We start from the raw sequence: 115,343 nt of genomic DNA on the forward strand, positions 1-115,343 counted from the left end.
GCCGACGTGCTCTGCCTCCAGGAGGTGCGCGCCGAGCCGGAGCAGTTGCCGGAACACGTCCGCACCCCCGACGGCTGGCACGTCGTGCACGCGCCGGCCGCCGTGAAGGGCCGCGCCGGTGTCTCGCTCTACACCCGCCGCGAGCCCGACCGCGTCCGGGTCGGCTTCGGGTCGGCGGAGTTCGACACGAGCGGGCGGTACGTCGAGGCCGACCTGCCCGGTGTCACGGTCGCCTCCCTCTACCTCCCCTCCGGCGAGGTCGGCACCGACCGCCAGGACGAGAAGGTCCGCTTCATGGGCGAGTTCCTGGCCTACCTCAAGGAACTGCGCGAACGCGCCGCCGCCGACGGCCGCGAGGTCGTCGTCTGCGGCGACTGGAACATCGCCCACCAGCCGGCCGACCTCAAGAACTGGCGCGCCAACCAGAAAAGCTCCGGCTTCCTCCCGGAGGAACGCGCGTGGCTGACCCAGGTCTTCGACGCGGCGGACGGGGGGTACGTCGATGTGGTGCGGGCTCTGCATCCGGAGGTGGAGGGGCCGTACTCGTGGTGGTCTTATCGGGGGCGGGCCTTCGAGAACGATTCAGGTTGGAGGATCGACCTCGCCGTAGCGACTCCTGGGCTCGCCAAGCGGGCGGTCAAGGGGTACGTGGAGCGTGCGGCCAGCCACCAGGAACGATGGTCGGACCACGCTCCCGTAACAGCAGTATTCGACCTGTGAGGAGAATGATGCGGGGCGCACAGGATCCGCACGCCCCGCTCGTCTCAGCGTAGGTGTTGATGGGGCAGGGAGCCGTCGACGGTGAACGTCAGCCGTGAGGTGTCTGGACCGGCGAGTCGGGCCGGTCCACCGCCAGGTCGTCCTTTGCGTACCGTGACTCGAACGCCGTCCTTGAGGAGTTGCTCCCGTGTCACCTCGGCGTCAGTGGCAAACACTTCGCGGTAGCGGCTGACGGCGTAGTCGTCCAGCCAGCTGGCGCGGATCGCGGCAGCAGCGGGACATGTCGTGCCGCGGGCAGAAGCACGGCAGACGTAGTCGCCGTAGGCGTAGGCCGTCCTCGTGGCGAAGTACATGCGGCCTCCACACCCGGCGCAGTGCGCGACTCCGATCAACAGAGACGTTTCCCGGCGCTTGGGGTGAATCCCGTTCGACCGGGTGTCGAGGACCTCTTGGAGAGCGCCGAATTCTTCCTCGGTGAGCAGAGGAGGACCGATCAGCACGGAAGTGCCCTCAGCGTCCCGGACGGTCTTCCCTTTGTGCACCCGGTGCCCCATCAGCGCCGGCGTGCGGAGGATTTTGGACAAGCTGCCTGCTGTCCAGCGGAATCGTTCGAAGTCCCGCCCGTGGCGCCGCCCACCCGTGGGGCGTCCTTGAAGCTGGGCGTGGCGATCGCGTGGCACCGGAACGCATGCGGCTTCGAGCTTGCGGGCGATGGCGACGAGAGAAAGCCCCGAGTGCACGTCGTCCACAATCGCGCGTACAACGGTGACGGTCTCCGGGTCAGGAGCGAGACACCAGCCGATACCGGAGGGATGCGAGGCCTTCTTGTACCCGAAGGGGACAAGGCCGCCGCCGTATCGGCCTGTCGCACGCAGTACTTCGTGGGCGCTGGTGAGACGAGCGGAGATGGCACGAGCTTCCTGTTCGGCGGCGTACGCCAGATTCATGCAGTGGCGGACGGTGTCGCCGTCCACCTGTGGAGTGACTACGAGCGGCCGTTGTTCCTCGGGCATCGCGAACACGAGTGTCGTCGCCTGCTTGTGGCCCCACTCGATCAACTCGGACATATGGCTGACGGATCTTACGGCGCGGTCCACATGTGACCACACGATGGCGTCGTATTCGTGTGGTCGCCGCAGCCAAGACGACAGGGACGGCCTCTCGAAGGGAGAAATCGTGCGCGCGGACACCCCGAGATCTGTCGCTTCGGCGATCAGTGTGAAGCCCAGACGCTCGGTGCACAGCCGGATTGACGCACGCTGCCTTCCGGGCGAGGTGGTGACTTGGGTCAGGGTGCTGAGACGTACGGCTCCCAGCGCTCGCCGGCGTTCGTTAGAAGGCGAACTCGGTTGCGACGGCTGAGGACTAGCCTTGGACATGTCGGCGCTCCGTGAAGTGTCGGCCGCGCCCCGGGGCTGCTGGAACAGCCGCCGGGGCCTTTTCGATCTCACTGTCGGAGTGCGAACCCGAGTCCGTTTACGTTTTGGGTGAAAGTGCCCCGATGGAGTGAATCGGGGCTACAAGGTCACTCTGCTCTCCGATCTCCGGTAAGCGCTCAAGCCCCCACGGCAAGGAAGTCCCGCGCGCCGGTAGGCGGGACGCGTCGAGTCCGTCGCGCCCGGCGATGAGCGTGCCGAGTTCGTGGCGGCTCATGGCGTCGGTTCCTGCCAGGTGGTGGATGCCGTGTGCGTCGGATGCTGCGAGTTCCAGGAGGGCGGCGGCCAGGTCGGTGACGTGGACGGGGCAGCGGATGTCGTCGGTGAACAGGACGCCCTTTCGGGTGCCGGTCGCGAGGTCGTGTACCGCGCGTACGTGCACGGACCGCAGGTCGCCGATGATCAGCGACGTACGGGCGACGACGGGGTCCGGATGGACGAGGCGAACACCCGTCTCCGCCGCGGCTTTTGCCGCTCCGTAGGGGGTGACGGGGTCGGGGAGGCAGGACTCGTCGTAGTGGACGCGGGTGCCGGAGAACACCGCGTCGCTCGATACGTGGACCAGGCGGCAGCCGTGCTTCGCCGCGGCCATCGCCAGATGGACAGGGCCCTCGGCCGTGATCGCCCAGTCGGGTCCGCCGCTCGTCGCGTTGACGACGAGGCTCGGGCCGACCGCGGCCACCACGGCTGCGACGCGCTCGGCGTCCCGCAGGTCCAGGGCGTGCCAGGTGATCCCCGGAGCGCTGCCGGGCCTGGTCGTGAAGGTCGCGTCCGTCGCGTGGCCGGCCGCTGTCGACCGGTGGACCAGTTCGGCGCCCAGGAACCCGTTGCCTCCGATGATCAAGACTGTCACGTGCCCCCCAACCGCCCCCTGTTCAAAGGGCGTCGAGTTCAGTCCCGCTTCCGCAACCGTCGGTCCAACGCCAGTGACAGTTCCGCCTCCACCACGCTTCTCGCCAGCGGGCGCAGGCGTTGGAGGTTTTCTTCCGGGCCGTGGCGTAGGACCAGGGTGGCGAACATCTCGGCCAGGATGTCGACGTGTTCGCGGACCTGTTTGCCGGCGGCCAGGACGTCGGCGAGGGGGATGCCCTCGCGGACCAGGGCGGAGGAGACGTCCAGGAGGCGGCGGCTGATGTGGACGATCTCGTCGCCGTCGGTGCCGAGGTAGCCGAGTTCCATGGCGGCGGCGAGGTTCTCCGTGGTGACCTCGCCCTCGAAGCGGGCGGCGAGTTCCTCGGGGGTGAGGCGGACCGGCTCCTCCTCGGTGGGGCCGCCGACGCCGAGGAGGTCGGCCACGTCCCGTCCGTGGTCGAGGGCGTCGGCCAGTTCCGCGATGCCGTTGAGGGTGTGACCGCGTTCCAGCAGGGTCGAGATGGTGCGCAGGCGGGCCAGGTGGTGCTCGTCGTACCAGGCGATGCGGCCCTCGCGGCGGGGTGGCCGGATCAGTTTGCGCTCGCGGTAGAAGCGCAGGGTGCGCACGGTGATGCCGGCCTTCTCGGCCAGCTCCTCCATGCGGTATTCGGTTCGTCGTCCCTCGGCCGCTGTCACGTCGTGAGCCTATGTCGTACCGGCGGTAACTTTCCTTCCGCCGACCCCTACCCATGAGTACGGAGCTGCTCTACGCTCCGATTGTGCCAGTGTTCACTGGCAGAGTCGCGCAGGGAAGGGCATCGGCATGGCCGAACAGGAACATGTGCGGGTGGTGGTCGTCGGGTCCGGCTTCGGAGGGCTCGGGGCCGCCGTGCGGCTGCGGCGCGAGGGCATCACCGACTTCGTCGTGCTGGAGCGGGCCGGCAGCGTCGGGGGCACCTGGCGGGACAACAGCTATCCGGGGTGCGCCTGCGACGTGCCCTCCCACCTGTACTCCTTCTCCTTCGCCCCGTATCCCGACTGGCCGCGCGCCTTCTCCGGGCAGGAGCACATCCGGGCCTATCTGGAGCACGTCACCGACGTCTTCCACCTGCGGCCCCACCTCCGCTTCAACTCCGAGGTCAAGAAGATGACCTGGGACGGACAGAAGCTGCGCTGGGACATCGAGACCAGTGCGGGGGCCTTGTCCGCCGACGTCGTCGTCTCCGCCACCGGGCCCCTGTCCGATCCCAGGACGCCCGACATCCCGGGGCTCGACTCCTTCCCCGGCGAGGTCTTCCACTCCGCCCGCTGGAACCACGACTACGACCTGCGCGGCAAGCGCGTCGCCGTGGTCGGCACCGGCGCCTCCGCCATCCAGATCGTGCCCGCCATCCAGCCGCGGGTCGGCCGGCTCACCCTCTTCCAGCGCACCCCGCCCTGGGTCATGCCCCGCGCCGACCGCGCCATCAGCGGCGCCGAGCGGGCGCTGCACCGCGCGCTGCCCTTCACCACCAAGGCCCGCCGCGGACTGCTGTGGGGGATCAGGGAGTTGCAGGTCCAGGCCTTCACCAAGCACCCCGAAGAGCTCGGGTTCGTCGAGCAGTTGGCGAAACGGAACATGGCCCGCGCGATCAAGGACCCGGCCCTGCGCGCCAGGCTCACCCCCGACTACCGCATCGGCTGCAAGCGGATCCTGCTGAGCAACACCTACTATCCGGCGCTCGCCCAGCCCAACGTCGACGTCGTCAGCAGTGGGTTGAGCGAAGTGCGCGGCTCCACCCTCGTCGCCGCCGACGGCACCGAGACCGAGGTCGACGCGATCGTCTTCGGTACGGGCTTCCACGTCACCGACATGCCGATCGCCGACCGCGTGGTGGGCGCCGAGGGCAAGACCCTCGCCGAGGCGTGGACGGGTGGGATGGAGGCCCTGCGGGGCGCGTCCGCGGCCGGCTTCCCGAACTGGATGACCATCATCGGGCCCAACACCGGCCTCGGGAACTCCTCGATGATCCTGATGATCGAGTCCCAGCTGAACTACATGGCGGACTACCTGCGGCAGTTGGACGTCCTCGGCGGCAAAGCGGCCCTCGACGCCCGGCCCGCCGCGGTGCACGCCTGGAACCGGCGCGTGCAGGAGCGGATGGAGCGGTCGGTGTGGAGCACCGGCGGCTGCACCAGCTGGTACCTCGACGCGAACGGCCGCAACACCACGGTCTGGCCCGGTACGACGACCGAGTTCCGGCGGGCCACGCGGCGGGTGGATCTGGCGGAGTACGACGTCGTCCGGCCGTCGGCCGAACCCGCACGGGGTGCTCCCGCCGAGAAGGCGGTCTCCGCCAAGAAGGGCGCCGGCAAGGGCCCCAGGAAAGAGGTCTCCGCGTGAGCCGTCTGATGCACGTCACCGCCGGTCCCTACGCCCCGCCCGTCCCCGTCCGTGAGGTGACCGCCGTCTCCGCCGACGGCTCCCGGCTCCACGTCGAGTTCCACGGCCCCGAGGACGCCCCCGCCGTCGTGCTCGCGCACGGCTGGACCTGCTCGACCGCCTTCTGGGCGGCCCAGATCCGCGACCTCGCCGCCGATCACCGCGTCATCGCCTACGACCAACGCGGCCACGGACGCAGCCCGGCGAGCCCGTCGTGCAGTACGGACACCCTCGCCGACGACCTCGAAGCCGTACTGAAGACGGCGCTCGCGCCCGGCCGGCAGGCCGTGATCGCCGGTCACTCCATGGGTGGCATGACGGTGATGGCGGCGGCCACGCGCCCCGCGTTCCGCGAACACGCCGTCGCCGTCCTGCTGTGCAGCACCGGTTCCTCGCGGTTGGTCGCCGAGTCGACCGTCCTGCCGATCCGGGCGGGGAAGCTGCGGACCTGGCTGACCAAGAAGATCCTCGGCGCGCGGGGACCGCTCGGACCGGTCACGCCACTGTCCCGCCGGATCGTGAAGTACGGGACGATGGGCGCGGGTTCGGCGCCGCACATGGTGGAGGCGGTCGCGCGGATCGTGCTCGCGTGTCCGCCCAAGGCGCGGTACGCGTGGTCGCGGGTGCTGGATCTCCTCGAACTCGACCACGGCGTACGGGAGATCGGCGTACCGACGGCCGTGCTGTGCGGGACGGCCGACCGGCTGACACCGCCGGTGCACACACGGGCGCTGGTCGCCGCGCTGCCGAACTGCGTGGGCAGCACGGAGTTGGCGGGGCTCGGGCACATGACGCCGGTCGAGGCGCCGGAGTCGGTGAGCGGGCGGATCCGGGAGCTGGTGACGACGTACGTGACAGCCGGTACCGCCAGGGCAGTTGATACGTCCGACACGGCCACTAAGGAGAGCGCATGAGCAGGGTCGGTCTCGAAGGACAGGTCGCCGTCGTCACCGGAGCGGCGCGGGGTGTCGGGGAGTTGCTCGCCCGGAAGCTGTCCGCGCGCGGGGTGAAGGTGGCGTTGGTCGGCCTTGAGCCGGACGCCCTCAAGCAGGTCTCCGGGCGGCTGCACAGCGACAGCGACCACTGGTTCGCCGACGTCACGGACCACGAGGCGATGGCCCGGGTGGCGCGGGAGGTGAAGGAGCGGTTCGGGAAGATCGACATCGTGGTCGCCAACGCCGGTGTGGCGACGGGCGGTCCGTTCGTCGACTCCGATCCGGACGCCTGGCGGCGGGTGATCGAGGTGAACCTGATCGGGTCGGCGGTGACGGCCCGCGCGTTCCTGCCCCAACTGATGGAGAGCCGGGGCTACTTGCTCCAGATCGCCTCCCTCGCGGCGATGACGCCGGCGCCCATGATGACCGCGTACTGCGCCTCCAAGTCCGGTGTGGAGGCGTACGCGCACAGCCTGCGGGCCGAGGTCGGGTACAAGGGCGTGCGGGTCGGGGTGGGGTATCTGTCCTGGACCGACACCGACATGGTGCGCGGGGCGGACCAGGACGAGGTGATGCGGGAGCTGCGGCAGCGGTTGCCGTGGCCGTCCAACAAGACGTATCCGCTGGGCCCGGCCGTCGACCGGATCGTCGCCGGGATCGAGCGGCGGTCCAGTCATGTGTACGGGCAGTGGTGGCTGCGGGGGATGCAGGGCGTGCGCGGGTATCTGCCGGGGGTCATCGGCACCGTCGGGCAACGGGAGATGAAGCGGTTCGGATCCCGGTTGGACGGCATGCGCAACGGGCTCGTGGGCGCGGGTGGGACGGCCGACGAGGAGGCTCGCGCTACGCACCGTGACTGATCGAAATGCGCGGGTTGTCCTGGCGTGTGAATCTGGTCGAGGCCCGGTCAAGGGCCGTTCCCCCCACTCGATACGGGAGTGAACCCACATGGGTATGAAGGACCAGTTCCAGGACAAGTCGCAGGAGTGGCAGGACCAGGCCAAGAAGAAGATGGACGAGGCGGGGCGCTCCGCTGGGCGCGACGAGGACTCGGAGCGTAGCGCCGGGCGCGAGGAAGAGCCGGAGCGGCGGCAGCCTGAGGACCAGGACTTCGACGCCTAAGTCTGGCTTGTCCTACGAACGTGGGGTGCCCTGTGTGTTGGGGCGCCCCACGTTCGCGTTGCCGTGTGGGGTGCGTTGTCGGGTGCGGGTTCGTGGGGGCTGGTCGCGCAGTTCCCCGCGCCCCTAAGAGCACGGGAGTCGGCGCCTGCCCCGATTACTCTCGTGGCGGCAATTTCGGCCTCGACCGGTCCGGGACCGTCGAGTAGTCGGGCGGCGTCGCCGGGGCCCGGGTCTCCAGTAGCTCGACGGCCAGTCGGATCGCGTCGTCGAGTTGGACATGGCGTCCCTCCGCCCAGTCCAGCGGCGTGCGGAGGACCTCCAGGTCGGGGGTGACGCCGTGGTTCTCCACGCCCCAGCCGTACGCGTCGAACCAGGCCGCGTTCATCGGGACCGTGATGATCGTGCCGTCGCCCAGGCGGTGGCGGCCGGTCATGCCGACGACTCCGCCCCAGGTGCGCTGGCCGACGACCGGGCCCAGCTTGAGCAGCTTGAACGCCGCCGTGATCATGTCGCCGTCGGAAGACGTCGCTTCGTCGGCGAGGGCCACCACCGGGCCCCGGGGAGCGTTTCCGGCGTACGACACCGGTTGCGCGTTGCGGGTCAGGTCCCAGCCGAGGATCACGCGCGTGAGCTTCTCGACCACCAGCTCGCTGATGTGGCCGCCCGCGTTGCCGCGCACGTCGACCAGGAGTGCCGGGCGGGACACCTCCATCCGCAGGTCGCGGTTGAACTGGGCCCAGCCCGAGCCGCCCATGTCGGGGATGTGCAGATAGCCGCAGCGACCGCCGCTCAACTCCCGTACCACCGCCCGGCGTTTGGCCACCCAGTCCTGGTAGCGCAGGGGGCGTTCGTCGAGGAGGGGGACGACGGCGACCCGGCGGGCGCGGCCGGCCTCGCCCTCCGCCGGGGTGAAGGTCAGCTCGACGGTCGTGCCGCCGGCGCCCGCGAGGAGGGGATACGGGCCGGTCAGCGGGTCCACCGGGCGGCCGTCGACGTGGGTGAGGACGGCGCCCTCGCGGATGCCGGTGCCGGCCAGCGGGGAGCGGGCCTTGGAGTCGGAGGAGTCGCCGGGGAGGATCCGGTGGACGGCCCAACCCTCGTCCCTGCGCACGAAGTTGGCGCCGAGGAGGCCCTGGCGGCGCTGGTAGTGGGGCGGGCCCTCGTTGCGGCGGGCGGGGGTGACGTATGCGTGGGAGGTGCCCAGTTCGCCGAGGACCTCGCGCAGCAGGTCGGCGAACTCGTCGGGGGAGGCGACCCGTTCGACCAGTGGGCGGTACTGGTCGAGGACCGCGTCCCAGTCGATGCCGCACATCCCGGGGTCCCAGAAGTAGGCGCGGATGAGGCGGCCGGCCTCCGCGTAGGACTGGCGCCACTCGGCGGGCGGGTCGACCTCGTGCAGGATGCGGCGCAGGTCGATCCAGACCGTGCTGTCGAGGTCGCCGGACTCGGTGGAGGGGACGGCCCGCAGCTCGTCCTCGTCGACCACGACCAGCCGGGTGCCGTCGCCGCTGAGCGCGAACCAGTCGAGGTGGTCGACCAGTTCGGACTTCTTGGCCTTGCTGATGTTGAAGTACTCCAGGGTCGGCCGCCCGCTGGTGTCGTCCGGGTTGGCGAAGGTCTCGCCGAGCGCGCCCGAGATCGGCCAGCGCAGCCAGACCAGGCCGCCGCCCGCGACGGGGTACAGCGCCGAGTACTTGGAGGCGGTGACCGGGAAGGGGGTGACCCGGCTCTCCAGGCCCTCCACCTCGACGGTCACCGCGCCGTCCGCGCCCTCGTCCTCGACGGGGTCCAGGCCGCCGGCGGCCGGTCGGCCCTCGGGGCTCAGCGCGAACGGGGAGGGCGTGGCGGAGGAGAGGGGGACCAGGTAGGGGCGGCAGCCGAGCGGGAAGGAGAGGTCGCCGGTGTGGACGTCGTAGACCGGGTCGAAGCCGCGCCAGGAGAGGAACGCGAGATAGCGGCCGTCCCTGGTGAAGACCGGGTTCTCGTCCTCGAAGCGGCCGTTGGTCACGTCGACGATCAGCCGCTCGCCGCCCGTGAGTCCCGCGATGCGGGCCATCTTGATCTGGCGCAGGGAGCGGCCGATGCCGGGGTGCGACCAGGTGAGCCAGGCCCCGTCGGGGGAGAAGGCGAGGTCGCGCACCGGCCCGTTGATGGACCGGATCAGCTCGGTGACCTCCCCGTTGGAGTCCTCGGTCGCGTCGATGAGGAGTACGCGGCCGTCGTGGGAGGCGATCGCGAGCCGCTCGCCCTTGGCGTCCGACACCAGTTCCAGGACGCGGCCCAGCTCGCCCGAGGCCAGCCGGCGCGGTTCGCGGTCGCCGCTGGCGCGGGGCAGGGAGGCGATCTCGACCGCGTCCTCGCCCTCGGCGTCGGTGACGTAGGCGACCTGGCCGAGCGAGCCGAGCATCTCCGGGAGCCGGGCCCGTACGCCCGGGGTGTCGGTGATCGTGCGCGCGGGGCCGTCGCGGTGGGTCAGCCAGTACAGGCTGCCGCGGACGACGACGGCGCTCGCGCGGCCCGTCTCGTCGACCGAGAGACCGTCGACGTGCTGGGCGGCCGGGACCTGGTACGTGCGCCGGCCCGCGCGCGGCCCGCTGAGCCGTACCTCCAGGCGGCGCGGCTCGGAGCCCGCGGCGAGGTCGTCGACGATCCACAGGTCGCCCGCGCACTGGTACACCACGCGGGTGCCGTCGCTCGCCGCGTGCCGGGCGTAGAAGGCGTCGTGGTCGGTGTGCCGGCGCAGGTCGGAGCCGTCGTGGGCGCAGGAGTAGAGGTTGCCGACGCCCTCGTGGTCGGAGAGGAAGGCGATCCGGCCGCCGACGAACATGGGGGAGTCGAGGTGGCCGCCGAGGTCGGTGAGCAGCCGTTCGCCGTGCAGCCACAGGCGGCCGGTGGCGCCGCCCCGGTAGCGCTTCCAGGCGGCCGGTTCGTGCGGCGGGGTGCCGGTGAGGAGCAGGGTTTTGCGGTCGCCGTCGAGGTCGGCGACCTGGATGTCGGAGACCGGGCCCCAGGGCAGCTTGCGCCCCGGGTCACCGTCGGTGGCGACCTTGTAGGCCCAGGTGAAGTACGAGAATGGCTCGCCGTGCGAGGCGACGGCGAGGATCGTGCCGTCCGGGTCCCAGCCGCAGACCTGGGTGTCGGCCGACCCCCAGTAGGTGAGCTGCCGCCCGGGCCCGCCGTCCACCGGCACGACGTGGATCTCGGGCACCAGACTGCGCCAGCTCGTGTACGCGATCTGCCGGCCGTCGGGCGAGAAGCGGGGGTGCCCGGTCTTCGTACGGTCGACGGTCAGCCGCCAGGCGCGCTCCCGGCCGTCGAGCGGGGAGAGCCAGAGGTCGTCCTCGGCCACGAAGCACAACAGATCACCGCTGAGATGAGGCAGGCGCAGATAGCTCACCTCCCCATGCTTTTCCGGGGGATGGGTACCAGCAACTCGTGAACCGGTCCGAACTTTCACAGGCCTCCGTGGCGGGTCCCGTGGCGGGTCCCTCTTACGGATTCTTCACACACGTGACCCAGCACACGTACGAAACGGTTTCGTTTCGCTCGGCTTCGGGGTATCTTCATGGTTGTACGAACGAGTAAGCACGCGGAGTGAGAAGGTGAGAGGCATGACCGAGGTTGTCGCAACGGCGCGTCGCAGTCGGATCACGCCCGAGCGTGAGGCCGAGCTCTACGAGGCCGTGCTCGACCTGCTCCGTGAGGTCGGCTACGACGCCCTGACCATGGACGCCGTCGCCGCCCGCACCCGTTCCAGCAAGGCCACGCTCTACCGCCAGTGGGGCGGCAAGGCCGAGCTGGTGGTACGAGCCATCAAGCACACCAAGCCGGATCACGGCGAGGGCATCGACACCGGCTCGCTCCGGGAGGACCTGCACGCCTCCATCAGGGTCGACGACGACTGCACCCTGGAGAAGAACTCGTCGCTGATGCGGGGCGTCGCCATGGCGATGCACAACAACCCGGATCTGCGCCGTGCCTTCCGGGCGCAGCTGGTCGAGCCGGAGATGACCGGCTTCAACCTGATGATCCGGCGTGCCATCGACCGGGGCGAGGTCCGCGAGGACTGTCCCGCGCTGGAGTTCGTGGTGCACATGATGGTCGGCGGGTTCGCGACCCGGGCGCTGCTCGAAGACCAGCCGCCCACCCAGGACTTCCTCGTTTCGTACATCGACGCCGTGGTCCTCCCCGCCCTCGGTGTACCCACCAGCTGATCCCTGGCACAACCTCGTCGGCTGACCCTTCCCCGTACCCACTGCAGCACCTCACCACCTGACGTCACCGCTCAAGTCGTCGGGACGATCACCCCTGCCCCCCCCCCCGCCGGGTTGATCACCCCTGCCCTGCACCACCACACGACCTGACCGGGAGACCGCCCTCGTGGCCACGATCCTCTACAGACTCGGCCGGTTCGCCTTCAGGCGACGGCACTTCGTCGCCCTGTTCTGGGTGGCACTGCTGACCCTCGTGGGAGTGGGCGCGGCCAGCGCCCCGGCCGCGGGGACGACCTCCTTCTCCGTCCCGGGCACGGAGGCCCAGAAGGCCTTCGACCTGCTGGAACAGCGCTTCCCCGGCACCAGTGCCGACGGCGCGACCGCACGCGTCGTCTTCAAGGCGCCGGCCGGCGAGAAGATCTCCGACTCCGCCAACAAGGCGATCGTGACGAAGGCCGTCGACGACCTGGCCGACGGCTCGGAGGTCACCTCCGTCGCCGACCCGTTCAAGTCGAACGCGGTCAGCAAGAACGGCACGATCGCCTACGCGTCGGTGAGCTACAAGGTCTCTGGCATGGAGCTCAAGGACTCCTCGCGGGACGCCCTGGAGGACACCGCCAAGCAGGCGCAGGACGCCGGGCTGACCGTCGAGGTCGGCGGTGACGCCCTCCAGACCACGCCCGAGACCGGATCCACCGAGATCATCGGCATCGCGGTCGCGGCCGTCGTCCTCGTCATCACCTTCGGCTCGCTGATAGCGGCCGGACTGCCGCTGCTGACCGCCCTCATCGGCGTGGGCATCGGCGTCTCGGCCATCACCGGCCTGGCCAGCGCACTGGACCTCGGCTCGACGACCTCCACCCTCGCGATGATGATCGGCCTCGCGGTCGGCATCGACTACGCCCTGTTCGTCGTCTCCCGCTATCGAGCCGAACTGGCCGACGGCAGAGATCGAGAGGAAGCGGCCGGCAGAGCGGTGGGCACGGCGGGCTCCGCGGTGGTCTTCGCCGGCCTGACGGTGGTCATCGCGCTGGTCGGTCTGTCGGTGGTCAACATCCCGATGCTGACGAAGATGGGCGTAGCGGCCGCCGGCACCGTCGCCATCGCGGTCTTCATCGCGCTGACCATGATCCCGGCGCTGCTCGGTTACGCAGGCCGCAAGATCAAGCCAGCCGGTCAGAAGAGCAGGTTCCTGGGCGGGGCGCGCGCGGCCAAGAAGGCCGACAAGCCCAACATGGGCACGCGCTGGGCGAGCTTCGTCGTACGGCGTCCGATCGCCGTGCTGCTGCTCGGCGTGGTCGGCCTCGGCGCCGCGGCCATCCCGGCGGGCTCTCTCGAACTGGGCCTGGGCGACGACGGCTCCCAGCCGACGTCCACCACCCAGCGACGGGCCTACGACCTCCTCTCGGACGGCTTCGGCCCCGGCTTCAACGGCCCCCTGATGATCGCGGTCGACGCCAAGGACAGCGACGCCCCCAAGGCGGCGGTGACCGAGGTCCGCGACCGCATCAAGGGCCTGGGGGATGTCCAGTCGGTCAGCCCGGCGAACTTCAACAAGGCCGGCGACACGGCGACGATCACCGTCGTCCCCGACTCCAAGCCCTCGTCGGTGACGACCGAGGACCTGGTGCACTCCATCCGTGACGCGGGCGCCGACATCAAGGCCGACACCGACGCGACGGTGCTGGTCACCGGCACGACGGCGATGAACATCGACGTCTCGCAGAAGCTGAACGACGCGCTGATCCCGTATCTGATCCTGGTGGTCGGCCTCGCCTTCCTCCTGCTGATCGTGGTCTTCCGCTCGATCCTGGTCCCGCTGAAGGCGGCCCTCGGCTTCCTGCTCTCCGTCATGGCGGCGCTCGGCGCGGTGGTCGCGGTCTTCCAGTGGGGCTGGTTCGCGAGCCTGCTGGGCGTGGAGGAGACCGGCCCGGTCATGTCGATGATGCCGATCTTCATGGTCGGCGTGGTCTTCGGCCTCGCGATGGACTACGAGGTCTTCCTCGTGACCCGCATGCGAGAGGCCTACGTCCACGGCGAGAAGGCCAGCCAGGCCGTCGTCACCGGCTTCAAGCACGGCGCGCGGGTCGTCACGGCCGCGGCGGTGATCATGATGGCGGTCTTCGCGGGCTTCATCGGCTCCAGCGAGTCCATGATCAAGATGATCGGCTTCGGCCTCGCGATCGCGGTCTTCTTCGACGCGTTCATCGTCCGCATGGCGATCGTGCCGGCGGTCCTCGCGCTGCTCGGGAAGCGGGCCTGGTGGCTGCCGAAGTGGCTGGACCGGGCACTGCCGAACGTGGACGTGGAGGGCGAGGGCCTGAAGGCGCTGTCCGACGCGGACGCGAAGGCGGATCCGGACGAGAAGAAGGAGCTGGTCCGGGCCTAGAGATCTTGAAGGGCTCGGCTCGGAGGTAGTCACGGCGGCCTCTCGAACCCGCGGGGTGTAGTGCGCTACACCCCGGGTTCGGGAGGCCGCTCCCTCGTTGCGGGAGGCGCCGGACGGGATCGTGGACAACGGATCGAAGAGATCCGGAACTCCATGTCTTCCCTGGTCAGAAAGGCCCTCCGATGCGTACTCCGCGTTCTTCGCATGCTTCCCGTTCTCCGCTCGCCGCCGTCAGGAAGTTCGTCGCCGACCTCGTCCTGTGGAGCTGCTTCGTCGGCGGCCTCGCCGCCAGCACCGCCGCGGGTACGGTCCTCGACGGCACCGGCAAGAACATCGCCACGGCCGCCGGAGCGGTGGTCGCGCTCCTCGCCGGCTCACGCATCGCGAAGAAGCCGAGGATCAAGGCGTTCCTGTCCCGCCCCGGCACCCTCTGGTTCCTGTTCCTCTTCAACGGCGGTACCGCGGTCGCCATGTACTTCACGATGGACGGCGTCAAGGGGATCCTGGCCGCCGCGATGATGGGCCTGGTCTCGCTGGGCGCGGCGGGCGGGCTGATCGCGGGGCGCCGTCAGCGGGCGACGGAGGACGCGGCGGCCGCCGAGGCGGAGTGGGTGTGAGGCGGACAGGCCTCCGCCGGGTGCCGGTCGGTACGCACCTCGGCCCACACCGTCTTGCGCGGATACGGTCCCATGGCCACGCCCCATCGGTCCGCGAGGGCGTCCACGAGGACGAGGCCTCTGCCCGACTCGGCGCCGGGGGCCGCGGAGTTGAGGCGGGGGAGGGCGTCGGCCCGGGTGTCGGTGACCTCGATACGGAGGGTGTCGCCGACGACGTAGAGGGTCAGACGGAAGTCCCGTCCCGGTACGCGACCGTGCGTCACCGCGTTGGCGGCCAGTTCGGCGACGATCTGCGCCGCGGTCTCCAACGGGAGTTCCCAGGCGCGGAGTTGTTCGCCGGCGAGGAGCCGGGCGAGGCGGGCGCCTCGGGGAGTGGGGGAGAGGGGGACGGAGAAGTTGCGGATGGTGATTTCTTGATTCATGTCACTCAGGGTGAGGGCGTTTGCTTCCCTGGGTGAGTGATGACGTCGGTGCGTAGCGTGACTGTCTCCCCTTTGTCCCGCGCTGTCTCGGCTGTCTCGGAGGCTGTACGGGTACGGGAGGGATCATGAACGAGGGTGTGGACGAGGCCGGTTGGGATGTCGAACCGGGCGACGAGATCGAGCCGTTGGTCCAGGCGGTCGGGCGGATGCTCAGGGTGTTCCGGGACGCGTCGGGAATGCGGGTGGCCGACCTCGCGGAAGCGATGGGGTACGGCGAGGACATGATCCGGAAGATCGAACGCGGGGTACGGATTCCGAGGCCGGAGTTCCTGGACCGGGCCGATCAGTTGCTGAACGCGCGGGGGCATCTGCGGGCGTTCATGGAGGACATGCAGAAGGCCCGGTACCCGAAGAAGGTACGGGAACTGAAGGGACTGGAGGACCGGGCCGTCGAGGTGCTGGTCTACAACAACCACAACCTGCACGGGCTGTTGCAGACGCCGGAGTATGCGCGGGCCCTGTTCGAGATGGTGCTGCCCACGTACTCGGCGGACGAGGTGGAGCGAGGGATCGCCGCCCGCTTGGCACGAAAGGTGATCTTCGACCGGGAGCCGCCGCCGATGCTCATGTTCATCCAGGAGCAGGTGACGCTGGAACGCCCCTACGGCGGGAAGGCCGTGCTGCGCCGACAGCTGCAACACCTTCTGGAGCTGGGACAGTTACGGAATGTCTCGCTTCAGGTGATGCCTACCGACAGTGAAGAGCACGGCGGAGTGCACGGCACGATCCAGGTGATGAAATTCGCCGACGGCACGTCGATCGGACGTTCCGACGGAGCCTTCAACGGCCGTCCGGTCTCAAACCCCAGGGATCTTCGTATCCTGGAAATGCGGCATGGCATGATCCGGGCGCAGGCTCTCACGCCCAGGGAGTCGCTGGCCTTCATCGAGCAGGTGCTGGGGAGACTATGAACACGCCGGAACTCCACTGGTTCAAGAGCAGCTACAGCGACAGCGGCGATATCAATGACTGCGTCGAAGTGGCCGTGGCCCCCTCCGCCATCCACATCCGTGACTCCAAGGCCCCCCACACCCCCCACCTCACCGTCACCGCCACCACCTGGATCGACTTCCTGGAGCAACTGTGACCACGCTGACCGCACGCCCCAACACCGCTCTGCTCGTGATCGACGTACAGGTCGCCGTCGTCGCGGACGCGCACGCGCGTGACGCGGTCGTCGGGAACATCGCCGGGCTCGTCGACCGGGCGCGGGAGCAGGCCACTCCCGTCATCTGGGTGCAGCACTCCGACGACAACGTGGCGCAGGAGAGCGAGGGTTGGCAGATCGTCCCCGAGTTGGCCCCGCGCGAGCCGGAGGCCCTCGTGCGCAAGCGCTTCGGCGACTCCTTCGACGACACGAACCTGGAGGATCTGCTGGCCGAGGCCGGGGTCGGACACCTCGTCGTGGTCGGTGCGTCCACCGACGTCTGCATCCGGTCCACGATCCACGGCGGCCTCGTCCGCGGCTACGACGTCACGCTCGTCGGTGACGCCCACACCACGGTCGATCTGAGCCAGTGGGGTGCGCCGCCGCCGGAGCAGGTCATCGCGCACACGAACCTGTACTGGAAGCACCACGAGTCCCCGGGCCGCACGGCCGATGTCGTCGAGACGAAGGAAATTTCGTTCGGAAACTGAGCGCACCCAGCACTACCGTGCCCTCATGACCACGACGAACACTCCCGCCGAGGACGAGTCCTCCGGAGCCAGCCCCCGATTCGCCGACGCACTGCGGGAATTGGGGCTGGCGGACCTGCTCCCCCGCGTACGCCGCTTCCCGGACGCGACCCGCACCGCGGCCGAGGCCGCCGCGGCGATCGGGTGCGAGTTGAGCGAGATCTGCAAGTCCCTGATCTTCGCGGCGGACGGCGTCCCGGTGCTGGTACTGATGGACGGTTCGTCGAGGGTGGACCTCGAACGCGTCCGGGAGGAACTGGGCGCCGAGAAGGTCACGCGGGCCAAGGCGGACGTCGTACGGGAGACGACCGGCTATGCCATCGGCGGCGTACCGCCCTTCGGACACCATACGAAGACGCGCGTACTGGCCGACCGTTCGCTGCTGGAGCACGACGTGGTGTGGGCCGCGGCCGGCAACCCGCACACCGTCTTCCCGATGGAACCCAAGGACCTCGTGACCCACGCCGGCGCGACTCTCGTGGACGTGCGCGAGCGCGACTCGTGACCCCCGTGGTGGCCACGGCCGTCCTGCTGGCCGCGGTCACACACGCCAGCTGGAACGCCATCGCCCACCAGATCACCGACAAACTGGTCGGGTTCACGCTGATCGCGGGCGGCGGGGTGCTGATCGGCCTGGCGATGATGCCGTTCGTGCCAGTACCGGCGCGCGCGGCATGGCCGTACCTCCTGCTCTCCGCCGTCATCCACATCGCGTACTTCGTCCTCCTGATGAGGTCGTTCAAGCTGGGCGACTTCGGCCAGGCCTACCCGATCGCCCGCGGCACGGCACCCCTGGTGGTCACCCTCCTCGCCGCCGTCTTCGCCCACGAGGTCCCCAACGGCTGGGCCGCCGCGGGCATCGCCCTCTCCTGCACGGGCCTGACGGGCGTCGCCGTATGGGGCCTGCGCGGCAGCAGCCCCAACTGGCCGGCGATCGGCGCGGCGTTGGCGACGGGCCTGACCATCGCGGCCTACACGGTCGTCGACGGCCTGGGCGTCCGCGCCTCGGGCTCGTCCCTCGGCTACATCGCGTGGCTGATGGCGCTGGAGGGCTTGGCGATCCCCACGTACGCGGCCACTCGCTGGCGCGGCGAATTCTTCACGGTCCTACGCCCGTTCGCGGCACTCGGCCTCCTGGGCGCGACCTTGTCCGTCGCCGCGTACGGCTTGGTCCTGTGGGCCCAGACGAAGGCGGAACTGGCACCGATCGCGGCATTGAGAGAATCGTCGATCATCGTCGGCGCGGCCATCGGCGCCGTCTTCTTCAAGGAACGGTTCGGGGTGTCACGTATCGCGGCCGCGGTGTTGTTGGTGGCGGGGATCGGGCTGATGTTGCGGGCGGGGTAGCGCCCCGGGTGGAGCGGAGTGCTGATGAAGAAGGCCTATTGGCAGTCCTACTGGTACCGCCTGCGCTTTCGTGCCGACAGTGAGCAGTGGGCCGGGTGGCAGGGGCTGGGGGGACCGGAGTTCAGCCAGGTGCCGAACAAGGTGCTGGTGGACTCGTCCCTGGAGGCGTGGGCCACGGCCCTCCTTCAGGAGGCCCGGTTCGAACTCGAGGACCTGCGCGGTGATCTGCTGATCGAGTGCTTCGAGGAGCCGGCCCCGAGCGCGGGCACGGAACCCGTGTTCTCGGCCCAGGTGGAGTTGGGGCCCGGGCGATAGCCCGCTGTGCCAGCCATTGAAGCGGTCAGCCGGCCTCCGCCGTGCTCACCCTGTCGCCAGTCGGGGTCGTGCATCCGGTGCGGTCATGTGTTGGCCTGGCAGGCGGCGCGGGCCAGGGTTTGTGCGTTGTATCCCCTGAGGGGTTTTGACTGCTGGATCGGATTCTTTCCGCCGGCGATGTCGAAAGTCCGGACCGCTGCGGTGCTGATCTTGGCCGGAAGGTTGTCGGAGATGCACGGAATGGCCATCACCACTACTTCGGCCTTGGCTTTCGCTCCCCCGGGGCGCCGTGTCGACAGCTTGGGCAGGAGCGAGTCCCGGTACGTCCACGTCACCGACTTGGTGTTTCCGCGCTTCGACGAAAGGGCTCCCGGGTTCGCGGTGGCGGGGAGCGATCCGTCGTAGACGGGGAGATACGAGTTAGGTTCGCGGAAGCCCTGGCCCGGCGGGAGCCAGACGGCGAATCCGATGTTCACGGAATGGTCCGCCGTTGCCGTCAATGTCTGGTTGGCCGGGTCGAAATCCTTCAGTTCGGCCCGGGACGGAGGCCGGAAGGCGCTGGGACAGTCGGATGAGAGGGGCAGGTCCTCGTAGTTCGTCTCGGGGGTCACATAGGCGTCGGAGACGAACTGCGGTTCCTTGGTCTCACCGGAGAGGTGCTTCGCGAGGAACGCTTTCCAGCCCGGTGGCTGTTTGGCCACGCGCAGCCACCTGCTGGTGAACCAGCGCTGGCTGTCGTCAGAACCGAGTTTGTCGAGAATCGGATCGCCGATGCAGTATTCGGAGAATCCGAGGGAGCAGTCCGCTGCGAATCTGCCGTTCGCCGGATAGTAGCGAGCGGGCCCGCTCCTGCTGTTGTTCCCGACCTCTCCGGCAGTGATTCCGATGTACTTCACTTTCAGGGTTCGTGAGCCGGAACACGACGGTTTGGCCAGACCAACCTTCTCCGCCGGAAAGAAGAGGTTCACGCCCGAGACAAGCAGGACCACGGCGCCGGCGATCGCCGTGAGAACGGCAGCTCGGTCGACCAGAGAGGTGCCGGAACTCGGTGCGGTCCTGGCTATGATGGCGGCGATCACGCCAATGATCAGGCTGGCGATGATTCCATCGACGCGTGAAACCTGGGTGCTGCCGTAGAGAATTCCCAGATAGACGAAGGTTATGCGCGCGATCAGGACGGCGAAGGCCAGGACGAGCACGGTGACCAAGAAAGTGAGATTTTTCAGCACGAGCCCCCCAGTGAAAATCCTCGCTCAGGTCACGGGCGGAAGTAGTACTTGTAGGCGAGCACCTTCCCGTTGGCGTCCGTCAGGTTGATCCGGACGTGGTCGGCGCCACCGGGGACGTTCGCGGCGAGAGAGAGGTTCTGTTCCGTGTAGTTCTCGCAGTGGGTGCTGGTGCTTCGTTCGTCCAGCGGGGTCGTGCCTGCCCACGAGATGCCGTACGCGCGCTTGCAGCCGTAGGCGTTGAGGTATCCGTCGAGGCCAACCGACCGGTTGTACCAGGTGATCTGGCCGGCGTACCAGCTGTCGCCCGCCTGGACGGAAAAGTAGGACGTGGGGTAGGCGGTCGTGGCGGCGCCGGCGGTCGGCGCCCCGGCGAGAACCGGCACGGCTGCCGCCGCCACCGCGGCCGTGATCGCACTGACTTTCCTCAACAAGGCTGATCCCCCGTCTACTTGGGTGAAACTCTGTCGGCCAGCGACACGGTAGCCGTCCGTCGGCGGGTTGTGGGGATGTTCATCAACTCCCCGCCACCCTCAGAGGATGTCCGCCAGCCGGTCCACCTGGTCCGGGTCGACGCCGTAGCAGTAGAGCATCACCTTGTCGGCGCCCAGGTCGGTGAACGCGGTGATCGTCTCCCGGATCTCCGTCGGGGTCGTGAGCATGCCGGACACCATGCGGTCGGCCATGCCGGTGAAGGCGTAGTACGCGTGCATGTTGGTGCGGGCGTCGTCGATCACGTCGTCCGGGCCCAGCGCGACGTTGACCTGCGCGACGATGCGCGGTTCACCGGCGCGGTCGTACTCCTTCCAGAACCGGCGTGCCGTGTCGAACAGGCCGCCCGCCCAGGAGGGTGCCGCAGCGGCGAGGAAACCGTCGCCCCAGCGTGCGACGCGTTCGATCGCGGCTGGCTGGAAGCCGCCGAAGAGGACCTCGGGGCCGCCGGGCCGGGCGGGCGCGGGGCCGATCGGGCCGACGCCCACGCCGGTCCCGTCTTCATCCTCGTAGTCCTCGTACGGCTTTCCCGACCACAACCTCCGCATCACAGCCAGCTGTTCGTCCAGGCGCCTGCCCCGCGTGCGCAGGTCCGTTCCGGCGGCCCGGTGGTCGTCCTCCCGGCCGCCGACGCCCAGGCCGAGGACCAGGCGGCCGTCGGTCATCCGGTCCAGGGTCGCGGCCTGCTTGGCCAGGAGTGCGGTGTCGCGCAGCGGGGCCAGCAGGACCTCGGTCTGGACGCGGACGCGGGAGGTCGCGCCCGCCAGGACGGCGAGGGCGACCAACGGCTCGGGGTTGTCGTAGACGAGACGGTCGAGCAGGCCGACGGTGGTGAAGGGCCCGGCGTCCGCGCGCCGCGCCCAGGTCAGCAGGGCGGCGGGGTCGCAGATGGGCAGGCCGATACCGACGTTCATGAAGGAGCCTCCGAAGGAAGGGTCGACAGAGTTGCTGCCGCCCCTTCGGCACCTCAGTTCGTGGAGGTGGGACGCTCCCGCCCTGCGGCCTGCTTCTGGGGAACGTCTCGTCGAAGTGGCCTCACCCTAGGGCGCCGTGGATCGAGGGAACAACCGGATTTGCGCGCGGCCCCCGGCCCCCTGCCCCGACAGCTCCACCAATCGTCAATTACAGGTTGACGATCCAGGAGCGTCAATTTAAAGTTGACGCATGAGCCCACTCGACATCAGCCTCGCCGACCTGATCGCCCGTCTCGACGAGGAACTCCCCGAATCCGACGAACTGGCCCGCATCAGCGAGGCACGACTGCGCGCCCAGACCCTGTCCGACCTCGGTGACCAGCTCATCGACCACTACGTCAGCAAGGCCAAGCAGGTCGGCGCGTCCTGGACCGAGATCGGCGACGCCATCGGGGTGACCAAGCAGGCCGCCCAACAGCGCCACGCCCCCGGCCCGTTCGAGCGGTTCACCGACCTCAACCGGCACGGCATCGTGCTGGCGCAGGAGGCCGCCCGCACGCACAAGCACGGCTTCATCGGCACCGAACACCTCCTCCTCGGCCTGCTCGGCGAACCGCGCGGCCTGGCCTACGAGGTGCTGGTGGCGCAGGTCGGGTCCGAGCAGGGCGTCCGCGCCGCGATCGAGGAGGCGTTGCCGCCGGCCGGGGCGCAGGCGCTGCGCGGTCACATCGCGTTCCGGCCGGAGAGCAAGGAGTCCATCGAGCAGGCCCGCGCCGCGGCCACCGACCTCGGCCACGACTGGGTCGGTACGGAACACATGCTGCTCGGCCTGATCCGCGTCGAGGCGAGCCCGGCCGCGCGGATCCTGCGCGACCTCGGCTTCACGTCCGACGAACTGCGCGAGACGATCAGGACCGAGGTCGCCGAACGGCTCGCCGCGCGCGGCAAGCAGCAGAAGTAGGTGTACGAATGCGGCGCCGGTCAGCCCCGCTGTGCCACCGCCACCGCGTCCACCTCGAACAGCATCCCCGGCAACGCGAGGGACGCGACCCCGCTCAGGGTCTGCGCGGGGAGCCGGTCGCCGAAGCGCGTGTGCAGCGCCTTGCCCAGGATCTCCAGCTTCGTGACGTCGTGATCCACGATGAACGTGCCCAGCCGGACCACGTGTTCGAAGCCGAGCCCCACTCCCGCCAGCGCCGACCGCAGTCGCTCGAAGGCCACGTCCACCTGCGCGGCGAAGTCGCCCGGCACGGGTGACCCCGTCGGGTCGGAGGCGTACTGCCCGGCGATGAAGACCAGTTCACCGGGTGCCGACACGGCGTGGCTGTAGCCGAAGGGGGTGGGGTCGTGGAGCGCGGGTGGGTTGGTGATCGTGCGGGTGTCGTCGTCCTTGAGCGTCATGGACGGAGAACATCCCGCGCACCGGCGCCCATTCCAGGGCACCCCTTCTCACAGCCGCCCCCGCCTACGCCGGCAAGGCGCCCCGCACAGCCCGTACCAACGCCTGCGCCCGCGGATCCGCCGTCACGCTCGCCCGGAAACCGTTCGTCACATAGCCGAACGCGACGCCCGCGTCCGGGTCGGCGAAGCCGAGGGCGCCGCCTCGGCCGGGGTGACCGAAGGAGGCGGGGGACAGGAGCGGGGAGGCGGCGCCGTGCAGCATGTAGCCGAGGCCGAAGCGGGTGGGTACGACGAGTACGCGGTCCGGGCCCGCGGAGCGTTCCGCGCGGGCCAGTTCCATCGTCTCCGGCGTGAACAGCCGCCTCCCGCCGTCCACTTCACCGATCAGGGACGCGTAGAAACGGGCCAGACCGTCCGCCGTCGCGATGCCGTTGGAGGCGGGGAGCATGGCGGCGCGGTACGCCGGGTCGTTCTCGTCGGGGAGCGGGGTGATCGCGGCGAAGGCGCGGGTGGTGAGGGAGTCGGGGTCCGCGTAGGCCTCGGCGACCGCCCGCTTCGGGCGCGTCTTCAAACCCGCCGGCTCCGGGGGCGGGGGCACCTGCGCGACCCGGCCCACGCGCCCGGTCTCCGACTCCGGCAGCCCCAGCCACAGATCCGCGCCCACCGGACCGGCGATCTCGTCGGCGATCAGCTCGCCCGGCGAACGGCCCGTGATCCGTCGTATCAACTCGCCCGTCAGCCAGCTGTACGTCTGCGCGTGGTACCCGTGGTCCGTGCCCGGCTCCCAGGCCGGTGCCTGGGCCGCGACCGCCTCGCCGCCCAGCACCGGGTCCGCGGCCTGCGCGGGGGTCAGCGGGCGGTCGAGGACCGGGACGCCGGCGCGGTGCGCGAGCAGGTGCCACACCCGCGTCCGCTCCTTGCCGGCCGCCTTGTACTGCGGCCAGTACTCGCCCACCGGCGCGTCCAGGTCCAGCTCTCCGCGCTGGTGCAGCAGCAGGAGTACGGCGGCGGCGACGCCCTTGGTCGCCGAGCGCACGATCTGCGCGGTGGACGGCTGCCAGGGTGCGGTGCCGTCGACGTCCTTCGTGCCGCCCCACAGGTCGACGACCTTGTGCCCGTGCCGATAGACGACGACGGCCGCGCCCCGGTCCCCGAGCACCTCGAAGTTCCGCGCGAACGCCTCCCTGACCGGCTCGAAGCCCTCGGCCACCACGCCGTTCACGTCCACGCCCGTACTCCTCCGGCCTGCGGGTACTTCCTGCTCACCCTTCCTACTTACCCAAGCAGGATCGTTACCTCGATGTTCCCGCGCGTCGCGTTCGAGTACGGGCACACCTCGTGCGCCGCGTCCACCAGCTTGCCGGCGATGTCCGGGTCCAGGACCGGGAGCGAGACGCTGAGGGCGACCGCGAGGCCGTAGCCGCGCTGCTTGTTGGGGCCGATGCCGACCTTCGCGGCGACCGTGGAACCGGTCAGGTCGAAGCCCGAGCGGCGGCCGACCATCACCAGCGCGTTGTGGAAGCAGGAGCTGTAGCCGGCCGCGAAGAGCTGTTCCGGGTTGGTGCCGTTACCGTCGCCGCCCATCTCCGGCGGCATCGCGACCTTCAGCTCGATCTGGCCGTCCTGGCTGGTGACATAGCCGTCCCGACCACCGTGCGCGGTCGCCTCGGCGACGTACATGATCTTCGTCGGACGGGTGTCCACGGCGACGGCGGTGTCCTCCGTCATGGCAGGCCTCCCCCGGGGCGAGTGTGCGTAGTAGCTGACACGTGCATCCGGCCCAAGGTACTGGCCGGTAGGTCAGCTGGTGTTACCAGGGGGTAGCAACCGTCGGTAACCCGAGGTCAGGGCGCCGCCACCGACCGCGGGTCGAAGCCGAACGGCAGCTCCAGGCGGTGCGCCCGCATCAGGTCCTCGTCCGCGAGCACCTCCGCCGTCTTTCCGTCGGCCGCGATGACGCCCTCGCTCAGGATCAGCGCGCGCGGGCACAGCTCGAGGGCGTAGGGCAGGTCGTGCGTGACCATCAGCACCGTGACGTCCAACGAGCGCAGGATGTCGGCGAGTTCGCGGCGGGAGGCCGGGTCGAGGTTGGAGGAGGGCTCGTCCAGGACGAGGATCTCCGGCTCCATGGCGAGCACGGTCGCGACGGCCACCCGGCGGCGCTGGCCGAAGGAGAGGTGGTGCGGGGGGCGGTCGGCGAAGTCGGCCATGCCGACCGACTCCAGGGCCGCACGCACCCGTTCCTCGAGTTCGGGGCCCTTCATGCCGGCCGCCGCGGGGCCGAACGCCACGTCCTCGCGGACCGTCGGCATGAAGAGCTGGTCGTCGGGGTCCTGGAAGACGATGCCGACCCGGCGCCGGATCTCCGCCATGTGCCGCTTGCCGACCGGCAGTCCGGCGACCGTCACCGTCCCGGCGCCGCCCGTGAGGATGCCGTTGAGGTGCAGGACGAGGGTCGTCTTGCCGGCGCCGTTCGGGCCGAGCAGCGCGACCCGTTCGCCGCGTCCGACGGTGAAGTCGACGCCGAACAGGGCCTGATGGCCGTCGGGGTAGGCGTAGGCGAGGCCGGAGACCTCAAGAGAGGCGGGGGAAGCGGTGGTACTCACAGGGTCCATCCCAACACGCAGACGGCCAGGGCCGCGACGGGGAGCGCGAGGGCGTACGACCACTGCGCCCGGGAGGCGGTCACCTCGTCGATGACCGGCATCGAACCGGCGTACCCGCGGCTGATCATCGCCAGGTGCACGCGCTCGCCGCGCTCGTAGGAGCGGATGAACAGCGCGCCCGCCGACTTCGCGAGCACGCCCCACTGCCGGACACCCCGGGCCGCGAACCCCCGGGACTCGCGGGCGATCTTCATCCGCCGCATCTCGTCCGTGATGACATCGCCGTAGCGGATCATGAAGGACGCGATCTGGACGAGCAGCGGCGGGAGCCTCAACCGCTGGAGGCCGAGCAGGAGTTCGCGCAGTTCGGTGGTGGACGCGAGGAGGACGGAGGCGGCGACGCCGAGCGTGCCCTTGGCCAGCACGTTCCACGCGCCCCACAGTCCGTTGACGCTCAACGACAGGCCCAGGACGTCCACCCGCTCGCCCTCCGCCACGAACGGCAGCAGGGCGGCGAACGCGACGAACGGCACCTCGATCAGCAGCCGGCGCAGCAGGAACCCGGCCGGCACGCGCGCGACGTACGCGACGACGCCCAGCAGGACCGCGTACAGGCCGAACGCCCACATCGCCTCGCGCGGAGTGGAGACCACGACCACCACGAAGGCGAGGACGGCGGCGAGCTTGGTGTGCGGCGGCAGCGCGTGCACGGGCGAGTGCCCGTGCCGGTACAGCCGGTGCGCGTGCCCCGCTCCCATGTCAGGCGCTCGTGCTTGCCGTGTTCGTGGGAGTCGCGTCGGGCGTGCGCCGGCGGCGTACCGCCCAGAAGACCGCGCTGCCCGCGACGATGGTCACGCCTACGCCGAGAACGCCCGCCAGCCCCCCGGACAGGCGGGCGTTCGCGACATCCTTGACGCCGTAGTCGGCGAGGGGGGAGTCGGCCGCGGCGTGCTCCTCGACCTTCTTGTCGATGCCCTTGTCGGCGGCGACCTTCTCCAGGCCGTCGGGGTTCGCGGAGGCGTAGAAGCTCACGAACCCGGCGAGGACGAGTGAGGTGACCAGACCGGTGATCCACAGCGCGCGCCGGGAGGTGCGCGCCGCGACGGGCGCCGCGGGCGCCGACTCGGGCGTGGGCACGTCGACGAGCGCGCCGTTCACGCGCAGCTTGAGCTTCTGCTCCAGGCCGCGCGCGCCATATACGAGGTCGGGGCGTACGGCGATCACCGCGCCCACGGTCAGCGCCGTGATCGCCGCCTCGCCGATCCCGATCAGGACGTGCACGCCGATCATGGCGGTCGCGACCTTGCCGATGGCGACGTCCGTGGTGCCGCCGACGGCGTAGAGGAGCGTGAAGGCGACCGCGGCGGCCGGGACCGAGAGGAGCGCGGCGACGAAGGAGGCGACGGTGATCGAGCGCCGCTTGCGGGGCAGTACCTTCACCAGTCCGCGGAACACCGCGTACGCGACGACCGTTGTGACGATCGCCATGTCGGTGATGTTCACGCCGAGCGCGGTCAGGCCGCCGTCCGCGAAGAGAATGCCCTGCATGAGCAGGACGACGGAGACGCAGAGGACCCCTGTGTAGGGGCCGACGAGTATCGCCGCCAGCGCACCGCCGAGCAGATGGCCGCTTGTTCCGGCCGCTACGGGGAAGTTGAGCATCTGTACGGCAAAGATGAACGCGGCCACCAGACCGGCCAGTGGCGCGGTGCGTTCGTCGAGCTCGCGGCGCGCGCCGCGCAGGCTCACGGCGATGGCACCCGCTGCGACGACTCCGGTCACGGCGGAGGTGGGGGCGTTGATGAATCCGTCAGGAACATGCACCGTTCGATAATAGAGGCTTATTGCGAATGCTTTGCAAGAGCTAGAAGCTCCTGCATCGTGCATGTGAGTTGTTCGACGTCAAGGAGCGAGAACAGGAAAATGTGCGACATTGGAGGAGAAGCGGACGCACAGCTTTCACATAGGTTACGCAGCGTTAGGGGTCGCCCGATGTCTGTAGTCGAACAGTACGCGCGAGCCCATATCGTCACGGACGCCGAGATCCCGGACACCGCGACCGTTCCGGTCGTCCTGCGCTACGACCCCGAGGCGGACCCGCGTTCGGTGCGGGTCGATCTGCCGGGGACGGACGAATGGACCTTCTCGCGCGCGCTGCTCGAACAGGGTCTGCGCGCCCCGGCCGGCAGCGGTGAGGTCCGCGTCTGGCCGTGCGGGCGGGTGCAGGCGGTGGTCGAGTTCCACTCGGCGCAGGGCGTCTCGGTGGTGCAGTTCGAGTCGAAGGCCCTGCTGAGGTTCCTGCGGCGCACTTACATGGCCACCACAGAACCCGTACGACGCTGAGTCAGCCGCCCATCCGCAGCAGTGCCGCGACGATCGGTCCCGCCGTGTCGCCGCCGTGGCCGCCCGCCTGGACCACGCCGGCCGCGGCGAGATCGCCGCGGTACGCGGTGAACCAGCCGTTCGGCTTCTCCTGGCCGTCGACCTCCGCGGAGCCCGTCTTGGCACCGTAGTTGGGGCCCAGGCCCGCCATCGCCTTGGCCGCCGTGCCGTACGCGGCCGTGTACTGCATGACGTCCTTCAGCTCGGCCTGCGTCGTCGACGACATCGTCCGCGAGGCCTTCGCCAGCGTGCGGTTGTCCACGCTCGGGGAGACCAGGTACGGCTGGTGGAAGGAGCCGGTCGCCACGGTCGACGCCACCGACGCCATGTTCAGCGGGTTCATCCGCACCCCGCCCTGGCCGATCAGCGAGGCGCCCATCTGCGCGCCGCTCTGCACCGGGACCGCGCCGTCGAAGGTCGGCACACCGATGGCCCAGTTGTTCATGCCGAGTCCGTAGACCTGCTGGGCCTCCTTCGTCAGGTCGCTGTTGGACAGCTTCGGCGCGAAGTTGATGAAGGCGTTGTTGCAGGACGCCCCGAAGCTCATCTTGAACGTGCCCTGCTTGATCTCGGAGTCGGCGTCGTTGTGGAAGGTCCAGCCGGCGAGCTTGTACGTCTTGGGGCAGGGGTGCGAGGAACTCGGCGTGACGAGGTTCTTCTCGAACAGCATCGTCGACGTCACGATCTTCATCGTGGAGCCGGGTGCGAGGGAGCCCTGGAAGGCGACGTTGAAGCCGTGCGAGGTGTTGGCGACGGCCAGGATCTCGCCGGTCGAGGGACGCATGACGACCGCCGACGCCCGCGCCTGCTTGGCGACCTGCTGTTCGGCGGCGGCCTGGAGGGTCGGGCTGAGCGTCGTCTTCACCGAGCCCGGCGTGCCCTTGGCGAGCGTCAGCAGCGTCTTGTCGGACAGCTTGGCCTTCTCGGACGCCTTGCCGCGCACCACGTCCAGCTCGACGCCCGCCTTGCCGCCGGCGATCTTGCCGAACTTCTCCCGCAGCCCGTCCAACACCGGGCCCAGCGACGGGTACTTGGCGGTGGTCAGCTCGCCGCCGTCACGGTCGTAGGCCTTGATCGGCGGGGTCCCGGACTCGCCGGTGACCAGGGTGTCGCCGTCCTTGAGGTCCGGGTGGACGACGGCGGAGGACCAGTCGACCAGCGGTTTGCCGTCCTCCTTGTTCCGCACGACGGTCAGCGAACTCTCGTACGCCAGCGGCTTGCTGGTGCCCTTGTAGGCCACCGTGCCCTTCACGGAGAAGGGGACCTTGTCGCCGGTGCGGACGCCCGGGGTGAGGGTGACGCCCTCGATGTGGGCGTCCTTGGTGTAGCCGGTGAGCAGGGTGGTGGCGGCCGTCGTGTCGTTGGTGACGGCGGCGGCCTGCGGCACCTTGCCCTGCTGCCAGGAGGTGAGGAAACGGGTGGCCGCGGTGGTGACCTCGGTCGCCGACAGCGGACCGGTCTTGACGTCCTTGTGGTCGGCGGACGAGGACGTGTTGGTGGTCCGGTCGTCGGCCGCCGCCCCGCTCCCGTACAGCGCGTAGACGCCGAAACCGGCGCCGCCGACGACCACGGCGATCATCCCGCCGATCACGGCGGGCTTGGTCTTCCGTCGCTCGGCGACGCGCCTTCTGTTGCCCACAGTTCCCGAATCCTCCGCTGATTCCCCAGGGTCCCCTCAGGGTCCCGGCGGACCCAGCCCTCCCACACCCAACTCAACGACGGTAGCCACCCTAGAGTCCCGTCCTGTACGGGTGACTTCAGCCACCACTCCGTAGCACAGCTGCGACAATCGGGCCGGCCGCGTCAATGCCGTGGCCGCCGTCCTGGGTCATGGCCGCGGCCGCCACGTCGCCCCGGTAGCCGGTGAACCAGCTGTTCGACTTGGACTGTCCGTCGACCTCCGCGGAACCGGTCTTCGCGCCGAAGTCCGGACCCAGGCCGGCCATCACGCCGGCCGCGGTGCCGCTGACCGCGGTGCGGTTCATCATCGAGCGCAACTGCTGGACCGTGTTCGCGGACAGGCCCTTGGCGGTGGCCAGTTGGCGGTCGTCGAGCTTCGGGGAGACGATGATCGGCTGCCGGAAGGCGCCCGTCATCGCGGTCGCCGTCACCGACGCCATGTTCAGCGGGCTCATCTGGACCTGGCCCTGGCCGATCATGTTCGCCGCGGTGTCCGGGCCGCCGGAGGCCGGGACCGAGCCGTCGAAGGACGGGATGCCGCTCTTCCAGTTGTCGCGGCCGAGCCCGAAGCGGTCCTCGGCCTCCCTGGTGAGCGAGTCCACCTTCACCTCGTCCGCGTACTTCACGAACGCGGTGTTGCAGGAGCGCGCGAAGCTGTCGGAGAGCGTCGCGTTCTCGTTCGGGGCCATGCCCTTGAGATTGTGGAAGGTCTGGCTCTGCCACACCGCGTCGTCCGGGCAGGGCGCCGGGCCGTTCATGCTCGTGATGCCGTTGTCGATGAGCGTGGCCGCGGTGAGGATCTTCATCGTGGAGCCGGGCGCCAACTGGCCCAGGAACGCGGCGTTGAAGCCGTCCGCGCGGTGGTTGGCGACCGCGAGGACCTCGCCGGTGCTCGGCTTGACGGCCACCACGGACGACTCCGCGTACTTCTTCACCGCGGTCTCGGCCGCCGCCTGCGCGCTCGCCCTCAGCGTGGTCCGCAACTCGCCGGGCTTGCCCTTGGAGAGGGTCAGCAGCGAGGTGTCGGCGGACCCCTCGACGTCGTGATGGATTGACAGCTCGACCCCGGGCGTACCGCCCGCGCTGTCCCCGTACTTGGCGCGCAGCTCGTCGAGGATCGGCCCGAGGGACGGATACTTCTCGGCGGTGAGGACGGTCCCGTCCCGGTCCACGGCCTCGATGGGCGGGTTGGCGGCCTCGCCGGTGACCAGCGTGTCGCCCTTCTTCAACTGCGGATGCAGCACGGACGGCTGCCAGTCGACGAGCGCGCGCCCGGTGGTCTTCCCTCGCACGACGGTCAGTTGACTCTTGTACGCGAGCGGCTTGGACTTCCCCTCGTACGACACCGTGGCCTTGACGGAGTACGGCACGGTGGCGCCGGTCGCGGCGCCCGGCGTGATCTTCACGTGGGTGATGTGCGCGTCGGTGCCGTAGGCGGTCAACAACGGCTCCGCGCCCACGTCGTTGTTCGTGTACGTGGCCGCCTTCGCCCCGTCGCCCTTCTCCCACGCGGCGAAGAACTTGGCCGACGCGTCCTTGACCTCCCCGGCACTGGGCGGCCCGGTCTTCACGGCCCCGGCCCCGGACCCCTCGTCCCCGCTCACCGCGTTGACGATGTTGTACGCCCCGTACCCGGCCCCACCCACCATCACGGCGAACACCCCGCCTATGACGGCGGTCTTGACCCCCCGGCCCATGAAACGTTCCCCTCCCCGTGAGCCCTTCCCCCCGTCCCCAGGATCTTCTGAACACGTTCAGAAAGGGCTGTCCATGCTCGCACTGTATGCGAGGCGGGGGGTTGCTGTGACCCAAGTTTTCGTTTGTTGTCGAAGAGGGGGTGGGGGAACTCGGTGGCTGTCGATGCCACCTCGCCGGTAGCGTCCGGTCTCCCTACCCGCCGTGCCGGCGGTTCCCGGATTCAGAGAGCGACGCACATGACCAGCCGTCGAGCAACCACCACCCTGTGGCGCCCCACCGGCCCCAAGGAGCTGGACCTGGTCCGCGAGCTGAACTGGCGTGCGTGGCCGCCTCGGCTGCCCGAGCAGCCGATCTTCTACCCGGTCCTCGACGAGGACTACGCGATCAAGATCGCGCGGGACTGGAACGTGAAGCACGACGGTGCCGGCTTCGTCACCCGGTTCGAGGTCGACTCGGAGTTCCTGGGCCGGTATCCCGTCCAGCAGGCCGGCGGGCGCACGATCCTCGAGCTCTGGGTTCCGGCCGAGGAACTCGACGACTTCAACGCTCACATCGTCGGCGCGATCCAGGTGGTCCACGAGTTCCGCTGAAGCCCCCGCTCGCCTACACCCACGTATCCAGCCACATCCGCGACCGCCAGTTGTCGATCGGGATCGCCGTGCCCGTGTACAGCGGCCAGAAGTAGATGAAGTTCCACGCGATCAGCAGCACCAGCACCCCCGCACCCGTGGCCCCCGCCACCCGGCGGGTGTCGCTCGAGCCCGGTGGGCCGATGATCGCGCCGAGGAGCATGGCCACCGCCAGGCAGAGGAACGGGACGAAGACGATGGCGTAGAAGAAGAAGATCGTGCGCTCCTGGTACATGAACCAGGGGAGGTAGCCGGCCGCGACGCCGCAGGCGATGGCGCCGGCCCGCCAGTCGCGGCGGAAGAACCAGCGCCACAGGACGTAGGCGAGCGCGAAGCAGGCCGCCCACCAGAGGAGGGGGGTGCCGAGGGCCAGCACCTCGCGGGCGCACTTCTCGCCGGCGTCCGACGGGCAGCCGTCCTTGCCGGGGGAGGGGGACTCGTAGAAGTACGAGACCGGGCGGCCGTCGACCAGCCAGCTCCACGGGTTGGACATGTACGTGTGGGGCGAGGACAGGCCTACGTGGAACTCGTAGACCTCGTGCTCGTAGTGCCACAGGCTGCGCAGCCAGTCGGGCAGGAAGGTCCAGTTGCCGCCCTTGCCGTCGGTGGCGGCCCAGTTGCGGAAGTAGCCGCCGGAGCCGTTCGTGGGGGAGAGGATCCAGCCGATCCAGGACGTCAGGTAGACCGCGATCGCTACCGGGACCGTCGCCAGGAACGTCAGGCCCGTGTCCCTGCGGAGGACCGCCGTGTACGGGTGGCGGGCGCCCGCCACCTTGCGGGAGCCGGCGTCCCAGAGGACGGCCATCACGCAGAACGCGGCCAGGATGTAGAGGGCGTTCCACTTCGTGCCGAGGGCGAGGCCGAGCGTGAGGCCGGCCATCCAGCGCCAGGGGCGCCGGCCGAAGCGGGTCGTCTCCGCGATGTGCGCGTCCGGGCGGGCCCTGCCGTCGGCGTCCAGAGGGAGCGCCGCGGCCAGTTTCTCGCGCGCCCTGTCCCTGTCGATCAGCAGGCAGCCGAACGCGGACAGGACGAAGAACATCAGCACGCCGTCCAGCAGCGACGTGCGGCTCATCACGAACGCCAGGCCGTCCACCGCCATCAGCGCGCCCGCGAGACAGCCGAGGAACGTGGAGCGGAAGAGGCGGCGGCCGATGCGGCAGAGGATGAGGATGGAGAGGGTGCCCAGGAGCGCGGTCATGAAGCGCCAGCCGAACGGGTCGAAGCCGAAGATCAGCTCGCCCAGGCCGATGACGTACTTGCCGACCGGCGGGTGCACCACGTACGCCGCGTCCGCCGGGACGGTGACGTGCCCGTTCGTCGAGAGGATCAGGTCGTTGGCGTTCTTGTCCCAGTTGACCTCGAAGCCGCGGTGGACGAGCGCCCAGGCGTCCTTGGCGTAGTACGTCTCGTCGAATATCACCGCCTTCGGGCTGCCCAGGTTCCAGAACCGCAGCACGCCCGCCATCAGCGTGACCAGCAGCGGGCCGCCCCAGCCGGACCAGCGGGCGATGCGCTCCGCGAGCGCCGGCGGTACGCCGAGCACCTGCCACAGCCGCGGGCTGGGCTGGACGTACGGCGGTACGAGCCGCTCGCGCACGTCGGTTTCTCCGGCCCCCGGCTGGTAGCCGAAACGGCGCAGCCGCTGCTGCCACGAGGGCTGCTGGTCTTGCGGGGGCCTGCCCGGCAGGGTGTCCGTGGAGGACGCGGTACTGGTCACCGCGCCATCGTAGGGAACAGCGCTGTGTGAGTCCCGTGCATGGCCGGATGCGTCCGCATCGGAACGCGGCTGGGAGGATGGACGGCGTGACTGGAATCCTCGTTCTCGCAGGCACCCCCATCGGCGACACCGCGGACGCGCCGCCCCGGCTCGCCGCCGAACTGGCCGGTGCCGACGTCGTCGCCGCCGAGGACACCCGGCGGCTGCGGCGGCTGACCCAGGCACTCGGCGTCACGCCCAAGGGGCGGATCGTGTCGTACTTCGAGGGCAACGAGTCGGCTCGTACGCCCGAACTGGTCGAGGAACTCGTGGGCGGCGCACGGGTGTTGCTCGTCACGGACGCCGGGATGCCGTCGGTGTCCGACCCCGGCTACCGGCTGGTCGCCGCCGCCGTCGAGCAGGACATCCGCGTCACCGCCGTACCGGGACCGTCCGCCGTGCTCACCGCGCTCGCGCTGTCCGGGCTGCCCGTGGACCGGTTCTGCTTCGAGGGGTTCCTGCCCCGGAAGGCGGGCGAGCGGCTGACCCGGCTGCGCGAGGTCGCCGACGAGCGGCGCACCCTCGTCTACTTCGAGGCCCCGCACCGGCTCGACGACACCCTCGCCGCGATGGCCGAGGTGTTCGGCGCCGAGCGGCGGGCCGCCGTCTGCCGGGAGCTGACCAAGACGTACGAGGAGGTCAAGCGGGGCGGACTGGCGGAGCTGGCCGCGTGGGCCGCCGAGGGCGTGCGGGGCGAGATCACCGTCGTCGTCGAGGGCGCGCCCGAGAAGGGACCCGAGGAGCTCGACGCGGCCGAACTGGTGCGCCGGGTGCGGGTGCGCGAGGAGGCGGGGGAGCGGCGCAAGGAGGCCATCGTGGCGGTCGCGGCGGAGGCCGGGCTGCCCAAACGGGAGGTTTTCGACGCGGTTGTGGCTGCGAAGAACGCCGCTTCCGCAAGCTCCTGACGGGGCCTGCGTGACGCGGCTCATACCCGCTCTGAGCAGGGCGCATATCGTCTGAGCGCGCGCCCCACGGGCAGGCAAAGCCAGCAGGGGCGATGGCAAAGTCCGGCCGGTGCGCGAGGCCGGTTTGGCAAGGAAAGTCCAAATCGGCTCCAACACTCGACAGGCCTGCTGCATTCGTGCCGGTGGAGGCGTCCACTGGGTTGTGGGGACGCATCCGTCCCTGTGCCCAGCGGACAAGAGGAGCTGGCATGAGCGAGATCTCAGGACAGAACGGCGGCCGCGGTGCGGCGACCGCGGTGGTCCACGAGTCGTATTCCTTCGCCTGCATGCGCTGTGGGCACGGCTGGGAGCAGTCGTACGAGATAGAGCACCACAAGGACACCGAGGGCCACCAGTACGTCACGTACGTGGCCGGTGGCCGGGTCGTGCCCTCCCCGCTGAGCAGGCCCTCGTGCGTGCAGTGCGACGGCCATGTCGTACGGATCATGCGGCCCGGGCAGGTCTCCTCGGTGCACAAGGCGGCGGCGCACCGTCAGGCGCCGGTGACCGCGCCCCTGGCGGCGCCCGAGGCCGAGATCGCCGAACTGCCCGCGCAGGCCGACGGCGAGCGGCACCACTGGCATCTGTCGGATCTCCTGCACCCGTTCCAGCGCAAGGCGAGCTGAGCGAAATCGGAGCGCGTGACGGCATGCCCCTTTCGTAGGATCGGGGCATGCCTTCCCCTTCTTCCAGCTCTTCCGGCACCTCAGGCAAGAACGCCGCCCCACCGCTCCCGGAACCCCTCCGGGTGCCCGTCGCCGACTCCCACACCCACCTGGACATGCAGTCCGGCACGGTCGAGGAGGGCCTCGCGAAGGCCGCGTCGGTCGGGGTGACGACGGTCGTGCAGGTCGGCTGCGACATCAAGGGCTCGCGGTGGGCCGCCAAGACGGCCGCCGCGTACGAGAACGTCCACGCGACCGTGGCCCTGCACCCCAACGAGGCCCCGCGCATCGTCCACGGCGACCCCGACGGCTGGTCGAGACAGGGCGCCCGCGTACCGGGGGGCGAGGAAGCGCTCGACGAGGCGCTCGCCGAGATCGACCGCCTGGCCGGGCTCCCGCAGGTCAAGGGCGTCGGCGAGACCGGCCTCGACTACTACCGCACCGGGCCCGAGGGCAAGGAGGCGCAGGAGCGCTCGTTCCGCGCCCACATCGAGATCGCCAAACGGCACGGCAAGGCCCTCGTCATCCACGACCGCGAAGCCCACGCGGACGTGCTGCGCATCCTCAAGGAGGAGGGCGCCCCCGAGCGGACCGTCTTCCACTGCTACTCCGGCGACGCCGAGATGGCGGACGTCTGCGCCCGCGCCGGCTACTTCATGTCCTTCGCCGGCAACGTCACCTACAAGAACGCGCAGAACCTGCGGGACGCCGTGGCCGTGGCCCCTCCGGAGCTGCTCCTGGTGGAGACGGACGCGCCCTTCCTGACGCCGGTGCCCCACCGCGGCAGGCCCAACGCCCCGTACCTCATCCCGGTCACCGTGCGCGCGCTGGCCGCCGTGCGCGGCATCGACGAGGACACGCTGGCGACGGCCCTGGCGGCGAACACGGCACGCGCGTTCGGTTACTGAGGCCTTCCGAGGCCCCGAACCGCTCGAACACCACTTTGAGTAGTCGCGTCGCTTTGGAGAGTGACGAATGCTCCGCTAGGTTCTGGGGGCCCTTTCCGGACCCCTCCGGCCACTGGAGCGTGTCGGCGTGAGCAACTCGAAGTACCAGACGTACGAGCCGTACGGCGCTGAGCCGCGCAGTGACCTGCACACCGCGGAGACGCTGGCCTATGGCGTGTACGCGGCGCCGGACACGTACGAGGACAGGCCAAGGGACAGATACGAGGACACGTACCGGCCGGCGTACGAGGCACCCGGGTCGACCGTGCCGGCCGCACCGCTCGGACCGACGCTGCCCCGGCAGGCGGGGCGGGCCGAGCGCCGGCGCAAGGGGCGGTACACCGAGCGCCCGGACAGCGCGGTGCGTCGGCTGCTGCCGCAGGCGCTGGTCGTCGCGTTCCTCGCCGGCGGCACCACCGCCTTCGTCGCCGAGGACAAGGCGATCGAGTTGAGCGTCGACGGCAAGCCGCACATGCTGCACACCTTCGCCGACGACGTCACCGAACTGCTCGCCGAGGAGGGCGTCGACGTCGGCGCGCACGACGTGGTGGCGCCCGCCCCCGGCACGGAACTGACCAGCGGCGACGAGGTCGCGGTGCACTACGGGCGCCCGGTCCGGCTCACCCTCGACGGCCAGCGGCGCGAGGTGTGGACGACGGCACACACGGTCGACGGGGCGCTCAAGCAGCTGGGGGTGCGCGCGGAGGGCGCGTACCTGTCCATCTCGCGCTCCCAGCCCATCGGACGCGCCGGTCTCGAACTCCACGTGCGCACCGAGCGCTCGGTGACCGTCATGGCCGACGGCCGCGCCCGCACCGTCCGCACCAACGCGGCGACCGTCGGCGAGGTCATCGGGGAGTCCGGGATCACCCTGCACGACCAGGACACCACGTCCGTCCCGCAGGACAGCTTCCCGCGCGATGGGCAGACGGTCACCGTGCTGCGGATCACCGGGACGAAGGAGGTCCGCGAGGAGCCGATCCCGTTCGAGGTGCAGCGCACGGAGGACGCCTCGCTGTTCAAGGGCACGGAGGTCGTCGAGCAGGCGGGGGTGCCGGGTCTGCGGCGGGTGACGTACGCCCTGCGCACGGTCAACGGCGTGAAGCAGAAGCCGCGCAGGACCGACGACGAGGTGGTGCGCCGGCCGCGCACGCAGCTCGTGAAGGTCGGCACCAAGCCGCTGCCGACGTCCGTGGGCGGGGCCGACGGCCTCAACTGGAACGGCCTCGCGACCTGCGAGTCCGGCGGCCGCCCGAACGCGGTGGACCCGTCCGGGACGTACGGCGGGCTGTATCAGTTCGACACCCGCACGTGGCAGGGCCTGGGCGGCAGCGGCCGCCCCCAGGACGCCACGGCGGAGGAACAGACGTTCCGGGCGAAGAAGCTGTACGTGAGGCGGGGGTCGAGTCCCTGGCCGCATTGCGGGGCACGCCTGCACGGGTAAGACGGGGGGTGTGGGGGGCTCGCCCCCCCACTAAGGGGCGCGGGGAACTGCGCGACCAGCCACGACGGCGCCGCACCCGAAGAACAGCCCCGTACCCTGGGTGCCGTGAGCACCAACCCCACCCCCGACGCCCTCCTGGGCCCCGCCGAAGTCCGTGAACTCGCGGCCGTCCTCGGCGTAAGGCCCACCAAGCAGCGCGGTCAGAACTTCGTCATCGACGCGAACACCGTCCGCCGTATCGTCCGCACCGCAGACGTCCGCGACGACGACGTCGTGGTCGAGGTCGGCCCGGGGCTCGGCTCGCTCACCCTCGCACTGCTCGAAGTCGCCGACCGCGTCACCGCCGTCGAGATCGACGACGTCCTCGCGTCCGCGCTGCCCGCGACCATCACGGCCCGGATGCCAGAGCGCGCGAACCGCTTCGCCCTGGTCCACTCGGACGCCATGCACATCACCGACCTCCCCGGCCCCCCACCGACGGCACTGGTCGCGAACCTGCCGTACAACGTCGCCGTGCCCGTCCTGCTGCACATGCTCGACACCTTCCCGAGCATCGAGCGCACCCTCGTCATGGTCCAGGCGGAGGTCGCCGACCGGCTCGCCGCCCCGCCCGGTTCGAAGGTGTACGGCGTGCCGTCCGTGAAGGCCAACTGGTACGCCGAGGTCAAGCGCGCCGGCTCCATCGGCCGCAAGGTCTTCTGGCCCGCCCCGAACGTGGACAGCGGCCTGGTCGCCCTCGTGCGCAGGACCGAGCCGGTCAAGACGACGGCCTCCAAGCGCGAGGTCTTCGCGGTGGTCGACGCGGCCTTCGCCCAGCGCCGCAAGACCCTGCGGGCGGCGCTCGCCGGGTGGGCGGGCTCGGCCGCGGCGGCGGAGACGGCGCTGGTGGCGGCGGGGGTGTCTCCGCAGGCCCGCGGGGAGTCGCTGACGGTCGAGGAGTTCGCGCGGATCGCGGAGAACAAGGCGGACGGCGCCGAGAACAAGGTCGACAGCGCCGAGAATCAGGCGGGCAGCGCCGAGAGTCAGGCGGGCAGAGCCGAGAATCAGGCGGGCAGCGCCGAGAGTCAGGCGGGCAGCGCCGAGAGTCAGGCGGGCAGAGCCGAGAGTCAGGCGGGCAGCGCCGAGAATCAAGTGGCCGGCACCTCCTCCGACCCCGCCTCGCCCAAGGAGCCCGGTAAGTGAGCGTCACCGTCCGCGTCCCCGCCAAGGTCAACGTCCAGCTCGCGGTGGGGGCGGCCCGGCCCGACGGGTTCCACGACCTGGCCAACGTCTTCCTCGCGGTCGGCCTGTACGACGAGGTCACGGCCACGCCGGCCGACGAACTGCGCATCACCTGCACCGGACCGGACGCCGACCAGGTGCCGCTGGACCGGACGAACCTCGCCGCCCGCGCGGCGATCGCGCTCGCCGGACGACGGGGCATCGACCCCGCCGTGCACCTCCACATCGCCAAGGACATCCCGGTCGCCGGCGGTATGGCGGGCGGAAGCGCCGACGGCGCGGGCGCGCTCGTGGCGTGCGACGCGCTGTGGGGCACCGGGGCCTCGCGCGAGGAACTGCTCGACATCTGCGCCGAGTTGGGCAGCGATGTGCCGTTCAGCCTGGTGGGCGGGGCCGCGCTCGGCACCGGGCGGGGGGAGAAGCTGACGGCGCTGGAGGTCGGCGGCAGCTTCCACTGGGTGTTCGCGATGGCGGAACGCGGGCTGTCGACCCCGGCCGTCTTCCGGGAGTTCGACCGGCTGGGGGAGGGCACCGACATCCCCGAACCCGTGGCCTCCCGCGCACTCCTCGACGCGCTCGCCAAGGGCGACCCGGACGCGCTCGCCGCCGCCGTCTCCAACGACCTGCAGCCCGCCGCGCTCTCCCTCTTCCCCGAACTCGCCGACACCCTCGCCGCAGGCCGCACCGCCGGCGCCCTCGCCACCCTGGTCTCCGGCTCGGGCCCGACCACGGCGTTCCTCACCCGCGACCCCGAGTCCGCGGCCAAGGTGGCGGCGGCACTGGAGAGTTCGGGCACGTGCCGGAAGGTACGGGTGACGTCGGGGCCGGCGCCCGGCGCGACGGTACTGGGAGTTGACCAGGTCGGGGCCTCCTGAGCGGCCCCGACCGGGCGACCGCGCCCGCTGTTTGACCTTCACCTTGGGGCAGCCCACAGCATCTGTGGGACCGGGCGACGTGCCCGGTACAAGGAGGAGCGACGGGCATGCGCTTCGAGTTGCACGAGCTCCGTTCCCGGGAGCTCATCCGGCAGGCCGACGAACACCGGCTCGTCCAACAGGTCAGGAAATCCAGGTCGGTTCGTCCCGCATCACGATCCACGCCGTGGCGCGGATCTTCGCCCTATCTCCACAGGGAAGTACGGCGTCTGTGGTGCAGGTGGGTCGGACGGGGTGGATAGGGTCGTTGACACTTCCAGCGCCCGCGTCCACGCGGGCTCCCCGGAGCGAACTCCCCGAAGGGCCACGCACGTGTCCGAACCCCCCACCCCCGCCCACCGCAGGAAGCGTCATCTCTCCCGGCGCGGTGTGATCGGTACCGCCGCCGCCGTGGCCGGTGGTGCCGCGCTCACGCCCGCGGTCTTCGCGGCCACCGAGTCCGGGGAGACCGAGGCCGACTCCGGTACGAAGCCCGAGTCGTTCCCGGCGACGCGGTCCGCCGCCTCGACCGGCACCGGCACGGCGACGACCGCCTTCTCCGCGACCTACGTCGGCGTCCGCTGGAGCGGCGCTCCGGACGGTGCCGGGATCCGCTTCCCGGGCGACGCTAACTGGCAGACCCTGGGCGGCGGTTGCGCGTCCGTCGACGACGGCGGTACGGCCCTGGTCCCGTCCGGCGGCGCCACGGCGTACGCGCTGAAGGCACCGGACGCCACTACGGAGCTGCGCTCGCTCGCGATCGACACCACGGGCGGCCCGGACCGCGCCTTCGACGTGCCGACGGAGGCCACGCGCGTGCGGGGCGTGCAGTACCTGTCGCGTCCCGCGTGGGGCGCCGACGAGTCGAAGCGGTACAAGGACGGCAAGGTCAACTCGCCCGAGGCGTACTACGCGTTGCAGGCGATCACCGTCCACCACACGGACACCCCGAACAACGACCCCGACCCGGCGGCGACCGTCCGCGGGATCTACGAGTACCACGCGGTCACCCTCGACTGGGGCGACATCGGCTACCACTTCCTGATCGACGAGGACGGCACCGTCTACGAGGGCCGCTACTCCGGCGACGACGGCGTCCCCGCCTTCGACCCCGACGGCAAGGTGGTCACCGCCTTCCACACCGCCGGCTTCAACTCCGGCAACCTCGGCATCGCCCTGATCGGCACCCTCGTCGACCAGGCCCCGACCGACGCGGCCAAGGCCTCGCTGACGCGCCTGATCAAGGCCGTCGCCCGCTTCAAGGGCCTCGACCCGCTGGCGAAGATCACGTACACCAACCCGGTCAACGGCGTGAAGAAGGACAACGAGACGGTCAGCGGCCACCGCGACTGGCTCCAGACGGACTGCCCCGGGCAGACGATGTACGACCTCTTGGCCGAGGTCAGGACGGCAGCGGCCTCCTGACCTGCGTGGATCGTCAGCCGCCCGGTGCGCATTAGGCTGGGTGGCTGACCATCCCCCCTGTCAGGAGCGAAATGGCCGTCAACCTGGTCAATGTCGAGAACGTCAGCAAGGTGTACGGCACCCGTGCCCTGCTCGACGGTGTCTCGCTCGGTGTCTCCGAAGGGGACCGGATCGGGGTCGTGGGCCGCAACGGTGACGGCAAGACCACGCTGATCCGGATGCTCGCCAAGCTGGAGGAGGCCGACACCGGACGCGTCACCCACTCCGGCGGGCTGCGGTTCGACGTGCTCACCCAGCACGACTCGCTCGACCCCACGGCCACCGTCCGCCACGAGGTCATCCGGGACATGGCCGACCACGAGTGGGCGGGCAACGCCAAGATCCGTGACGTACTGACCGGACTCTTCGGCGGGCTCGACATGCCGGGCTTCCCGCAGGGCCTGGACACCGTCATCGCGCCCCTCTCCGGCGGCGAGCGGCGCCGTATCGCGCTCGCGAAGCTGCTGATCGAGGACCAGGACCTGATCATCCTGGACGAGCCCACCAACCACCTCGACGTCGAGGGCATCTCCTGGCTCGCCCGCCATCTGCGCGAGCGCCGCTCGGCGCTCGTCTGCGTGACCCACGACCGGTGGTTCTTGGACCAGGTCTGCACGCGCATGTGGGACGTGCAGAAGGGTGACGTCTTCGAGTACGAGGGCGGCTACTCCGACTACGTCTTCGCGCGGGCCGAGCGCGAGCGGATCGCCGCCACCGAGGAGACCAAGCGGCAGAACCTGGTCCGCAAGGAGCTGGCCTGGCTGCGCCGCGGCGCCCCCGCCCGGACCTCCAAGCCGCGCTTCCGCGTCGAGGCCGCCAACGAGCTGATCGCGGACGTGCCGCCGCCCCGGGACAGCAGCGAGCTGATGAAGTTCGCCTCCTCGCGGCTGGGCAGGACGGTGTTCGACCTGGAGGACGTGACCGTCCAGGCCGGCCCCAAGGTGCTGCTGAAGCACGTGACGTGGCACCTGGGCCCCGGCGACCGGATCGGCCTGGTCGGCGTCAACGGCGCCGGAAAGACCTCCCTGCTGCGGGCCATGGCCGAGGCCGCCCGCAGTGACGGCGACACCCAGCCCGCGGCCGGCAAGGTCGTCGTGGGCAAGACGGTCAAGCTGGCCTACCTCTCCCAGGAAGTGGCCGAACTCAAGCCCACCCTGCGGGTGTTGGAGGCCGTCCAGCAGGTCCGTGAGCGCGTCGACCTCGGCAAGGGGCGCGAGATGACCGCCGGGCAGCTGTGCGAGACGTTCGGCTTCAACAAGGAGAAGCAGTGGACGCCGGTGGGGGACCTGTCGGGTGGTGAGCGGCGCCGGCTCCAGCTGCTGCGGCTGCTCATGGACGAGCCCAACGTCCTCTTCCTCGACGAGCCGACGAACGACCTCGACATCGAGACGCTGACCCAGTTGGAGGATCTTCTCGACGGCTGGCCCGGCTCGATGATCGTCATCTCCCACGACCGGTTCTTCGTCGAACGCACCACCGACCGGGTCTTCGCGCTCCTCGGTGACGCCACCCTGCGGATGCTGCCGCGCGGCATCGACGAGTACCTGGAGCGGCGCAAGCGGATGGAGGAGGCGGTCGCCGCCGCGGCGCCGGTGACGGTCAAGCCCGTCGCCGAGAAGAGCGCCGCCGACCAGCGGGCCGCGAAGAAGGAACTCCAGAAGATCGAGCGGCAGTTGGACAAGGTCTCCGAGCGGGAGACCAAGCTGCACGCGCAGATCGCCGAGCACGCCACCGACTTCGCGAAAGTGGCCGAACTGGACGCCGAACTCCGCGATCTCGCCGGGCAGCGCGAGGAACTGGAGCTGCGCTGGCTGGATCTCGCCGAGGACGCGTGAAGGGTGAGTGAAGGCGCGTAACAGCGGCATCACGGGCCGGTTCTCCCTTGGGAACAGGGGTTGAACCGGCCCGATGCTTTGTCGGTGGCGAGTGATAGAAAGAGCCGTCTGAGAACTTTCTGAGGACGACTCCGGGCCCGACACAGTCCGGGGTGGCTAAAAATCAGTGAACGAGGGGGAGACGCGCTGATGACTCAGCCGCCGGACCAGCCGCAGCAGCCACCGCAGCCGCCGCAAGGGGCGTTCGGCGCGCCGCCACCCCAGATGCAGCCGCCTCAGACGCCCCCGCCCCCGCAGGGCCCGCCCCAGACCCCGCCGCCTCCGCAGGGCCCGCCGTCCGCCGCGCCCCAGCCCGGTTACGGCTACCCGCAGGCACCCCAACAGCCCGGCCCCTACGGCCAGCCGGGCCCGTACGCGCAGCCCGGCCAGTACGCCCAACAGCCGGGCCCCTACGGTCAGCCCGGTCCCTACGGCCAGCCGCAGCAGCCGGGTCCCTACGGAGCCCAGCCGGGGTACGGCTATCCGCCGCAGCCGCAGTACCCGGGCGGTCCCGGCATGCCGCCGCCGCCCGCCGGTGGCTCCCGCAACCCCTTCAAGGGCAAGCCGGGGCTCGCCGTCGGGGCGGCCGTCGTCGCGCTCGCCCTCGTCGGTGGCGTGGTCTTCGCCGTCACCAGTGGCGGTGACGACAACAAGGACAAGAAGCCGGTCGCCCAGAAGAGCGACGACGCGAAGCCGTCCGCGTCCACCCCGGTCAACCCCGGTGACGGCAGCGGTGACGGCGGGGCCGACCCCGAGGACCTCAACTCTGGCCGCAAGTCGGGCGAGTCGAAGGTCCTCTGGTACAAGGAGGCGCCGAACGCGCCCGGTTCCGGCGCCGACGCACCCGGCCTGTGGATCACAGACAAGACGGTGGTGAAGGCGGCGTACAAGCAGGTCTTCGCCTACAACGTCGGTGACGGCAACCCCACGTGGGACGCGCTCACGTTCCCGCAGAAGATCTGCGCGGTCACCCCGCAGAAGACGGCCGACGACAAGGTCGTGGTGGCCTACGAGAGCGGCACCAGCGACCGGGCCGAGTGCAACAAGCTCCAGCAGATCGACCTGAACACCGGCGCCAAGGGCTGGAGCGGCACGCTCGCCGACGGCGCCCTGTTCGACAGCACCATCACCATCAGCATGTCCATCACCGGCAAGACGCTGATGGTGGGCCGTTCGCAGTCCGGGGTGGCCTTCGACGTCGGCACCGGCAAGAAGCTGTTCGACAAGACGAAGTACGGCAACGCCTGCTTCCCGACCGCCTTCGCGGGCGGCGGCCGGCTGCTCTCCGTCGCGTCCTGCGACGCCACGGGGAACAACGAGCACGACGAGATGCAGGAGTTGGACCCGAAGACCGGCAAGGTCAGGTGGACCCAGAAGTTCGACAAGGGCTGGCGGGTCGCGCGGACGTACTCCGTGGACCCGGTCGTGGTCTACAGCACCAACGAGGACAAGAAGGCCTGGAACATCTCCACCTTCAACTCCAACGGCACCTTCCGCTCCCAGGTCAGCTTCGACGAGGACTTCGCGCCCTCGTGCGGCTGGGCGATCCTCCAGCGCGACCTTCAGGGCTGCCAGGGCGTGGCCGTCGACTCGACCACGCTCTACCTGCCGACCGAGGCCTCCGGCGGGCCGAACGACGTCGTCGCGATCAACCTGGCGACCGGCAAGGAGAAGTGGCGCGTCAAGTCCCCGGCGGACGAGTCGATGCTGCCGCTGCGCACCGAGGGCGGCAAGCTCCTCGCGTACGTGGAGCCGTCGTACGCCACCGGCGGCCAGGTCGTGTCGATCCCCACCGGCGGCTCGTCGCACAAGCCGGTCAAGCTGCTGCAGAACCCGGCGAGCACGGCCGGCATCGAGAGCGGCTTCTACTCCAAGATCTTCGACTGGGTCGACGGGCGTTTCTACCTCGCGACCACACGGCTGTCCGGGAACGACGACGCGAAGGAGAAGTTGATGCTCGCCTACGGCAAGTGACGCCTCCTTCCGTTCGCCCGCCACCCGCCGCCGTCCCCGTCCCCGAGGTACTCACGCCATGACCCAGCCGCCGCCCCCGCCGCCCAACGAGCCCCCGCAGCAGCCCGGTTTCGGCCCGCCGCAGGACCAGCCGCAGCAGCCGCCCCAGCAGCCGCCGGGCTACGGCTACCCGCAGGCCCCGCCGCCCCAGGCCCCGCCGGCCGCGCCCCCGCAGCAGCCCGGCTTCGGCGCCCCGCAGGCACCCCAGCCGCCGCAGCAGCCGGGGTACGGCTACCCGGGCCAGCAGCCCAACCCGTACGCCCAGCAGCCCAGTCCGTACGGCCAGACACCCAACCCCTACGGCCAGCAGCCCGGTTACGGCTATCCGCAGCCGACCACCGTGCCGCTGCACCCGCAGCCGGGGCAGCCGGGCGGCGGCCGGAAGGTCAACGCGCAGGTGGCGATCATCGTGTCGGCGGTCGTGGCGATCGCGCTGATCGTCGGCGGCGGGATCTGGTACTCCTCGTCCGGCAAGAACGACGACAAGAACGACAAGCAGGACAAGCAGGCGAGTTCGGCCGGCCCCACCGGCGGCAAGGACGACAAGGGCGACACCGGCGGCACGTCCACCGGCGGCGAGGAGAAGGTGCCCGCGAACACCGCCTCCCAGGTCCTCTTCCAGGTCCCCGAGCCCGAGGTCGCCAAGGGCGTCAACAGCGTGGCCGTGAACGGCTCGTGGCTGACCGACAAGGCGTACGTCAAGAGCGGCGTCGCCGAGATCGACGGCTACGACCCCGACAAGGGCACCAAGCTCTGGACCATCAAGCTGCCCGGCCCGGTCTGCCAGTCCAGCAAGCACGCCACCGACAGCGGGCTGACGGCGATCGTCTACGAGCCCGCCATGCCGACCAAGGCCGAGCCCGCGCACGGCTGCAGCCAGGTCGCGGCCCTTGACCTCGGCGCCGGCAAGAAGCTGTGGACCAAGACGGTCAAGACCGGTGACACCGCGATCAACTTCGACAACGTCACCGTCAGCGCGAACACGGTCGCGGTCGGCGGCACCAGCGGCGGCGGCGCGTTCGACCTCACCACCGGCAAGTCCCTGTGGGCGCCCAAGCCGACCGACACCTGCTACGACGCCGGGTACGCCGGCGGCGAGAAGCTGGTCGCGGTCCGCAAGTGCGGCGCGTACGGCCAGCGGCAGCTGCACATCCAGACCATCGACCCGAAGTCCGGGAAGGTGATCTCGGAGTACAAGATGTCCGACGGCATCGAGTACGCGGCCGTCGTGTCCACGAACCCGCTGGTGGTGGCCGCCGACGTCGGCGACACCGCGGGCGACGGCAGCGGCATCTCGGACTTCTTCTCCATCGACAACAAGACCGGCAAGCTGCGCACCCGCATCTCGGCGCCGGGCGACCAGTACGCGGCCAAGTGCGACGGCATCTCGCGGATCGAGAACTGCTCCGGTCTCGCGGTCGGCAACGACCGGCTGTACGTGCCGACCGAGGAGCACGACAGCGGCGGCGAGCACGGCCAGAGCAACGAGGTCGTTGTCTTCGACCTCGCCACCGGCAAGCAGACCGGCCAGCGCGGCGACGCGGGCGACGGCTACACCATCACCCCGCTGCGCATGGACGGCGCCAACCTCATCGCGTACAAGCGCCCGCCCTACGACAAGGGCGGTCAGATCGTCAGCCTCGACGGCGGCACCTTCAAGGAGACCAAGCTGCTGGAGAATCCGGCGACCGACTCGGTGCGCGACGCCGAGTCGCGGATGCTGCCGGAGTACTCCGAGATCATCTACCGGCAGGGTCACCTCTACATGTCCGCGGTCTACGCCGACTCCTCGTCCACCGCGGGCGACAAGGAGTATCTGGCGCTCGCCTTCGGCACCAGCGGCTGAACCCGCGGCTGATCCACGTCCGTTCCGTGACGGCCCCGCCCCTGCTCAGGGGCGGGGCCGTGCGCGTACCGCTCATCACCCTCGAATGAGTGGAAAGCCAGAAAATCCGTCGATCCAGGGCACTTCTCACCAGTAGGGGGAGCGCAACGTCGAACAAGCGTGTAGCTTCCGGGGTCATGGAGGGCGGGGGAGCCGGAGGGGGGCTTCCGTGCGTCCATGGGGATCCATTGGGGGGACTGGGGGGTTGCTCGATGGGAGTGCGGCTGATGGTGGTCGACGACCACCGATTGCTCGCCGAGGCGTTGGCCTCGGCGCTCAAGCTGCGGGGACACCGAGTGCTGGCCGCGGCGGCACCCGCCGCCGGTGCGGCGGAGCTGGTGATCAGCCGGGCGCCGGAGGTGTGCCTGCTGGGGACGGCCACACCGGCCGAGCCGGGCATGTTCGACCCGGTGGTGCGGATCAAACGGGAGCGCCCGCAGGTGGCGGTCCTGGTCCTGGGCCCGGTACCGAGCCCACGCGGCATCGCCGCGGCCTTCGCGGCGGGCGCCTCCGGCTATGTACGCCACGACGAACGCATCGAGGGCGTGGAGCGGGCCATCATGAAGGCGCGGGCGGGTGAGGCGGCGGTCGCGCCACAGCTCCTCCAAGGCGCCTTCAGCGAACTCCTCAACCCGGCGGCCCAGCCGGACGACGAGGGCCAGCGCCTGCTCCAGATGCTCACCCCGAGGGAGGTCGAGGTCCTGGTCCGGGTGGCCGACGGCGAGGACACCCGCCTGATCGCCGCCGGCATGGGCATCGCCCCCTCCACAGCCCGCACCCACGTGCAACGGGTCCTGATGAAGCTGGGCGTCGGTTCGAGGCTGGAAGCGGCGGCATTGGCGGCGAGGACGGGACTTCTGGACAGGGCGGGCCCACTCAACAACTCGGCCAGCCCGGACGCCTAAGGGGCGCGGGGAACTGCGCGACCAGCCACGAACTCCCCGCGCCCGGCAACCGATCTAAGCCCCCTCATCCTCCTCCGCGATCTCCACAGGAGGCACCGGCCGAAGCTTGACCCAACCCAGGAAGAAGATGCCGAGCAGCAGCATCGCGATCCCGGTCCACAGATTGATGTTGATCCCCTCGGACTTGTCCAGCGACGAGTCCGACGGATTGATCCCGGCGATCGTGACGATCACGCCGTAGACGACGAACAGCCCGCCGATGATCAACCGCAGATCGAACAGCCGGGAGGCAGTCGTCGACTTGCCCTCCAGCTCACTGACCTCGCGCTGGACGTCGTGCCCTGAGGCTCCGTGGCGTCCTGAGTGTTCAGACATGATCTCTCAATCCTCCCGCGACTAGAACGAGAACGGGATGTAGCAGAGGGCCGCCAGGATCACGGCACCCCAACCGAGCAGTGCGGGCCGGCGATACCACGCGTCGTCACCCTCCGCGGGAGCCTCCGTCATGCCCGGCGAGGTCGTGCCGTAGACCAGCCCCTGGAGCTCTTCGGCCGGCTTGGGCTGCGTGAACAGGGACACGATGAACATGACCACCGCACCGGCCACGAAGCCGGCGATCGCGGAGACGAAGTTGGCGCCCTGGTCGGAGGGGATGGAGATGATCCCCTGCTTGTAGATCCAGAAGTAGTTCACCATCGCGGTCACCGTGCCCGCGAGCAGCCCCCAGAAGCCGGACTTCGGGGTGGCCCGCTTCCAGAACATGCCGACGATGAAGACGACGAACATCGGCACGTTGAAGAAGGAGAACAGGGTCTGGAGGTAGCTCATGATGTTGGAGAAGGACGACGCCAGGAACGCCGTGCCGACCGAGGCCGCCACACCGATCACCGTGATCAGCCGACCGAAGCGGACGTAGTACGCGTCCTCGCGGTCCGTGACGACGTACTTGCCCCAGATGTCGGTGGTGAACACCGTGTTGAAGGACGACACGTTGGCCGCCATACCGGCCATGAACGCGGCGAGCAGACCGGTGACCGCGATGCCGAGGACGCCGTTGGGCAGCAACTGCTCCATCAGGTACGGGATCGCGTCGTTGTACTGGAGGTCCGAGCCGCTGGTGCCGATCTTCGGGACGAGCGCCGCGGCCACCAGGCCCGGGATCATCACCAGGAACACGATGAAGACCTTCGGGTACGCGGCGATCAGCGGGGTGCGCCGGGCCGCGGACAGGTTCTTCGCGGACAGCGCGCGCTGCACCTCGGCGAAGTTGGTCGTCCAGTAGCCGAAGGACAGCACGAAGCCCAGACCCAGCACGATGGTCAGCCAGTTCGCGCCGAGCGGGTTGGCGCTGCCGATGCCGGTGCCGCCCCACGCGGTGGTGAAGTTGTGGCCGTGGCTCGCGTCGAGCTTGTCGGTCAGGCCGCCCCAGCCGCCGACCTTCTTCAGGCCGAGCACGACGAGCGGGATGAGCGCGGCCAGGATCACGAAGAACTGCAGCACCTCGTTGTAGATCGCGGACGAGAGACCGCCGAGGGTGATGTACGCCAGCACGAAGAAGCCGGCGACGAGGATCGCCACCCACTGCGGCCAGCCCAGCAGCGCCTCGACCACGATCGCGAGGGCGTACAGGTTCACACCGGCGATCAGGATGGCCGCGAAGGCGAACAGGATCGAACTCAGCAGGTGTGCGGCCTTGTCGAAGCGCAGCAGCAGCATCTCGGGGACCGAGCGGACCTTGCTGCCGTAGTAGAAGGGCATCATCACCAGGCCGAGGAAGACCATGGCCGGGATGGCGCCGATCCAGTACCAGTGCACGGTGTACGCGCCGTACTGCGCGCTGTTGGCCGCCATGCCGAGGATCTCGGTGGCGGCGAGGTTCGCCGAGATGAATGCGAGACCGGTGATCCATGCGGGCAGCGATCGACCGGAGAGGAAGAAGTCGAGGCTCGTCTTGACCGAACGCCGGGCGGCGAAGCCGATGCCGAGCACCACGACGAAGTAGATGCCGAGGATCAGATAGTCGAGCCAGTTGGTGGGGAGTCGCAGCTCGGCCGCCAGTTGCACGGTCGATGTGGGGGACTCGGGGGCATATGTGGGGTTCTGCACCCAGTAATTCAACACGTTCGTTGTCTCACCTTGATTGATTGTGATGTTGACTGAGGTGGTGAGTTGTGTTTTGGTGTGTTCGGTTCTGTTTGGTGGTTGGCTGGCTCGAACAACGGGAGTCCGCAGTGAAGAAGACCTCGACCCGGCTGGCCGACGGTCGCGAGTTGATTTATTACGATCTGCGCGATGACACCGTGCGGGACGCCGTGGACCGTCGCCCGCTGGAGCCGACGGTCACGTCCTCCGAGATCCGCCGCGATCCGCTGCTCGGCGACTCGATCGCCGTCGCCTCGCACCGCCAGGGCCGCACGTATCACCCGCCGGCCGACGAGTGCCCGTTGTGTCCCTCGCGGGACGGCCGGCTGAGCGAGATCCCCGACTCCTCGTACGACGTCGTGGTCTTCGAGAACCGTTTCCCCTCGCTGGCCGGCGACTCCGGGCGCTGCGAGGTGGTGTGCTTCACCTCCGACCACAACGCCTCCTTCGCCGACCTGAGCGTGGAGCAGGCGGCGCTGGTGCTGGACGCGTGGACGGACCGCACGTCGGAGTTGTCGCATCTCCCCTCCGTGGAGCAGGTGTTCTGTTTCGAGAACCGCGGCGAGGAGATCGGCGTGACGCTCGGTCACCCGCACGGCCAGATCTACGCCTACCCCTTCATCACCCCCCGCACCGCGCTGATGCTGCGTCAACTCGCGCAGCACAAAAAGGCGAGCGGCGGGGAGAACCTCTTCGACACCGTCCTGAAGCGTGAACTCTCCGGCGAGCGGGTCGTCCTGGAGAGTGAACACTGGGCCGCCTTCGTGCCGTACGCCGCGCACTGGCCCTACGAGGTCCACCTGTATCCCAAGCGCCGGGTGCCCGATCTGCTCGGTCTGGACGAGGAGGCGCGCACAGAGTTCCCCCAGGTCTATCTGGAACTCTTGGGGCGCTTCGACCGGATCTTCGGCGAAGGTGAACCGCCCACGCCCTACATCTCGGGCTGGCACCAGGCGCCGTTCGGCGCGCTCGCGGAGTTCGACGGCGTCAGCCGGGACGACTTCGCGCTGCACCTGGAGCTTTTCACCATCCGCCGCACCTCCGGCAAGCTGAAGTTCCTCGCGGGCTCCGAGTCCGGCATGAGCGTGTTCATCAACGACGTGCCGCCGGAGCGCGCGGCCCAGCGTCTGCGAGAGGTAGCGAGTTCATGAGCAAGTACTTGGTCACCGGTGGCGCGGGGTACGTCGGCAGCGTGGTCGCCCGGCATCTGCTGGAGGCGGGCCACGAGGTCACCGTCCTCGACAACCTGTCCACCGGTTTCCGCGAGGGCGTCCCGGCCGGGGCGACCTTCGTCGAGGGCGACATCCGTGACGCCGCCAAGTGGCTCGACTCCTCCTACGAGGGCGTGCTGCACTTCGCCGCCTTCTCCCAGGTCGGCGAGTCGGTCGTGAAGCCCGAGAAGTACTGGGAGAACAACGTCGGCGGCTCCATGGCGCTGCTCGGCGCGATGCGCGAGGCCGGCGTGCGCAAGCTGGTCTTCTCCTCCACCGCGGCCACCTACGGCGAGCCGACCGAGGTCCCGATCGTCGAGACGGCACCCACCGCCCCGACCAACCCCTACGGCGCCTCCAAGCTCGCCGTCGACCACATGATCACCGGCGAGGCGGCAGCCCACGGCCTGGGCGCGGTCTCACTGCGGTACTTCAACGTGGCGGGCGCGTACGGCGCGCAGGGCGAGCGGCACGACCCCGAGTCGCACCTCATCCCGCTGGTCCTCCAGGTCGCCCAGGGCCGGCGCGAGGCCATCTCGGTCTTCGGCGACGACTACCCGACGCCCGACGGCACCTGCGTGCGCGACTACATCCACGTCGCCGACCTGGCCGAGGCGCACCTGCTCGCGCTGACCGCCGCCACCCCCGGCGAGCACCTCATCTGCAACCTGGGCAACGGCGAGGGCTTCTCGGTCCGCCAGGTCATCGAGACCGTCCGCCAGGTCACCGGGCACCCGATCCCCGAGGTGGTGGCCCCGCGCCGGGGCGGCGACCCGGCGTCGCTGGTGGCCTCGGCGCAGACCGCCCGCGAGAAGCTGGGCTGGCAGCCGTCCCGCGCGGACCTCGCGGGTATCGTCGCGGACGCCTGGGAGTTCGCGCAGCAGATCGCAAGGGAGCAGTAGTGGGGGCAGAGCAGGTCCGTGAGGACTTCGTCGGGCTGTACGGGACCGAGCCGGAGGGTGTCTGGGCGGCGCCGGGCCGGGTCAACCTGATCGGCGAGCACACCGACTACAACGACGGTTTCGTGATGCCGTTCGCGCTGCCGCACACCGCGGTGGCCGCCGTCTCGCGCCGTACGGACGGGGTGCTGCGCCTGCACTCCGCGGACGTCGAGAGCGGGGTCGTCGAGCTGTCCCTGGACGCCCTGGTGCCCGAGAACGACCGCGACTGGACGGCGTACCCCTCGGGTGTCGTCTGGGCGCTGCGCGAGGCCGGGCACCCGGTCACCGGCGCGGACGTCCATCTGGCCTCGACGGTTCCGGCGGGCGCGGGCCTGTCGTCGTCGGCGGCCCTGGAGGTCGTCGTCGCCCTCGCGCTCAACGACCTGTACGAACTGGGTCTCAAGGGCTGGCAGTTGGCCCGGCTGTGCCAGCGCGCGGAGAACGTCTACGTCGGTGCGCCGGTCGGCATCATGGACCAGACCGCGTCCGCGTGCTGCGAGGAGGGTCACGCCCTGTTCCTCGACACCCGGGACCTCTCGCAGAAGCAGATCCCCTTCGACCTCGCGGCCGAGGGCATGCGCCTGCTGGTCGTCGACACCCGGGTCAAGCACTCGCACAGCGAGGGCGAGTACGGCAAGCGGCGCGCGGGCTGCGAGAAGGGCGCGGCGCTGCTCGGCGTGGACGCCCTGCGGGACATTCCGTACGACGAGCTCGACGCGGCCCTGGCCCGGCTCGGTGACGACGAGGAAGTGGTCCGGCTGGTCCGGCACGTCGTCACGGAGGACGAGCGGGTGGAGCGGGTGGTCGCGCTCCTGGAGGCGGGGGACACCCGCGCGATCGGGCCGGTGCTGGTCGCCGGTCACGCCTCGCTGCGCGACGACTTCCAGGTCTCCTGCCCGGAGCTGGACCTCGTCGTCGACACCGCCGTCGCCACCGGCGCGCTCGGCGCCCGGATGACCGGCGGCGGCTTCGGCGGCTCGGCGATCGTCCTCGCGGAGACCGCCGACGTGGACACCATCACCAAGGCCGTCGAAGAGGCCTTCGCCACGGCCGGGTTCCTCGCGCCGCGGGTGTTCGAGGCGGTGCCCTCGCCGGGCGCGCGCCGGCTCAGCTGAGCCGCTTGGTCAAGGTGTACTCGGTGATCCCCGGCGGATAGTCGGGGATCACGCACACCACCTCGTAGCCGTGCCTCTTGTAGAACTCCGGCGCCTGGAAGTCCCACGTCTCCAGCCGGGCCGACCCGCAGCCCCGCTCCTCGCGCGCGACGCGCTCCGCCGTTTCCAGGAGCCGGGAGCCGAGCCCCGCGCCGCGGTGGCGGTCGTCGACCCACAGGTACGCCACGTGCAGCCAGCTCGTCCAGGTGTGACCGACCAGGCCGCCGGCGAGGCCGTCCGCCTCGTCCAATGCCCAGACATGGAGCGGAAGTTCACGTTCCGCGGGGGTTCCGCGCAGTGCGCGCAGCACCGGTGAGGCGGCCGTGTTGGTGTCCCGGAGCCGGGAACGGAGAAGATCGCGTCGGGCCCTGTCGATTTCTGTCTCAAGACGAAACATGCGGCTCACCATAAACGCGCTGGCCAACCAGTTCTGCAAATTACCTTCCGCTCCCGCCCCCCAGCCGTACCCTGATGAACGGCACCGGTGGGGGCCGGTGCTGATCAGGGGGCGAGACAAGTCGGGTACGGCACCCGAAGTGGGGGTAGCAGTTCACGCATGGCGGCGGCCGTGCACAGCCATCGCGCTTCGGGCGTCGTACCTGCGCCCGTGTCGTCTCCCGACGATGGGGTATCCCCTGCTCTTCGAGAGCTTGGGGAAGGGGGTTTCGTGGTTCGCATCCGTGTCCTGGTCGTCGACGACCATCGCATCTTCGCCGAGTCGCTCGCCGCGGCACTGGCCGCAGAGCCCGATGTCGACGTCTCCGCCGCCGGCAGCGGTCCCGCGGCGCTGCGCAGTCTGGAGCGCGCCGCCGCCGAGGGGCGCCGCTACGACGTGCTGCTCGTCGACTCGGACCTGGGGGGCAACGTGCCGGGCGTCCGGCCCGCCGTGCCGCTCCAGGAAGCCGGTGAGGACGGGCTGGTCGACGGGATATCGCTCGTCGCCGGCGTCCGCACCGCCCAGCCGGGCGTCCGGATCGTCGTCCTGGCCGAGAAGGACGATCCCCGGCGGGCCGCACTGGCCCTCCAGGCCGGGGCGTCGGGATGGGTGGCGAAGGACTGCTCGCTGTCCCGCCTCCTCACGGTCATCCGGGGGGTGCTGCGCGACGAGACGCATCTGCCGCCGGCCCTGCTCACGGGTGTCCTGCGGGAACTCACGGCGGCGCGCAAGCACCGCACCGAGAGCGAGCGGCTGGTGGAGTCCCTCACGCCGAGGGAGCGCGAAGTGCTGCGCTGCATGGTCGCCGGCCTGGGCCGCAAGGCCGTCGCCGAGCGCCTGTTCCTCTCCCCGCACACCGTCCGCACCCACATGCAGAACGTCCTGGGCAAACTCGGCGTCCACTCCACCCTCGCCGCGGTCGCGCTCGCGCGCCGGGCAGGAGTGGGCCCGGTCGACCTGGAACCGACGGCACGCATCGGGGCGGAGGAGACCCACACGGCGTAGGCCTCCGGCGGACGGTCGGGTACACCTCGGCCGGGCCGAACGAGGCGAGGCCCGGTGGCGGACGGGATCGGCGGGTGGTGGAAGCGCACGTGCCGGGACCTGCGGGGCGGTCGGATCTCGCCGGCCAACCCTGGGCGCGTCAGGGTCTGTCCGGCGGACGAGGCCCGCGTGGGACCCGTGCGTCCCGGCCGGCCACGGCCAAGTGGTGCGTGGCGGGGCCGCAGGGCCGGTGTCGGGTGACCGACGGAGTGTTCAGCCTGGGATGTTGTCGAAGGGTGCCGTCAGTTGGCGTAGCAGGCCCGCCAGTTCGCCGCGCTGGGCTCGGGAGAGCTCGGCGAGGATCGCGCGTTCCTGGGCGAGCAGGCCGGCCAGGGCCTGGTCCGCGCGGTCCTGGCCCTCCTCGGTCAGCCGGACCAGCACCCCGCGCCGGTCACTCGGGTCGGGCAGCCGCTCCACCAGGCCCTTCTTGGCCAGCCGGTCGATGCGGTTGGTCATCGTGCCCGAGGTGACCAGAGTCTGCGTCAACAACTGGCCCGGGGAGAGCTGATACGGCGTTCCCGCGCGCCTGAGCGCGGTCAGCACGTCGAACTCCCAGGGCTCCAGGCTGTGTTCGGCGAAGGCCAGCCGGCGCGCCCGATCCAGGTGCCGCGCCAGCCTGCTCACCCGGCTGAGTACTTCCAGCGGCTCCACGTCGAGGTCCGGACGCTCCCGGCGCCACGCTGCGACCAGCCGATCGACCTCGTCCTCCATGACGATCAGTGTAGTGGTTGTGTCGACGTGAAGTCTCTTGAAGTGGAGCATCTTGAAGTCAAGTCTCTTGACATCAAGATATATCGGAGGGAAGGTGGACCTCATGACCACTCCCACCTGGGATCCCGCCCAGTACCTGCGCCACGCCGACCACCGCGCCCGCCCCTTCACCGACCTTCTCGCCCGCGTCCCGGACCCGCCGTCCTCCGCACCCCGCGTCGCCGACCTCGGCTGCGGCCCCGGCAACATGACCGCCCTGCTCGCCGAGCGCTGGCCCGCCGCGCACATCGTCGGCTACGACAACTCGCCCGAGATGCTCGACAAGGCCCTCGTGGAGTACGAGGGCCAGACACCCGGCGGCGGCCGCCTGGACTTCTCCTACGCCGACGTCCGCACCTGGGCGCCCGAGGGCACGTACGACCTGATCGTCAGCAACGCCACCTTCCAGTGGGTCCCCGGACACGTCGACCGCTTCGCCGACTGGATCGCCGCCCTCGCCCCCGGCGGCACCTTCGCCTTCCAGGTCCCCGGCAACTTCTCCGCCCCCAGCCACCAGTTGATGCGCGACCTGGCCCACTCCGCCCCCTTCCGCGACCGCCTCGCCGAGACCCTCCGCCACGACGACGCCGTGCTCGCCCCGGAGACCTACCTGGAGCGGCTGACCGCGCTCGGCGCCTCGGCCGACGTCTGGGAGACGACGTACGTCCATCTCCTGACCGGTGAGGACCCGGTCCTCGACTGGGTGAAGGGGACCGGGCTGCGGCCGGTGCTCACCGCTCTCGCCGACGACCCGGCCGCCCGGGACGAGTTCCTCGCCGCCTACCGGGCCGCCCTGCGCGAGGCGTATCCGGCGACCGCGCACGGCACCCCGTTCCCCTTCCGCCGTATCTTCGCGGTCGCCCGCAAGGCGGACTGACCGTGCTCGCGGCCGTCGACCACGTCCAGCTCGCCGCCCCGCCCGGCTCCGAGCAGTTGCTGCGCGGCTTCTACGCCGACGTCCTCGGCATGACCGAGGTGCCCAAGCCGGCGGTGCTCGCCGCGCGGGGCGGATGCTGGTTCGAGGCCGGGGCGGTGCGGCTGCACCTGGGGATCGAGGCCGACTTCAGGCCCGCCAGGAAGGCGCACCCGGGGCTGCGGGTCACCGGCATCGAGGCGTACGCGGCCCGGCTGGTGGCGTATGGAGCGACCGTGACCTGGGACGACGACCTCCCGGGGCACCTGCGCTTCTACGCGGACGACCCGGTCGGCAACCGGCTGGAGTTCCTTGAACCGCGGGATCGAGGTTTGCCGAAGGGCTCGGCGGACACCCGGAGTGCGACACCGGAATCCGACCGATCTTTGGAGTGATGAACGGTGGCTGAAGAGGAAAAGGGCAAGGCCAAGGCCGAGCAGATGAAGGGCAAGGCCAAGGAGACCGTCGGCCGTGCCGTCGGCAACGAGCGGCTGACCGCCGAGGGCCGTGCCGAGCAGGCCAAGGGTGACGCGCGCCAGGCCAAGGAGAAGGTCAAGGACGTGTTCAAGGACTGACGTGCTCGGGCGCCGATGCGGTCGAGCACTGTAGGCCGACGCCGGGGAAACAAGGCGGGCCCCTGCCTGGGACGGCAGGGGCCCGCCTTCTCGCGTGCGCCTTTTTCCGCGTGCTTTCTTCTCCGCGCGGCCGGTCAGCTCTTGCGGCGCCCTATCAGATGCGGTTTCGCCTCCAGGCCGTCCAGGCCGTGCCAGGCCAGGTTGACCAGATGGGCGGCGACCTCCGCCTTCTTCGGACGGCGGACGTCCAGCCACCACTGGCCGGTCAGCGCGACCATGCCGACCAGCGCCTGCGCGTAGAGGGGAGCCAGCTTGGAGTCGAAGCCGCGGTTCTTGAACTCGCGGCCCAGGATGTCCTCGACCTGCGTCGCGATGTCCGAGATCAGGGACGCGAAGGAACCCGTCGACTGCGGGATGGGGGAGTCGCGGACCAGGATGCGGAAGCCGTCCGTGTACTCCTCGATGTAGTCCAGGAGCGCGAAGGCGGCCTGCTCGCACAGTTCGCGGGGGTGGCCCGCGGTGAGGGAGCTGGTCACCATGTCCAGGAGGCGGCGCATCTCGCGGTCCACGACCACCGCGTACAGGCCCTCCTTGCCGCCGAAGTGCTCGTACACCACCGGCTTGGAGACCCCGGCCTTCGCCGCGATCTCCTCCACCGACGTGCCCTCGAAGCCCTTCTCGGCGAACAGGGTGCGGCCGATCTCCAGCAGCTGCTGGCGACGCTCGGCACCCGTCATCCGGGTGCGGCGGGCACGCCGCGGCTTTTCATTGCTCGGGGTGCTGCTGGAGTCGGTCGCCACGGCGTCAATCATGCCGCCTCGGCGGTTTCCCTCCCGCGCCGGGAGCCGTCCTGGTCGGTGTTCCGGCGGGAATCGATACGCGAGCGTGACGGCCAGCGCACGTCGTAGGCCCAGCCGAGCTGCTCGCACCAGCGGATGATGCGCGCCGAGGAGTCCACCTGGCCGCGCATCACACCGTGCCGCGCGGAGGTCGGGTCGGCATGGTGCAGGTTGTGCCAGGACTCACCGCAGGACAGCACCGCGAGCCACCACACGTTGCCCGAGCGGTCCCGTGACTTGAAGGGCCGCTTGCCGACCGCGTGGCAGATCGAGTTGATCGACCAGGTCACGTGGTGCAGCAGTGCCACCCGCACGAGGGAACCCCAGAAGAAGCCGGTGAAGGCGCCCCACCAGGACATCGTCACCAGACCGCCGATCAGGGCGGGCAGGGCCAGCGAGAGCATCGTCCAGTAGATGAACTGCCGGGAGATCGTACGGATCGCCGTGTCCTTGATCAGATCCGGCGCGTACTTGTCCTGCGGGGTCCGCTCCTCGTCGAACATCCAGGCGATGTGCGCCCACCACAGGCCCTTCATCAGCGCCGGCAGGGTCTCGCCGAAGCGCCACGGGGAGTGCGGGTCGCCCTCCGCGTCGGAGAACTTGTGGTGCTTGCGGTGGTCGGCCACCCAGCGCACCAGCGGCCCCTCCACCGCCATCGAACCGGCGATGGCGAGCGCGATCCGCAGCGGGCGCTTGGCCTTGAAGGAACCGTGGGTGAAGTAGCGGTGGAAACCGATCGTCACGCCGTGGCAGCCGAGGAAGTAGAAGAAGACGAGCAGCCCGAGGTCGAGCCAGCTCACACCGCCCCAGCTCCAGGCCAGGGGCACCGCTGCGAGAAGGGCCACGAAGGGTACGACGATGAAGAGGAGAAGCGCGAGCTGCTCGACCGTCCCCTTCTTCTCACCGCCGAGGGTCGCTGGGGGGAGGGGGGTGTCGTTGTTCGCCTTCGGGGCGTCGTCGAGCACATCGGAACTTGTGGACATGGTGGCGTCCCCTGTGGGGTCGATGGTGGAGAGGCGGTGCCGGGACGGCAACGGGAACCTTGCCCGGGCTCCGTTACGACAGTCCCTACGGTTCCGTAACCTACGGCATCGTAAGTATGGCAGTGGATGGCCGGGCGGCAAGGAGCCCGACAGTCTGCGCGTCCGCATGGACACCTATCCTTGGAGTCGGTCGGACAGCGCGGTCCGCTCTGATTCCTTCCCGGATGTCAGGGCCGTATGCGGCAGCTCGCCGCACGGCCCCGGTCGGCCGGGTTCCCTCCCGGACGAGCTTCAACACTGCAAGGAGCCGCACCTGTGAGCAGTGCCGACGACCTGACTACGAGCACCACCTCGACCAGCAGCGAGCTGCGCGCCGACATCAGGCGACTGGGCGACCTGCTCGGCGAGACCCTCGTCCGCCAGGAGGGCCCCGAGCTCCTGGAGCTGGTCGAGAAGGTCCGCCGCCTCACCCGCGAGGACGGCGAGGCCGCCGCCGAGCTGCTGCGAGGCATCGAACTGGAGACCGCGGCCAAGCTGGTGCGCGCCTTCTCCACCTACTTCCACCTGGCCAACGTCACCGAGCAGGTGCACCGGGGCCGCGAGCTGCGCGCCCGGCGCGCCGCCGAGGGCGGTCTGCTGGCCCGTACCGCCGACCGTCTCAAGGACGCCGACCCCGAGCACCTGCGCCAGACCGTCGGCAACCTGAACGTGCGGCCGGTGTTCACGGCCCACCCCACGGAGGCCGCCCGCCGGTCCGTCCTCAACAAGCTCCGGCGCATCGCCGCGCTCCTGGAGACCCCGGTCATCGAGGCCGACCGCCGCCGCTACGACACGCGGCTGGCCGAGAACATCGACCTGGTCTGGCAGACCGACGAACTGCGCGTGGTGCGCCCCGAGCCGGCCGACGAGGCCCGCAACGCGATCTACTACCTCGACGAACTGCACGCCGGCGCCGTCGGTGACGTCCTTGAGGACCTCACCGCCGAGCTGGAGCGCGTCGGCGTCCAGCTCCCCGACGCCACCCGGCCGCTGACCTTCGGCACCTGGATCGGCGGCGACCGCGACGGCAACCCGAACGTCACCCCGCAGGTGACCTGGGACGTCCTGATCCTCCAGCACGAGCACGGCATCAACGACGCCCTGGAGCAGATCGACGAGCTGCGCGGCTTCCTGTCCAACTCCATCCGCTACACGGGTGCGACCGACGAGCTCCTGGACTCGCTCGGCACCGACCTCCAGCGGCTGCCCGAGATCAGCCCCCGCTACAAGCGGCTGAACGCGGAGGAGCCCTACCGGCTCAAGGCCACCTGCATCCGGCAGAAGCTGGAGAACACCAAGCAGCGTCTGGCCAAGGGCACCCCGCACCAGCCCGGCCGCGACTACCTCGGCACCGGCGAGCTGCTGACGGACCTCACGCTCATCCAGACCTCGCTGCGCGAGCACCGCGGCGGCCTGTTCGCCGACGGCCGGATGAACCGCACCATCCGCACCCTGGCCGCCTTCGGCCTCCAGCTCGCCACCATGGACGTGCGCGAGCACGCCGACGCCCACCACCACGCCCTCGGCCAGCTCTTCGACCGGCTCGGCGAGGAGTCCTGGCGGTACGCCGACATGCCCCGCGAGTACCGGGGCAAGCTGCTCGCCAAGGAGCTGCGGTCCAGGCGGCCGCTGGCCCCGACTCCGGCGCCGGTGGACGCGGCGGGCGAGAAGACCCTCGGTGTCTTCCAGACCGTGAAGCGGGCCCTCGAGGTGTTCGGGCCCGAGGTCGTCGAGTCGTACATCATCTCCATGTGCCAGGGCGCCGACGACGTGTTCGCCGCCGCCGTGCTGGCCCGCGAGGCCGGACTGCTCGACCTGCACGCCGGGTGGGCGAAGATCGGCATCGTGCCGCTCCTTGAGACCACGGACGAGCTCAAGGCCGCCGACACGATCCTGGAGGACATGCTCTCCGACCCGTCCTACCGGCGTCTGGTGGCGCTGCGGGGCGATGTCCAGGAGGTCATGCTCGGCTACTCGGACTCGTCGAAGTTCGGTGGCATCACGACGTCGCAGTGGGAGATCCACCGCGCCCAGCGGCGCCTGCGTGACGTCGCCCACCGCTACGGCGTACGCCTGCGGCTCTTCCACGGCCGCGGCGGGACCGTCGGCCGCGGCGGCGGCCCCTCGCACGACGCGATCCTCGCGCAGCCGTGGGGCACGCTGGAGGGCGAGATCAAGGTGACCGAGCAGGGCGAGGTCATCTCCGACAAGTACCTCGTGCCGTCGCTGGCGCGCGAGAACCTGGAGCTGACGGTCGCGGCCACCCTCCAGGCGTCCGCCCTGCACACCTCGCCCCGCCAGTCCGACGAGGCGCTCGCCCGCTGGGACGCGGCCATGGACGTGGTCAGCGACGCCGCCCACGCGGCCTACCGCAGGCTGGTCGAGGACCCGGACCTGCCGACGTACTTCCTCGCGTCCACGCCGGTGGACCAGCTCGCCGATCTGCACCTGGGCTCGCGGCCCTCCCGCCGCCCCGGCTCGGGCGTCTCGCTCGACGGACTGCGCGCGATCCCGTGGGTGTTCGGCTGGACCCAGTCCCGGCAGATCGTGCCCGGCTGGTTCGGTGTGGGTTCAGGGCTGAAGGCGCTGCGCGAAGCCGGCCTCGACACCGTGCTCGACGAGATGCACGAGCAGTGGCACTTCTTCCGCAACTTCATCTCCAACGTCGAGATGACGCTGGCCAAGACGGACCTGCGGATCGCCCAGCACTACGTCGACACGCTCGTCCCGGACGAGTTGAAGCACGTCTTCGACACGATCAGGGCCGAGCACGAGCTGACCGTCACCGAGGTGCTGCGGGTCACCGGCGAGACCGAACTCCTCGACGCCACCCCGGTGTTGAAGCAGACGTTCACCATCCGTGACGCCTACCTGGACCCGATCTCCTACCTCCAGGTGACCCTGCTCAAGCGCCAGCGCGACGCGGCGGCCGCCGGCCGGACCCCGGACCCGCTGCTGGCCCGGGCCCTCCTGCTCACGGTCAACGGCGTCGCCGCGGGCCTGCGCAACACGGGCTGAGCCACTCGGACAGGACGGTGCCCCCGGGATCCGTACGATCCCGGGGGCACCGCCGTTCCTGGACGCGTCCGTGCGTCGGTCACTGGACGGCGATGAACGTGGCCGTCAGCAGCGCCGCTCCCGAGCCCGCCAGCACCCAGCCCAGCCGGATCCGGCCGAGGCCGCCGGCCACCACGACGGACGCGAGCAGCAGCGCGCCGCCCAGTGGCACCCACGCGTACAGGACGCCCGCGAGCCCGCACCGGAAGACCTCGTCCGTGCCCGGCTTCACGACCACCGTGTAGGAATGGCCCGTCTGCAAGGCGACGGTCTTCTCCATGACGACGTGCGAGCGCGGCTCCGAGCCCGCGGAGACCGGCGTGTAGGCACCGGTGCAGGTGTCCCCGTCGCACCTGGCGACCTCGACCGTGCCCTGCTCGCGCCCCTTGGTGAGCATCACGTACTGGGCGCTGCCCCACGACGCCCACACACCGGCGACCATGATCAGCACCGCGATCGTCCCCATCGCCGCGAGCCGCCCGAACCGCAGCGCGGTGACCGGGGTCCTGCGGGAGGTGGCGGCTGTGGCGGGCATGGCCGGGATCATTGGCCATGGCCCTGCGCGCGGTCAACTCGGGTCGGCCCGGGCGGGCGACAAGTCAGGAGTTGTACGTGCTTTGCGCCCGCTCGAGACCTTCGAGGACCAGCGCCTCCGCCGCGTCGGTCGCCCGGTCGACCAGGTAGTCCAGTTCCTTGCGCTCGGCGCCGGAGAAGTCCTTCAGCACGAAGTCGGCGACCTGCATCCGCCCCGGCGGCCGGCCGATCCCGAACCGCACCCGGTGGTAGTCGGGACCCATCGCCTTCGTCATCGACTTCAGCCCGTTGTGGCCGTTGTCCCCGCCGCCCAGCTTCAGCCGCAGGGTCCCGTAGTCGATGTCCAGTTCGTCGTGCACGGCCACGACGTTGACCAGGGGCACCTTGTAGAAGTCGCGCAGCGCGTTCACCGGCCCGCCCGACAGGTTCATGTACGACATCGGCTTCGCCAGGATCACCCGCCGGTTGGCCGGCCCCGGCGGCCCGATCCGCCCCTCGACGACCTGCGCCTGTGCCTTGCCGGCCCGCTTGAACTTCCCCCCGATCCGCTCCGCCAGCAGATCGGCCACCATGAAGCCCACGTTGTGCCGATTCCTCGCGTACTCCGGGCCTGGATTCCCGAGCCCCACGATCAGCCAGGGGGCATTGGCGTCGGTCGTCACGTCCATGTCTCCATTGCTGTGCTTTTCGGTGGACACCCCCGAACCCCCGGCAGCCGGCCGCTGCCCCCCAAGGGAACAGCGGCCGGCGAAACGGTGATGAGGTGAGGATCAGGCCTCGGCGGACTCGCCCTCGACCTCGTCCTCGGTGGTCTCCTCGGCCTGGGCGGCCAGGACCTGGAGGACGACCGCGTCCTCGTCGATGGCCAGCGTGGTGCCCTTGGGGAGCGGGATGTCCTTGGCGGCGATGGAGGCGCCGGCCTCCAGGCCCGCGATGGAGACGGTGACCGACTCGGGGATGTTGGTGGCCTCGGCCTCGACGGTCAGCGTGCTCAGCACGTGCTCGAGGAGGTAGGCGCCCGGGGCCAGCTCGCCCTCGGTGTGGACGTAGACCTCGACGGTGACCTTCTCGCCGCGCTTCACGAGGAGCAGGTCGACGTGCTCGAGGTAGCCCTTGACGGCGTCACGCTGGACGGCCTTCGGGATCGCGAGCTCGGTCCGGCCCTCGATGTCCAGGGAGAGCAGGACGTTCGGGGTACGCAGGGCGAGCAGCAGTTCGTGGCCCGGCAGCGTGATGTGGACCGGGTCGCCACCGTGGCCGTAGACCACGCCGGGGACCTTCTTCTCACGGCGGATGCGGCGGGCGGCGCCCTTGCCGAACTCGGTGCGGGTCTCGGCGGCGAGCTTGACCTCGGACATGTTCACTCCTCGTAGAAAGACTTGGTAAGCCTGGGGCAGGTGGTCACCCGGCCGAACATCGGCCTGCTACGAAGAGCGCGTCGATAACGGACCGCCGAACCCTGGAACGGGTACGGCCTCCCTCGCCGAGCAACTGGGTCAGCGTACTCGGCGGGGAGGCCGTAGCAGAAATCGATCTACGACGATCCGCGGCTCAGGGGCCTACTGCTCGTCGAACAGGCTCGTCACCGAGCCGTCCTCGAAGACCTCGCGCACCGCGCTGGCGATCGTCGGCGCGATCGACAGCACGGTGATCTTGTCGAGGTCCTGGCTCAGCTCACCCGGCGTCGGCAGGGTGTCGGTCAGGATGAACTCGCTCACCCGGGAGTTCTTCAGCCGGTCCGCGGCGGGCCCGGAGAGCACGCCGTGCGTGGCCGTCACGATGACGTCCTCCGCGCCGTGCGCGAACAGCGCGTCCGCGGCGGCGCAGATCGTGCCGCCGGTGTCGATCATGTCGTCGACGAGCACGCAGACCCGGCCCTCGACCTCGCCGACCACCTCGTGCACGGTGACCTGGTTGGCGACGTCCTTGTCCCGGCGCTTGTGCACGATGGCGAGGGGGGCGCCGAGGCGGTCGCACCAGCGGTCGGCCACGCGGACGCGGCCGGCGTCCGGGGAGACGACCGTCAGCTTGTCCTTGTCGACCTTGCGGCCCACGTAGTCCGCGAGCAGCGGCAGCGCGAAGAGATGGTCGACCGGGCCGTCGAAGAAGCCCTGGATCTGGTCGGTGTGCAGATCGACGGTGAGGATGCGGTGCGCACCCGCCGTCTTCATCAGGTCCGCGACCAGACGCGCCGAGATGGGCTCGCGGCCGCGGTGCTTCTTGTCCTGCCGGGCATAGCCGTAGAAGGGCACGATCACCGTGATGGAGCGGGCCGAGGCCCGCTTCAGCGCGTCGATCATGATCAGCTGCTCCATGATCCACTGGTTGATCGGAGCCGTGTGGCTCTGGATCACGAAGCAGTCCGCGCCGCGCACCGACTCCTCGAAACGGACGTAGATCTCGCCGTTCGCGAAGTCGAAGGCCTTGGTCGGGACGACCCCGACACCCAGCTGCTGGGCGACCTCCTTGGCAAGCTCGGGGTGGGCGCGGCCGGAGAAGAACATCATCTTCTTCTCGCCGGTCGTCTTGATCCCGGTCACAGCACTGTCTCCTCAGAGGTTCATCAACTGGGTGTGCGTTTATCACGGTACGCCGTGTTCGACGCACCCGTTTCCGGTCAGTCTTCGCTCTCGCCCTGGCCCGAGGCCGCCTCGGCCGCCTTCGCCGCCGCGCTCCCCGGACGCTTGCGGGCCACCCAACCCTCGATATTCCGCTGCTGGCCCCGGGCCACGGCCAGCGAACCGGGCGGTACGTCCTTCGTGATCACGGACCCGGCGGCGGTGTACGCGCCGTCCCCGACCGTGACAGGCGCCACAAACATGTTGTCCGAACCGGTCCGGCAGTGCGAGCCCACGGTGGTGTGGTGCTTGTCCTGTCCGTCGTAGTTCACGAACACGCTGGCCGCGCCGATGTTGCTGTACTCGCCGATCGTCGCGTCCCCCACGTAGGACAGGTGCGGGATCTTCGAGCCCTCCCCGATGGAGGCGTTCTTCGTCTCCACGTACGTCCCGATCTTGCCCTTGGCGCCGAGCCGGGTGCCGGGCCGGAGATAGGCGAACGGGCCCACGGACGCGTTCGCGCCGATGTGCGAGGAGTAGGACACGGTGTTGTCCACCCGCGCTCCCGCCTCGACCCGGGTGTCCGTGAGCCGGCTGTTGGGGCCGACCTCCGCGCCCTCGCCGAGATGCGTGGAGCCGTGCAGCTCGGTGCCGGGGTGCACGATCGCGTCCTGCTCGAAGGTGACGGTGACGTCGATCCAGGTCGTCGCGGGGTCGACGACGCTCACCCCGCCGAGCATGGCGGCGGTCAGCAGCCGGTCGTTGAGGATCCGCCGGGCCTGCGCCAGCTGCACCCGGTTGTTGATCCCGGCGATCTCCCGGTGGTCCCCGGCGACGGAGGCCCCGACCCGGTGCCCGGCCTCCCGCAGGATCCCGAGCACGTCCGTCAGGTACTCCTCGCCCTGGCTGTTGTCCGTGCGCACCTTCTTCAGCGCGTCCGCCAGCAGCTGCCCGTCGAACGCGAACACCCCGGAGTTGATCTCCCGGATCGTCCGCTGCGCCTCGCTCGCGTCCTTGTGCTCGACGATCTCGACGACGGCACCGGTGACGTCGTCCCGCACGATCCGCCCGTAGCCGGTGGCGTCCGGGACCTCGGCGGTCAGCACGGTGACGGCGTTGCCGTCCGCGGAGTGCGTCTCGGCGAGCCGGCGCAGGGTCTCGCCGGTCAGCAGCGGGGTGTCCCCGCACACGACCACGACGGTCCCGTCCACGGAACCGCCGAGCTCCTCGAGACCGATCCGTACGGCGTGCCCGGTGCCGTTCTGCTCCGCCTGTACGGCGGTGTGCACGGCGGGGTCGATCACGCCGAGATGCGCGGTGACCTTCTCGCGTGCGTGCCCGACGACCACGACGAGGTTCTCCGGCGCCAACTCACGTGCGGCGGCGAGCACATGGCCCACCAGGGAACGGCCGCAGATCTCATGGAGGACCTTGGGTGTGGCCGACTTCATACGGGTGCCCTCACCCGCTGCGAGAACGACGACGGCTGCCGGGCGAATGGCGCTCACGGGGTTGCCCTTCGGCTGTGGATGAGGTGGGGACATCCGAAGGATACCGGGGCGTTTCATGGGGGGACATGAGAGTGGGCCCTGACAGTGCTGTCAGGGCCCGAAGCGCGTTGCTGGATGCGGGTGTTGCTCCCCCGCCAGGACTCGAACCCGGACAAATGGCACCAAAAGCCACTGTGCTGCCAATTACACCACGGGGGAATGAGCACGACGGGAGCGGTTGTCCGGCCGGGCTGCCTGGTGGCGGCTCCTACTATGCCGTACCGACCGCCCTCGACGCGACGGGTCTTCGTCCGTACCGGGTCGCCCACCGGATCGTCCACCCGGTCGTCGAAACTCACCGGAAAAGCGAGCGGTGGCGCCCGTAGGCTGGAGGCATGACCACGACGGGGGAAGAACACACCACGGGCCGGGGAGGGCCGTGGTGGTGGACCAGGTGGCGCAGTGCCGTACTGGACGTCGGGCTGGCCGCGGCGTCCGCGGTGGAGTGTGCGTTCGAGGGGATCCACTTCGCGCGGGACGCGGGGATCCCGCTCGCCGCGGGGATCGTGTTCGGGGTGCTGGCCGGTTCGGCGCTGCTGTTCCGGCGGAAGTGGCCGATCGCCGTCGTGCTGGTGGCGATCGCGATCACACCGGCCCAGATGGGCTACCTGATGGGCATCGTCGGCCTCTACACGCTGGCCGCCTCGGAGCTGCCGCGCCGGATCATCGCCTCGCTGGCCGGGATGTCGCTGGTCGGGATGCTGATCGTGATGTTCGTGCGGGTCCGCCAGGACATGGCGCGGGGGGACCTGGACCTCGGCGACTGGTTCGTGCCGTTCGCCGCCATCACCACCGCGATCGGGATGACCGCGCCGCCGCTGCTGCTCGGGCTGTACGTCGGGGCGCGGCGACGGCTGATGGAGAGCCTGCGGGAGCGGGCGGACAGCCTCGAGCGCGAGTTGCAGCTGCTGGCCGAGCGGGCGGAGGAGCGGGCCGAGTGGGCCCGCAACGAGGAGCGGACCCGGATCGCGCGGGACATGCACGACGTCGTCGCGCACCGGGTGAGCCTGATGGTCGTGCACGCGGCGGCCCTCCAGGCGGTGGCGCGGAAGGACCCGGAGAAGGCCGTCAGGAACGCCGTGCTCGTCGGCGACATGGGCCGCCAGGCGCTCACCGAACTCCGCGAGATGCTCGGCGTGCTGCGCAGCGGGGAGGGTTCCCGGCGACCGGAACCGGCGGTGCCGTTGGCGGCGGTGGGGGTCGCGGCCGCGGTGGCCGCGTCGCGCTTCGCGGACGACGGTGAGGGGCCCTGTCTTGAGGAACTGGACGAACTGATCGGGCAGTCGGCCGCGGCGGGGATGGTCGTGGATCTGTCGGTGGAGGGCGATGTCCGGCTCTACGCGGCGGAGGTCGAGGAGACCGCGTATCGGGTCGTGCAGGAAGCCCTGACGAACGTCCACAAGCATGCGGCCGGTGCGAAGACGCATGTCCGCTTGGCCCACCGGGTTTCCGAGATCGCCATGCAGGTCGAGAACGAGTCTCCGCCGGAGGTCTCGTCGGCCTCCTCGGCGCGGTTGCCTTCCGGCGGTAACGGGTTGGTCGGCATGAAGGAGCGGGTGACTGCTCTGGGCGGTGTTTTTGTGTCCGGGCCCACGGATGCCGGGGGCTATCGGGTTTCGGCTGTTATTCCGGCGTAGCGGTCGCCCTCGGGGGTGCGCGGTTTCGGTTGTCGGGCGGCTGCGGGTTCGTGGGGGCTGGTCGCGCAGTTCCCCGCGCCCCTGAGGCGTTGTGGGGCCGGCGATTCCACAGTTCCCGGCATTCCTGGGGGCGTTGTGGGGCCGGCGATTCCACAGTTCCCGGCGTTCCTGGGGGCGTTGCGGGCCGGCGATTCCACAGTTCCCGGCGTTCCTGGGGGCGTTGCAGGGCCGGCGATTCGCAGTGCCGTCCGGATCGGGGCCCGCTGACCGTCAGCCCGTCGTCAGACGTGGGGGGTCTATCCCCGTCACCAGGGTCGTCAAGGCCTGGTCGATCGTGAGGCCCAGGTACCAGTCGCCGGTGTGGTCCAGGGCGTAGACGCGGCCTTCCATGTCCATGGCCAGGAGGGCCTGGGTGTCCGTCTCGGTGCCCAGGGGGGTGACCTCGGTGTCGAGGGCGCGGCCGAGGTCGCCGAGGGTGCGGGCCATGTGGAGGCCGTGCAGCGGGTCGAGGTGGAGCGCGGCGGGGGCGATCTGGCGGCCGGGCCCCGTCGGCTTGATGTGCAGGCCGCCGAACTCCGCCCAGGCCTCGACCGCGGCCGGGAAGACGGCGTGGCGATGGCCGCCCGGCGACTCGTGCTCGCGCAGGGCGTCGGCCCAGAACTCGGCCTGTTTTATGTCCCAGCGCCCGGGCTGCCACCCCGCTGCGCGCAGCGCTGCGTCGAGGGGGACGGCGAATCTCGTGGAGGTGCGGTCGGCGTGCATCTGCCCTTCGTTCGTCGAGGTCATGGGTGGGCGCCGACGGGCGCCGTGGTGCGGGGGGTGAGGGAGAGAGGGGTCAGTCGTCGGCCGCCGCCGGGTCGACGACGCGGACGCCGAAATGCGCGCTGAGCGCGGCGCACGCGCGGCACGGGGCGGCGAAGCTGCCGTGCAGGGGGTCACCGTCCTCGCGGATGCGGCGCGCGGTGAGCTTGGACTGCTTCAGGGCCCGCCGGGCCTCGCCGTTGGTCAGCGGCTTGCGGGAGGCGCGCTTGCTGCGTTCGGCGTCGACGGCGGATATGTGCCGGGAGATCAGGATCGTCTCGGCGCACCGGCCGGTGAAACGGTCGCGCTGGGCGCTGGTGAGGGTGTCCAGGAAGTCCTGGACGAGCGGGTGCAGCTCCGGCGGCTGATCGCCCCGGGCGGCCGTGCCGGTGAGGGTGGCGCCGCGGACCGAGAGCGCGGCGGCGACGGTCGGGAGTATGCCGTCACGCCGGTGGTGGAGGGCGGGCGTGTGGTCGGCCTCGGCGCTCCAGCCGACCCGCGGATCGCCGGACCCGCCGGTGCGCGGATCGCCGTACGCGTCACCGTGCCGGTCCCCGTACGCACCACCGCGAAAGTCGCCCGCCCGGCCGGTCCCGGAACCGCCGGACGGTCTCCCGCCGGGGTCCGTATGCGGACCCGTCTGTGTCGCGTTCATGATCGTCATCCCCTCCCGAGCATCCCCCCGGAGCACACAGAGTGCCAAATTCCGTGGCTGGTGCGGAAGCTGGGGCCACACGACACGCCCGGGTTTGGGCGGGCAGTCACGGCGCTGTGACGGCCGGTCACGGAAGCGGAGGGCGGCTGACCGGCGCCCGGTGACCGGTGCGGTCGTACCGCATAGGCTGTCCGCACCGCGTCCGTGCGGTCGACGCCCGGTGCCACACGGCGGTCGGCGCGCGGTTCGGGCGCGGTGAGGTCGAGACGGAAGTCCAGACGGACGTCGAGACGGACGAGACAGTCGATACGGGGCGTAATGGACGGCCGGACCGGTCATCGCGCGCCGTACAGAGTGCCGCAGGGGGCAACCGCCATGACGACAGGTCGGCTCGGGCAAGCCGCGCCACCGAACGCGGCCTACGCCGGGCAGGTCGTGCATTTCCCGGATCCGGTCCGGGCGGCCCGTCACCCCAGGGGGGTGCGGGTGGACGAGCACGGATACCCCGACTTCTCCGCCTACGCGCGTGCCGCTGCGGAGATCGCCGATCCCCCGGAGGGATTCGGGGTCGACGAACTGCGCCTGACGGACTACGTGTCGGCGAACGCGGCCCTGGCCGCCTCCGGACACGAACTGTGGGACACGGTGCCCGCGGTGGCCACCCCGCACGGCTGGACCTGGCACCACGTGCGCGGCGGCCGACGCCTCGAACTGGTCCCGGTCGAGGTGAAGGCGCTGCTGCGGCACCACGGCGGCATCGCCACGGGCAACGTCGACCAGAACAAGCGCGGCACGCGCCCGCTCCAGGAGACCCGCCCCACCCACTTCGGGCTGCCGAAGTCGGGGGTGGCGGTGACGGAGGCGCAGGTGCAGGGCGTCGAGGAGGACCTCGGCTACCGGCTGCCGGGCGCCTACCGCTCGTTCCTGAAGGCGGCGGGCGGCTGCGCGCCGGTGGGCACGGCGCTCGACGCCGACCTCGGCCTGCTGATCGACCAGCCCTTCTTCACGGTCCGCGAGGAGGCGGCGGTCAACGACCTCGTCTACGTGAACAAGTGCCTGCGCGACCATCTCACCAAGGACTACCTGTGCGTCGCCTTCGTCCAAGGCGGCCTGCTCGCGGTGAAGGTGAAGGGCGAACGGATCGGTTCGGTCTGGTTCTGCGCCTACGACGACGCCCGCGACGTCGATCCCTCGTGGCCGCCGGCCGACCGCGTGGCGCGGCTGCTGCTGCCGTGCGGCGACGACTTCGACACGTTCCTCTCCCGACTCGCGGGCTCTCCGCCGGAGTTGGAGACCGTGGCGAACCTGATGGTGGACGGCGGTTTCGCGCAGGCGGTGCCGACGGCGGCTTCGGTGGGGGAGTGACTTCTCGATGGTGACGTTCGCGCAGGCGCAGGAGCGCGCGGAGGAATGGATCAACGGCGATCTGCCGGCGTACCAGCATCGCGAGGTGCGGGTACGGGAGTTCGAGCTCGGCTTCGTGGTGTGGGCCGAGGACCGCGCCGACGGACCGCGTTCGGACGGCGGCGCGCAGCGGCTGGTGATCGCCCGGGACAGCGGCGAGGCCACCCTGTGGCCCGCGCTGCCGGTGGGCGAGGTCGTCCGCCGCTACGAGGAGGAGTACGGCCGCCCGGAGGAGCCCACGGACGCCGTGCCGGCGGCTTCGGCGCGAGTGGATCTGAACCAGACGTCCTTCCTGCTGAGCCCGCCGGAGTGGTTGCAGGAGGCGGCGGACAAGCTGGGGATCCAGGACCGACGGGGTACCTCCGGCGGTTCTGCGGCGAGTGCCGGTGCTGCTTCGGGCGCGGCTTCCGGTGGAGGGGCGTTGCCCGAGACACAGGCGGGGGTTCCGGCGGGGTCGACTCCCGCTCCGCAGGCGCCTGTCGGGCCGGGTGCGTCCGGCGGCTCGGGGTGGCCCGAGGCCGGCGGCGGTGCGGGGGTGCCCGACGGGGGTACTCCCTGGGCCGGGACCGACACCAACGCCGATGGTGGCGAGGACCGTTCGGTACCGCTGCCGGCGACGGTCTTCGCACCGCCGTTGAGCGACTCGAACGACACGCCTCCCGACGCCCAGACCGCGCTGATGTCGGGCGGCAGCCAGCTGCCACCGACGGCGGAGGAACGGGCACTTGACGGTTCGGTTCGGCCGGGTGCGTCGGGAGCGGCCGGCGGGCGGGGAGCGACGCCGCCGCCGTCGGCTCCGCCGGCCGGGTCGTCGTACGGGTATCCGCAGGGCGCGGCCGGTCCCGGAGCGCCCGGGACGCCACCGCCCGCGCAGAGCGGTTCCTCCTACGGCTTCCCGCAGGGCGCCCCCAACTCGCCTGGCGCGCAGGGGACTTCGCAGTCCGGGTCGGGTGCGTCTTCTTACGGCTATCCGCTGGGCGCGCCAAGTGCGCCGCAGTCGTCGGGCGGTTCTGGCGCGCCGGGGACTCCGTCGGCTGGGCCGGGTGGTTCCTCCTACGGCTATCCGCAGGGCGGTCCGGGTGCCTCGCAGGCGCCGGCCGGTCCTGGTGCGCCGAGTGCACCGAGTGCTCCGGGGACGCCGGCCGGGCCGGGGGGTTCTTCTTACGGTTATCCGCAGGGCGGTCCGGGTGCCTCGCAGGCGCCGGCCGGTCCTGGTGCGCCGGGTGCGCCGAGTGCTCCGGGGTCGCCGGCTGGGCCGGGTGGTTCTTCTTACGGTTATCCGCAGGGTGCTCCCGGTGCGCCGCAGCCGCCCGCCGGGCCCGGTGTGCCGGCGGCGCCTGTCGCGCCTCCGGATGCCGGGGACATCGCGGATGCCGCGACGAGCAAGGCCGGGCCTCCGCCGCGGCGTGCGCGGGGTGCGGGGAGCAACCCGCCGCCTCCGCCCAGCGCCCCCGGGACGCCGGGCGCGCGGCCGGGGAGTACGCCTCCGCCGCCCGCGCCGGGACCCGGTGCGCCGGCCGGTGGGTACGTTCCGACGCAGATGGTGTCGTCGCTCGGTCCCGAGGGGCCGGGGGCAGCGCAGGGTGGTCCGGGTGCGCCCGGTCCGTCCGGCGCGCCGCAGGCTCCGGGCGCCCCTCACCCGCCCGGTGCGCCGAACCCGCCCGGCGGCACCCCGCCCGGTGGTGTCCACCAGGCCGCCACGATGTTCGCCGACCCCGGTCGGCCAGGCCCCGGCGGGGGCGTACCGCAGCCCCCGGGCGCTCCTGGTGCCCCGAACTCGCCCGGCGCGCACGGAGGTCCGGGCGCCCCGGGCATGCCCGGAGCCCCTGGCGTACCGCATTCACCCGGCGCACCCGGCGCTCCCGGCGCTCCAGGCAGTCCTGGTGCTCCCGGTGGTTCCGGCGCACCCGCGTTCCCCGGTGCCCCCGGCATGCCCGGTGGGCCCGGTCCGCAGGGCTCCGCAGGGGGCGCGCGAGGTGCCGTGCATCACGCGGAGACCGTGTTGTCGGCGCCGCCCGTCGGCGGACCCGGCGCGCCTCCGCCGCCGCAGGCTCCCGGCGCGCTCGGTGTGCCGCCCGGCGCTCCCCAGCCGCCGATGCCTCCGGCCGGGCAGGCGCCCGGTCAGCCCCCGGCGTACGGCTATCCGCAGCCGCAGGGGCAGCCGACCGTGGGCCCCGGCTACCAGGCCGTGCTGCGCTACCGCGCGCAGGACGGCTCCGAGCAGCAGGTGATCCGGCGTTCGGCGCCGGGCACCCCGCACCCGGAGTGGCAGATCTTCCACGAGCTGCGCGGTATGAACGTGCCGCCGGACCAAGTGCTGGAACTGCACACGGAGTTGGAGTCCTGCGAGCTGCCGGGCGCGTACTGCGCGCGGATGATCCGGGAACAGTGGCCGCAGGCACGGATCGCGAGCATCGCCCCGTACGGCACGGATCACGCGAGCCGGCAGCAGGGCATGCACCAACTGCTCGCGCACCAGGGCGAGTTGCACCAGGTCGCCGACGGTCCCGCGCGCCCGGCGCCGGTGCGTGCGCCGTTGCCGCCGGTGCAGTCGGCGCCGCCGATCCCGCCGGAGGCGATCGCGCAGGAGCTGGCGGCGGCGTTCGGGCCGGGGGTGTTCCGGTTCGAGCAGGCGGCCGTGTCCCGGCAGGGCGTACCGCCGGTCGTGGCGCACTCGCTGGTCGCGGCGGGGCTGCCGATGGACCTGGGCCCGTTCTTCTGGGCGCAGGCCCAGCCGGGGCGGCCGGTGCCGACGCTGGCCGAGCTGGCGCAGGAGCGCGGGGTGCGGCCGGCGCCGGACGCGGGCTCGTACCTCGTGATGGGCAGCGACTTCGGCAAGGCGATCTGCGTGCAGTACGGGACGGCCAACATCGTGGCGGTCCCCGTGGAGGCGGGACCCGGTGGAGGGTCCGTGCCGCCGCAGTTCGTGAACACGGGTCTGCCCGAGTTCCAGCGCTGTCTCGGGCTGCTCGGGCGGATGTGGCGGCTGCGGTACGGGCTGAACCAGGAGCAGGCGGGCCGCTGGACCGTCGACTTCCAGGCCCAGCTGGCCTCCCTCGACCCGGCGTCGCTCGGATCGCCGGAGAGCTGGTGGTCGGTCCTGCTGGAGCAGATGTGGGACGGACTGCTGTGAGGCACCGCCGCCACTGAGCGAGGCCGAGGGGCCGGGCCGGTCACAGCGACCGCCCCGGCCCCTTTGCGTTTCCCCGTCCCCGTCCCCGTCTCCGCCCTCGTCCCGTTTCTGTCCCTGTTCGGGTACGTACGCGTACTGACCGTTACCTGTGCGCGGAGTGTCGCGTTATGAACACTTCCGTCCGATACCTCAGGATGTGCGGGAAATCATCATTTCGCGTCCGTTCGGCGGAGAGGGGTTCCAGGATGAGCAGCGCAGCGGTCCCGACCCACGGTTTCGTGGCCGTACGAGGGCGCGGTTACCGCCCCGAACAGGTCGACGCGTACGCGGTCGCGATCTCTCGCGACCGGGACGCGGCGTGGGAGCGGGCCGCCCGGCTCACCGTGCTCGCCCGGGAGATGGAGGAGGAGACGGCCCGGCTGCGGGAGACCGTGGCACAGCTCGCGCCGCAGACCTACGAGACCCTCGGGGAGCGCGCGCGGCGCCTGTTCGAGCTCGGGCAGGAGGAGGGCGCGGCCGTACGGGAGGGCGCACGCCAGGAGGCGCGGCGCCTCCTGGACGAGGCGCAGGAGTACGCGACCGGCGTGCACGACGCGGCCCGGGCGCACGCCGACGACGTACGCGCCGAGGCCGACGAACGGGCCCGCCACCGGCTGCTCGCCGGGCAGGCCGAGGCCGACGAGATCCGGATCTCCGCCCGGCGCGAGGTGAAGGAGGGGCGTGGTGAGGCCCTCGCCGCGCTCCGCGAAGTGCGTCTGCGCACCGCCGGAATGCTCGCCGAGCAGACCAAGGAGCAGGACGAACGGTGGGCCGAGGCGGAGCGCGAGGCGGCCGAGCGCGAGGCCGGCCTGGACGCGGGCGAGGCCGAACGGGTGGCCCGCGCCGAGGCGTCGCTCTCCGAGGCGAAGCGGGCGTTCGCGGAGGCCGAGGAGTCGGCCCGCCGCTGCCAGGAGGAGGCCCACACCCGCGCCGCCGAGATCCTCGCCGAGGCCCGTGCCCGCGAGGAACGCGCCGCCCGCGAGACGGAGCGCGTCCTGCGCGAACACGGCGAGCGCTGGGACGACGTACAGGCCCAGATGGACTACGTACGCAGCAGCCTCACGGCATTGACGGGTTCGGCGTCGGGGGAGTGACGGGACGCTGAGGGCGGCGTGGGGGGGCGTGCCGGGCGCGGACGCGGTCCTCGGCGTCAAGGGCGCGTCAGCCACCCCTCCGTACAGCCCCCGCCAGGATCCACCCCTCCACCGCCTCGTACTGTCGGCGTTCCTCCTCCGCCGTGCGCCGTCCGGACAGGACCGAGCCCAGCCAGCCGAAGGCGAAGCCGAGGGGGATGGTGACCAGGCCTGTCGTCGTGAACGGGAACCAGTTGATGTCGAATTCCGGGAACGCCGAAGTGGGGGAGCCCGAGACCAGGTTGGTGCCCGGCATCAGGAGCAGGACCGCCGTGGTGCCGCCGATCAGCGTGCAGAGCAGGCCCGTTCGGGTGTAGCGGCGCCAGAAGAGGCTGTAGACCAGGGCGGGCGCGATCGCGGAGGCGCCGAGGCAGAAGGACAGGGTCACCAGGGGTTGCAGGCTGCGGTGTTGGACCAGCGTGGCCAGCAGGATCGCCGGGACGCCCACCGCCAGCGCCGACATCCGGGCCAGCGTCATCTCCCGGCGGGTCGTCATCTCCCGTGCGCGCGCGGCGAACACGTCGTGGGCGAGGGAGTTGGCGCAGGCGAGGATCATGCCGGCGACGGAGGCGAGGAGCGTCAGGAAGATCGCCGCCGTGACCGTGGTGAACAGGAACGTTTCCGCGGTGGAGACGTCCGGGCCGAAGGCCGCGCGTGAGCCCAGCAGATAGGCCGTGTTGCCCTGCGGGTCCGCCTGCGCGATCGCGGCGCGTCCGATGAGCGCCGTCGCGCCGAACCCGACCACCGTGACGACGAGCACGAACAGCACCACCGCCGACACCGCCCACGACATCGACCGCCGTACCTGCCGCGCGCTGGAGGCGGTGTACATGCGCATGGTGATGTGCGGCAGAACGGCTCCGCCCAGGACGACCGTCAACTGCGAGACGATCATGTCCAGTCGGGGCTGGGAACCGCCCGCGAACTGGAGCCCCGAGTGCAGGAACGACGAGCCCACCCCGCTCTGCGCGGCGGCCGCGTCGAAGAGCGTGCCGGGATTCCAGTCGAACCGCTTCAGCACGAGTACGGCGATCACGGCCCCGGACCCGAGCAGCATCACGATCTTCAGGATCTGGATGAGCGCGGTGCCCTTCATCCCGCCGATCGCCGCGTAACTGATCATCAGCGCGCCCAGCCCGATGATGCACGCGGTCTTCAGGGAATCGCCGGAGAAGCCGAGGATGAACGCCAACAACTGTCCCGTGCCCGCGAGTTGGACCAGCATCAGCGGCAGCAGCGCGGCGATGGTCACCACGCACGCCGTCATCCGCACGCCCCGCCCCGGCATCCGCCGCGCGAGCGCGTCGCCCATCGTGAACCGCCCCGCGTTCCGCAGGGGTTCGGCCAGCAGGAACATCAGCAGCATCAGCGACAGCGCGGTGCTGAGGGCGAGCACGATCCCGTCGTAGCCGCAGAGCGCGATGACACCGCCGGTGCCCAGCACGCTCGCCGCGGAGATGTAGTCGCCGGCGATCGCGAGGCCGTTGCGCAGCGGGGAGAGGGAGCCGTAGCCGGTGTAGAACTCGTCGAGGTCGTCGCGGTCCGGGCCGGTCATCACGCACAGCAGCAGCGTGATCGTGGCGATGGCGGTGAACGCGACCAGGGACATGGCCTGCGCGTTCCCGCTGAAACCGTCGGTCATCGGGCCGCCTCCCGCTTGGCGTCCAGCGCGGACTCCTTGCGGATGCGGTCCGCGATGGGGTCGACGTACCGGCGGGCCGTGCGCTCGTACAGCACGATCGCCAGCCAGGTCACCGGGATCTGGAGCAGCGCGAGCAGCAGCCCGGTCGGCAGGCCGTCGGTGACGGTGCTCGTCATGACCGAGGGCGCGAAGGCCGACAGGATCAGGAAGAGCGTGAAGTAGCCGAGCGCGGCCAGACTCGCGGTGCGCCGCTGCCAGCGGTACGCGCTGCGCAGCACCCGCAGATCGCTGTGGTGCCCGAGCGGCGGGCGCTCGGGGCGGCGCCGCCTGGCGGGTTCGGGCGGGTCGAGGGGCGGCTGCCAGGGGTACGTGGCGTCGTAGGACGGGGACGAGTCGTGCCGGGGATAAGGCGGATGCGACGGGGACGGGTCGTAGGACATCCCGGTCTCCTTGCGTGGCTCGGGTCCGTGGCGGCGGACCGCAGGGAGGTGGGCGGAGGGAGTGGGGCGTAGGGAGGTGAGCGGGGTGGGGAGCGGGCGGAGCCACGCACGCTACTCGTCGGTACCCGCGATGCGCGAGGGTTTCACCAAACTGATTGGTCGGTACGCGCTTACTTCGCTGACCTGCGGTGTTACCCGCGTTAACTCATACCTTTGGGCGCCCTGAGACCTTTACAGGCCCTCCGTATCCGTCCCCTTCTTCGCCGCCGGGTCGCCCCCGGACCCTCACTCCTTCAGTACCGGAAACCGCCTCGGCGCCATGAACAGCAGCACCAGGAACGCGAGTGCCGCCGCACCGCCCGCGCCCAGATACACCGCGTGCACCGCGTCCGCGACCGCCCGCCGTGTCGCCTCCGGGACCGCGCCCGCGTCCAGGCCCCGCGTCACCGAGTCCAGGTCGCTCGCGCCGCCGAGCCGTGCGGCCAGCACCCCGTTGGCGATCGCGCCGAAGACCGAGGCGCCGATGGTCTGGCCGGTCTGCCGGCAGAAGAGGACCGAGGCCGTCGTCGTACCGCGCTCCGACCAGCCGACGGTCGACTGGACGCCCACGATCAGCGGGAGTTGGAACAGTCCCAGGGCCGCGCCGAGCAGAAGCATCAGGAGGGTCGGCTGCCAGGCCGAGCCCGGGTAGGGGAGGAAGGGGAACGCGAAGAGGACCAGCGTCGCCGTGCCGATGCCGATCATCGCGGTGTTGCGGAAACCGATCCGCCGGTACACGTGCTGGCTCAGCGCCGCCGACACCGGCCAGGTCAACGTCCAGACGGACAGCACGAATCCGGCGGCCACCGGCGCGAGCCCGAGCACCGACTGCGCGTACGTCGGCAGGAACACCGTCGGCGCGACCATGAGCAACCCCAGTGCGCCCAGGGCGAGATTGACGGCCGCGATCGTGCGGCGCCGCCACACCCACCCGGGGATGATCGGCTCGGCCGCCCGGCGCTCGACCAGGACCACGACGGCGACCAGCGCGAGTCCCGTACCGAACAAGGCCATTGACGGCGCCGACAGCCACGGCCAGGCCACCCCGCCCTGCACCAGCGCCGTGATCAGGACGCCGCCGCACGCGAACACCGCCAGCGCGCCCGCCCAGTCCACCCGCGGGCGCCGGACCGACTCCCGTGCGGGTTCGTGCAGATGACGGACGATCAGCCACAACGCCACCGCGCCGACCGGGAGGTTGACCAGGAAGATCCAGCGCCAGCCGGCGTAGGCCGCGAGCAGTCCGCCGATGCCGGGGCCCGCGACCGCCGACACCGCCCAGACCGTGGAGAGCTTGGACTGGATCTTGGGGCGGTCCTTGAGCGGGTAGAGGTCGGCCGCCAGCGTCTGGACCGTGCCCTGCAACGCCCCGCCGCCCAGGCCCTGGACGATACGGAACGCGATCAGCGCGGCCATGTTCCAGGCCGCCGCGCACAGCAGCGAACCGAGCAGGAAGAGGGCCGCGCCCACGATCAGCACCGGCTTGCGGCCGAAGGTGTCCGAGAGCTTGCCGTAGACCGGGAGCGTCACCGTCACCGCGAGCAGATAGCCGGAGAAGAGCCAGGAGAAGTAGGTGAAGCCGCCGAGGTCGCCGACGATCTGCGGGACGGCGGTCGAGACGATCGTGGAGTCGAGGGCCGCGAGGGCCATGGCGAGCATCAGCGCGGCGACGACGGCGCCTCGTCTGCGCGTGTCCTGCGCGGGCTGGCCGGCCACCGAAGCCCGTATGTCCGTGTCCCCCTGGTCCACGTGATTCCTTTCCCCTTGCATCTATCTGCCGTCGGACAGCTTCCCACTTGACCCTGACGTCGCGGGAGGGTGCAAGGTCGGGCGGACCGGTGGATGGACCGGACCCTGAGACCGACTCCACCCGGCGGTGGACAGCCCCTAGGGGTCTCTCCCCAATACGGCTCGGTGACGGTTCGTACCCGTGGAGGAGGAGAGGGGGCCGGTCGCGTCCTTAACCTGGCTTTACGCCGTCGGGGGGCGGTTGACCGAACCGGCGGGGGTGGGGTTTTCCCCCGTACAAGAGGGTGCTGGGCACCAGCGCGCCGGACCCCTCTCCGACGACAGACTCTTCGACATACCGCTTCGAACCGCTCGTTCGCAGGCTGCCGGACACAGTGGCAGCCCGATATAGGAGACAAACCATGACTTCGGCCGTAACCATTCCCAGGCACGGGGGCACTGGAGGGCGTACGGCCGTTGCCGCCAGGGCTCGCCAGGTCGTCAAGGCGTACGGGTCCGGGGAGACCCGGGTCGTCGCCCTCGACCACGTCGACGTGGACATCGCGCGGGGCCAGTTCACCGCGATCATGGGGCCCTCGGGCTCCGGCAAGTCCACGCTGATGCACTGCCTCGCCGGGCTCGACAACGTCACCGGCGGACAGATCTACCTCGACGAGACCGAGATCACCGGGCTGAAGGACAAGAAGCTCACGCGGCTGCGCCGGGACCGGATCGGGTTCATCTTCCAGGCCTTCAACCTGCTGCCGACGCTGAACGCGATCGAGAACATCACGCTCCCGATGGACATCGCGGGCCGCAAGCCCGACAAGCAGTGGCTGGCGCAGGTGGTCGACACCGTGGGTCTGAGCGACCGGCTCAGGCACCGGCCCTCGCAGCTCTCCGGCGGTCAGCAGCAGCGCGTCGCCGTGGCCCGCGCCCTGGCCGCCCGGCCCGAGATCATCTTCGGCGACGAGCCGACCGGAAACCTCGACTCCCGTGCCGGAGCGGAGGTGTTGGGCTTCCTGCGGCGCTCCGTCGACGAGCTCGGCCAGACCATCGTCATCGTCACCCACGACCCGGTCGCCGCCTCCTACGCGGACCGCGTGCTGTACCTCGCCGACGGCCGGATCGTCGACGAGATGTACAAGCCGACCGCCGAGGCCGTCCTGGACCGCATGAAGGACTTCGACGCCCGGGGGCGTACGTCATGACCGTGCTCAAGACCTCGATGCGCAACTTCTTCGCGCACAAGGGCCGGATGGCCCTCTCGGCGGTCGCCGTGCTGCTGTCGGTCGCGTTCGTGTGCGGGACGCTGGTGTTCACCGACACGATGAACACGACCTTCGACAAGCTGTTCGCGGCCACCTCCTCCGATGTCACCGTCAGCGCCAAGGGCGCCTCGGACAGCGGGGAGACGACCTCCGGCAACGGCAAGCCGCCGGTGATGCCGACCTCCGTGCTCGCCAAGGTGAAGGCGGCCGACGGCGTGAAGTCGGCGGAGGGGACCGTCTTCTCCACCTCCGTCACCGTCGTCGACGACAAGAAGGACAACCTCTCGCCCTCCAGCGGCGCCCCGACCATCGTCGGCAGCTGGAACAGCAACGACGCCCGCACCATGAAGATCACCGAGGGCTCGGCGCCGAAGGGCTCCGGCCAGGTCATGGTCGACGCCGACACCGCCGACAAGCACCACCTCAAGCTCGGTGACGAGATCGGCGTGATCAGCGCGGTCGGCAACTTCGACGCCAGGATCTCCGGCATCGCCGACTTCCAGATCACCAACCCCGGCGCGGCGATCTTCTACCTCGACACGAAGACCGCGCAGTCGACGCTGGTCGGCGAGTCGAACGTGTACACCAACGTCAACGTCACGGCCGCGTCCGGTGTCACCGACGCGCAGCTCAAGCAGAACGTGGCCGCCGAACTCGGCGGCGCCTACAAGGTGCAGACCGCCAAGGAGACCGCCGACGCCAACCAGAAGGACGTCGAGTCCTTCATGAACGTCATGAAGTACGCGATGCTCGGCTTCGCCGGGATCGCCTTCCTCGTCGGCATCTTCCTGATCATCAACACCTTCTCGATGCTGGTCGCCCAGCGCACCCGTGAGATCGGCCTGATGCGGGCCGTCGGCTCCAGCCGCGGGCAGGTCAACCGGTCCGTGCTGGTGGAGGCGCTGCTGCTCGGTGTCTTCGGTTCGATCCTCGGCGTCGGCGCGGGCGTCGGCATCGCGGTCGGCCTGATGAAGCTCATGAGCAAGCTCGGGATCCAGCTCTCGACCAGCGATCTGACCGTCGCCTGGACGACTCCGACGATCGGTCTCCTGCTGGGTGTCGTCGTCACCGTCTTCGCCGCGTACCTGCCCGCCCGCCGGGCCGGCAAGGTCTCCCCGATGGCCGCGCTGCGCGACGCCGGCGCTCCGGCCGACGCCAAGGCCGGCTGGATCCGGGCCGTGCTGGGTCTGCTGCTGACCGGCGGAGGCGGCTACAGCCTCTACGTGGCCGCGTCCGCGCACAAGGCGAGCGAGGGTTCGCTCTGGCTGGGCCTCGGCGTGGTGCTCACCCTGATCGGCTTCGTCGTCATCGGCCCGCTGCTGGTCGGCGGCATGGTGCGGGTGCTGGGCGCGGTCCTGCTGCGGATCTTCGGCCCGGTCGGGCGGATGGCCGAGCGCAACGCACTGCGCAACCCGCGCCGTACGGGGGCCACGGGCGCCGCCCTGATGATCGGGCTCGCGCTGGTCGCCTGCCTGTCGGTGGTCGGCTCGTCCATGGTGGCCTCCGCCTCGGACCAGCTCGACAAGACCGTCGGCACGGACTTCATCATCCAGAGCGACAGCGGGCAGCTGATCACCCCGCAGGCCGTGAAGGCGGTCAAGGACACGCCGGGTCTTGCCCGGGTCAGCGAGTACAAGGAGGCCGAGGCCGACTACACGACCCCGGACGGCAAGACGCTCAAGAACACCGACGTCACGGCGGCCTCGCCGACGTACGCGGAGGACCTGCGTGTCAAGACGGTCGCGGGCAAGCTGAAGGACGCCTATCTGCCGGACTCGATGTCCGTGCACGAGAAGTTCGCCAAGGCGCACGGCATCCACCTCGGCTCGAAGATCAAGATGGCCTTCAAGGACGGCGCCACCGCCAGCATGACGGTGCGGGCCATCACCAGCAACGACGGTCTGATCGACGCGGGCTCCAAGTACATGTCGATCGCCACGCTCGCCAAGTACGTGCCGGCCGACAAGATGCCGCTCGACAGCCTGGTCTTCGCCACCGCCAAGGACGGACAGCAGGACGCCGCGTACACGTCGCTGAAGTCGGCGATGCACGACTACCCGCAGTACAAGGTGCGCGACCAGACCGACTACAAGCAGGCGCTGAAGGACCAGATCGGCCAGCTCCTGAACATGATCTACGGCCTGCTGGCCCTCGCGATCATCGTCGCGATCCTCGGTGTCGTGAACACCCTGGCCCTCTCGGTGGTCGAGCGGACCCGCGAGATCGGCCTGATGCGGGCCATCGGCCTCTCGCGCCGCCAGCTGCGCCGCATGATCCGCCTGGAGTCGGTCGTCATCGCCCTCTTCGGTGCCCTGCTCGGCCTCGGTCTGGGCATGGGCTGGGGCGCCACCGCCCAGAAACTCCTCGCCCTGGAGGGCCTCAAGGTCCTCGACATCCCCTGGCCGACGATCATCGCGGTCTTCGCCGGCTCGGCCTTCGTGGGCCTGATCGCCGCCCTGATCCCGGCGTTCCGAGCAGGCCGGATGAACGTCCTGAACGCGATCGCCACGGAGTAGGGGACAGGGGTCCCGGAAACCACGGGGCCACAGGGACACGGGGGAAAAGCCACCGCATACGGGGGTTGCGGGGGAGGGCCCGGCGCCGAAGAGTCTTGGGGGACTCGACGGCGCCGGGCCGCTGTCATGCCCGTGATCCGGAACCCTTGCGAGAAACCCCGGCCCCCTTGCGCGGAGCACGCCGTATTCACTCCGCCGAGTGACACCGCCCCCGGCGACGTACCCTGGAGAACCCCCGGCCCGCTGTGCGTGTCGGGCCCTTCGTGTTGCCCACCCCCCTCGGACCACCCCCGGACGGAAGCACTCCTTCATGAGCCTGCACGGTCTGCTCGATGCTGTTGTCAAGGACACCGCTCTCGCGGAAGCGATCGCGGCGGCCGCCGGCGGCAACCGCATGCACGTCGACCTGGTCGGTCCGCCCGCGGCCCGGCCGCTGGCCGTCGCCGCCCTGGCCCGGGAGACAGGCCGCCCGGTGCTGGCGGTGACCGCGACGGGGCGTGAGGCGGAGGATCTCGCGGCCGCCCTGCGGTCGCTGCTGCCGGCCGACGGGGTGGTGGAGTACCCGTCCTGGGAGACGCTCCCGCACGAGCGGCTCAGCCCGCGCAGCGACACCGTGGGCCGCCGCCTCGCCGTCCTGCGCCGGCTGACCCACCCCCGGCCCGACGACCCCGAGACGGGCCCGGTGTCGGTCGTCGTCGCGCCGGTACGGTCCGTGCTGCAACCGCAGGTCAAGGGGCTGGGGGAGCTGGAGCCGGTCGCCCTGCGGACGGGCCAGACCGCCGATCTGAACGCGATCGTCGACGCGCTCGGCGCCGCCGCCTACGCGCGCGTGGAGCTGGTCGAGAAGCGCGGCGAGTTCGCCGTACGCGGTGGAATCCTGGACGTCTTCCCGCCCACCGAGGAACACCCCCTGCGCATCGAGTTCTGGGGCGACGACGTCGAGGAGATCCGCTACTTCAAGGTCGCCGACCAGCGCTCCCTCGAAGTCGCCGCGCACGGACTGTGGGCCCCGCCCTGCCGTGAACTCCTGTTGACGGAAGACGTCCGCACGCGTGCGCGTGCCCTCGCCGAACAGCACCCCGAGCTGGGCGAACTGCTCGGCAAGATCGCCGAGGGCATCGCCGTGGAGGGCATGGAGTCCCTCGCCCCGGTCCTCGTCGACGACATGGAGCTGCTGCTCGACGTGCTGCCCAAGGGCGCCATGGCCGTCGTATGCGACCCGGAGCGGGTACGCACGCGTGCCGCCGATCTCGTCGCGACCTCGCAGGAGTTCCTCCAGGCCTCCTGGGCGGCCACCGCCGGTGGCGGCGAGGCCCCGATCGACGTCGGCGCGGCCTCCCTGTGGTCCATCGCGGACGTCCGGGACCGGGCGCGCGAGCTGGACATCATGTGGTGGTCCGTCTCCCCCTTCGCCGCCGACGAAGAGCTCGACGCGGACACCCTCAAGCTCGGCATGCACGCGCCCGAGACCTACCGCGGCGACACCGCCAAGGCGCTCGCCGACACCAAGGGCTGGCTCGCCGACGGCTGGCGCACGGTCTACGTCACCGAGGCGCACGGCCCCGCCGCCCGCACGGTCGAGGTGCTCGGCGGCGAGGGCATCGCGGCCCGCCTCGACAGCACCGGGCTCACGGACCTGGAGCCGTCCGTCGTGCACGTGGCGTGCGGCTCGATCGACTACGGCTTCGTCGACCCGGCGCTGAGACTCGCCGTGCTCACCGAGACCGACCTGTCCGGCCAGAAGGCGGCCGGCAAGGACGGCACCCGGATGCCGGCCCGCCGCCGCAAGACGATCGACCCGCTCAGCCTGGAGGCCGGCGACTACATCGTCCACGAGCAGCACGGCGTCGGCCGCTACATCGAGATGGTCCAGCGGACCGTCCAGGGCGCCACCCGCGAGTACCTGGTGGTGGAGTACGCGCCCGCCAAGCGCGGCCAGCCCGGCGACCGCCTCTACATCCCCACCGACCAGCTGGAACAGATCACCAAGTATGTCGGCGGCGAGGCCCCCACCCTGCACCGCCTCGGCGGCGCCGACTGGACCAAGACCAAGGCGCGCGCCAAGAAGGCCGTCAAGGAGATCGCGGCCGACCTGATCAAGCTCTACAGCGCCCGCATGGCCGCCCCCGGACACACCTTCGGCCCGGACACGCCCTGGCAGCGCGAGCTGGAGGACGCCTTCCCGTACGTGGAGACCCCCGACCAGCTGACCACCATCGCCGAGGTCAAGGACGACATGGAGAAGTCGGTCCCGATGGACCGCCTGATCTGCGGCGACGTCGGCTACGGCAAGACCGAGATCGCGGTCCGCGCCGCCTTCAAGGCCGTCCAGGACGGCAAGCAGGTCGCCGTCCTCGTCCCCACCACCCTGCTGGTGCAGCAGCACTTCGGGACCTTCTCCGAGCGCTACTCCCAATTCCCGGTCAACGTACGGGCGTTGTCCCGCTTCCAGACGGACACCGAGGCGAAGGCGACCCTGGAGGGCCTGCGCGAGGGCTCGGTGGACGTCGTCATCGGCACCCACCGGCTGTTCTCCTCCGAGACCAAGTTCAAGGACCTGGGCCTGGTCATCGTCGACGAGGAACAGCGCTTCGGCGTCGAGCACAAGGAGCAGCTGAAGAAGCTGCGCGCCAACGTCGACGTACTGACGATGTCCGCCACCCCCATCCCCAGGACCCTGGAGATGGCGGTGACCGGCATCCGCGAGATGTCCACGATCACCACCCCGCCCGAGGAGCGCCACCCGGTCCTCACCTTCGTCGGCCCCTACGAGGAGAAGCAGATCGGCGCGGCCGTCCGCCGTGAACTCCTGCGCGAGGGCCAGGTCTTCTACATCCACAACCGCGTCGAGTCCATCGACCGCGCCGCCGCCCGGCTGCGCGAGATCATCCCCGAGGCGCGGATCGCCACCGCCCACGGCCAGATGTCGGAGACGGCCCTCGAACAGGTCGTCGTCGACTTCTGGGAGAAGCGGTACGACGTCCTCGTCTCGACCACGATCGTCGAGTCCGGCATCGACATCTCCAACGCCAACACCCTCATCGTGGAGCGCGGCGACAACTTCGGTCTCTCCCAACTCCACCAGCTGCGCGGCCGGGTGGGCCGCGGCCGCGAGCGCGGGTACGCCTACTTCCTGTACCCGCCGGAGAAGCCGCTGACCGAGACCGCGCACGAGCGGCTCGCCACCATCGCCCAGCACACCGAGATGGGCGCGGGCATGTACGTGGCCATGAAGGACCTCGAAATCCGGGGCGCGGGCAACCTGTTGGGCGGCGAGCAGTCCGGGCACATCGCGGGCGTCGGCTTCGACCTGTACGTCCGCATGGTCGGCGAGGCGGTCGCGGACTACCGCGCCTCCCTGGAGGGCGGGGTCGAGGAGGAGCCGTTCCTGGAGGTCAAGATCGAGCTCCCGGTCGACGCGCACGTCCCGCACGACTACGCCCCCGGCGAGCGCCTGCGCCTCCAGGCCTACCGCTCCATCGCCTCCGCCACCACGGAGGAGGACGTCAAGTCCGTACGCGAAGAACTCACCGACCGCTACGGCAAGTTGCCCGAGCCCGTGGAGAACCTGCTCCTGGTGGCCGGCCTGCGCATGCTCGCCCGCGCGTGCGGCGTCGGCGAGATCGTCCTTCAGGGCACCAACATCCGCTTCGCACCGGTGGAGTTGCGCGAGTCCCAGGAACTGCGCCTCAAGCGCCTGTACCCCGGGACCGTCATCAAGCCGACGGCCCACCAGGTGCTGGTGCCGCGGCCGAAGACGGCGAAGATCGGCGGAAAGCCGTTGGTCGGGCGGGAGTTGCTCGGCTGGGTGGGCGAGTTCCTGACGTCGATCCTGGGGTCGTAGGCCGGTCGCCGGAGGCGTACCGGAAGCCGTCGGCGTAACAAGCGGAGGCCGCCCGCGGGGACGAATGTCCCGCGGGCGGCCTCCGGTCGGCTCTGCGACTCCTCCGTGGGCTTGCCGGCCTACGGCTGGTCGGGCCTGTCGCGGTCCATGCCGAGGGCGCCCTCGATCTTCTGCTGCCCTTGGTCGACCTGGCTCGCGTACTTGTTGCCGGTCTTCTCGTTGACCTTCTTCTCCGCCATGTCGGACATGTCCTTGGCCTTGTCCTGCGCCTGGCGGTTGCTCCTGAACCTGTCGAGGATGCCCATCCAGAGCTCCTTCCGGAGGTGACTCACCGTCGACGATACGTCCGAAATGTGCGAAGCGCACACTGTGGACACAAATGGTCTGGACCTCCCGAACGACCCTGTGCGCCCGCTCGCTACGGTGTGCACCAACAAGTAGTGGGAAGACGCCTGTTGCGGGGTCGGGACGCTCCTTGCGGAGCGAGGTCGAAGGGGAGGGGCGCACTGTGAGGCGTCTGAGGGGCGGGACCGCGGCTGTCGCCGTGCTGGTGATCGGTATGGGCGGCCTGGCCGGGTGCAAGGACATGACGACCGGAGCCCCGGGACCGGAACAGTCCGCGGGAAGCGACGCGGGCAGTGACGGAGGCGGCGGGGGTGGCGGCGGGGCCGCGCTCACGGCCGCGAAGGCGCTGACCGTCAAGGGGCGTGCGCCCAAGACCGGTTACGACCGGGACAGGTTCGGCAGCGCCTGGGCGGACACGGACTCCAACAGCTGCGACACCCGCGACGACATCCTCAAGCGGGACCTGGCGGACGTGAAGTTCAGCGACGGCGACTGCAAGGTGTCGTACGGCGTCCTGGAGAAGGACCCCTACTCCGGCAAGCACGTCGTCTACCAGCGCGGCCGCAGCCTGGTCGACATCGACCACGTCGTCCCCCTCTCCGACGCCTGGCAGAAGGGCGCCAAGTACTGGGACAGCCGCAAGCGCATAGCCCTCGCCAACGACCCGCTGAACCTCATAGCGGTCGACTCCTCCACCAACCGCTCCAAGGGCGACGGCGACGCGGCCACCTGGCTGCCGCCCAACAAGTCCTACCGCTGCACGTACGTCGCCGCGCAGGTCGCCGTGAAGAAGAAGTACGAGCTGTGGGTGACGGCCGCTGAGAAGTCCGCGATGGAGAAGGTGCTCAGCACCTGCTCGGGGCAGAAGCTGCCGTCCGGGGGCAACCCGACGGAGGCGCCCGCGCGGTTCACCTCGGGTTGAGAGGCCGGCTCCGGGCGCGGCGAGGGGCGCTTCCGGGCGGGCCCGCTCGGGCTGCGCGGCGTACAAATGGGTTTCCGGGGACGGGCTCCGCGCCTACGGTGACCGTATGGAGCTGAAGGTGTCCAGCCTCGCCGAGCGCCCCGACCTGGTCCGGAAGGTCTACGCGATGGCCGACAGCTGGCCGGAGTTCGTCCGCCACGACGGCGTGGGCGACGCCTGCTACGGGCGCCTCGCCGTCGACTTCGCGGAGTACACCCTCGCCGCCGAGGACGAACGCGGCGAGGTCGTCGCCTACGCCTACAGCGTCCCCTTCGCCCTGCGCACCGAGGACCGCGGCGGCACCGAGGGGCCCGGCGAACTGCCCGCCCGCGGCTGGGACCAGGTCCTCCTGTGGGCCTTCTCCGACCTGCGCCACGGCGTGCGCCCCGACACGGTCAGCGCGATCGCGATCGTCGTCGCCCCGAGCGTCCAGGGCCGCGGGCTGTCCGCCCGGATGCTCTCCGCGCTGCGCGACACCGCCCGCGCGCACGGCTTCACCGAGGTCGTCGCCCCGGTCCGCCCCAGCGCCAAACACCTCGAACCGCACACCCCCATCGAGGAGTACGCCCGTCGCGTACGGTCCGACGGGCTGCCCCACGACCCCTGGCTGCGCGTCCACGCCCGGGCCGGCGCCACGATCGAGCGCGTGGCCCCGGCCTCGATGACCGTCTCCGGTTCCCTGGAGCAGTGGCGCGAGTGGACCGGGCTGCCCTTCGACACCCGGGGCGACGTGGAGGTGCCGGGCGCGCTGGTGCCGGTGCACTGCGAGCCGGAGCGCGGGTACGCGGCGTACGTCGAGCCCAACGTGTGGATGCGGCACGGATTGTGACGGATCGTCAGGTGGTCTGGGTGCCCAGCGCGTCCAGGTCCAGGATCTCTCCCGTGGGCTTGGTCACGGTGAGCGGCTTGTCGTAGTCGCCGAAGGTGAGCGTGCCGGTGTCCTTGCCGGTGCTGACCATCCGGAGCAGATACGGCTTGCCCTCGGCGGCGACGTACAGCGTGTACCGGTCCTTGCCGTCCTTCAGTTTCAGTACGACCGCCTTCGCGCCGTCGACCTCGGCCGTGCCGGCGCGGGTCGCGCTGGAGGCGGCGGTGGCGGTGGCGTCCGGCGAGGCGCTGCCGCCCGAACCGGCGTCCTCGGCGCCTTCGAGCACCGTGTCCAGGTCGCAGAAGCCCGCGATGTCCTCGGAGTCCGCGCCCGTGGCGGAGGTCTTGGCCCACTTCCCGCCCAGCATCGAGACCATCTCGTCGACGGTCTCCTTGGACTCGCCCTTGCTCTGCTCGCGCAGGAATGCCTCGTCGTACTTCATGTAGATGGTGTCGCCGGTCTTGATCAGCTCCATGCCGCCCGAAGCGCCCATGCCGAAGGTGCCCGTGCACTCGTTCTTCGTGCTGAGTGCCATGTCGACGTGGATCCTGCCGCCGGCGTCCTCGTCCTCGACGTCGCCCTTCAGGTGCACCGACGAGGCGCCGGTGGTGGCCTTCATCGAGCGGTCGGCGATCTCCAGAGCACTGAGACCGGCGAAGGGGTCGGCGGGCTTGGTGGTCTTGCCGGCCTTGGGGGCCGAGCTGCTCTTGCTGTCCACCGTGTCCTTGCCGGACTGGCAGGCGGTGAGTGCCGCGGTGGCCGCGGTGGCGAGGACGAGAGCGGTGAGTGCTTTGCGAGACATGCGGATTCCCCCCGGAGTTACGGTTCGCTGCGTCAATGAGACCAAAGCTTGTGAACCGAGTCAACACGATTCACGTCTTCGGATGAGTACACGTCCGTGAACCGATGGATGCAGCATTCGTCGCTATGCTCGGGATCACACGCGAACGCGGGGTGCGGACGCGCAGGTGAAGCCACGAGGGGGAGCCGCCCGGTGCAGGACAACGCGACTGAGGTGACCGCCGCCGGGATCGCCCGGCTCGCCGGCGTCGGCCGTGCCGCCGTCAGCAACTGGCGCCGCCGCCACGCCGACTTCCCCAAACCGGTCGGCGGCTCGGAGACCAGTCCGTCCTTCGCGCTCGCCGAGGTCGAGGCATGGCTGCGCAAGCAGGGCAAACTCGCCGAGGTCCCGCTGCGGGAGCGCGTCTGGCAGCAGCTCGCCGGCCACCCGGAGGGCCCCCTCACCGCCCTCACCCACGCCGGTTGCGCCCTGCTGCTCCTCCACGACCGCCCCACGGTGTGGCTGGAGGCGAGCGCGGGCTCCGACGAGCGGCTCGCGGCGATGCTGCCGGGGGCGCTGGAGGGGGTGCTGGTGCCGAGGTTCGAGGCGGGGAGTGTGAAGGGCGCTTCGGCGAAGGGGGTGTCCATGAAGGATGCCGTGCACACCCCCACCGGCCCTGAACTCCTCCCCTCCGCCCCCCTCTTGCGCGGTGTCGCCGAGCTGGCCGCGGAGACGGGGGCCCGGGACACCTTCGAGTTCCTGCTCGGCCGGCACCTCGACGCCAACCCGCGCCAGTACACGCTCACCCCCGGCGAACTCGCCGCCCTCATGGTCGAGTTGGCCGGCCCCGCCCGCACCCTCCTCGACCCCGCCTGCGGCACCGGCGCCCTGCTGCGCGCCGTCGGCACCGGCCCCGCCCAGGAGCTGTACGCCCAGGACAGCGCACCCGAGCTCGCCGCGCTCACGGCGCTGCGGCTCGCGTTGCAGGCGCGCGTCACCGTGCGCGCCGCCGCCGGTGACACCCTGCGCGCCGACGCCTACCCCGAACTGCGCGCCGACGCGGTCCTGTGCCACCCGCCGTTCAACGAGCGCAACTGGGGCCACGACGAACTCGCCTACGACGCCCGCTGGGAGTACGGCTTCCCGGCCCGCAACGAGTCCGAGCTGGCCTGGGTGCAGCACGCGGTGGCCCGGCTCGCCGACGGCGGCACCGCCGTCCTGCTGATGCCGCCGGCCACCGCCTCCCGCCGCTCGGGCCGCCGCATCCGCGCCGACCTGCTGCGGCGCGGCGCGCTGCGTGCCGTGATCGCCCTGCCGATCGGCGCGGCACCCCCGTACAACATCCCGCTCCACCTGTGGGTGCTGCGGCGGCCCGGGAAGGCGCCCGTGCAGCCGGAGGTGTTGCTCGTCGACACCGGGCAGTACGCCGGCGAGGGGCGCGGCGGGCCCGACTGGCGGGAGGTGCGCGACGCCGTCCTGGACGCCTGGCGGGCCTTCGACCTGGCCGGCACCCTCCAGGAACGTCCGGGTGTGGCCCGCGCGCTGCCGGTCATCGAACTCCTCGACGACGACGTCGACCTGGCCCCGGCCCGCCACCTCCCGCCCCCGACCGCGGCGGACGGCGCCGACGCGCTCACCGCCGTACGCGAACGCCTCGGCGAGACCCTCCGGTTGACCGCCGACCTCACCCCGCCGCCCGCCGAGGCGGCGCGGCTCGCGCGCTGGCCGCTGACCACCGTCGGTGAACTCGCGCGCGGGGGAGCCGTGGTGATGCGCAGCGGCGGAAACGGTGGCCACGCGCGCGTGCCCGTGCTCACCGACCACGACGTCCTCGCCGGCACGGCGCCCTCCGGGACGCTGCCCGAGAGCGACGAGGAGGCGGTGCTGACGGAGCCGGGCGACGTGGTGCTGCCGGTGCTCGGCGGGGGCTCGGTGGCGCGCGTGGTCGACGACGTGACGCGGGGCGCCGCCCTGGGGCGCAACCTCGTGCTACTGCGCCCCGATCCCGCGGCGCTCGACCCGTGGTTCCTCGCGGGCTTCCTGCGCGGCACCGCCAACAACCGCCAGGCCAGCAGCTACGCGTCCACGGCCACGCGGCTGGACGTGCGCCGGCTCCAGCTGCCCCGGCTCCCGCTGGACGAACAGCGGCGCTACGGCGCGCGGTTCCGCGCCCTCGACGACTTCGACCGGGCGCTCAGGAACGCGGGCCGGCTGGGGGAGCAGCTCGTGCGCGGGATGTACGACGGGTTGACGGACGGGACGGTGGCACCGGACTGAGCCGCCGGGCCGGGACGCCGGGCGGGGTGCCGGACCGAAGCGCCGGGCCGGGACGTGGTCGTATGAATTGATCAGCACGACAACGGTTCGGTACAACCCGGACCGCATGTCGGTGTGGGCCTATACGCTCGAACCCCACATCGATTACGGGCCCGGGAGCAGTCATGTACGGCCACGGCGCGGTGCCGCCCGCCCGCAGCGACAGCAACGTCGTCACTCTGCGTGTGATGTTCGCCGCGATCGGCACTCTCTGCTGCGGGATCCTCGCCTGTGTTCCGCTGTTCCGGGTGGCCTTCCTGCGCGGGCGGAAGGTCGACTGGGCGCTGGCCTGGGCGAGCCTGCCGGTGTCCATCGGCTGTTTCGCCGTGGTCGGCTCGCTGCCGGAGAGCGACCCCAGGACCGACATCGCCATGGGGGCGGTGATCCTCCTGGGCCTGTTCAGCAGCGTCTACTTCCTCGTGGCGGACATCAGGTTCCACCAGCAGCAGCGGCAGCCCGGGTACGGCTACCCGCCCCAGGGCCCCACCGTGCAGTCCGGGTACGGCTATCCGCAGCCCACGACGCCGTTCGGCACCACACCCGTGCCGCAGCCGCCCGTACCCCAACCGCCCCTGCACCAGACCCAGCTGCCGCAGCCGCCCCAGCACCACACCCCGCCGCAGCCGCACACCCCGGTACCGCCGCCCCCGCCCCAGCGCCCCGCGCCCGCCCGCATCGACCAGGTGCGCGCCGAACTCGACGAACTCAGCGACTACCTGCGCAGGCACGACGGCCACCAGGACGGGAACCACGAGGGCGGAAGGTGACCGCGGCGGAAGGCCGGGTCGTCGCCTCCCGCTACGCCCTGTCCACGCTCATCGGACAGGGCGGCATGGGACAGGTCTGGACGGCCTACGACCAACGGCTCGACCGGCGCGTGGCGGTGAAGCTGCTGCGCCCCGACAAGGTCGCCGGCCAGGACGCCGACGAACTGCGCCGCCGGTTCGTGCGCGAGTGCCGGGTGACCGCGCAGGTCGACCACCCCGGCCTGGTCACGGTGCACGACGCGGGCAGCGAGGGCGAGGAGCTGTTCCTCGTCATGCAGTACATCGACGGCGCCGACCTCTCCGACCACCTCGCCGAGCACGACCCGTACCCGTGGCAGTGGGCGGTCACCGTCGCCGCGCAACTGTGCGCGGTGCTGAGCGCCGTGCACGCCGTGCCGATCGTCCACCGCGACCTCAAACCGCGCAACGTGATGGTGAAGCAGGACGGCACGGTCACCGTGCTCGACCTCGGCGTCGCCTCCGTCATGGACGCCGACACCACCCGCCTCACCCACACCGGCACCCCCATCGGCTCGCCCGCCTACATGGCGCCCGAGCAGGCGATGGGCGGCGCGGTCGGCCCCTACACCGACCTGTACGCGCTCGGTGTGGTGCTGCACGAACTCCTCAGCGGCGACGTCCCGTTCGCCGGCTCCACCGCCCTCGGCGTGCTGCACCGGCACCTGTACGAGCCCCCGCTGCCCGTGCGCCGGGTCCGCCCCGAGGTGCCGGAGCCGCTCGAAGCCCTCGTCCTGCGCCTGCTCGCCAAGGACCCGCAGCACCGGCCCGCGTCCGCGCAGGAGGTGTACGAGCAGCTGGCGCCGCTGCTGCCCGCGCGCGGGATGCCCTCGGGGGCGCCGCTGGACCCCACACGTCCGTTCCTGCGCCCGCACGCCCCCTGGCCGGACCGCGCGCGCACGCCCGCGCCCCAGCCCGCCCCGGTCGCCTCGTCCGGCGCCGAGAAGCCCGACGTGGCGCGGGCCGTCGACGAGGTCAAGCGCCTGCTGGGCGAGGGCCGCATCACCCAGGCCGTCGACATCCTCGGCGCGATCCTGCCCACGGCGGCCGAACAGCACGGCGAGCACTCCCCGGTCGTCCGCACCCTGCGCAAGCAGTACGCGGCCACCCTCATGGACGACGGCCAGTTCCGGCGCGCGCTGCCCGAACTGCGCCGCCTCGCCGACGAACGCGCCACCGAGGCCGGCCACGCCGACCCCCAGTCGCTCCGGTTCCGCTACGAGGCCGCCCAGTGCCTGGAGTCGCTCGGCGAACCGGCGGCGGCACTCGCGGAGTACCGCGCGCTGCTGCCGTACTACGAGAACCAGTACGTCGCCGGCGACCCGGAGTTGGCCCACGACGTACGCCGGCGCATCGGCCACCTCCTGCTCGCCCTCGGCGACCGCGGCGCCGCCCACGACACGCTCGCGCGCCTCCTGCACGACGTGGAGCGGCTGCGCGGCCCCGGACACCCGCTCGCGGTGGACATCCGGCGGACGCTGGAGTGGCTGGGGCAGGTGCGCGGCTAGTTTTTGCCCTGCACGGGGAGAGACTTGTGTTCCTCAAGGGGCGGGGTTTTCCGAACACTTGGGCGTCGCGGGATAGGTTGCGGTTCGTTTTTCGCCAGACAGTTCGCCAGGCAGTTCGCCAGACAGAGCGCCGTCCTCTTTAAAGAGGGGGCCGACGCACAACCAGGGGTGGGGTATTCATGGCCGGCCATCGGCAGTCCAGGAAGCGCAGATACATCACGTGGGCCGTCGCCGGCACAGCCGTCGTCGCGGGGGCCGGACTCGCCGCACAGAGCTCCATGGCCGCCACGACCTGGCCCGCGCAGAAGACGTACACCGGCCGGGCCTTCGACACCTGCGCCGCGCCCTCCCTCTCCGCGATGAAGGCCTGGAAGGGCGGCCTCTACGGCGCCGCCGCCGTCTACATCGGCGGCAAGAACCGCGGCTGCGCCCAAGCGAACCTCACCGCGTCCTGGGTGAAGTCGGTCAGCGCGGTCGGCTGGAAACTCATCCCCCTCTACGTGGGCGCCCAGCCGTCCTGCCAGACCGGCTCCAGCCCCGAGAAGCTCACCGCCGCCACGGCCGCCTCCCTGGGCACCAAGGACGCGACGGACGCGGTGGCCAAGGCGTCGGCGCTCGGCATGAAGGCCGGCAGCCCGATCTTCCTGGACATGGAGTCGTACGACATCACCAACAAGGCGTGCAACGACGCCGTGCTCACCTATGTGCGCTCCTTCGACAAGACCCTGCACGCGAAGACGTACCGCGCCGGCTACTACGGCTTCACCAGCTCCAGCGCGAAGGCGATCGCCAACGCCACCGACAAGACGGACCTGCCGGGCAACCTCTGGTACGCCCTGTGGGACAAGCAGAACACCACCACCAAGGACTGGCCGTTCGGGGCGAGCCAGTTCACCGGGCACAGCCGCGGTCACCAGTACATGGTCAACAGCAAGGAGACGCGCGGCGGTTACACGATCACCGTGGACCGCGACGCGTGGGACGGCCCGGTGGCCATCACGGGCTGATCCCGACCCTCTAGGGCCGGTCCCGACAGAGCCCGTCGGGCGCGGCGGTGCCCGAAGTCCTGGTGAATCGTTGGTCGAATGGGTTGGCCACAGCCGACCCACTGCCTACCATCGATCACCGCAAGACTTTGTGCACCGTCGCACAATCTCCTCGGGAGGCTTCCTTGCACCGCCGCCGTCGCACCGCGCTCCTGTTCACCGCCGTGATCGCCGCGGCCCCGCTCCTCACCGCCTGCGGGAGCGACGCGCATCCCGGCGCCGCGGCCGTCGTCGGCGGCCAGCGGATCACCGTCGCGCAGTTGGAGAACCGGGTGGGCGAGGTGCGCTCGGCGCAGCGCGCGGCCGTGTCGGACGACGCCCAGTACAAGCAGGCGGTCGCGCAGACCGGCAGCCTCACCCGCGACACCCTGCACGGCATGGTCCTGGACCGGGTGCTGCACCGCGCCGCCCAGGACGAGGACGTCACCGTCTCCCGGCACGAGATCCAGCAGATGCGCACCGGCCTGGAACAGCAGGTCGGCGGCTCCAAGGCGCTGGAGACGGCCTGGCTGCAGCAGTACGGCGTCGCCCCGGCCCGCCTCGACGACAACCTCCGCCTCCAGCTGGAGGCCCAGAAACTCGCCCAGGCCCTCGGCACCGACACCAGCAAGCCGGCCTTCTGGGACGCCCTGTCCAAGGCGTCCAAGGAACTCCACGTCGACCTCAACCCGCGCTACGGCGCCTGGGACGTCCAGAAGAGCAGCCGCGTCGACGCGAAGACTCCGTGGGTACGCGAGGTGACGGCGCCGGCGACGCAGGGGACGGCGTGAGCCGGGGGCGTTGAGCGGCGGCCGGTGAGCAACGGGCAGAAGCAGAAGGAACGGTACGGCGGCGTCGACAGGTACGGGCTCGCGGGCCGATGATCCGATGATCCCTCCCACCCTGTGGATATCTCGCGGGGACCGTCGGCGCGGTGCGTTAGCTTCGAACCGTGAACGCAACCAGCTTCGACGCCGCTTCCGACCAGGCCCCGGGAGCGCCCCCGGCCCCCGGCCGCATCGTCCTCCTCACCACCAGCCACCGCGTCGCGCCCGGCCTCCTGTCCTGGCCCGCCTGGCAGGCCCTGCACGCCGCCGACCGGGTGCTGTGTGCGGACGGCGCCCACCCGCAGCTGCCGTATCTGCGTGAGGCCGGAACAGCGGTCGACGAGGTGTCCCCGAGTGCCGAGGAGCTGGTCGACGCGTGCGCCGGTGGGCGGACCGTGGTCGTCGTCGCCACCGGTGAGGGCGAACCCGCCCTCACCGACGGCCTCGCCCGGCTTGCCGGCTCCGGCCGCGTCCACATGCCCGACCTGGAACTGCTCCCCGCCTCCTACGACCTGCCGGGCGCCCGTCTCCTCGACCTCGTCCAGGTCATGGACCGCGTCCGCGCCGAGTGCCCCTGGTCCTCCCGGCAGACGCACAAGGGCCTGGCGAAGTACGCCATCGAGGAGGCCTACGAACTCGTCGAGGCGATCGAGGACGGCGACCGGGACGAGCTGCGCGAGGAGCTCGGGGACGTCCTGCTCCAGGTCGTCTTCCACGCGCGGATCGCCGAGGAGGACCCGGAGACCCCCTTCTCCGTCGACGATGTGGCCGCCGGCATCGTCACCAAGCTCATCCACCGCCACCCGCACGTCTTCGGCGACGAGACGGCCTCCACGCCCGAGGAGGTCGCGGAGCACTGGCTGCGCACGAAGGCCACGGAGAAGCGGCGCACCTCGCTGACGGACGGCATCCCCCTCGGCCAGCCGAGCCTCGCCCTCGCCTCGAAACTGGCGTCCCGCGTCCGCACGGCGGGCCTGGAGGTCCCGCTGCCCGCTACGGACGGCATCGGGTACGAGCTGTTGGCGTTGGCGGTGCGGGCGGAGGCAGCCGGAGTGGATCCGGAAGCGGCGCTGCGGGCGGCAGGGCGGGCTTATCGGGACGCGATCAGGGAGGCGGAGGGGGAGACCGGTACTGGCTAGACGGCGGTGAACTCCACGGGGAGGTTGCGCAGCCCGCGCATGATCAGGCCGCCTCGCCACCGCAGGTCCGCCGGGTCGGTGGCAAGCCGGAGATCGGGCAGCCGGCGCAGCAAAGTCGCCAGTGCGGTGCGGCCTTCGAGGCGGGCGAGCGGGGCGCCGATGCAGTAGTGGATGCCGTGTCCGTAGCCGAGGTGCTGGTTGTCGCTGCGAGCGAGGTCGAGTGTGTCCGGCTCGTCGAAACGGGCGGGATCACGGTCGGCGGCGGCGAGTACCACGAGCACGGGATCACCTGAGGCGATTCGCTGTCCGCCCATGTCGAGAGGCTCGGTCGCGTAGCGCCAGGTAGCCAGTTCGACAGCGCCGTCGTAGCGGAGAAGTTCTTCGATGCCGGTGTCGAGCAGCTGCTGTTCGCCGCGTTCGATCGACTTCTGTAGCTGTGCCCGCTGTATCGGGTTGCGCAGCAGCGTGTAGGTGCCGTTGCCGATGAGGTTCAACGTCGTTTCAAAGCCTGCGAACAGGAGTACGAAACACATGGCTGCGGCTTCGTTCTCCGTCAGGTGCTCGCCGTGGTCGGAGGCGCGGATGAGACCGGAGATGAGGTCCTCGCCGGGGCCGGGGCTGTCCGGGAGCGCCGCCCGCTTTCGGTGGATCAGATCGGCGAGATAGGCCCGCATCTTCTTCACCGAACGTGCCACACCACCCCTCGGTCCTCCTTGGTGTCGGATCATCATCCCCGCCCAGTCCCGGAAGTCGTCCTGATCCTCGCGGGGGACGCCGAGCAGGTCGCAGATCGCGTAGATGGGGAGGGGGAACGCGAACTCGTGGATGAGGTCGGCACTTCCCGTGTGCGCGAACTGGTCGATGAGCTGGTCGGTCAACTCCTGCACCCTGGGAGCGAATTCGGCCACCCGCCGGGGTGTGAACGCTTTGGAGACGAGCCGACGCAGCCGTGTGTGGTCCGGTGGGTCGATGTTGAGCAAGTGGGTCATGAGGTTGGCACCGCGCTCGCCAGGGATGCCCGTCTTGTTCCTGCCCTGGGCAATTTTGGAATGGTGCACGGGATTCTTGGAGAGCCGATGGTCGGCGAGCGCTTGTTTGGCGTCCGCGTACCGGGTGATCAGCCAGGCCTCGACTCCGCTGGGCAGCGTGGTGCGGTGCACGGGCGCATGCTCGCGGAGCCATGCATAGGCAGGGTAGGGGTCGGTGGCGAACTCCCAAGTGAAGAGTTCGGGCTCGATCTGCGGGGCGTTCACGGAGGTGACGGTACCGGGAGCGTCATACGGGTGAGATCGCCGAATTACGTAGTTCCCCTTCGACTGCGGAGAGTGACAGGTAAAGTCCTCTCCGAACGGCACCGGCCCCAGAGCGCTTGCAGCAGCGCAAAGGAGCCGGAACCCTCCCGGCGGTGCGCCAACACCCCGGGGACGGAACAGTCTCGGAGGACTGAACATGCCCATTGTGGCACGCCCTTGCCCTGCCACCCCGGCGTCCGTAGTCGTCGCCAAGTACACGCGGGTTTCCACTCTCGACCAGCTCGACGGCTTCGGACTCGAAGACCAGGACCGGCTTCTCGATGGATGGCTCGCACGGCACCCTGAGGTCACCGTCCACGATTCCTACGTGGACGAAGCCGTGTCCGGGGCTCTGGAAAACCGCCCAGAGATGGACCGTCTCGTCGACGACGCACACCGGCACTGCTTCAACCGCGTCCTCGTTCCCAGGGGGGACCGCATCGGACGTACGGCCCGAGCTGCCTACTTGTGGGCCTGGACCATGGCTGACCTCGGCATCCATTTCCTCTCTGTCAGCGAGGGGATCGATACCGGTACCGAAGCGGGCTGGCAGCGGTTCAAGCAGCACGTCACCTTCTCGGAGATGGAGTGGCGACGTATCAAGGAGCGCACCGTCGCCGGCCGAGAGCTGAAGATCAGTTACGGCGGTTGGCCCGGCGGACCGGCTCCCTACGGTTACAGGATCGAGAAGGACGTCAATGAGGTCGGAGGGCGCCGCAAGCGCTTCTCGGTCCTGGTCACCGACGCCCACGAATCCATGGTCCTCACCATGGCCGTGAGCCTCGTCGTCGACCAGGGCATGAGCCTCACGGAGACATGTGAGGAACTCAACGGCCGTAAGTTCTTTGCCCGTAGCGGCGTCGCCTGGAGCGTCGCCAACCTCCGACACCGGCTCCATGGCGAAACCATTCACGACGGCTATGTGGTCTACCGGAAGACTGACCGTGGCAAGGCGAAGAACAACACCCTCTGCCGCGCCGACGGCACCCCTGTCCACGGTGACCAGGTCAAGATCGGCGTTCCGCCCATCTTCTCCGAGGAGCGGGCCGCACAGCTCATGGTCGCACTGCGGAAGCTCGGTTTCCGGAATGGGAGGCGAGGTAATTACGTCTATCCCCTCACTGGGCGGATTCACGGCAGGTGCGGAGAGGTGTACACGGGAGCAGGCCGTGGCACCAGTCGGTCGTACCGGTGCAAGGGAGCGCTCAAGGAGCCCTCGTGCCATGAGCCAGAGGTCGAGGCCGGCACCATCGAAGGCGCCGTCCGGAAGGAACTGGCCAGGCTCCTCGAAGAGGAGGGTCGCTCACGGGCTTTGACGGTCGAACGAGTGAGCAGTCTCTCTGGGGACAGAGAGACGTACGCGAAGCGCGTCGCCGAGTTCACGGCCAGGATCGCCGAACGGGAAAACCTGATCGAGGTTCGCATTCCCGAGTACGCACGCGCGGGTGTTGACCCAGTGGTGCTCAACGCGTCCATCACGGCACTTGAGGCCGAACTGGCGGAATCGCGCGAGCAGCTCAGTTTTGCCCGCCAGCGGCTGGAGTCGTACACCGAGCACGAGCGCAAGGTGGCCGACCTCGTCGACATCGCGGCCAATGCGGAGGACCGGTTGAAGGACCTGACTCTGGAACAACTCAGGGAGGTCGTCGACGTGTTCGACGTCAAGGCCGTACTCGGCGAGAGGATCGTCCTCGGCAAGCCTGGAGTACGGTGCGCCGTGAGCGAGTGGCACTGGGCAACCGGCACCAAGGTGCCGCCGGACCCCGACGACGAGCAGTGGGGGCAGGCGCTGGCCGTACTGCGGACTTACTTCACGAAACGCCACTTCACCAGCAAGTACGACATCCGCCTCCAGCTCGTGGGGATGTTGTACCGCCTCCGTCACGGCCTTTCCTGGGTTGACATGCCCCTTGTATGGGGCCCGGTGGATCCGATGCGTGAGCGTCAGCTCTCCTGGTGGCAGAAGGGCGCGTGGCCGGAGGTGATGAGGAGCCTGGGCGCCGACACCGCAGGAGTCGACGCTTACCGGCGTCCTTCCCTGCCACCGCTCGCGGTGACTGCTCAGTTCACGCCCGAGGCCGGCGGTCGACTCCTTCGTGCCCTCCGCTGAGTCACCACTCTTGAGCCAGGCGGGCGTCGCAACCCTGCCCCATCAGCACAAAGATGACAGGATTTCAGCTCTGTGATCTTCACGTGATCTACGCGGCATTAACTTGTGACAAGCAATGGACTGCCTATACGTTCACCGTTCAAGTGCGGTGCCCAGCACCACGCGTCGCACTCGTCACCGCTCTCTTCTGAAAGGCCCCCGCATGCTCTCCGGGAACGGTCGTCACCGTCGCCCCCGCCAGGCTCCGGCCCTCCTCGTCGCGGCCGGCGTGACGGGCTCCGCCATCGCCATCCCGCTTCTCGGCGCGGTGAGCGCCAGCGCTGCCGACGGCACCACCTGGGACAAGGTGGCGAACTGCGAGACCGGCGGCTCCTGGAGCCAGAACGACGGGACCGGTTTCTACGGCGGGCTCAAGCTCTCGCAGGACGACTGGGAGCAGTACGGCGGTCTCGACTACGCCTCGCGCCCCGACCTGGCCAGCCGCAACCAGCAGATAGCCGTCGCCGAGAAGATCCTGGACGACCAGGGTGTGGGCGCGTTCCACACCTGCGGGCTGACCACGGGGCTGTCGAAGGACGACGGGTCGGCCGACATCGACACCGGGATCCTGGACGACTCGTCCGACTCCTCCTCGGACTCCTCGGACGGTTCCGGCTCCACCGGCCTGTCCAACACGCCCGGTGGTACGTCCGACGACTCGTCCTCGACGGACTCGTCCACATCACCGTCGGCCTCGCCTGACTCTTCGTCCGATTCCTCGACCAACCCTGACGAATCGGACGAGTACCTCTCGCCCTCCGACTCCCCGTCCGAGCCGACCGCGAGCGGGTCACAGGGAAGCGACAGCTCGTCGACAGATCGGGCGAAGGGTGACGACTCGGACAAGTCCGAGCAGGCCGCGGGCTCTTGGAGTCTGGTCGACACCGGCGCGGTCGGCTCCGGCAGGCATCGTGGCGCCAGTGCCGACGAGAACACGGTCGCCAGTGACACCGAAGGGTCCGCGCAGGGGTCGTACACCGTCCATGGCGGTGACACTCTCGCCTCCATCGCCGACTCCCTTGGCCTGGACGGCGGGTGGCGCGCGCTCTACGCCGAGAACAAGCAGGCCATCGGTGCCGACCCGAACGACATCGCGGCCGGTCAGACCCTGAAGCTTCCTGGCGAATAGGGGCGGACAGGGGCTGAACGGGGCGAAAAGCGACGGGAGTTAACGACGGTCTTCGGACTGAATGTCCGGTTTGGTGAAAGTGTGGGATGACTCTCAGATGCCCTGATCGTCTTTGAGTTTCCGCGGAATCCGTGTCTACGGTCATCACCGTTCGTCAACACGGACCCCGAATGCCGCAACGCCGAATCCTGCCAGCGGCCGTAGGGAACAGTCGTCGCTTCACAGCGCCGTAGGCAGGAGCGGGGGACCCAGGTAAGTGCCGGGCCCGGCAGACAGTGCCGGAACCGGCTTGGGGTGAAGTCGTGCGCCGAGAGGCGCGCGGCCGGGCAACTCACACGGCCCGAACCCGACAGCTCACCTCGCAGGCGTCGGTGAGGGGATCTCCGCATGCTGTTTTCCAGCAAGGGCAAGCACCGTCGTCCGTCCAAGGCCACCCGCGTCGCCACGCTCGCCGGCGTGACCGGTGTCGCCATCGCCGCCCCGCTCATGGCGGCCGGCAACGCCTCCGCCGCCACCGCGTCCGAGTGGGACGCGGTCGCCAGCTGCGAGTCCGGCGGCAACTGGTCCATCAACACCGGCAACGGTTACTACGGCGGTCTGCAGTTCTCCGCCTCCACGTGGGCCGCCTACGGCGGTACCCAGTACGCGTCGCAGGCCAACCAGGCCAGCAAGGCGCAGCAGATCACCGTCGCCGAGAAGGTGCTGGCCTCCCAGGGCAAGGGTGCCTGGCCGGTCTGCGGCACGGGCCTGTCCGGTGCCGCGTACAACGGCGGCAGCTCGTCGAGCTCCTCCAGCTCCTCGAACTCGTCCAGCTCTTCGAGCGGTGGCACCAGCAGCCGTTCGAACGACTCGACCAGCACCTCGCGCTCCGCCGACCGTCCGGCCGCGAAGAAGACCGTCACCACCCCGACCGGCAAGAAGGTCAAGAAGGGCGACGGCGAGTACAAGGTCGTCAAGGGCGACACCCTCAGCACGATCGCCGAGAAGCACAAGGTCAAGGGCGGCTGGGAGAAGCTGTTCAAGCTGAACAAGGACATCGTCGAGGACGCGGACCTGATCTACCCGGGTCAGCAGCTGCACCTCAAGTGACAGAGACCTGGTAGCCGAACCACAGCGGCCTGACAGACGTGTCCCCCACCATGGAGGTCACGTGAGGGCCTCCCCCGTCCCCACGGGCTCCCCGCTCCGGTGCGTGTTCCCCCGTACGCACCGGGGCGGGGTTCTTTTTGCCCGTCTGCTTTGTTCCGTTCGGAAACAATTTACTCTCGGTTCTGTCCAAGGGGCGGCCCATCGGCTGGCTGTTCGTCCCGGGACGGTTAGGCTCGGTCCCGCAGAGCCATCGCGGCCCGCGTAGCCGCGTCACATTGAAGAAGGAGATGCTCGTGCCGTCCATCGACGTCGTCGTAGCCCGGGAAATCCTGGACTCCCGAGGCAACCCCACGGTCGAGGTCGAGGTCGGCCTCGACGACGGCAGCACGGGTCGTGCCGCCGTCCCCTCCGGCGCCTCCACGGGTGCCTTCGAGGCCATCGAGCTGCGTGACGGTGACCCCAACCGCTACCAGGGCAAGGGTGTCGAGAAGGCCGTCCTCGCCGTCATCGAGCAGATCGGCCCGGAGCTGGTCGGCTACGACGCCACCGAGCAGCGCCTGATCGACCAGGCGATGTTCGACCTGGACGCCACCGACAACAAGGGCTCGCTCGGCGCCAACGCCATCCTCGGCGTCTCCCTCGCCGTCGCGCACGCCGCCTCCGAGGCCTCCGACCTCCCCCTCTTCCGCTACCTGGGCGGCCCGAACGCGCACCTGCTGCCCGTTCCGATGATGAACATCCTGAACGGCGGGTCGCACGCCGACTCGAACGTCGACATCCAGGAGTTCATGATCGCCCCGATCGGCGCGGAGTCCTTCTCCGAGGCGCTGCGCTGGGGCGCCGAGGTCTACCACACCCTCAAGAAGGTCCTGAAGAGCAAGGGCCTGTCCACCGGCCTCGGCGACGAGGGCGGCTTCGCCCCGAACCTGGACTCCAACCGCGCCGCCCTCGACCTCATCCTCGAGGCCATCAAGCAGGCCGGTTACGTCCCCGGCGAGCAGATCGCGCTCGCGCTCGACGTCGCCGCGTCCGAGTTCTACAAGGACGGCAAGTACGAGTTCGAGGGCAAGTCCCGCTCGGCCGCCGAGATGACCGAGTACTACGAGGAGCTCGTGGCGGCCTACCCGCTCGTCTCCGTCGAGGACCCGCTGTACGAGGACGACTGGGCCGGCTGGAAGGTCCTCACCGACCGCCTCGGCGACAAGGTGCAGATCGTCGGCGACGACCTGTTCGTCACCAACCCGGAGCGTCTGGCCCGCGGCATCGAGGACGGCGCGGCCAACGCGCTGCTCGTCAAGGTGAACCAGATCGGCTCGCTCACCGAGACCCTGGACGCCGTCGAGCTGGCCCAGCGCAACGGCTTCAAGTGCATGATGTCCCACCGCTCCGGCGAGACCGAGGACGTCACCATCGCCGACCTCGCCGTCGCCACCAACTGCGGCCAGATCAAGACCGGCGCCCCGGCCCGCTCCGAGCGCGTCGCCAAGTACAACCAGCTGCTGCGCATCGAGGAGATCCTCGACGACGCGGCGGTGTACGCGGGCCGCTCCGCGTTCCCGCGCTTCAAGGGCTGAGCCGTACAGCCAAGGGCAAGGGCTGCGCCGTACAGGGTCAAGCCCGAGCCAGTCGTACGTACGTCCCCGTACTCGGTCCCGTACCGTGTGCGGGGACGTACGCGCGTGTGAAAGGGGAGGCGGAGACATGGCCGTCAAGGACCGGGACCGTTTCTCCACCACCACCCGGATCCGGCTGCTCGGCGAGCAGACCGCCGCGCGGGTCTACCGCTCGCAGACCAAGCGCCAGGCCCGCCGCTCCCGGCTCACCGGCCGCGCGGCCCTGCTCGCGCTCGTCGTCTGCACGCTGGTGGTGGCGCTCGCCTACCCGATAAGGCAGTACGTCTCCCAGCGCGCCGAGGTCGCCGATCTGCAACGGCAGAGGCAGCAGGCCAAGGAGCGGGTCGAGCAGCTGCGCGACCTCAAGGCGCGCTGGCAGGACGACGCGTACGCCGAGCAGCAGATCCGGCAGCGGCTGCACTACGTCATGCCCGGGGAGACCGGTTACGTCGTGATCGACCCGGACCTGACCAAGCAGTCGCGCGCCGACCTGGGGGCGGCCGACCGCCCCTGGTACTCGAACGTCTGGGACGGGGTCGACAAGTCCGACGCCTCCGACCAGTGACCTGACCAGAGAGACATTCCGCAGTGGAAACCCCTCCGCCGACCACCCCGCGCACCGAGCCCACCGACGCGGACGTGGCGGCCTTCGAGCAGCAGCTCGGCCGCCCGCCGCGCGGGCTGCGCGCCATCGCCCACCGTTGCCCGTGCGGTCAGCCCGACGTGGTGGAGACGGCCCCCCGCCTCCCCGACGGCACGCCCTTCCCGACGACGTACTACCTGACGTGCCCGCGCGCCGCCTCGGCGATCGGCACGCTGGAGGCGAACGGCGTCATGAAGGAGATGACGGCCCGTCTGGAGACGGACCCGGAACTGGCCGCCGCGTACCGCGCCGCCCACGAGGACTACATCGCCCGCCGCGACGCCATCGAGGTCCTGGAGGGCTTCCCGAGCGCGGGCGGCATGCCGGACCGGGTGAAGTGCCTGCACGTACTGGTGGGGCACTCCCTGGCCGCGGGGCCGGGCGTGAACCCGCTGGGGGACGAGGCGATCGCGATGCTGCCGGAGTGGTGGCGTAAGGGTCCGTGTGTGACCGTGCCCGGGCCGCCGACGGGCGAGGGCTGGCAGACGGAGACGAGCGAGGACGGCACGGGGTACTTCGCGTTCAAGCCCGTCGAGGAGGGTGACCGGTGACCCGCGTCGCCGCCATCGACTGCGGTACGAACTCCATCCGGCTCCTCGTCGCGGACGTGAACCCCGCGACCGGTGAACTGGTCGACCTGGACCGGCGCATGACCATCGTGCGGCTCGGCCAGGGCGTCGACCGCACCGGACGGCTCGCCCCCGAGGCACTGGAGCGCACCTTCGCGGCCTGCCGTGACTACGCGGCGATCATCAAGGAGCACGGCGCCGACCGACTGCGGTTCGTGGCGACGTCGGCCACGCGGGACGCCGCCAACCGGGACGACTTCGTGCGCGGGGTCCTCGACATCCTCGGCGTCGAGCCCGAAGTGGTCTCCGGCGACCAGGAGGCGGCGCTCTCCTTCACGGGCGCGACCGCGGAACTCGCCGGCCGCGACGACCTCGCCAAGCCCTACCTGGTCGTGGACATCGGCGGCGGCTCGACGGAGTTCGTGGTCGGCGACGACCGGGTCCGCGCGGCCCGCTCCGTGGACATCGGCTGCGTCCGCATGACCGAGCGCCACCTCGTCCACGACGGCGCGGTGACGGACCCGCCCACTCCGGATCAGATCACGGCGATGCGCGCGGACATCGAGGCCGCCCTGGACCTCGCCGAGCGGACGGTTCCCCTGCGCGAGGCCCGCACCCTGGTCGGCCTGGCGGGCTCGGTCACCACGATCTCGGCCATCGCCCAGAACCTCCCCGAGTACGACTCGCAGGCCATCCACCACTCCCGTGTCTCCTACGACCGCGTCCGCGAGATCACGGAGTCCCTGCTGACCTCCACCCACGCCGAACGCGCGACCATCCCCTCCATGCACCCGGGCCGGGTCGACGTCATCGGGGCGGGCGCCCTCGTACTGCTCTCGATCATGGAGCGGACCGGGGCGACGGAGGTCGTGGTGAGCGAACACGACATTTTGGACGGGATCGCGTTCCTGGCGGCGGGGGAGTCCGAGGCCGGCGCGTAGAGGAACTGAACCGGGCCGTCGTCTCACCGGCCGTGGGTCCCGGCGGCATGGATGTCAGTGCCGACCGGGACCATGGTCGTCATGACCGATGAGCGATACGCCCGCCTGGCGGCCGACCACCTCTCCGCCGACCTCGCCGACCGATGGACGGCCCTCCTGCGTCCGTGCGCCCGCCTGCACCCAGCCGCGACCGACGAGCAGCCCGTCGCCATCCTCGGCGGCACGCCGGAGCTGCCGCCCGGGACCGCGTGGCCCGAGTGGCCGGGCCACGGCCCGCTGTCCTTCGTCGCGTCGGTGCGCTGCGCGGCGCTACCGCGCGAGGCCCTGACGACCGGCTTTCCCCAGGACGGCACCCTGCTCTTCTTCTGCTTCGAGTACGACGGTGAGGCCGACGGCGACGAGGGGCCGTTCGTCTCCGTGGACGACCCCGAGTCGTGGGTCGGGGCCCAGGTCCTGTACGTCCCGGAAGGCACACCGGTCCGCCCGGCGGAGGTACCGAGGGAGCTGGACCCTTACCCGCGTACGCCCCTCGTCGCTGAGACGGAGCTGAGCGCTCCCGACCTCTGGCTGCCCCAGGTCCGGCAGGCGCTGCTCGGTGACGGTGGAGAGTGGCCGGATCACTTCCGCGAGACCCCCGTCGAACTCCGCTCGTTCCGCCGCGCGTTCGAACGCCTGCGCGGCCACATGGGCCACCAGATAGGCGGCCACGCCGTCCCCGTACAGGGCCCGGTGGAGTACGAGGTCGCGGACGCGCACCTCGGCCCGGGCCAGCGCACCTGGGGCGACCCCCTCCTGGACGAGGAAGCCGCCCGCTGGGTCGTCCTCGCCCAGTTCGACAGCGACACCGACGCGGAGATGGAGTGGGGGGACGCGGGCACCCTCTACTGGCTGATCCGTCACGAGGACCTGACGGCATCCCGCTTCGACCGGGTTCGGCTGGTCGTGCAGTGCTAGGGCGGTGGGGCCGAACCGCACTCCACTGAGCATCCGGCACCCCCGATGAGCAGCCCGGAGAGCCATCAAAGAGCCCTCAGAACCTCCCTCCCCGACCCCCCGCCGACAAAGTTCGTGAAGTTCTTCACAAGGAATTCGGCCCTGTCGGAGCAGGAAAAGGGGCCGGTTGGCCCTTCCGGGGGCCCGGTGGGGTGTTGAACGTGTTCAGGAGTGTGTGTCGAGGGGGTGTCGGGGGTGTGTCGGCGGGGCGGCCGGAGAGGGGGCGGCGGGGTCGTCGGAGAGTCAGAGCGGCAGCTCACGCGGCATTGACAACGGGTCGTACCGGGCGAGGGTTCCGTCCCGGCGGGGTGACCTGGATCATGGCGGCCGCGGAGAATAGCACACACCCTCCACAAGCTTGTGAAGGGGCGCACGAGCTACCCCCCTGAGGCAGGTGGATACTCGATGGCATGAGCACCACGGAGCGTCCCAGGATCCTCGTAGTAGGCGGTGGGTACGTAGGCCTGTACGCAGCTCGGCGCATTCTCAAGAAGATGCGCTACGGCGAGGCGACCGTCACGGTCGTCGACCCCCGGTCGTACATGACCTACCAGCCCTTCCTCCCCGAAACCGCCGCCGGCAACATCTCCCCGCGCCACGTCGTCGTCCCGTTGCGACGCGTGCTGCCGAAGGCGGAGGTTCTCACCGGCCGGGTCACCAGCATCGACCAGGACCGCAAGGTCGCCTCGATCGCCCCCCTCGTCGGTGAGGCGTACGAGCTGCCCTTCGACTACCTGGTGATCGCGCTCGGCGCGGTCTCCCGGACCTTCCCGATCCCCGGCCTCGCCGAGCAGGGCATCGGCATGAAGGGCATCGAGGAGGCCATCGGCCTGCGCAACCACGTGCTCGAGCAGCTGGACAAGGCCGACTCCACCACCGACGAGGAGATCCGCCGCAAGGCGCTCACCTTCGTCTTCATCGGCGGCGGGTTCGCCGGTGCGGAGACCATCGGTGAGGTCGAGGACCTGGCCCGCGACGCGGCCAAGTACTACAAGAACGTGTCCCGCGAGGACATGCGCTTCATCCTCGTCGACGCCGCGGACAAGATCCTGCCCGAGGTCGGCCCCAAGCTCGGCCAGTACGGCAAGGAGCACCTGGAGAGCCGCGGTGTGGAGATCTACCTCTCCACCTCGATGGACTCCTGCGTCGACGGGCACGTCGTGCTGAAGAACGGCCTCGAGGTCGACTCCAGCACCATCGTGTGGACCGCCGGTGTGAAGCCGAACCCGGCGCTGGCCCGCTACGGCCTGCCGCTCGGCCCCCGCGGTCACGTCGACTGCGCCCCGACCCTCCAGGTCCAGGGCACCGACTACATCTGGGCCGCCGGCGACAACGCCCAGGTCCCCGACATCGCTGCCCGCAAGGCCGGTGTCGAGAACGCCTGGTGCCCGCCGAACGCCCAGCACGCGCTGCGTCAGGCCAAGGTCCTCGGCGACAACGTGATGTCCGGCCTGCGGGGCTTCCCGCAGAAGGACTACTCGCACGCCAACAAGGGTGCGGTGGCCGGTCTCGGCCTCCACAAGGGCGTCGCGATGATCGTCATGGGCAAGGTGAAGATCAAGGTCAAGGGCCGCCTCGCCTGGTACATGCACCGCGGCTACCACGGTCTGGCCATGCCGACCTGGAACCGCAAGATCCGCGTCTTCGCCGACTGGACCCTCGGCATGTTCCTCAAGCGCGAGGTCGTCGCCCTCGGCGCCATGGAGAACCCCCGCGAGGAGTTCTACGAGGCCGCCAAGCCCGCCCCGCGGCCCGCCGCCGCGGCCGAGCCGGAGAAGTCCGAGGCCAAGGCCTCCTGACCCACCCCGGTCGCCGGACAACGGCTTGGACCGCAGTAACCGAACGAACCGAAGGGCCTTCCGCCATCCGTGGTGCGGGAGGCCCTTCGGCATGCCCGGAGAGCCGCCCCACGGCCCGCCCCCACTCCATGTACGTGGCAGCTACAGCCATTTTGCCCAGTCGTAACGCACCTGGGGGACTGCGCAGTCGCCCTGTTGGTGTTTACGTAGTGACTGGTCATTTCGGTATCGCTTGTCATGGAGGTCGCCATGGCCGACGCCGCGCTGCGGCTGAAGAGCCTCGTCGAACAACTGATTGGGGTCCCGCTCCCGGTGCGCATCCGCGCCTGGGACGGGTCGCAGGCGGGGCCGCCGGGCGCGCCCACGCTGGTCGTACGCAACCGGCGTGCCGTGCGCCGGCTGCTGTGGAAACCGGGCGAACTGGGGCTCGCCCGCGCCTGGGTCGCCGGCGACCTGGACATCGAAGGAGACCTCTACGCCGCCCTCGCGCAGATCGCCGGGCTGGTGTGGGAGCGCGGGGAGGACGCCAGGACGCTCACGCAGGCGGTGCGCGATCCGGAGGTGCGGGCCGCCGCCCGCGGGCTCGTGAAGCTCGCCGGGCTGCCGCTGCCGCCCGCCCCGCCCCGGGAGGAGATCCGCAGATCCCGCTCCCATCTGCACACCAAGCGCAGCGACAGACGCGCGATCAGCCACCACTACGACGTCGGCAACGACTTCTACGAGATCGTTCTCGGCCCCTCGATGGTGTACTCGTGCGCCTACTGGGAGTCCTCCGAGCCTGGCGCCACCCTTGAGGACGCCCAGCGCGACAAGCTCGAACTCGTCTGCCGCAAGCTGGATCTGACGCCTGGTCAGCGGCTGCTCGACGTCGGCTGCGGCTGGGGCTCCATGGCCGTGCACGCCGCCCGCGAGCACGGCGTGAGCGTCGTCGGCATCACCCTCTCCCAGGAGCAGGCCGCGTACGCCCGCAAGCGTGTCGCGGAGGAGGGGCTGACCGACCGGGTGGAGATCCGGGTGCAGGACTACCGGGACGTCGCCGACGGGCCCTACGACGCCATCTCCTCCATCGGCATGGCCGAACACGTGGGCGCGGAGCGGTACTTGGAGTACGGCCGGGACCTCTACCGGCTGCTCAAGCCCGGCGGCCGGCTGCTCAACCACCAGATCGCGCGCCGGCCGCAGAGCGACGAATCGGCGTACAACCTCGACGGGTTCATCGACGCGTACGTCTTCCCGGACGGCGAACTCGCCCCGATCGGCTCCACCGTCACGCAGTTGGAGCGGGCCGGGTTCGAGGTGCGGGACGTCGAGTCGATCCGCGAGCACTACGCGCTCACCCTGCGCCGCTGGGTGGCCAACCTGGAGGTCGAGTGGGGGCGCGCGGTCAAGCTGACCAGCGCCGGGCGCGCCCGCGTCTGGCGGCTGTACATGGCCGCCAGCGCCCTCGCGTTCGAGCGCAACCGCATCGGCGTCAACCAGGTCCTGGCGGTGCGCACCCCCGACACCGGGCGGTCCGGGCTGCCGTTGCGGGCGCGCACCTGGAACTGAACCGACCACGCCTGCCCGGCACTTGAACGCGGAGGGGCTCCGCTGCCACCCGGCAGCGGAGCCCCTCCGCGTTTGCCATCCCTACCGCTACTCCGACTTGATCGCCGCCAGCATGTTCATCTTGGCCGCCCGGCGGGCCGGCCACAGCGCGGCCAGGATGCCGACCGTCGCCGCGAGCAGCAGGAAGATCGCCATCCTGGTCCAGGGCAGGACCAGTTCGTACGTCGCCATCTTCGCGCCCAGGAGTTCGCCGGCCGCCCAGCCGAAGAACACGCCCAGGCCGATGCCGAGCACACCGCCGAACAGGGAGATGACCAGGGACTCCAGGCGCACCATGCGCTTGATGGCCTTGCGGTCCAGGCCGATCGCGCGCAGCATGCCGATCTCCTGCGAGCGCTCGAAGACCGACATCGCCAGGGTGTTGATGACCCCGAGGACGGCCACGATGACCGCCATGGCGAGCAGGCCGTAGAGCATGTTCAGCATCAGCGTGAAGATCTTCGCGATGTCGTCGGACAGGTCCTGCTTGCTCTGCACCTTGATGGCCGGGTTGGCGCCCAGGGCCTTCTCCAGCTTGTCCTTAGTCGAACCGGAGGCGCCGTCGGCGGTCTTCACCAGGATCTGCATGTCGCCCGGGTCGGTCAGGTGCGGGGTGAGGACCTTGTTGTCGAGCATGATCCCCTCGATCAGCTCGTTGCCCTCGTAGACCCCGGCCACCGTCAGCCGCTGCGCCTTGCCGTCCTCGTAGTGCACCGTGAAGTCCGAACCGGCCTTCCAGCCATAGGACTTGGCGGTGTCGTCGTCGACGACGACCTGGTCGCCGCCGACCTTGAAGGAGCCGCTGTCGACCTTCAGGTCGGTCAGCTCGCCGATCGCGGAGCCGTTGACGCCGGTCAGGAACTCGGTGGTGCCGTCGATGCGCGCCGGGGAGTTGCGCAGCGGGCTGGTGGACTTGACGCCCGCGGTGGAGTTCAGCTTCTTGTCGACGTCCGGCGACAGCTCGTTGCCGTTGGCCATGGAGACGATGTAGTCGGCGCTGATGGCGGCCGAGGCCATCTTGTCGATCGACTTCTGCAGGCTGCCGGCGACCACCGTCATGCCGGTGATCAGGGTGAGCCCGATCATCAGCGCGGAGGCGGTGGCGGCCGTACGGCGCGGGTTGCGCACCGAGTTCTGGCGGGCCAGCTTGCCCGAGATGCCGAAGATCCGCAGGACCGGTGCCGTCGCCGCGATCAGCGGGCGGGACAGCAGCGGGGTCAGGATGAACACGCCGATGATCAGCAGTACCGCGCCGAAGCCCATGGGGGCCTGGCCGTCCGAGCCGTCCATCGCCGTGGCGGCCAGTACGGTCGCGACGCCCGCGCCGCTGAACAGCGCGCCCAACGTGTTGCGCAGCACGAGGGACTTGGTCGTCGCCTTCGCGTGCACGCTGCTCATCGCGGCCACCGGCGGGATCTTCGCCGCCCGGCGGCCCGGCAGCCACGCGGCCAGCATGGTGATGACGACGCCGACCAGGAGGGCGGCCACGATCGTGCCGGGGGAGATGACCAGCGGGCCGTCCGGGACGGTCGCGCCGAAGGAGTTCATCAGGGAGCGCAGGCCGGCGCCGATGCCGATGCCCGCGACCAGTCCGGTCACGCCGGCGACCACGCCGACCACGAACGCCTCGATCAGCACCGAGCGCGTGACCTGCCGGCGGGAGGCGCCGACCGCGCGCAGCAGCGCCAGTTCCTTGGTGCGCTGGGCGACCAGCATGGTGAAGGTGTTGGCGATGATGAACGTGCCGACGAAGAGCGCGATGCCGGCGAAGACCAGCAGGCCCTGCTTGAGGCCGCTCATCGACGAGGCGATCTGCTCGGCCTGGTCGTCGGCGAGCTTCTTGCCGGTCTCGGTCTCCACGAGCTTGGCCGGCAGCGCCTTGTCCAGCGCGGACTTCAGCGCCGCCTGGGAGGTGCCGGAAGCCGCCTTCACGTCGATCTCGTCGAACGTGCCGGGCTTGCCGAAGAGGGTCTGCGCGGTGGCGGTGTCGTAGAGGGCGAGGCTGCCGCCCGCCGCGACGTTGCCGTCGTCGGTGGTGAAGATGCCGGTGATCTTCGGGGTGAGGACCGGGCCGTCGACGGAGATGCGGATGGTGTCGCCGACCTTGTAGCCGGCCCGCTTCGCGGTCTCCGCGTCGATGGCGACCTGGTCCTTGCCGTGCGGGGCCGTGCCGGACGTCAGCGGGTAGCGGGGGTCCTTGTCGCCCCAGTAGTTGCCGCCCTGCGACTGGAAGCCGCCGCCGATGAGCTTGCCGTCCTTGTCGGCGATGGCGGTGAAGCCGGTGACGACGCCGATGGCGTTCGCGGCACCGGGCACCTCGGCCGCGGTGTCGAGCTGAGCCTTCGTCAGCTCGGGCGTCTTGTTGATCGTATTGCCCGTGTCCTTCTGGGACTTGGGCGTCACGGCGACGTCGACCTGGTCGAAGCCCTTGGCCGAGCTGTTCTGGAAGGCGTCGGAGATGGTGTTGGTGAAGACCAGGGTCCCGGACACGAACGCGACGCCGAGCATGACGGCGAGGACGGTCATCAGGAGGCGGGCCTTGTGCGCGAGTACGTTGCGCAGGGCGGTGCGGAACATCAGCTCGTGCGGCCCTTCGCGTCGAACTCGGGGGTCTGGGGGTTCCCCCCAGGAAATTGCCGCATGAAGTCGAGGACCGCTTCGGAGCTCGGCTGGTACAGCTCGTCGACCAGGCGGCCGTCGGCCAGGAAGACCACCCGGTCCGCGTAGGCCGCGGCCACCGGGTCGTGGGTGACCATGACGACGGTCTGGCCCAGCTCCCGTACGGAGTTGCGCAGGAAGCCGAGCACCTCCGCGCCGGAGCGGGAGTCGAGGTTTCCGGTCGGCTCGTCGCCGAAGATGATGTCGGGGCGGGAGGCCAACGCGCGGGCCACGGCGACGCGTTGCTGCTGGCCGCCGGAGAGCTGCGAGGGGCGGTGGCTGAGCCGGTCCGCGAGACCCACCATCTTGATGACGGTGTCCAGCCACTGCTTGTCGGGCTTGCGGCCCGCGATGTCCATCGGGAGCGTGATGTTCTCGAGGGCGGTCAGCGTCGGCAGCAGGTTGAACGCCTGGAAGATGAAGCCGATCTTGTCGCGGCGCAGCTTGGTCAGCGCCTTGTCCTTCAGCGAGCCCAGCTCGGTCTCGCCGATGCGCACGGATCCGGAGGAGAAGGAGTCGAGGCCGGCCACGCAGTGCATCAGCGTGGACTTGCCCGACCCGGAGGGGCCCATGATCGCGGTGAACTCGGCCTGCCGGAACTCGACGGAGACCCGGTCGAGGGCGACCACCTGGGTCTCGCCCTGTCCGTAGATCTTCGACAGATCCGTGGCGCGCGCGGCCACGGTGGTGGTCCGGCCGGCGACGGGTGTGGTGGTCACGGGAGGCTCTCCTCGAGAGGACGACGTGTGAAGGGGACGTCTCTCATCCTGGTTGCCTGATGTGCCCGTGTAGTCAGCCGCTGTTCCGGTTCCGAAGGCAGACTCGGGAGGGACCCGGGGTCCTCGAGTCATACCTGGGGATGACGGTCACCCCCGAGAGGGTCCGTCGAAGGGACTCGTCGACCGGCCCACGCAAGCGCCCGCGCCGAGAACGCGGAAGCGCTTGCGTCAAGAACCGGTGGAGCACCCTCGTTCGGGCGGTGAAATTCCGTCATTCCGCATACGCCCCTGGATCCCGCACGCAAGGCTATTGGCATGTGCGGATGGCCCGTTCCAGTGGCTGATGCACCCTCAGGCATCAATAAAATAAGACAACATGGGTCCACCTCGCCGCTGTTGGAGGGAAGCATCCCGATAGGCTCGGAACCTCGACGCGGAGCCCATGGCCTGCCCGGATGGTGGAATGCAGACACGGCGAGCTTAAACCTCGCTGCCCCTTCGCGGGCGTGCCGGTTCAAGTCCGGCTCCGGGCACCTCCATGCCCACGCGACGACATCCGACGCGTGGGCGCTCACCCTTTCAGGGGTATTTTCAGCGTCAATCCTTATTGACGTCGGTGTCAACCCTTGAAGGGTCGGTCGGACCCGGCAGAGGCAGGCCTAGTACCAGCCGGTGCAGGTGATCGCCGTGCCGTCACCGGAGTCGCCGCAGGCCCGCATCAGCTTGCCGTTCGAGTCACGCCAGGCCTCGGTGTGGACGCTGGTGCCGGCGTCGACCCGGCGGATGCCCAGCTGCGGCTCCCAGGTGCGGCCGCCGTCGCTGCTGCGGTCCACCCAGACGTGCATGCCGACGAAGCCGTTGGTGACCCGGCCCCAGGCGCAGGTGTTGGTCCCGGAGCCGTTGTACCTCAGCTCGAAGAGCTGGCCCCTGGCGCCGGTCGCCGAGCGGGCGGTTCCGGTCACCACGTTGGTGTTGCAGCCGTCCGCGGCGCTGGCGGTGGTGCCGGCGCCG

At 70.3% G+C, this 115,343-nt stretch carries 99 protein-coding genes, 2 tRNA genes, 1 pseudogene and 1 riboswitch (2 of these 103 running past the window's edge); of the genes and pseudogenes, 62 read left to right on the plus strand and 40 right to left on the minus strand.

Annotation, left to right across the window (positions count from 1 at the left end; translation table 11 throughout):
* Window positions 1-720: the 3' portion of an exodeoxyribonuclease III gene (locus tag ACIP6U_RS14565; protein WP_401716503.1), read on the plus strand. The gene continues 84 nt to the left of window position 1, outside the view; 720 of the gene's 804 nt are visible here — the last part of the coding sequence; the start codon falls outside the window, past its left edge; its stop codon occupies window positions 718-720.
* 44 nt (window positions 721-764) lie between these two features.
* On the opposite strand, the gene ACIP6U_RS14570 is transcribed toward ACIP6U_RS14565, so the two are convergent.
* From ACIP6U_RS14570 to ACIP6U_RS14580, 3 genes are all read right to left on the minus strand, one after another.
* A complete protein-coding gene (locus ACIP6U_RS14570; protein ID WP_401716506.1) occupies window positions 765-2,099 on the minus strand; it encodes a recombinase family protein in 1,335 nt (444 codons plus the stop codon).
* 97 nt (window positions 2,100-2,196) lie between these two features.
* A complete protein-coding gene (locus tag ACIP6U_RS14575; RefSeq protein WP_401716509.1) occupies window positions 2,197-3,009 on the minus strand; it encodes an SDR family oxidoreductase in 813 nt (270 codons plus the stop codon).
* Between the two features lie 38 nt (window positions 3,010-3,047).
* Window positions 3,048-3,668, minus strand: coding sequence for a MerR family transcriptional regulator (locus ACIP6U_RS14580; protein WP_401717002.1), 621 nt, complete (start codon window positions 3,666-3,668; stop codon window positions 3,048-3,050).
* Between the two features lie 163 nt (window positions 3,669-3,831).
* Between ACIP6U_RS14580 and ACIP6U_RS14585 the strand changes: the two genes are divergently transcribed.
* The 4 genes from ACIP6U_RS14585 to ACIP6U_RS14600 all read left to right on the plus strand — a co-directional run bounded on the left by ACIP6U_RS14585 (window position 3,832) and on the right by ACIP6U_RS14600 (window position 7,487).
* Window positions 3,832-5,391: a flavin-containing monooxygenase gene (locus ACIP6U_RS14585; RefSeq protein WP_401716512.1), complete on the plus strand. Its 1,560-nt coding sequence runs from the start codon at window positions 3,832-3,834 to the stop codon at window positions 5,389-5,391.
* Window positions 5,388-6,344: an alpha/beta fold hydrolase gene (locus ACIP6U_RS14590; RefSeq protein WP_401716515.1), complete on the plus strand. Its 957-nt coding sequence runs from the start codon at window positions 5,388-5,390 to the stop codon at window positions 6,342-6,344. Before ACIP6U_RS14585 ends, ACIP6U_RS14590 begins: the two co-directional genes overlap by 4 nt.
* Entirely contained in the window at window positions 6,341-7,225 is an 885-nt protein-coding gene (locus tag ACIP6U_RS14595; protein WP_401716518.1) for an SDR family oxidoreductase, read from the plus strand. Before ACIP6U_RS14590 ends, ACIP6U_RS14595 begins: the two co-directional genes overlap by 4 nt.
* 88 nt (window positions 7,226-7,313) lie before the next feature.
* Window positions 7,314-7,487, plus strand: coding sequence for a hypothetical protein (locus ACIP6U_RS14600; RefSeq protein WP_401716521.1), 174 nt, complete (start codon window positions 7,314-7,316; stop codon window positions 7,485-7,487).
* A gap of 154 nt (window positions 7,488-7,641) precedes the next feature.
* Here the strand turns inward: ACIP6U_RS14600 and ACIP6U_RS14605 are convergent, their stop codons facing one another.
* Window positions 7,642-10,884 carry a S41 family peptidase gene (locus ACIP6U_RS14605; RefSeq protein WP_401716524.1) on the minus strand — a complete coding sequence of 1,081 codons (3,243 nt, stop codon included), beginning with the start codon at window positions 10,882-10,884 and terminating at the stop codon, window positions 7,642-7,644.
* Between the two features lie 214 nt (window positions 10,885-11,098).
* On the opposite strand from ACIP6U_RS14605, the gene ACIP6U_RS14610 reads away from it, so the two are divergent.
* The 3 genes from ACIP6U_RS14610 (at window position 11,099) to ACIP6U_RS14620 (ending at window position 14,707) form a co-directional block, all read left to right on the plus strand.
* Window positions 11,099-11,701 carry a TetR/AcrR family transcriptional regulator gene (locus tag ACIP6U_RS14610; protein ID WP_401716526.1) on the plus strand — a complete coding sequence of 201 codons (603 nt, stop codon included), beginning with the start codon at window positions 11,099-11,101 and terminating at the stop codon, window positions 11,699-11,701.
* A gap of 166 nt (window positions 11,702-11,867) precedes the next feature.
* Entirely contained in the window at window positions 11,868-14,090 is a 2,223-nt protein-coding gene (locus ACIP6U_RS14615) for an MMPL family transporter (protein WP_401716528.1), read from the plus strand.
* A gap of 182 nt (window positions 14,091-14,272) precedes the next feature.
* The gene (locus tag ACIP6U_RS14620; protein WP_401716531.1) at window positions 14,273-14,707 is read left to right on the plus strand and encodes a hypothetical protein; all 435 of its coding nucleotides are present in this window, start codon (window positions 14,273-14,275) and stop codon (window positions 14,705-14,707) included.
* Here the strand turns inward: ACIP6U_RS14620 and ACIP6U_RS14625 are convergent.
* Entirely contained in the window at window positions 14,659-15,129 is a 471-nt protein-coding gene (locus ACIP6U_RS14625) for an ATP-binding protein (RefSeq protein WP_401716534.1), read from the minus strand. The two genes, ACIP6U_RS14620 and ACIP6U_RS14625, sit on opposite strands and share 49 nt — an antisense overlap.
* Before the next feature lie 125 nt (window positions 15,130-15,254).
* Between ACIP6U_RS14625 and ACIP6U_RS14630 the strand changes: the two genes are divergently transcribed.
* The 6 genes from ACIP6U_RS14630 to ACIP6U_RS14655 are packed head-to-tail and all read left to right on the plus strand — an operon-like array spanning window position 15,255 to window position 18,528.
* Entirely contained in the window at window positions 15,255-16,100 is an 846-nt protein-coding gene (locus tag ACIP6U_RS14630; protein ID WP_401716537.1) for a helix-turn-helix domain-containing protein, read from the plus strand.
* Window positions 16,097-16,276: a DUF397 domain-containing protein gene (locus ACIP6U_RS14635; protein WP_401716540.1), complete on the plus strand. Its 180-nt coding sequence runs from the start codon at window positions 16,097-16,099 to the stop codon at window positions 16,274-16,276. The genes ACIP6U_RS14630 and ACIP6U_RS14635 overlap by 4 nt, the downstream gene beginning before the upstream one ends.
* The gene (locus tag ACIP6U_RS14640; protein ID WP_401716542.1) at window positions 16,273-16,827 is read left to right on the plus strand and encodes a cysteine hydrolase family protein; all 555 of its coding nucleotides are present in this window, start codon (window positions 16,273-16,275) and stop codon (window positions 16,825-16,827) included. The genes ACIP6U_RS14635 and ACIP6U_RS14640 overlap by 4 nt, the downstream gene beginning before the upstream one ends.
* Before the next feature lie 25 nt (window positions 16,828-16,852).
* Window positions 16,853-17,371, plus strand: a complete 519-nt coding sequence (locus ACIP6U_RS14645; protein WP_401716544.1) for a YbaK/EbsC family protein — start codon at window positions 16,853-16,855, stop codon at window positions 17,369-17,371.
* A complete protein-coding gene (locus ACIP6U_RS14650) occupies window positions 17,368-18,213 on the plus strand; it encodes an EamA family transporter (RefSeq protein ID WP_401716547.1) in 846 nt (281 codons plus the stop codon). The genes ACIP6U_RS14645 and ACIP6U_RS14650 overlap by 4 nt, the downstream gene beginning before the upstream one ends.
* Window positions 18,214-18,237: 24 nt before the next feature.
* Window positions 18,238-18,528, plus strand: a complete 291-nt coding sequence (locus tag ACIP6U_RS14655; RefSeq protein WP_401716550.1) for a hypothetical protein — start codon at window positions 18,238-18,240, stop codon at window positions 18,526-18,528.
* 83 nt (window positions 18,529-18,611) lie between these two features.
* Here the strand turns inward: ACIP6U_RS14655 and ACIP6U_RS14660 are convergent, their stop codons facing one another.
* From ACIP6U_RS14660 to ACIP6U_RS14670, 3 genes are all read right to left on the minus strand, one after another.
* Window positions 18,612-19,736 (minus strand): hypothetical protein, encoded by a 1,125-nt coding sequence (locus tag ACIP6U_RS14660; RefSeq protein WP_401716553.1) that lies wholly within the window; start codon window positions 19,734-19,736, stop codon window positions 18,612-18,614.
* 50 nt (window positions 19,737-19,786) lie between these two features.
* Window positions 19,787-20,185 (minus strand): hypothetical protein, encoded by a 399-nt coding sequence (locus tag ACIP6U_RS14665; RefSeq protein ID WP_401716555.1) that lies wholly within the window; start codon window positions 20,183-20,185, stop codon window positions 19,787-19,789.
* 102 nt (window positions 20,186-20,287) lie between these two features.
* Entirely contained in the window at window positions 20,288-21,160 is an 873-nt protein-coding gene (locus ACIP6U_RS14670) for an LLM class flavin-dependent oxidoreductase (RefSeq protein WP_401716558.1), read from the minus strand.
* A 250-nt stretch (window positions 21,161-21,410) separates the two neighbouring features.
* On the opposite strand from ACIP6U_RS14670, the gene ACIP6U_RS14675 reads away from it, so the two are divergent.
* Complete coding sequence (locus tag ACIP6U_RS14675) at window positions 21,411-22,121, plus strand: Clp protease N-terminal domain-containing protein (protein ID WP_401716561.1); 711 nt, start codon at window positions 21,411-21,413, stop codon at window positions 22,119-22,121.
* 20 nt (window positions 22,122-22,141) lie between these two features.
* Here the strand turns inward: ACIP6U_RS14675 and ACIP6U_RS14680 are convergent, their stop codons facing one another.
* The 6 genes from ACIP6U_RS14680 to ACIP6U_RS14705 form a co-directional block, all read right to left on the minus strand.
* A complete protein-coding gene (locus ACIP6U_RS14680; protein WP_401716564.1) occupies window positions 22,142-22,561 on the minus strand; it encodes a RidA family protein in 420 nt (139 codons plus the stop codon).
* Window positions 22,562-22,625: 64 nt separating this feature from the next.
* Entirely contained in the window at window positions 22,626-23,789 is a 1,164-nt protein-coding gene (locus ACIP6U_RS14685; protein ID WP_401716567.1) for a serine hydrolase domain-containing protein, read from the minus strand.
* Between the two features lie 47 nt (window positions 23,790-23,836).
* Window positions 23,837-24,289, minus strand: coding sequence for an organic hydroperoxide resistance protein (locus ACIP6U_RS14690; protein WP_401716569.1), 453 nt, complete (start codon window positions 24,287-24,289; stop codon window positions 23,837-23,839).
* A gap of 116 nt (window positions 24,290-24,405) precedes the next feature.
* Entirely contained in the window at window positions 24,406-25,176 is a 771-nt protein-coding gene (locus tag ACIP6U_RS14695; protein ID WP_401716571.1) for an energy-coupling factor ABC transporter ATP-binding protein, read from the minus strand.
* Complete coding sequence (cbiQ, locus tag ACIP6U_RS14700; protein WP_401716573.1) at window positions 25,164-25,925, minus strand: cobalt ECF transporter T component CbiQ; 762 nt, start codon at window positions 25,923-25,925, stop codon at window positions 25,164-25,166. The genes ACIP6U_RS14695 and cbiQ overlap by 13 nt, the downstream gene beginning before the upstream one ends.
* 1 nt (window position 25,926) lies before the next feature.
* Window positions 25,927-26,991 carry an energy-coupling factor ABC transporter permease gene (locus ACIP6U_RS14705; protein ID WP_401716576.1) on the minus strand — a complete coding sequence of 355 codons (1,065 nt, stop codon included), beginning with the start codon at window positions 26,989-26,991 and terminating at the stop codon, window positions 25,927-25,929.
* Window positions 26,992-27,159: 168 nt separating this feature from the next.
* Between ACIP6U_RS14705 and ACIP6U_RS14710 the strand changes: the two genes are divergently transcribed.
* Complete coding sequence (locus ACIP6U_RS14710; RefSeq protein WP_401716579.1) at window positions 27,160-27,510, plus strand: SsgA family sporulation/cell division regulator; 351 nt, start codon at window positions 27,160-27,162, stop codon at window positions 27,508-27,510.
* A 1-nt stretch (window position 27,511) separates the two neighbouring features.
* Here the strand turns inward: ACIP6U_RS14710 and ACIP6U_RS14715 are convergent, their stop codons facing one another.
* The gene (locus ACIP6U_RS14715) at window positions 27,512-29,188 is read right to left on the minus strand and encodes a penicillin-binding transpeptidase domain-containing protein (protein WP_401716581.1); all 1,677 of its coding nucleotides are present in this window, start codon (window positions 29,186-29,188) and stop codon (window positions 27,512-27,514) included.
* Between the two features lie 118 nt (window positions 29,189-29,306).
* Window positions 29,307-30,926: a penicillin-binding transpeptidase domain-containing protein gene (locus ACIP6U_RS14720; RefSeq protein ID WP_401716584.1), complete on the minus strand. Its 1,620-nt coding sequence runs from the start codon at window positions 30,924-30,926 to the stop codon at window positions 29,307-29,309.
* A gap of 237 nt (window positions 30,927-31,163) precedes the next feature.
* Between ACIP6U_RS14720 and ACIP6U_RS14725 the strand changes: the two genes are divergently transcribed.
* Complete coding sequence (locus tag ACIP6U_RS14725) at window positions 31,164-31,517, plus strand: hypothetical protein (RefSeq protein ID WP_401716587.1); 354 nt, start codon at window positions 31,164-31,166, stop codon at window positions 31,515-31,517.
* A 13-nt stretch (window positions 31,518-31,530) separates the two neighbouring features.
* Here the strand turns inward: ACIP6U_RS14725 and ACIP6U_RS14730 are convergent, their stop codons facing one another.
* Window positions 31,531-33,273, minus strand: a complete 1,743-nt coding sequence (locus tag ACIP6U_RS14730) for a dolichyl-phosphate-mannose--protein mannosyltransferase (RefSeq protein ID WP_401716589.1) — start codon at window positions 33,271-33,273, stop codon at window positions 31,531-31,533.
* 86 nt (window positions 33,274-33,359) lie between these two features.
* Here ACIP6U_RS14730 and rsmI point away from each other — a divergent pair, with 86 nt between their 5' ends.
* From rsmI to ACIP6U_RS14785, 11 genes and pseudogenes are all read left to right on the plus strand, one after another.
* Entirely contained in the window at window positions 33,360-34,217 is an 858-nt protein-coding gene (rsmI, locus tag ACIP6U_RS14735) for a 16S rRNA (cytidine(1402)-2'-O)-methyltransferase (protein WP_401716590.1), read from the plus strand.
* 248 nt (window positions 34,218-34,465) lie between these two features.
* On the plus strand, window positions 34,466-34,882 hold the full coding sequence (locus tag ACIP6U_RS14740) for a hypothetical protein (protein ID WP_401716591.1): 417 nt from the start codon (window positions 34,466-34,468) through the stop codon (window positions 34,880-34,882).
* 47 nt (window positions 34,883-34,929) lie between these two features.
* A complete protein-coding gene (locus ACIP6U_RS14745) occupies window positions 34,930-35,829 on the plus strand; it encodes a TatD family hydrolase (RefSeq protein ID WP_401716593.1) in 900 nt (299 codons plus the stop codon).
* A 127-nt stretch (window positions 35,830-35,956) separates the two neighbouring features.
* Entirely contained in the window at window positions 35,957-37,312 is a 1,356-nt protein-coding gene (locus tag ACIP6U_RS14750; RefSeq protein WP_401716595.1) for a ubiquitin-like domain-containing protein, read from the plus strand.
* 105 nt (window positions 37,313-37,417) lie between these two features.
* A pseudogene (rsmA, locus tag ACIP6U_RS14755) lies at window positions 37,418-38,293 on the plus strand (16S rRNA (adenine(1518)-N(6)/adenine(1519)-N(6))-dimethyltransferase RsmA); the annotation flags it as partial.
* 197 nt (window positions 38,294-38,490) lie between these two features.
* Window positions 38,491-39,408, plus strand: a complete 918-nt coding sequence (locus tag ACIP6U_RS14760) for a 4-(cytidine 5'-diphospho)-2-C-methyl-D-erythritol kinase (protein WP_401716596.1) — start codon at window positions 38,491-38,493, stop codon at window positions 39,406-39,408.
* Window positions 39,409-39,780: 372 nt separating this feature from the next.
* On the plus strand, window positions 39,781-40,872 hold the full coding sequence (locus ACIP6U_RS14765; protein ID WP_401716598.1) for a peptidoglycan recognition family protein: 1,092 nt from the start codon (window positions 39,781-39,783) through the stop codon (window positions 40,870-40,872).
* Window positions 40,873-40,943: 71 nt separating this feature from the next.
* Window positions 40,944-42,746: an ABC-F family ATP-binding cassette domain-containing protein gene (locus tag ACIP6U_RS14770; protein ID WP_401716601.1), complete on the plus strand. Its 1,803-nt coding sequence runs from the start codon at window positions 40,944-40,946 to the stop codon at window positions 42,744-42,746.
* A 189-nt stretch (window positions 42,747-42,935) separates the two neighbouring features.
* Window positions 42,936-44,759: a PQQ-binding-like beta-propeller repeat protein gene (locus tag ACIP6U_RS14775; RefSeq protein ID WP_401716604.1), complete on the plus strand. Its 1,824-nt coding sequence runs from the start codon at window positions 42,936-42,938 to the stop codon at window positions 44,757-44,759.
* Between the two features lie 58 nt (window positions 44,760-44,817).
* Window positions 44,818-46,644 carry a PQQ-binding-like beta-propeller repeat protein gene (locus ACIP6U_RS14780; protein ID WP_401716606.1) on the plus strand — a complete coding sequence of 609 codons (1,827 nt, stop codon included), beginning with the start codon at window positions 44,818-44,820 and terminating at the stop codon, window positions 46,642-46,644.
* 251 nt (window positions 46,645-46,895) lie between these two features.
* A complete protein-coding gene (locus tag ACIP6U_RS14785) occupies window positions 46,896-47,588 on the plus strand; it encodes a LuxR C-terminal-related transcriptional regulator (RefSeq protein WP_401716608.1) in 693 nt (230 codons plus the stop codon).
* A gap of 54 nt (window positions 47,589-47,642) precedes the next feature.
* Here ACIP6U_RS14785 and ACIP6U_RS14790 read toward each other — a convergent pair whose 3' ends face one another.
* A complete protein-coding gene (locus tag ACIP6U_RS14790; RefSeq protein WP_401716610.1) occupies window positions 47,643-47,963 on the minus strand; it encodes a hypothetical protein in 321 nt (106 codons plus the stop codon).
* 21 nt (window positions 47,964-47,984) lie between these two features.
* Window positions 47,985-49,694 carry a sodium:solute symporter family protein gene (locus ACIP6U_RS14795; RefSeq protein WP_401716613.1) on the minus strand — a complete coding sequence of 570 codons (1,710 nt, stop codon included), beginning with the start codon at window positions 49,692-49,694 and terminating at the stop codon, window positions 47,985-47,987.
* 125 nt (window positions 49,695-49,819) lie between these two features.
* Between ACIP6U_RS14795 and galT the strand changes: the two genes are divergently transcribed.
* Genes galT through galK form a run of 3 tightly spaced genes read left to right on the plus strand, consistent with a single transcriptional unit; the run spans window position 49,820 to window position 52,997 of the window.
* The gene (gene galT, locus ACIP6U_RS14800) at window positions 49,820-50,881 is read left to right on the plus strand and encodes a galactose-1-phosphate uridylyltransferase (RefSeq protein WP_401716615.1); all 1,062 of its coding nucleotides are present in this window, start codon (window positions 49,820-49,822) and stop codon (window positions 50,879-50,881) included.
* Window positions 50,878-51,843 (plus strand): UDP-glucose 4-epimerase GalE, encoded by a 966-nt coding sequence (gene galE / locus ACIP6U_RS14805; protein WP_401716618.1) that lies wholly within the window; start codon window positions 50,878-50,880, stop codon window positions 51,841-51,843. Before galT ends, galE begins: the two co-directional genes overlap by 4 nt.
* On the plus strand, window positions 51,843-52,997 hold the full coding sequence (gene galK / locus ACIP6U_RS14810) for a galactokinase (RefSeq protein WP_401716621.1): 1,155 nt from the start codon (window positions 51,843-51,845) through the stop codon (window positions 52,995-52,997). Before galE ends, galK begins: the two co-directional genes overlap by 1 nt.
* On the opposite strand, the gene ACIP6U_RS14815 is transcribed toward galK, so the two are convergent.
* Entirely contained in the window at window positions 52,990-53,445 is a 456-nt protein-coding gene (locus tag ACIP6U_RS14815; protein ID WP_401717005.1) for a GNAT family N-acetyltransferase, read from the minus strand. The two genes, galK and ACIP6U_RS14815, sit on opposite strands and share 8 nt — an antisense overlap.
* 258 nt (window positions 53,446-53,703) lie before the next feature.
* On the opposite strand from ACIP6U_RS14815, the gene ACIP6U_RS14820 reads away from it, so the two are divergent.
* The gene (locus ACIP6U_RS14820) at window positions 53,704-54,477 is read left to right on the plus strand and encodes a LuxR C-terminal-related transcriptional regulator (RefSeq protein WP_401716623.1); all 774 of its coding nucleotides are present in this window, start codon (window positions 53,704-53,706) and stop codon (window positions 54,475-54,477) included.
* Window positions 54,478-54,729: 252 nt separating this feature from the next.
* Here the strand turns inward: ACIP6U_RS14820 and tamR are convergent, their stop codons facing one another.
* A complete protein-coding gene (gene tamR, locus ACIP6U_RS14825) occupies window positions 54,730-55,227 on the minus strand; it encodes a MarR family transcriptional regulator TamR (protein WP_401716626.1) in 498 nt (165 codons plus the stop codon).
* A gap of 103 nt (window positions 55,228-55,330) precedes the next feature.
* On the opposite strand from tamR, the gene ACIP6U_RS14830 reads away from it, so the two are divergent.
* From ACIP6U_RS14830 to ACIP6U_RS14840, 3 genes are read left to right on the plus strand one after another with little or no spacing between them, the layout of a single operon-like run.
* Window positions 55,331-56,143, plus strand: coding sequence for a trans-aconitate 2-methyltransferase (locus ACIP6U_RS14830; RefSeq protein ID WP_401716629.1), 813 nt, complete (start codon window positions 55,331-55,333; stop codon window positions 56,141-56,143).
* A 2-nt stretch (window positions 56,144-56,145) separates the two neighbouring features.
* Window positions 56,146-56,574 (plus strand): VOC family protein, encoded by a 429-nt coding sequence (locus ACIP6U_RS14835; protein WP_401716631.1) that lies wholly within the window; start codon window positions 56,146-56,148, stop codon window positions 56,572-56,574.
* A gap of 6 nt (window positions 56,575-56,580) precedes the next feature.
* Window positions 56,581-56,754 carry a CsbD family protein gene (locus tag ACIP6U_RS14840; RefSeq protein ID WP_401716634.1) on the plus strand — a complete coding sequence of 58 codons (174 nt, stop codon included), beginning with the start codon at window positions 56,581-56,583 and terminating at the stop codon, window positions 56,752-56,754.
* A gap of 134 nt (window positions 56,755-56,888) precedes the next feature.
* On the opposite strand, the gene ACIP6U_RS14845 is transcribed toward ACIP6U_RS14840, so the two are convergent.
* Together ACIP6U_RS14845 and ACIP6U_RS14850 are read right to left on the minus strand one after the other, a co-directional pair.
* A complete protein-coding gene (locus ACIP6U_RS14845; RefSeq protein ID WP_401716637.1) occupies window positions 56,889-57,566 on the minus strand; it encodes a TetR family transcriptional regulator in 678 nt (225 codons plus the stop codon).
* Window positions 57,563-58,576, minus strand: coding sequence for an acyl-CoA desaturase (locus tag ACIP6U_RS14850; RefSeq protein WP_401716640.1), 1,014 nt, complete (start codon window positions 58,574-58,576; stop codon window positions 57,563-57,565). The genes ACIP6U_RS14845 and ACIP6U_RS14850 overlap by 4 nt, the downstream gene beginning before the upstream one ends.
* A gap of 315 nt (window positions 58,577-58,891) precedes the next feature.
* On the opposite strand from ACIP6U_RS14850, the gene ppc reads away from it, so the two are divergent.
* Window positions 58,892-61,633 carry a phosphoenolpyruvate carboxylase gene (gene ppc, locus ACIP6U_RS14855; RefSeq protein ID WP_401716642.1) on the plus strand — a complete coding sequence of 914 codons (2,742 nt, stop codon included), beginning with the start codon at window positions 58,892-58,894 and terminating at the stop codon, window positions 61,631-61,633.
* Window positions 61,634-61,712: 79 nt separating this feature from the next.
* Here the strand turns inward: ppc and ACIP6U_RS14860 are convergent, their stop codons facing one another.
* From ACIP6U_RS14860 to ACIP6U_RS14885, 6 genes are all read right to left on the minus strand, one after another.
* Entirely contained in the window at window positions 61,713-62,207 is a 495-nt protein-coding gene (locus ACIP6U_RS14860) for a hypothetical protein (protein WP_401716645.1), read from the minus strand.
* Between the two features lie 64 nt (window positions 62,208-62,271).
* Window positions 62,272-62,874, minus strand: a complete 603-nt coding sequence (pth, locus tag ACIP6U_RS14865; RefSeq protein WP_401716647.1) for an aminoacyl-tRNA hydrolase — start codon at window positions 62,872-62,874, stop codon at window positions 62,272-62,274.
* Window positions 62,875-62,976: 102 nt separating this feature from the next.
* Window positions 62,977-63,564: a 50S ribosomal protein L25/general stress protein Ctc gene (locus tag ACIP6U_RS14870; RefSeq protein WP_401716649.1), complete on the minus strand. Its 588-nt coding sequence runs from the start codon at window positions 63,562-63,564 to the stop codon at window positions 62,977-62,979.
* A gap of 201 nt (window positions 63,565-63,765) precedes the next feature.
* A complete protein-coding gene (locus ACIP6U_RS14875) occupies window positions 63,766-64,746 on the minus strand; it encodes a ribose-phosphate diphosphokinase (RefSeq protein WP_124003789.1) in 981 nt (326 codons plus the stop codon).
* Between the two features lie 77 nt (window positions 64,747-64,823).
* Window positions 64,824-66,272, minus strand: coding sequence for a bifunctional UDP-N-acetylglucosamine diphosphorylase/glucosamine-1-phosphate N-acetyltransferase GlmU (gene glmU / locus ACIP6U_RS14880; protein WP_401716652.1), 1,449 nt, complete (start codon window positions 66,270-66,272; stop codon window positions 64,824-64,826).
* A gap of 129 nt (window positions 66,273-66,401) precedes the next feature.
* Window positions 66,402-66,473: transfer RNA gene (locus ACIP6U_RS14885), tRNA-Gln, on the minus strand.
* 176 nt (window positions 66,474-66,649) lie between these two features.
* On the opposite strand from ACIP6U_RS14885, the gene ACIP6U_RS14890 reads away from it, so the two are divergent.
* Window positions 66,650-67,951, plus strand: a complete 1,302-nt coding sequence (locus tag ACIP6U_RS14890) for a sensor histidine kinase (RefSeq protein ID WP_401716655.1) — start codon at window positions 66,650-66,652, stop codon at window positions 67,949-67,951.
* A 270-nt stretch (window positions 67,952-68,221) separates the two neighbouring features.
* Here the strand turns inward: ACIP6U_RS14890 and ACIP6U_RS14895 are convergent, their stop codons facing one another.
* A complete protein-coding gene (locus tag ACIP6U_RS14895) occupies window positions 68,222-68,713 on the minus strand; it encodes an SUKH-3 domain-containing protein (protein ID WP_401717007.1) in 492 nt (163 codons plus the stop codon).
* 73 nt (window positions 68,714-68,786) lie between these two features.
* Window positions 68,787-69,416 carry a YwqJ-related putative deaminase gene (locus ACIP6U_RS14900; protein ID WP_401716658.1) on the minus strand — a complete coding sequence of 210 codons (630 nt, stop codon included), beginning with the start codon at window positions 69,414-69,416 and terminating at the stop codon, window positions 68,787-68,789.
* A 366-nt stretch (window positions 69,417-69,782) separates the two neighbouring features.
* On the opposite strand from ACIP6U_RS14900, the gene ACIP6U_RS14905 reads away from it, so the two are divergent.
* From ACIP6U_RS14905 to ACIP6U_RS14915, 3 genes are all read left to right on the plus strand, one after another.
* Entirely contained in the window at window positions 69,783-70,772 is a 990-nt protein-coding gene (locus tag ACIP6U_RS14905) for an SMI1/KNR4 family protein (RefSeq protein WP_401716660.1), read from the plus strand.
* 7 nt (window positions 70,773-70,779) lie between these two features.
* Window positions 70,780-73,944 carry an SUKH-4 family immunity protein gene (locus tag ACIP6U_RS14910; protein ID WP_401716662.1) on the plus strand — a complete coding sequence of 1,055 codons (3,165 nt, stop codon included), beginning with the start codon at window positions 70,780-70,782 and terminating at the stop codon, window positions 73,942-73,944.
* 245 nt (window positions 73,945-74,189) lie between these two features.
* Complete coding sequence (locus ACIP6U_RS14915; RefSeq protein ID WP_401716665.1) at window positions 74,190-75,077, plus strand: cellulose-binding protein; 888 nt, start codon at window positions 74,190-74,192, stop codon at window positions 75,075-75,077.
* Window positions 75,078-75,144: 67 nt separating this feature from the next.
* Here ACIP6U_RS14915 and ACIP6U_RS14920 read toward each other — a convergent pair whose 3' ends face one another.
* From ACIP6U_RS14920 to ACIP6U_RS14930, 3 genes are all read right to left on the minus strand, one after another.
* A complete protein-coding gene (locus tag ACIP6U_RS14920; protein WP_401716667.1) occupies window positions 75,145-76,758 on the minus strand; it encodes a cation acetate symporter in 1,614 nt (537 codons plus the stop codon).
* Entirely contained in the window at window positions 76,755-77,198 is a 444-nt protein-coding gene (locus ACIP6U_RS14925) for a DUF485 domain-containing protein (RefSeq protein ID WP_401716670.1), read from the minus strand. The genes ACIP6U_RS14920 and ACIP6U_RS14925 overlap by 4 nt, the downstream gene beginning before the upstream one ends.
* A gap of 285 nt (window positions 77,199-77,483) precedes the next feature.
* Window positions 77,484-78,896 carry an MFS transporter gene (locus tag ACIP6U_RS14930; RefSeq protein ID WP_401717009.1) on the minus strand — a complete coding sequence of 471 codons (1,413 nt, stop codon included), beginning with the start codon at window positions 78,894-78,896 and terminating at the stop codon, window positions 77,484-77,486.
* Between the two features lie 491 nt (window positions 78,897-79,387).
* On the opposite strand from ACIP6U_RS14930, the gene ACIP6U_RS14935 reads away from it, so the two are divergent.
* From ACIP6U_RS14935 to mfd, 3 genes are all read left to right on the plus strand, one after another.
* Window positions 79,388-80,176 carry an ABC transporter ATP-binding protein gene (locus tag ACIP6U_RS14935; protein WP_401716673.1) on the plus strand — a complete coding sequence of 263 codons (789 nt, stop codon included), beginning with the start codon at window positions 79,388-79,390 and terminating at the stop codon, window positions 80,174-80,176.
* On the plus strand, window positions 80,173-82,752 hold the full coding sequence (locus ACIP6U_RS14940; protein WP_401716676.1) for an ABC transporter permease: 2,580 nt from the start codon (window positions 80,173-80,175) through the stop codon (window positions 82,750-82,752). The genes ACIP6U_RS14935 and ACIP6U_RS14940 overlap by 4 nt, the downstream gene beginning before the upstream one ends.
* Before the next feature lie 310 nt (window positions 82,753-83,062).
* Complete coding sequence (mfd, locus tag ACIP6U_RS14945; RefSeq protein WP_401716679.1) at window positions 83,063-86,596, plus strand: transcription-repair coupling factor; 3,534 nt, start codon at window positions 83,063-83,065, stop codon at window positions 86,594-86,596.
* A 119-nt stretch (window positions 86,597-86,715) separates the two neighbouring features.
* On the opposite strand, the gene ACIP6U_RS14950 is transcribed toward mfd, so the two are convergent.
* On the minus strand, window positions 86,716-86,901 hold the full coding sequence (locus ACIP6U_RS14950; protein WP_401716682.1) for an antitoxin: 186 nt from the start codon (window positions 86,899-86,901) through the stop codon (window positions 86,716-86,718).
* A gap of 254 nt (window positions 86,902-87,155) precedes the next feature.
* On the opposite strand from ACIP6U_RS14950, the gene ACIP6U_RS14955 reads away from it, so the two are divergent.
* Both ACIP6U_RS14955 and ACIP6U_RS14960 read left to right on the plus strand, forming a co-directional pair.
* Entirely contained in the window at window positions 87,156-87,863 is a 708-nt protein-coding gene (locus tag ACIP6U_RS14955) for an HNH endonuclease family protein (RefSeq protein ID WP_401717011.1), read from the plus strand.
* Between the two features lie 106 nt (window positions 87,864-87,969).
* A complete protein-coding gene (locus ACIP6U_RS14960) occupies window positions 87,970-88,731 on the plus strand; it encodes a GNAT family N-acetyltransferase (protein WP_401716685.1) in 762 nt (253 codons plus the stop codon).
* A gap of 7 nt (window positions 88,732-88,738) precedes the next feature.
* Here ACIP6U_RS14960 and ACIP6U_RS14965 read toward each other — a convergent pair whose 3' ends face one another.
* A complete protein-coding gene (locus ACIP6U_RS14965; protein WP_401716688.1) occupies window positions 88,739-89,572 on the minus strand; it encodes a hypothetical protein in 834 nt (277 codons plus the stop codon).
* Between the two features lie 192 nt (window positions 89,573-89,764).
* Between ACIP6U_RS14965 and ACIP6U_RS14970 the strand changes: the two genes are divergently transcribed.
* The 6 genes from ACIP6U_RS14970 (at window position 89,765) to ACIP6U_RS14995 (ending at window position 97,151) form a co-directional block, all read left to right on the plus strand.
* A complete protein-coding gene (locus ACIP6U_RS14970) occupies window positions 89,765-91,828 on the plus strand; it encodes an N-6 DNA methylase (protein WP_401716691.1) in 2,064 nt (687 codons plus the stop codon).
* A 164-nt stretch (window positions 91,829-91,992) separates the two neighbouring features.
* Window positions 91,993-92,634 carry a hypothetical protein gene (locus tag ACIP6U_RS14975; protein WP_401716694.1) on the plus strand — a complete coding sequence of 214 codons (642 nt, stop codon included), beginning with the start codon at window positions 91,993-91,995 and terminating at the stop codon, window positions 92,632-92,634.
* Window positions 92,635-92,672: 38 nt separating this feature from the next.
* Entirely contained in the window at window positions 92,673-94,160 is a 1,488-nt protein-coding gene (locus ACIP6U_RS14980; protein WP_401717014.1) for a protein kinase, read from the plus strand.
* Window positions 94,161-94,339: 179 nt separating this feature from the next.
* A complete protein-coding gene (locus ACIP6U_RS14985) occupies window positions 94,340-95,167 on the plus strand; it encodes a glycoside hydrolase domain-containing protein (RefSeq protein ID WP_401716697.1) in 828 nt (275 codons plus the stop codon).
* Window positions 95,168-95,331: 164 nt separating this feature from the next.
* Complete coding sequence (locus tag ACIP6U_RS14990) at window positions 95,332-95,976, plus strand: SurA N-terminal domain-containing protein (RefSeq protein WP_401716700.1); 645 nt, start codon at window positions 95,332-95,334, stop codon at window positions 95,974-95,976.
* Between the two features lie 161 nt (window positions 95,977-96,137).
* Entirely contained in the window at window positions 96,138-97,151 is a 1,014-nt protein-coding gene (locus tag ACIP6U_RS14995) for a nucleoside triphosphate pyrophosphohydrolase (RefSeq protein ID WP_401716703.1), read from the plus strand.
* On the opposite strand, the gene ACIP6U_RS15000 is transcribed toward ACIP6U_RS14995, so the two are convergent.
* The gene (locus tag ACIP6U_RS15000) at window positions 97,148-98,404 is read right to left on the minus strand and encodes a cytochrome P450 (RefSeq protein WP_401716706.1); all 1,257 of its coding nucleotides are present in this window, start codon (window positions 98,402-98,404) and stop codon (window positions 97,148-97,150) included. The two genes, ACIP6U_RS14995 and ACIP6U_RS15000, sit on opposite strands and share 4 nt — an antisense overlap.
* A gap of 196 nt (window positions 98,405-98,600) precedes the next feature.
* On the opposite strand from ACIP6U_RS15000, the gene ACIP6U_RS15005 reads away from it, so the two are divergent.
* The 10 genes from ACIP6U_RS15005 to ACIP6U_RS15050 all read left to right on the plus strand — a co-directional run bounded on the left by ACIP6U_RS15005 (window position 98,601) and on the right by ACIP6U_RS15050 (window position 110,916).
* Window positions 98,601-100,553 carry a recombinase family protein gene (locus tag ACIP6U_RS15005; protein WP_401716708.1) on the plus strand — a complete coding sequence of 651 codons (1,953 nt, stop codon included), beginning with the start codon at window positions 98,601-98,603 and terminating at the stop codon, window positions 100,551-100,553.
* A gap of 202 nt (window positions 100,554-100,755) precedes the next feature.
* On the plus strand, window positions 100,756-101,721 hold the full coding sequence (locus ACIP6U_RS15010; protein ID WP_401716711.1) for a transglycosylase family protein: 966 nt from the start codon (window positions 100,756-100,758) through the stop codon (window positions 101,719-101,721).
* Window positions 101,722-101,890: 169 nt separating this feature from the next.
* Window positions 101,891-102,104, plus strand: a riboswitch (cyclic di-AMP (ydaO/yuaA leader).
* Between the two features lie 4 nt (window positions 102,105-102,108).
* A complete protein-coding gene (locus ACIP6U_RS15015) occupies window positions 102,109-102,810 on the plus strand; it encodes a transglycosylase family protein (RefSeq protein ID WP_401716714.1) in 702 nt (233 codons plus the stop codon).
* A 287-nt stretch (window positions 102,811-103,097) separates the two neighbouring features.
* Window positions 103,098-104,384, plus strand: coding sequence for a phosphopyruvate hydratase (gene eno / locus ACIP6U_RS15020; RefSeq protein ID WP_401716716.1), 1,287 nt, complete (start codon window positions 103,098-103,100; stop codon window positions 104,382-104,384).
* A 127-nt stretch (window positions 104,385-104,511) separates the two neighbouring features.
* The gene (locus ACIP6U_RS15025; RefSeq protein ID WP_401716719.1) at window positions 104,512-104,988 is read left to right on the plus strand and encodes a septum formation initiator family protein; all 477 of its coding nucleotides are present in this window, start codon (window positions 104,512-104,514) and stop codon (window positions 104,986-104,988) included.
* A 23-nt stretch (window positions 104,989-105,011) separates the two neighbouring features.
* The gene (locus tag ACIP6U_RS15030) at window positions 105,012-105,617 is read left to right on the plus strand and encodes a DUF501 domain-containing protein (RefSeq protein WP_401716722.1); all 606 of its coding nucleotides are present in this window, start codon (window positions 105,012-105,014) and stop codon (window positions 105,615-105,617) included.
* On the plus strand, window positions 105,614-106,576 hold the full coding sequence (locus tag ACIP6U_RS15035) for an exopolyphosphatase (protein WP_401716724.1): 963 nt from the start codon (window positions 105,614-105,616) through the stop codon (window positions 106,574-106,576). The genes ACIP6U_RS15030 and ACIP6U_RS15035 overlap by 4 nt, the downstream gene beginning before the upstream one ends.
* 81 nt (window positions 106,577-106,657) lie before the next feature.
* Window positions 106,658-107,530: a YwqG family protein gene (locus ACIP6U_RS15040; RefSeq protein WP_401716727.1), complete on the plus strand. Its 873-nt coding sequence runs from the start codon at window positions 106,658-106,660 to the stop codon at window positions 107,528-107,530.
* A gap of 449 nt (window positions 107,531-107,979) precedes the next feature.
* Entirely contained in the window at window positions 107,980-109,368 is a 1,389-nt protein-coding gene (locus ACIP6U_RS15045; RefSeq protein WP_401716730.1) for an NAD(P)/FAD-dependent oxidoreductase, read from the plus strand.
* 249 nt (window positions 109,369-109,617) lie between these two features.
* Window positions 109,618-110,916: a class I SAM-dependent methyltransferase gene (locus tag ACIP6U_RS15050; protein WP_401716733.1), complete on the plus strand. Its 1,299-nt coding sequence runs from the start codon at window positions 109,618-109,620 to the stop codon at window positions 110,914-110,916.
* Between the two features lie 87 nt (window positions 110,917-111,003).
* Here the strand turns inward: ACIP6U_RS15050 and ACIP6U_RS15055 are convergent, their stop codons facing one another.
* Window positions 111,004-113,532, minus strand: a complete 2,529-nt coding sequence (locus ACIP6U_RS15055) for an ABC transporter permease (protein WP_401716736.1) — start codon at window positions 113,530-113,532, stop codon at window positions 111,004-111,006.
* Window positions 113,532-114,332 carry an ABC transporter ATP-binding protein gene (locus ACIP6U_RS15060; RefSeq protein ID WP_401716738.1) on the minus strand — a complete coding sequence of 267 codons (801 nt, stop codon included), beginning with the start codon at window positions 114,330-114,332 and terminating at the stop codon, window positions 113,532-113,534. The genes ACIP6U_RS15055 and ACIP6U_RS15060 overlap by 1 nt, the downstream gene beginning before the upstream one ends.
* A 449-nt stretch (window positions 114,333-114,781) precedes the next feature.
* Between ACIP6U_RS15060 and ACIP6U_RS15065 the strand changes: the two genes are divergently transcribed.
* A tRNA-Leu gene (locus tag ACIP6U_RS15065) sits at window positions 114,782-114,865 on the plus strand.
* 126 nt (window positions 114,866-114,991) lie between these two features.
* Here ACIP6U_RS15065 and ACIP6U_RS15070 read toward each other — a convergent pair.
* Window positions 114,992-115,343, minus strand: the 3' portion of a protein-coding gene (locus ACIP6U_RS15070; protein ID WP_401716741.1) for a glycosyl hydrolase. 65 nt of this gene lie beyond the right edge of the window; only the last 352 of its 417 coding nucleotides appear in the window; its start codon lies beyond the right edge, outside the window; the stop codon is at window positions 114,992-114,994.

Source organism: Streptomyces sp. NPDC088794, assembly GCF_044750545.1.
GTDB lineage: Bacteria > Actinomycetota > Actinomycetes > Streptomycetales > Streptomycetaceae > Streptomyces.

Coding starts and splice junctions, on each gene's coding strand:
- ACIP6U_RS14690 (WP_401716569.1), bottom strand. CDS start 24,289: ATGACGGAGGACACCGCCGTCGCCGTGGACACCCGTCCGACGAAGATC.
- ACIP6U_RS14645 (WP_401716544.1), top strand. CDS start 16,853: ATGACCACGACGAACACTCCCGCCGAGGACGAGTCCTCCGGAGCCAGC.
- ACIP6U_RS14770 (WP_401716601.1), top strand. CDS start 40,944: ATGGCCGTCAACCTGGTCAATGTCGAGAACGTCAGCAAGGTGTACGGC.
- ACIP6U_RS15005 (WP_401716708.1), top strand. CDS start 98,601: ATGCCCATTGTGGCACGCCCTTGCCCTGCCACCCCGGCGTCCGTAGTC.
- ACIP6U_RS14925 (WP_401716670.1), bottom strand. CDS start 77,198: ATGTCCTACGACCCGTCCCCGTCGCATCCGCCTTATCCCCGGCACGAC.
- ACIP6U_RS14830 (WP_401716629.1), top strand. CDS start 55,331: ATGACCACTCCCACCTGGGATCCCGCCCAGTACCTGCGCCACGCCGAC.
- ACIP6U_RS15040 (WP_401716727.1), top strand. CDS start 106,658: ATGACCGATGAGCGATACGCCCGCCTGGCGGCCGACCACCTCTCCGCC.
- ACIP6U_RS14845 (WP_401716637.1), bottom strand. CDS start 57,566: ATGATTGACGCCGTGGCGACCGACTCCAGCAGCACCCCGAGCAATGAA.
- ACIP6U_RS14625 (WP_401716534.1), bottom strand. CDS start 15,129: ATGAATCAAGAAATCACCATCCGCAACTTCTCCGTCCCCCTCTCCCCC.
- ACIP6U_RS14920 (WP_401716667.1), bottom strand. CDS start 76,758: ATGACCGACGGTTTCAGCGGGAACGCGCAGGCCATGTCCCTGGTCGCG.
- ACIP6U_RS14635 (WP_401716540.1), top strand. CDS start 16,097: ATGAACACGCCGGAACTCCACTGGTTCAAGAGCAGCTACAGCGACAGC.
- ACIP6U_RS14910 (WP_401716662.1), top strand. CDS start 70,780: ATGGTGACGTTCGCGCAGGCGCAGGAGCGCGCGGAGGAATGGATCAAC.
- ACIP6U_RS14570 (WP_401716506.1), bottom strand. CDS start 2,099: ATGTCCAAGGCTAGTCCTCAGCCGTCGCAACCGAGTTCGCCTTCTAAC.
- cbiQ (WP_401716573.1), bottom strand. CDS start 25,925: ATGGGAGCGGGGCACGCGCACCGGCTGTACCGGCACGGGCACTCGCCC.
- ACIP6U_RS14720 (WP_401716584.1), bottom strand. CDS start 30,926: ATGGGCCGGGGGGTCAAGACCGCCGTCATAGGCGGGGTGTTCGCCGTG.
- ACIP6U_RS14935 (WP_401716673.1), top strand. CDS start 79,388: ATGACTTCGGCCGTAACCATTCCCAGGCACGGGGGCACTGGAGGGCGT.
- ACIP6U_RS14745 (WP_401716593.1), top strand. CDS start 34,930: ATGCCTTCCCCTTCTTCCAGCTCTTCCGGCACCTCAGGCAAGAACGCC.
- ACIP6U_RS14725 (WP_401716587.1), top strand. CDS start 31,164: ATGACCAGCCGTCGAGCAACCACCACCCTGTGGCGCCCCACCGGCCCC.
- ACIP6U_RS14905 (WP_401716660.1), top strand. CDS start 69,783: ATGACGACAGGTCGGCTCGGGCAAGCCGCGCCACCGAACGCGGCCTAC.
- ACIP6U_RS14695 (WP_401716571.1), bottom strand. CDS start 25,176: ATGGACCCTGTGAGTACCACCGCTTCCCCCGCCTCTCTTGAGGTCTCC.
- ACIP6U_RS14775 (WP_401716604.1), top strand. CDS start 42,936: ATGACTCAGCCGCCGGACCAGCCGCAGCAGCCACCGCAGCCGCCGCAA.
- ACIP6U_RS14630 (WP_401716537.1), top strand. CDS start 15,255: ATGAACGAGGGTGTGGACGAGGCCGGTTGGGATGTCGAACCGGGCGAC.
- ACIP6U_RS14710 (WP_401716579.1), top strand. CDS start 27,160: ATGTCTGTAGTCGAACAGTACGCGCGAGCCCATATCGTCACGGACGCC.
- tamR (WP_401716626.1), bottom strand. CDS start 55,227: ATGGAGGACGAGGTCGATCGGCTGGTCGCAGCGTGGCGCCGGGAGCGT.
- ACIP6U_RS15045 (WP_401716730.1), top strand. CDS start 107,980: ATGAGCACCACGGAGCGTCCCAGGATCCTCGTAGTAGGCGGTGGGTAC.
- ACIP6U_RS14740 (WP_401716591.1), top strand. CDS start 34,466: ATGAGCGAGATCTCAGGACAGAACGGCGGCCGCGGTGCGGCGACCGCG.
- ACIP6U_RS14955 (WP_401717011.1), top strand. CDS start 87,156: ATGGGCGGCCTGGCCGGGTGCAAGGACATGACGACCGGAGCCCCGGGA.
- mfd (WP_401716679.1), top strand. CDS start 83,063: ATGAGCCTGCACGGTCTGCTCGATGCTGTTGTCAAGGACACCGCTCTC.
- ACIP6U_RS14930 (WP_401717009.1), bottom strand. CDS start 78,896: ATGCTCGCCATGGCCCTCGCGGCCCTCGACTCCACGATCGTCTCGACC.
- ACIP6U_RS14780 (WP_401716606.1), top strand. CDS start 44,818: ATGACCCAGCCGCCGCCCCCGCCGCCCAACGAGCCCCCGCAGCAGCCC.
- eno (WP_401716716.1), top strand. CDS start 103,098: ATGCTCGTGCCGTCCATCGACGTCGTCGTAGCCCGGGAAATCCTGGAC.
- ACIP6U_RS14895 (WP_401717007.1), bottom strand. CDS start 68,713: ATGCACGCCGACCGCACCTCCACGAGATTCGCCGTCCCCCTCGACGCA.
- ACIP6U_RS14580 (WP_401717002.1), bottom strand. CDS start 3,668: ATGGAGGAGCTGGCCGAGAAGGCCGGCATCACCGTGCGCACCCTGCGC.
- ACIP6U_RS14680 (WP_401716564.1), bottom strand. CDS start 22,561: ATGACGCTCAAGGACGACGACACCCGCACGATCACCAACCCACCCGCG.
- ACIP6U_RS14610 (WP_401716526.1), top strand. CDS start 11,099: ATGACCGAGGTTGTCGCAACGGCGCGTCGCAGTCGGATCACGCCCGAG.
- ACIP6U_RS14790 (WP_401716610.1), bottom strand. CDS start 47,963: ATGTCTGAACACTCAGGACGCCACGGAGCCTCAGGGCACGACGTCCAG.
- ACIP6U_RS15025 (WP_401716719.1), top strand. CDS start 104,512: ATGGCCGTCAAGGACCGGGACCGTTTCTCCACCACCACCCGGATCCGG.
- ACIP6U_RS14900 (WP_401716658.1), bottom strand. CDS start 69,416: ATGACGATCATGAACGCGACACAGACGGGTCCGCATACGGACCCCGGC.
- ACIP6U_RS14960 (WP_401716685.1), top strand. CDS start 87,970: ATGGAGCTGAAGGTGTCCAGCCTCGCCGAGCGCCCCGACCTGGTCCGG.
- pth (WP_401716647.1), bottom strand. CDS start 62,874: ATGGACGTGACGACCGACGCCAATGCCCCCTGGCTGATCGTGGGGCTC.
- ACIP6U_RS14600 (WP_401716521.1), top strand. CDS start 7,314: ATGGGTATGAAGGACCAGTTCCAGGACAAGTCGCAGGAGTGGCAGGAC.
- ACIP6U_RS15050 (WP_401716733.1), top strand. CDS start 109,618: ATGGCCGACGCCGCGCTGCGGCTGAAGAGCCTCGTCGAACAACTGATT.
- galE (WP_401716618.1), top strand. CDS start 50,878: ATGAGCAAGTACTTGGTCACCGGTGGCGCGGGGTACGTCGGCAGCGTG.
- ACIP6U_RS15010 (WP_401716711.1), top strand. CDS start 100,756: ATGCTCTCCGGGAACGGTCGTCACCGTCGCCCCCGCCAGGCTCCGGCC.
- ACIP6U_RS15055 (WP_401716736.1), bottom strand. CDS start 113,532: ATGTTCCGCACCGCCCTGCGCAACGTACTCGCGCACAAGGCCCGCCTC.
- ACIP6U_RS14785 (WP_401716608.1), top strand. CDS start 46,896: ATGGGAGTGCGGCTGATGGTGGTCGACGACCACCGATTGCTCGCCGAG.
- ACIP6U_RS14870 (WP_401716649.1), bottom strand. CDS start 63,564: ATGTCCGAGGTCAAGCTCGCCGCCGAGACCCGCACCGAGTTCGGCAAG.
- ACIP6U_RS14675 (WP_401716561.1), top strand. CDS start 21,411: ATGAGCCCACTCGACATCAGCCTCGCCGACCTGATCGCCCGTCTCGAC.
- ACIP6U_RS14890 (WP_401716655.1), top strand. CDS start 66,650: ATGACCACGACGGGGGAAGAACACACCACGGGCCGGGGAGGGCCGTGG.
- ACIP6U_RS14985 (WP_401716697.1), top strand. CDS start 94,340: ATGGCCGGCCATCGGCAGTCCAGGAAGCGCAGATACATCACGTGGGCC.
- ACIP6U_RS14915 (WP_401716665.1), top strand. CDS start 74,190: ATGAGCAGCGCAGCGGTCCCGACCCACGGTTTCGTGGCCGTACGAGGG.
- ACIP6U_RS14670 (WP_401716558.1), bottom strand. CDS start 21,160: ATGAACGTCGGTATCGGCCTGCCCATCTGCGACCCCGCCGCCCTGCTG.
- ACIP6U_RS14940 (WP_401716676.1), top strand. CDS start 80,173: ATGACCGTGCTCAAGACCTCGATGCGCAACTTCTTCGCGCACAAGGGC.
- ACIP6U_RS14595 (WP_401716518.1), top strand. CDS start 6,341: ATGAGCAGGGTCGGTCTCGAAGGACAGGTCGCCGTCGTCACCGGAGCG.
- ACIP6U_RS14860 (WP_401716645.1), bottom strand. CDS start 62,207: ATGCCCGCCACAGCCGCCACCTCCCGCAGGACCCCGGTCACCGCGCTG.
- ACIP6U_RS14850 (WP_401716640.1), bottom strand. CDS start 58,576: ATGTCCACAAGTTCCGATGTGCTCGACGACGCCCCGAAGGCGAACAAC.
- ACIP6U_RS14655 (WP_401716550.1), top strand. CDS start 18,238: ATGAAGAAGGCCTATTGGCAGTCCTACTGGTACCGCCTGCGCTTTCGT.
- ACIP6U_RS14620 (WP_401716531.1), top strand. CDS start 14,273: ATGCGTACTCCGCGTTCTTCGCATGCTTCCCGTTCTCCGCTCGCCGCC.
- ACIP6U_RS14585 (WP_401716512.1), top strand. CDS start 3,832: ATGGCCGAACAGGAACATGTGCGGGTGGTGGTCGTCGGGTCCGGCTTC.
- ACIP6U_RS14950 (WP_401716682.1), bottom strand. CDS start 86,901: ATGGGCATCCTCGACAGGTTCAGGAGCAACCGCCAGGCGCAGGACAAG.
- ACIP6U_RS15015 (WP_401716714.1), top strand. CDS start 102,109: ATGCTGTTTTCCAGCAAGGGCAAGCACCGTCGTCCGTCCAAGGCCACC.
- ACIP6U_RS14815 (WP_401717005.1), bottom strand. CDS start 53,445: ATGGTGAGCCGCATGTTTCGTCTTGAGACAGAAATCGACAGGGCCCGA.
- ACIP6U_RS14965 (WP_401716688.1), bottom strand. CDS start 89,572: ATGTCTCGCAAAGCACTCACCGCTCTCGTCCTCGCCACCGCGGCCACC.
- ACIP6U_RS14975 (WP_401716694.1), top strand. CDS start 91,993: ATGTACGGCCACGGCGCGGTGCCGCCCGCCCGCAGCGACAGCAACGTC.